The organism is Roseibium aggregatum, from assembly GCF_014692675.1.
Lineage (GTDB): Bacteria > Pseudomonadota > Alphaproteobacteria > Rhizobiales > Stappiaceae > Roseibium > Roseibium aggregatum_C.
The window spans coordinates 1-113893 of record NZ_JABFCZ010000016.1 but is presented as its reverse complement, the minus strand read 5'-3'; the positions used below and the strand labels follow the sequence as shown (position 1 = coordinate 113893).

The window sequence follows — 113893 nt, the reverse complement described above, 5'->3', positions numbered from 1 at the left end:
CTTTGCACCGACGATCGAATGGCTGATTGCCGCCCGGTTCGTGCAGGGCATCGGCGCGGCCGTGGTCATGGTCGTGCCGCGGGCGATCATTCGCGACCTGCATACCGGCTACGAGGCGACTCGGCTGATGGCGCTGGTCATGCTGGTCATCAGCGTCTCCCCGATGCTCGCGCCTCTGGCCGGCACCGGCCTGATCGCGCTTGGCGGCTGGCCGGCGATCTTCCTGTTCCTGGCGGTGGCGGCCCTGTGCAGCATCACCTTGGTCGCCACGACCCTGCCGGAGACGCTGGCGCCCGAGAACAGAACGCCGGTGAATGTGAGGAACCTTGTAGCCGGCTCCCGCGAACTCCTGTCGGATTCCAGGTTCATGGGCCTGACACTGATCGGCGGCTGCGGCCTGGCGAGCTTCTTCGTCTTCATCGCCAGCGCCTCCTTCGTCTACACCCAGCAATACGGCCTGAGCCTGCTGCAGTTCAGCCTGGCCTTTGCCGTCAATGCCATCGGCTTCTTCTCCTCCTCCCAGTTCGCAGCCGGTCTCGGCGAGCGCTTCGGCATGTCGCGGATGATCGCCTGGGCCACCGCGGGCTTTTTCGTCATCGAACTGTCCCTGCTGGCGCTCACTGCAGCGGGCATGGGGTCGCTGCCTGTCCTGATTGCCTTCCTGTTTGCCGGCAATGCCTGCCTCGGCCTGGTTATTCCGACCGCGATGGTGCTTGCACTCGATCAGCACGGCCACATCGCCGGTCTCGCCTCGTCTCTGGGCGGCACGCTGCAGATGGTGATCGGCGGATTGATGATCGCGGCGGCCAGCCCGTTCTTCGACGGCACCGCGCTGCCCATGGTCGCAACCATCGCCGTGTGTGCGGTGATGGCCTTTGCCATTTCCAGAATCCTGCGGGTCGGCTCGCCGGAGACGCGCGGCACGGTCTGAAGATGATTTTTTGCACTACCGGCCTTCGGCCTGCTTGAGTGCGGGCGTGCTATTTTGTGCACTACCGGCCTTCGGCCTGCTTGAGTGCGGGCGTGCTATTTTGTGCACTATCGGCCTTCGGCCTGCTTGAGTGCGGCGCGCCTTTGACAACACTGCCGAAGCACCTGAAAGTTACAGGATCGACAACCCGGCAGCAGGCGAAGTGAGGCACATGAGCAATACGGATGCCGATCCGTTCAGTGATCTGGAGAAACCGACGGGACCGGCTCCCTTCGCGATTGGTTTCGACAGGTCAAGTGGCGATGCAATGGTATACGGAGGCCTGTTTCTGGGCGGGCTTCTGGTGGTCGTGTCCATTGCCGCGGATATGCCGGTGATGGCGCTGGTCGCCCTTGCGCCGCTGGCTGTCGCCTTCTGGCACTACCCGATGCTCGACCGGCGCGTTCCGCAGATCGGCGCAAATGCGGACGGTTTTTTCGTCGAACGGATCGGCTTTATCGACTGGGCGTCGATCCGGAAGTTCGACCTGCGCCGCACCGCTGTCCGAAATATCGAACTGGCCAGGCTGGAAGTCTCGCTCACGCGGCCGCTGGCCGATGCGGTTTCCGGCCCGCAGATTTATCCGGCGTGGAAAAAGGTGATGATGCGCAACTGGAAGGCCCGCCGCGAAGCCGACGGCACCGATACGCTTGTGATCCAGTTGCATACCCTGTCCGCCGATCCGGAGCAGATCCTGGAGAGACTCCGGGCGTACCGGAAGGTTTAGGACGCAGTATCTTTCCCGCCGGAATAGTTCCGGGCGCCGCGAAAATGCTTGATCTGGAAGGCCTGGGAAAGATCGTCCGCGCTGCCGGCATTGCGCTGTTTCAACTCCTCTCCGACGGCTGCAATCGCCTCGATCGCGGGAACGAGACGCATGCCCAGTTCATTGAGGCTGTATTCCACCGAGGGCGGTGACGTTTCCTGCACCTTGCGCTCCAGAACGCCGCCTTCCTCCAGTTCCCGCAGCCGTCTGGTCAGCACCTTGGGCGAGATCTGGGGGATATCCGCCCTGAGTTCGCTGAACCGCCTGGGGCCGCCACGCAGGTACCAGATGATGCTGGGTGTCCACGCGCCGCCGATGATCGACATGCATTCCAGCAGCGGGCATCGCTCGGGCGGCAGCGGGCTTCGGTTCTTGCGCATTTTCAAAGCCATTTCGATCCTCCGGTTTCCTTTGGGAAACCCGATAATCCAGTATCATTAGGATACCTGGTTTACAAGATATACCCCACTTCCTAGATCTTTGTCCGAGACCGGCCGATCTCACGATTTCCGTAACTCATGACAGTCAAGGAACGATACGCATGAAACTCTATTATGCGCCCGGCGTGTGCTCGCTCGCGGTCCATATCGCACTCAACGAACTCGATGCGACTTACGATCTGGAGAAGGTCGATCTTGCCAGCAAGGAAACCGAAACCGGCCAGAACTTCACCATGGTCAATCCACTGGGATATGTTCCGGCCCTCGAAATCGACGGCAGCGATATCCTGCTGGAAGCCCCGGTCATCCTGCAGTACCTGGCGGATACGCATCCCGACGCAAAGCTTGCGCCTCCCGCCGGGACACGGGACCGTCTGAGGCTTCAGGAATCCCTGAACTTCACCGCGTCCGAACTGCACAAGTCGTTCGGCCCCTTCTTCGCCGCCGTCAAGCCGGAAGGGGCGCTGGAGGAGCAAGCGATGAAGAAGCTCAAGAGCCGCTTCGACCGTCTGAACGGCATGCTGTCCGACGGACGCGCCTATGTGATGGGCGATGATTTCTCCGTCGCAGATGCCTACACGTTCGTCGTTGCCAACTGGGCCGGCGTGATCGATCTCGATCTCAGCCCGTGGCCGTATGTCCAGGCCTATGTTGCCCGGGTCGGCGCCCGGCCGAAGGTTCAAGCGGCCATGAAGCGCGAAGGCCTGATCAACTGACATCCCAACACCGCAAGACCCGTGCATCGCATGCGGGTCTTGCGGCCCCTTCCAAGGATCACATCATGACCGAGGATTTCGCAGCCCTGCAGGCGCAGATGCAGGTCTATTTCGACGGCCTTTATCACAGCGACACCGAGAGGCTGGGACAGGTATTTCACCCGGATGCGCATTACGTCTGCGCAACCGATGACGACCTCACCCGGCTTACCATGAAAAGCTACTTCGATATCGTCGATGCGCGCCCGTCACCGGCCAGCCGGAGCGAAGCGAGGGCGGACGAGATCGTTTCCATCGGATTTGCCGGTCCAAGGACGGCGATCGTCCGCGCCCATTGCGCAGTCGGCTCCCGCTATTTCACCGACCTGCTGACCTTCATCAAGACCGGCGGTACCTGGCGGATCATTTCCAAGGTCTTCCACTACGACCACGTTTCCCCCGCCACAGGCCCGACAAGCTGACAGGAGATCTCCAAATGCCTTACGTGAACATCAAGATCACCCGGGAGGGAGCAACGGGGGAGCAGAAAGCGGCTCTCATCAAGGGCGTCACCGATCTCCTGGTCGACGTCCTCAACAAGACGCCGGCGACCACCGTGGTTGTCATCGACGAAGTGGACATGGAGCATTGGGGGATCGGCGGATTGCCGGTGGAAGAGTACCGCAAAAGCCTGTCCTCCTGACGGCCTGGATCGGGATCGCCGGCTGCGCGCGGCACCCGGCAAATCAAGCCGCGGCCGGCATCTTCCGCGCCTTTGGCCAGCCAGGCAGAAAACCTTCTGTTTTTCAAGGCCGGATCGGTTGCATACGAGATTGCAATGTGGCTTGCTCGGAGTAATACCAATCGTTGTTGGTGTTCGACCGAACGCTGCCAGCGACCTATATCCAGGCGAAATAACAAGGCGACACGGGAATAAACACCGTGCGCCGATCAGGAGGAAACCATGCTCAACAAGATACTTCGTACGGGCCTCGTCGCCCTCGCCGGCCTGGCGGTTACCCTGCCGGCGTCCGCGGAAACGCGGATCACCTACAAGTCTGCCAAGACCGGATCCTCCTATTACCAGATGGGAGTCGAGATCGCCGAAGCGACGAAGGCCGGCTCGAAGGGCGAGATCATCGTGACCGTCGAGGAAAGCCAGGGTTCGGTACAGAACGTCATGGAAACCCGCGCCCGTGGCGGCGATTACGTGTTCACGACACCGCCCGCGCTAATCGGACTGGCCCAGGCCGGCAAGGCCATGTTCAAGGACAAGACCAGCCCGAAATTCGACGATATCCGGGCGTTGTTTCCAATCCCGTCCCTGACCATGCATTTCGTCATGGCCAAGAAAAGCGGTGTGACCGACTTCGCCGGACTGGACGGCAAGACAATCCTGCTCGGCAAGGGCTCTTTCGGCGCGAAGGAAGGGGAGAAATATCTGAAGCTCTTCGGCCTTGAAGGCAAGGTCAAGCTGGCCGAGGTGGAACTCTCCAACGCGGTCCCGGCGCTGAAGAACGGCCAGATCGACGGCTTCGTCACCGCCGGCTCGTGGCCGGCTCCGAACGTGGTCGAAGCGGCTGCGTCGACCGATGTCACCGTGCTGTCGCTGACGGACGACCAGATTGCCGAGACCAAGCGGTCCAAGCTGGTCATTCCGGCCGGCACCTATGCAGGCCAGGACACGGACATCACGACCACGTCGCTTCCGGTGGTGGCTTACACGACCCTGGCGATGGACGACGACACGGCCTACCAGCTCACCAAGACGTTCTGGGAAACCAAGGCAGCCATGGGCGAAACAAGCCGCTGGTGGAACGGGGTCGACCAGGGCCTGATGGCCACGATCACCGGCAAGATCCATCCGGGCGCCCTGCGCTATTACGAGGAAGCCGGCTTTCCGCTGACCGACGCGCAGAAATAACCTGCCGTTCCCTTCCGGTCCCCGGACAACCTTACTGTCCGGGGACCGTCTTGCTGAGCCTTTCATGCACAACCAATCCCCATCCGCGGATCGTCTCGTCCGGTTCGGCCGCCTGCTTTGCGCGGCAATTCTCGTCCTGTTTCATCTGGGGCTGATCTTTTCCGGCCTGGTGCCCAACCTGGTCAGCCGGCCGCTGCACCTGGCGCTCGCACTGCCGTGGATCTTCCTGTTCGTTCCGGCCTCCCCCTTCCGGCGCGTGACCGGATGGCTGTTTGCGCTTTTCGGGATTGGCGCCAGCGTCTGGGTGGCCGTGAACCACGAACGGCTGCTCGATCAATACGGTTTCCTGGAAGGCGGCTTTCAGATCGCAATCGCCGTGGTTCTTCTGGCGACCGTTCTCGAAGCCGCCCGGCGCGCCATCAACTGGCCGCTGCCGCTGGTGGCGCTCCTTGCGCTCGCCTACGGCCTGTTCGGCCAGTATATCCCCGGCGAGTTCGGCCATGCCGGCACACCGCTTGAAAGTTTTCTCGGCACGCTCACCATCGCCGAGGGCGGCATCTGGGGCAGCCTTGCGGGCGTCTCCGTGTCCGTCGTCGCCATCTTCGTGATCTTCGGCGCCGTGCTTAATGCGGGGGAAGCCGGAAAGGGATTCATGAACGTGGCCGCTGCCGCCGCCGGCCGCCTCAACGGCGGCGCGGCCAAAGTCTCGATCATCTCCTCCGCCCTGTTCGGTTCGATTTCCGGTTCCGCCTCCGCCAATGTGGCCTCTACGGGCGCCATCACCCTTCCCGCCATGACGAGGCTCGGCTACCCGAAGCGGCTGGCAGGCGCCGTCGAAGCGGTTGCGTCCTCGGGCGGTCAGATCATGCCGCCCCTCATGGGAGCGGGCGCCTTTGTCATGGTCGAACTGACCGGCGTTCCCTACACCACGATCATGGGCGCCGCGATCCTGCCCGCCCTGCTTTACTTCATTGCGGTCTGGATCGGCATCAACGCCCATGCCCGCACACTGGAGCTCAAGGGTCTCGATGCGGCCGACCGTCCCGACCTGAAGAACACGGTGATCACCACCGCCTTCTTCCTGGTGCCGTTCAGCGTGCTGATGTGGGGGATGTTCGCCGCCGGCTACACGCCGCAATATTCGGCAAGCCTTGCCATTCTCACCGGCTTCATCCTGCTTTTCCTTGACGCAAGCCTGTCGGTGAACCTGAAGGATGCGCTGCTGCGTATCGAGGAAGCGCTGGTGAACGCGGCCCGGCAGGTGGCGATGATCGCATCGATCATTCTATGCGCCTCGATCATCATCGGCGTCCTGTCGATTACCGGCCTTGGGGTGAAGATCACCTCGCTGATCCTGTCCGGTTCGGGCGGGCTGCTGTGGCCGTCGCTTCTGCTCACCGCACTCGCCTGCCTTATCCTGGGCATGGAGGTGCCGACGACGGCGGCCTATGTCATCTGCGTCTCGGTCGCGGGACCGGCGCTCACCCAGCTTGGTCTCGCCCCGCTGCAGTCCCATCTCTTCGTATTCTGGTTCGCGCTGCTGTCGACCATTACCCCGCCGGTCTGCGGCGCCGTCTTCATTGCGGCCGGCATGGTGGGCGAGAACTGGCTGAAAGTGGCCATAACCGCGATGGGCCTCGGGGTCGGGCTCTATGTCATCCCGTTGGGCATGATCGCTAATCCCGCCCTGATTTCACTGTCGAGCGAACCGCTCGCGGCCCTCGTCGCCTTCGTCCAGATCGGCGTCGGACTCGGATTGATCTCCTACGGGCTGATCGCCACCCGGTCGATACCGAAAACAGCAGCCCTGCTTGGCTCGGGGCTGCTGCTGATTTTCGTCAAGCCTCTCGCGGACGCTCTATTTTAGGTTCTCGTTGAAGAACGCGATGGTGCGTTCCTCGGCGAGCTTTGCCGCCGCCTCGTCGTAGCGCGGCGTCGTATCGTTGTGGAACCCGTGATTGACGTCCGGATAGATATAGGCGGTATACGTCTTGCCCGCCTTTTTCAGGGCGTCCTCATAGGCCGGCCAGCCCGCGTTGATGCGCTCGTCCAGGGCCGCGTATTGCAGGAGCAGCGGCGCCTGGATGTTTGCGACGTCCTCCGCCTTCGGCTGACGGCCGTAGAACGGCACGCCGGCGGCCAGTTCCGGATAGGCGACCGCGATGGCATTGACCACGCCGCCGCCGTAGCAGAAGCCGACCGCACCGACCTTGCCCGTGCAGTCGTCCCGGCCACGCAGATATTCGAAACCGGCGAAGAAATCGTTCATCAGCTTGGTGCCGTCGACGGTCTTCTGCAGTTCACGGCCCTCGTCGTCATTGCCGGGATAACCGCCGACAGAGGTCAGCCCGTCGGGCGCGAGCGCCATGAAACCTGCCTTGCCCATGCGGCGTGCCACGTCCTCGATATAGGGATTGAGGCCACGGTTCTCGTGCACGACCAGGACGGCGGGCAACTTGCCGGTGGCTCCGGCCGGGCGGACCAGATAGCCGTTCACCTCGCCATGGCCGTTCGGCGAGGGATAGGTGATCCGCTCAGTCACGATCGAGGCGTCGTCGGGCGGCACCTGCTGGGCCAGCGCGTAGTTCGGCGAGAGCTGGTCGAGCAGCATGGCTGCCGTCACCCCGGCAACGGCGAATTTGCCCGCGCCTTCCAGAAACGCGCGCTTGGTGATCTTTCCATGCACGTAGTAATCGTAGAGTTCCAAAAGCTCCTGCGGAAAATCCTTCGCGGTCTTCCGCACAACCGGCGTCATATCGTTCATTGCTTCCCTCCGAAAAGACGGCAGATCACAGATCTGATGTCAGTAGTTTTAGGAAGCTCCCTCCCGCGATCCAGCGTCGCGGGCGGCACAAAATTGTAACGAGATGTAACCGCCGGCCTTTTTCGACGGCAATTCGCCCTAGCCGACCTGGCCGCGATGACGCAGGAAATGATCGGCAAGCACGCATGCCATCATGGCCTCGCCGACCGGCACCGCCCGGATGCCGACGCAAGGATCGTGGCGGCCCTTGGTCATGACGTCGACTTCCTCTCCCTGGCGGGTGACCGACTTGCGTTCGGTCAGGATCGACGACGTCGGCTTGACGGCGAAGCGGGCGACAATCGGATCGCCGTTTGAAATGCCGCCCAGGATACCGCCGGCATTGTTGGACAGGAAAAACGGCTTGCCGTCGTTGCCTATGCGCATTTCGTCGGCGTTTTCCTCGCCGGTCAGGGTCGCGGCTTCGAACCCGTTACCGATCTCCACGCCCTTCACGGCGTTGATCGACATGAGAGCCGCGGCGATTTCGGTGTCGAGCTTGCCGTAGATCGGCGCCCCCCAGCCGGCCGGCACGCCCTCCGCGACAACCTCGATCACCGCACCGACGGAGGATCCGCTCTTGCGGATGCCGTCCAGATAGTCGGCCCAGAATTCGGCCGCCGCCTTGTCCGGACAGAAAAAGGCGTTGTTGTCGACCTCGCCCCAGTTCCAGTTGGACCGGTCGATCTTGTGCGGCCCGACCTGGACCAGCGCGCCGCGGATGGTGACGCCGCTGAGGACCTTGCGGGCGATCGCGCCGGCCGCCACACGCATGGCGGTTTCGCGCGCCGAGGACCGGCCGCCGCCGCGATAGTCGCGAATGCCGTATTTCGCATCATAGGTATAATCGGCGTGACCGGGACGGAACCGGTCCTTGATTTCCGAATAGTCCTTGGACCGCTGGTCGGTGTTCTCCACCATGAGGGAAATCGGCGTGCCGGTGGTCTTTTGAACGCCGTCGTCATCGATCATGACGCCGGACAGGATCCGGACTTCGTCCGGCTCGCGGCGCTGGGTGGTAAAACGCGACTGACCGGGCTTGCGCTTGTCCATGAACCCCTGGATATCGGCCTCCGTCAAAGGCAGCAAAGGCGGGCAGCCGTCGACCACACACCCGATTGCAGGACCATGGCTTTCGCCCCAGGTCATGACCCGAAACAGATGACCGAAAATATTATGCGACATGTCTATGCTTTCCAGCGGGGTTCGGCGGCAGCCTTTGATCTTCGGGTCTTCGAACTGCAGGCGGCAGCACCATCTACAGGTCCGGAAACCGTTGGCGCAAGCGATACGGCATGACGCCCGTCAGCTCAAGACCCGGTGTCGCGTTCCCGCGGCAAAGGGTTTCCGACGAGGCTCAAATTTCCTCCAGCCGTCCGTCACGCCAGATGAAGACGACGTCCTGTGGTACGGGAAGTTTCGGCACGCGCCGCTTTTCAAGACCTTCCAGAAGGCCACGCAGGACCCGGAACACGCCGCCATGGGCCACGACGACACTCGGCCGGTCGACCGTCTCGAGCCATCCGCCGATGCGCTGCGTCAGCATTTCGTAGCTCTCGCCGCCGCCGGGCGGGACAAATCCCCATTTGTCGGCCCGCCGCCTCTCAACGAGCTCCGGAGCGGTTTCGGCGATTTCCTCCAGCGTGCTGCCTTCCCAGGAGCCGAAGGTCAGTTCCTTCAGCCGCTCTTCCAGGCGATAGGCCCCCGGCGCCAGACCCATTTCGGTCCGGGCAAGTTCCATGGTCATTCGGGTGCGTCCCAGAGGCGACGCCATAAAATCCAGTTCCGAAGGATCGATCCGCGCATTTTCGAGAAAGGCCTTCAGGCGCTGACCGTTTTGGCGGGCCTGCTCCACGCCCGTCGCGTTCAGCGGGATATCCTTCTGCCCCTGCATGCGGCCTTCCGCATTCCAGTCGGTCTCGCCGTGGCGAAGGAAAATCAGGAGACCCGGGTTGTGCAAACGCGGCAGGACGGTCGTCATCGAAAAAACCGGCAGAGTGATCTGGGCGGCCCTTGTGTTCGGCTCGGAATGGCAGGAATGGATAGCTAATCAGAAAAATGGCCGGCAAACCGGCCATTTCAAGAGAGCGCAGGATCAATCCTTGACCACGGCAATGTCGGGCGCGTCGACCGCCTTCATCCCGACAATGTTGTAGCCGCAGTCGACATGCTGGATCTCGCCGGTCACGCCGCGGCTCAGATCGGAAAGCAGGAACAGGGCACTGTCGCCGACTTCCTCGATCGTGACCGTCCGGCGCAGCGGCGAATTGTATTCGTTCCACTTCAGAATGTAGCGGAAGTCGCCGATGCCGGAAGCCGCCAGGGTCTTGATCGGACCGGCCGAAATGGCGTTGACGCGGATGTTCTTCGGACCGAGGTCCATGGCCAGATAGCGGACGCTGGTTTCAAGGGCTGCCTTGGCAACGCCCATGACGTTGTAATGGGGCATGACCTTTTCCGCGCCGTAATAGGTCAGCGTCAGGATCGAGCCGCCCTCGGTCATCAGCTTCTCCGCGCGCTGGGTGACGGCGGTCAGCGAATAGCAGGAGATGTCCATGGTGCGGGCGAAATTCGCCGACGTGGTGTCCACGAACCGGCCGGTCAGTTCTTCCTTGTCGGAAAACGCGATGGCGTGAACGACGAAGTCGATCCTGCCCCATTTGTCTTCCAGAACCTTGAAGACAGTATCGATGGTTTCGGCCTCGGTCACATCGCAATGACCGACCACGAAAGCACCGAGCTGTTCGGCGAGAGGTTCCACGCGCTTTTTCAAGGCATCGCCCTGATAGGTCAGAGCCAGTTCGGCGCCCGCGTCGCTGAGGGACTTCGCAATGCCCCATGCAATCGACTTGTTGTTCGCCAGGCCCATGATCAGTCCGCGTTTGCCGCTCATAAGTCCGCGCGTTTCCGCCATCGTCATCTCCAGAAGGATTCCCTTAACCACCCGAGAGGGCAGCTTCCTATGGCATACCCCCCCTGTTCCTTCAAGCCGGACCCTGTGGAATGAACGGTCGACGCGCGCGATCCAACCAACTATGTTGCCGGCCAAATTCACCCAATCCAAAGACGAGGATCCGCGCTCATGGAGCGAAACTCCCATGCCGACCGTTTTGCCGAGATCATTGGTGCCGGCAACGTTCTGACCACCCCGGAAGACAAGGCGCCCTTTCTGGTCGAACAGCGCGACCTTTACCGCGGCACGGCGCCCATGGTGCTGCGCCCGGGCTCGACGGAGGAAGTCAGCGCGGTCCTGACCTATGCTTACGAGAACGGCCTGAAGATCGTTCCGCAGGGCGGCAACACGGGGCTCGTCGGCGGTCAGATTCCTACGGAAACCGGTGATGAAATCGTGCTTTGCCTCGGCCGGATGAACAAGGTCCGCCATGTCGATCCGGACGGGTTCACCATCACGGTCGATTCCGGCGTGGTGCTGGAGACGCTGCAGAACGAAGCGGAAAAGGTCGACCGGCTGTTCCCCTTGTCACTCGGCGCCCAGGGCTCCTGCCAGATCGGCGGCAACATCTCCACCAATGCCGGCGGCACCGCCGTGCTTGCCTATGGCAACACCCGCGATCTGGTTCTGGGGCTGGAAGTGGTGCTTCCCAACGGCGACATCTGGAACGGTCTGCGCACCCTGCGCAAGGACAATACCGGTTATGATTTGAAACAATTATTTATCGGCGCGGAAGGGACGCTCGGCATCATCACCGCTGCTTCCCTGAAACTATTCCCCAAGCCGAAAAAGCTGGAAGTCGCCTTCATCGGTCTGGCCAGCCCGCACGACGCGCTGAAGCTGTTTTCCATCACCAAGGCGCAGGCAGGACCGGTGCTGACAGGCTTTGAAATCCTGCCGCGCATCGGGGTCGACTTCTGCGTCGCCCACCTGGACGGCGCCCGCGATCCGCTGGAAGGCACCCATGACTGGTACGTGCTGATGGAACTGTCCAGCGGCTCGGAAGCCTTTCCGGTTCGCGACCTGATGGAATCGATCCTCGGCGAGGCCTTCGAGGCCGGCCTCGTGGAAGACGCCGCCTTCGCCCAGAGCCTGGCCCAGGTGAAGGACTTCTGGCACATCCGCCACGGCATGTCGGAGGTTCAGAAACACGAGGGCGGCTCGATCAAGCACGATGTCTCCGTGCCGGTCGCCTCGATCCCGGCGTTCCTGGACAAGGCCATGGCCGCCGTGACCGAGTTCGTTCCGGGCTGCCGGCCGGTTCCCTTCGGCCACCTCGGCGACGGCAACATTCACTTCAACGTCAGCCAGCCCCTCGGCGCGGACAAGGAAGACTATCTTTCCAAGTGGGACGAGATGAATGCCATCGTCCACGGGATCGTCCATGACTTCCACGGATCGATTTCCGCCGAACACGGCATCGGGCGCCTGAAGCGCGACCTTTTGAAAGGCGTGAAGAGCGAACTGGAACTCGACCTGATGCAAAGGGTCAAGGCCGCCTTCGATCCCAAGGACCTGCTCAATCCGGGCCGGGTTCTCTAGACCAGGCAAACGCAATCCGGCGTCCGGCATTGACAAAAGCCGGACGCCTTCCTATCTGGGCATCCGGGCAGAAGGTCCCGGCCGCTCGCGGGTGAAAGCCCTTGGTGAAACCTTCCCGGCAGAGAATTCGTTTTTGAATGCCTGCCGGCTCAATCAGCCTTTGCATGTTCATGCAGGCCGATGGCAATGCGAGCCCCGTCGAATGCGCCTGTGACGACATGAAAGGCGTTAGCAATGTCCCTACCGACGATTTCCGAGCTCAAGGCTCAGGCGAAAAGATTACGCACGGCCGTTCCCGTGGTGGACGGCAAACCGCTCGGCCACGGCCTGGCACTGGAACTGGTTGCCCGGCAATACGGCTACCGTGACTGGAACACCCTGCACGCGGCTGCCGGAAACGGGCCGAAGGTGCTGCTGTCGCTCGGCGACCGGGTGAGCGGAGAGTATCTGCATCAGCCGTTTACCGGCGAAGTCATCGGCGTGGCGGCCGTTGGTGCGAACGGGCACCTGCGGGTGACCGTCCGCTTCGACGAGCCGGTCGACGTGGTGACCTTCGACAGTTTCTCCGCCTACCGGACCCGCGTGACCGCCACGGTGGATGAATACGGCGTCACCGCCGCCAAGACCTCCGACGGCGTCCCCCATATGCGCGTTCGCCGTCTGGCGAGCTAGTCGACAAACAGGAAGCCCCTGCCCTTTCAAGGACAGGGGCTTATTCTGCCGGCGAAACTCTTCCTCTCCAAAGTCATCCCGGCCAAGCGACAGCGCGAGCCGGGACCGGAGAGGTAGAAGCCTGTCAAATTCGGTAAGGCTGATCTTACGAAGACCCCGGCTCTCCGGTTCCGGGTCTCACTGGCGTTCGCCCGGGATGACCAAATCGAAGTTTATTTTTGGGCACAGTCCCTGCCCTCTATGGGCAGAGACTGTGCTTTTTCTTCTACTTCTTCAGAGGTTCCATCGCCCCGGCACTCTTGGCGAGACGAACCAGTTCCAGGAACGATCCGCGGTAATTGTAGGGATCGTTACCGCGGGCGGATGCCGCCAGGGCGAGCACGTCGTCCAGGCTGTAGGTACCGGTGTATTTGCCGCCCTTCAGGATCTCGCCGAAGCCGGCCACCGCCGCGGCAAAGCGCGTGTCGTTGGACGCATCCGGGATCTTGTCCTTGACCGCATCCGCGCCGATCGGGGTCGTGATCAGCTTGCTCACGTCCTCATCCGGCAGCTTGTAGCGGATCTTCAGGAACGCGATCTCGTCCGTCGTGTCCGCCGATGCGGGCTTGGCCTCGCTCTGGTAGCGCAAGGGTTCGATCAGGGCGCCGGACGCCGAAGCCGGGCGGAATTCGTAAAGCGCCGTTACCGTATGGCCCGCACCGATATCGCCGGCATCGACCTTGTCGTTGTTGAAGTCCTCACGCTCCAGCTTGCGGGTCTCGTAACCGATCAGGCGGTACTCGCTGACCTCGGCCGGGTTGAACTCGACCTGGAACTTCACGTCCTTCGCGATCGGGAACAGGGTGGAACTTGCCTCGTCGACGAGTACCTTGCGCGCCTCGCTCAGCGTATCGATGTAGCTGGCGTTGCCGTTGCCGTTCTGCGCAAGTTCCTGCATCAGCAGATCGTTATAGTTGCCGCGTCCGAACCCGAGCACGGACAGGGTCACGCCGGTGTCGCGCTTGCGCTCGACGAAATCCTTCAATTGCTCCGGATCGCTGATGCCGACATTGAAATCGCCATCGGTCGCCAGGATCACCCGGTTGATGCCGGTCTTGTCCATATGTTCTTCGGCAAGCTGGTAGGCCTGACGGATGCCCTCGCCGCCAGCGGTGCTGCCGCCGGCCGACAGATTGTCGAGGGCGGCCATGATCTTTCCGGTCTCGGACGCCTTTGTCGGTTCCAGAACCGTTCCCGCACTGCCGGCATAGGTCACGATGGAGACCAGATCATCGGGCCTGAGATTGGAAACCAGCATCCTGAAGGCCTGGCGCAGCAGCGGCAGCTTGTCCGGCGCATCCATCGACCCGGAGGTGTCGATCAGGAACACCAGATTGGCCTTGGGGGCCTCCGCCCGCTCGATCTCGTAACCCTTGATCCCGATCCGCAGCAGACGGGTTTCCGCGTTCCAGGGCGTGGGCATGATGGAGACATCCGCCTTGAACGGCTGGCTCCGGTCCGCGGGCACCGGATAATCGTAGTCGAAGTAGTTGATCATCTCTTCGATCCGGACCGCGTCCTTGGGCGGCAGGACGCCCATGTTCAGAGAACCGCGGATGAAGGCATAAGAGGCTGTGTCGACATCTGCGGAGAAGGTCGAGACCGGGTCATCGGCGACCCGCTTGACCGGATTGTCGGGCACATTGGAAAAACGGTCCCTGCCCTGGTCCTGATAAACCGGGGTCAAAGCGTCCGTGCCTGGCGCGATATTGGACGAAACCAAACCGCCGACGGAGCGAAGCTCGCGTGTCTTCTGCATCGAACGAGCCCGTCCGTCGGTCATTTTGCGGGCCGCCAAGGACGGTGCGGCCGCCATCGGGGCAACGGCACCCGATGCAGGAGCGGCAGAAGAGTCCGCCGCGACATCATAACTGACATCGGGTTCAGCCAGTTCTTCCATCGGCGGCGCCGGCACCGGCACTTCGGACTCGCCCGAATGCAAGCTCAGCAATCCGCCTCCGGCCGACGCCGGCTGCTCCTGCTGCTTCCCGCGCCATGAGGACAGACCCGGCAGGTTCCCGGAGTTCAGATTGACGACGAGGACGATGGCGGCCAGGCTCACGCTGCCGGCCAGAATGTAGGATAGTCTCGAACGGGTCAGGGTCATGGAAAATCTCCTCAAGATCCGAGCCGCAAATTCACCGGCTCGTGTCTTGAGACGCACGGGCGCCGCCGATCCTTGGCCGGCGGTTTCACTTTTTTCCTGTTCAAGCTCCTCGAACTGAAGCATTGCCGCGTGGATCGCGGCATGGCGCGCATCAGGATCGGGATCGCTTGCCCGTTCCTGGCGGAAGGCCGCCTTCAGTTTTTCCAACTCGTCCGTCATGAGTCTGCTTTCGCGATGGATTTGAGTTTTTCTTTCAGTTTCGACATGCGCCAGGAAATCGTGGTTTCCTTCACCGACAGGATTTCAGCGGCTTCCGCATGGGTTCGTTCCTCGCCGATCACCAGGATCGCCGTCTCGCGAAGATCTCCGCCAATCCGGTCCAGGGTGTCGTAGAGCCAGGCGGTCTGGTCTTCGCCGTCGTCGCGGGCGTCGCTCTCCAGCCTGGCAAGGACCTCAAAACCGTCGGAAGCCCGGTCGGCGGACGCCCTGCGCCTGTACATGTCCCGGGCTGCATTGAAGACAACCCGGTAGAGCCATGTTGTGAACTTCGCCTCCCGGCGAAAACTCTGCAGCCTTTTCGGCAGAGAGGCACAGATATCCTGCGCCAGATCCTCCGCGTCCTCGCGCAGGCCGGTAAGACGGAAGGCCAGCCGGTAGACCAGGTCATAATGGCGTTCGAGCAGGCAGCGGAACGCACCCGCGTCGCCTGCCGCGGCCCGTTCGGCCAGATCCTCGTCGTTCGCCTGCGTGTCCATCTTGAAAGTTTAGACGAAACCGCGCGGCCGATCCTTGGCTATCGGACAAAATATTTTTCAACAAGATCGGACTGGCCGGGTTTAACCGGTCCTCAAAGCCATCAGGACTTGCGGGCAACCACCAGATGGCCCGGCACAGGCTCGCCGTCTTCCAGCCGCACCGTGATCGGGTCGAAGGCGAGGATTTCGAACCCGGCTTCCGCCAGACGTGTCCGCAGATAGGCTTCCCCTTGCGCGAAGCGCTGCTTCGGCCCGACCATGTAGGGCCGGCCCTGCAACACGTCGTCGGCCAGGGTTTCCGTCGAAAAGGCGAAATAACCGCCCGGGACCAGCCGGTCGGCGGCTGCTTTCAGGATCGGCTCGACCGCGCCGAGATAGGGAAAGACATCCGTTGCCGCGATCATGTCCCAGGACGGACGGCTGCCGTCGTCTTCCTCGAACTCCTCCAGGAAAGACACCGCTTCGCCGACATAGAGATCGTCATAGACCTCCCGATCGAAGGCGAGTTCGACAATACGCTCGGACAGGTCGACCCCGGTCAGATGTTTGGCGCAATCGCTGAAGGCCACGCCCGTGAGGCCGGTGCCGCAGCCCAGATCCAGTAGACGTTCGAACGGACCGATGCCGAGCTGGCGCACCTTTTCGCGCAGCATCAGCGGCACGCAGTAGCCGAGCTGGTCGACCAGAATGTCGTCGAACACGTCCGCGTTCTGGTCGAACAGGGTTTCCACATAGGCGTCGGGCATTTTTTCCGGCGTGTCGCCCCGGCCCATGGCGGCCAGGCGGATCGAGACCCCGCCGGTATCGGACGGATCCAGCTCAAGCGCTTCGCGATAGGCCTTCGCCGCGCCTTCCAGGTCGCCGGATTTCTCCAGATCGAGCCCCCGGTTATAGACCTCGGCCAGGGCATCCTCGTCGATGTCGCTCATGTGTCCGCTTTCCATTGATGATCGGAAGACCCGGATAGTCGAGGCTCGGCCGTTTGAACAGGGCTTTTTCCGGGCCGCGTCGTTAAAAGAGATCCATCTGCCCGTCGCCGGGCTTCGATGCTCCGGCGGAGGCCCGCTTCGGCTTTTCAGGCTTCGAGGCTTGCGCAACCGGTTCCTCGGGTTCGACCTCGCTTTGCAGGTCCGGGTCGTCGTTGGAGACCTTGTTCACTCTCGGCGAAACTGGAACCGCGGTCAGGTAGTCCTCCGGCGCCGGCACCAGCATCTTTGTTGCGTCCCGCGCCATGACATTGCCCGTGTCGAGCCAGTCGTCGAAGGCTTCCGGCATCAGGATCGCCGGCATGCGGTGGTGGATCTGCCCGATGGTCCGGTTGGCGGTGGTGGTCAGCACCGCGCCGGTATCGATGTCGCCGCCGTCCGGATCGGACCATGTGTCCCACAAGCCGGCGAAGGCCATCAGGCCGCCGTCTGCCGGGCTGATCCAGTAGGGCTGCTTGCCCTCCGGCGTCCGGCGCCATTCGTAAAAGCCGGAGGCCGGGATGAGGCAGCGGTGGTGGCGCATGGCGGCCCGGAACGAAGGCTTTTCGGCTGCGGTTTCCGCGCGGGCGTTGATCAGGAGCGAGAAGCTTGCCGGATCCTTCACCCAGGACGGCACCAGCCCCCAGCGCACCAGCGCGAACCGGCGCTCGCCATGCTCCATGCGAACGGTCGCAATCGGCTGGGTCGGCGCGATGTTGAAGCGCGGGGGGAAATTCGGCAGATCGATATAGGCAAAGAGCGCGCGAACATCCTCGGGAGTGGCTGTCAGGCTAAAGCGGCCGCACATGTCAGATCCTGTATCCGGGTCTCCTTGAGCCCGTCCGAAACGGGACTCACCCCTTAAGTTAGGCAATTGGCAACAAAGACATACTAGTTTGGAACAGTAGTTTAGCCGTTGGGGGAAAAGTATGGAATCCGAAGATCCAGTTCTAGGCGCCGGTATCCTGGCAGCCGACCGGCTGGAACGGGCGAATATCAATCCCACCACCGGGCTGGCGACGGACTACCTGAATCATTTCAACGAAGTCGTCATGCTGCTCGAGATGCTTCCGGCCATGCCGGATTGCGCCGAGGATGTGCTCGAATGGGAACCGATCGACTACGAATCCCATTTCGAAAACTCCAATTTTTCCGAAAAGCAGCTGGCAATCACCGCCTATCACGCGGCTCCCGTCAAGCTTCGGACCCACCTGGAATCGCGGGTTGCGCAGATAGATGCCGCGGTCCTGGCCGCCCAGGAGAAATTGCGCAGTGTTCCGGATCCGAGCATGGTGGCAACCGAAATCGCGGAAGCCGCCACCCATGTGATCAAGCCGCTGATCTCCGTTGCCAGCGGCGTCATCCACGGACATGTGGAGCCGATGGAGACAGCGCCCGAAGGCGAAGCCGCCCAGGCGGAAATCGATGCCATGTTCGCCTGAGGCGTCCCGGAGCGATGGAACCGCCGGGCGGGCTGTGGCACAAAGAACGGCATGAGTGTATCGCGCCACTACCCACCCGTTCCTCTTCTCGGCGTCAGCGTCGTTTGCCACCGCAATGACGATGTCCTTCTGATCAAGCGTTCCAAACCGCCCTATCAGGGGTGCTGGAGCTTGCCCGGCGGTCTTGTCGATCTGGGCGAACCCCTGAAGGTGGCGGCCGAACGGGAACTTCTGGAGGAAACAGGCATACGGGCGGATCTCGGTGCGCCGGTCGACACGTTCGACAGTATCCACAAGGATGGCGACGGCCGGGTCTCCTCGCATTTCGTTCTGGTGGTCTTTTCAGGGCCTTATGTGTCGGGCACCGTGGGTGCGGGCGATGATGCCGCGGATGCCGGCTGGATACCGCTTTCCGGCCTCGATGACCTCGATACGACCCCTGGTACGCCGCTGCGCATCCGCCGGATCCTGGGGCTGGAGTGATCTCCTTACCTTCGGCGCGATACCTCTTGCGCGGCGATGCGGGCCATGTGCATCATCCGGCCATGACGCTTCTGCTTCGCACCTTCACGATTGCCGCCTTCTGGGCAGGTCTTGTGCTTGCGGCCTCCGCTGCGCAGGCGCAGGCGGCGCAAGGCTCCGAGCCGCCTTACGAACAGGACCTTTTACGGCTTTCGGAAGTCATGGGCGCGCTGCATTTCCTGCGTCCCTTGTGCGGAAATGACGACGAGCCCTCCTGGCGCGACCGGATGACGGCGCTTCTCGACACGGAAGTTGTGGAAGAAAACCGGCGGCGGCGCTTCATTGCCCGGTTCAATCGCGGATATCGTGGTTTCTCAACCGTTTACCGAGAATGCACAAACTCCGCGCGTCTCGCTTTGAGACAGTATATATCCGAGGGCGAAGCGATCATCGGCGACGTTACCAGCCGCTACGGGCGGTAATTCAGACCTCGCGCCCGAACTCTTACCGATTGGTTAACCTTTTTCGTCAATTTTGTGAATGCTTGTTAAGTTTGCGTTCACGGTTGGTTATCCTCGCGGTTCGCCGTGCTAGGATTTTTATCAAGAGATTCGAAGGGCTTCATCGGCCGCGGATTTGGCCGAGATGGTAAAAACCGGTAAGGGAACGAATGATTAACGACGAATTCAGTGATGCGGCGATGGAAGCGGAGTTTGCCGAGGACGAGGACATCCGGCGCGCCGCTCTGGGCTTTATTTCGGATGCCTGGGCCGAAGCCATCGCCTGCGGCGTGGATGCGGACGCGGTCGCCCATGCGGCTATGTTTACAGCTCTGGCCGATCTTGTCGCGACCTATGGCGAAGATGCGGTCGCCAAGCTGGCGGAAGGGCTTCCCGACCGGATCCAGCGCGGCGACTACACGGTCAACCGCATCCTGCAGTAATCGGCTTTATCACGAGATAAAAAGGCCGGCGCATTGTGCCGGCTTTTTGTTTTTTTAAAGCATCAGCCGAACAGGTCGAAGACCAGGTCCGCGCCGATGACGAGACCGAAGGCGATCAGGATATACCCGGCAATATGATTGGCCCGGTCGAGCCAGTGATCGTCTATTCTTGCTGAAAACCGGGTCACGACCGCCGAAAGCGCCGCCCACCAGGCGGAGGCTCCCAGCGCCACTCCGAGAACCATCGCCAATGCGCCGGAATGGTCACCGGGTTGCGGACGCCAGTGTCCCAGGCCGCCGACAATTGCCACATAGGCCAGCACCACGCCCGGGTTCGTGAGAACCATGAAAAACGCCGCCGTGACCTCGCCCCAGATTCCCTTGACGCGGCCGCCGGTCTCCCGGTCCAGATGCGGATGGGTGTTCATGATTTTCAGGCCGAAGACAATGAGCAGGATCGCACCGGCGGTCTTGATCAGATCGAATTGGCCTTCGACGAACCGGGTGACTGCGGAAACGCCGAAAATGGCCGCCGCCGCATAAATCGAATCCGCAATGACTGCCCCGAGTCCGACGTACAGCCCCTGGCGGAAACCTCTTTGAGCGGCATGCTGGATCGCCATGATATTGACCGGTCCGACCGGGGCGGTCGTAATGAGGCCAATGACAATTCCGATCACGGCGAATTCCAGAAAACTCAAACCCCCGGCCCTTTTTCTGCAAGCTTGTCCTGCCTGTCGATACCGCCGCAACGGGCGGATGACAAGAATGGATGTGCGCTGCGGGAATATCTGTGGTCAGCAGGGTTCGTTTGCGTGTATTGAAAAGGCGTCATTCGCGACCCGAGGGAGAAAGCGCCGTGATTGTCCGCTTGAGATGTTTGCTGGCCGTTGCAGGTCTTGCCCTTGCGATCGGCCTGCCCCATGCGGCCAGCGCGAAAACCGTCAAAACGGATACGATTACCGTCAACCCGGCGCAAGCACCGGGTGGACCGGATATCCCGGCGGGCGACGTTCCTTCCGTGACCCAGTCCGCTCCCGATGACACGGAGCCGGCAGCCGAATCCGGCGCTCCTGCAGGCCAGGATCAGGCAGAATTGCCCGAAGTCCTTTATGATCTCGGCCGGTTGCCACCGCCGGTGGCCCGCATGCATGCCCAATTGCTGGAAGCCGCCCTGGGAGCCGATTTCAACCGCCTGCGCATGGTCCTGGAAAGCAACGAGATGCCGCCGACCCTGTCGCTGACGGAAATCGGCGATCCGATCGAATTCCTGAAGGAAAACTCCGGCGACCCTGACGGACTGGAAATCCTGGGCATTCTCGCGGACACGCTGTCGGCCGGCTTCGTTCATGTGGATGTGGGCACGCCTCAGGAAATGTATATCTGGCCCTATTTCGCCCGCTATCCGCTGAACCGCCTGACGCCACAGCAGAAGGTCGAGATGTACCGGCTGATCACCTCCGCCGACTTCGCGGAAATGGAAGACTATGGGGTCTGGCTGTTCTACCGGGTCGGGATCGGCAAGGACGGAACCCTGCACTACTTTGTCGCGGGCGAGTAGCCGGCCGGCCGGCTGATTTCCGCGTAGAAGGCGTATCCGCGGTATAGGCCCGAGGCCTCCAGTCCAGCTCCGTATGCTTCGGACAGCTGTTCGAGTTCCCGCTGCAGGTCCGCGCGCGGGCTGACGTGAAACTTCGCTAGCCACAGGAACAAAAGCTTTTTGAAGAGGCCCGGCAGCCGCTGCTGCTGGCCGAAATCGACCACCGAAAGGCGCCCGTGCGGAGCAAGCCGGGCCATGCCGGCTTTGAGCGCCTCGCGCCAGACCGGGATCATCGACAGGGTATAGGAATAGATGACCCGGTCGAAGGCATCGGGACCGAAACCGTCGGCCGCAGCCGGGTCGGAGGCGTCGCCCTGGCGGAGCGTGATCCGGTCGCTGAGGCCTGCACGGGCAATGTTGTGCCTTGCGGTCTCAAGCATTTGTTCGGAAATGTCCACCCCGAAATAACGGGCGTCCGGGTAGCGTTTCGCCGCCGCGATCAGGTTGCGGCCGGTGCCGCAGCCCAGTTCCAGCACGGTGGCGCCCCGGGGCAACTGAAGGCGGTCGATCAGACGGTCGCGCCCGAGAAGGTAATATTTCCGGGTCAGATCGTAGAAATGGCGCTGGTTGCGGTAGACCGCATCCATCAGCCGCGCCGTTTCCGCGGTCGCCGCCGGCGATTTATCCGTTAAAGACATACAGATGGAACCCGCCATAGATCGACGACCGGTCCTTCCGCCCGAGCCGCAGGCTTTCTGCTTCCTCATAGGTCCAGCGGTCGAGGGTCTCGTCCGCGACCCGGCCGGGCAGCAGCGTCGGCTCGGCGGCGGTGCGGAAGATCACCCGCGCGCCCGGGCGCGCGGTCCGGGTGATTTCGCTCCACAGCGCGTTGAGCTGGGCATCGGTCATCCAGTCCTGGGCGTCGAGCAGGACATAGGCGTCGAGACTGTCGTCAGCTTCGCCGTGCAGGTGCTCGGTGAAATTGCGGTTGAGAACGCGGACGCGGTCGGCCCGCTGACGGATATCCTCGAAATGTTCCCGCTTCAGATAGGGCGGCAAGGGACCGGATTCTCCGGTCGACTCGCCGGATTGAGGGGCGTAACCGCGGCTGAAGGCCTGCCAGGCGAAATAGTTATCCTGGATGGAAAAATCGCAGGCGAGCTTCTTCAGGCGTCCCTTCAAGACCTCCGACATGTTGCCTTCCGCGCTTGCCGAAACCAGGGCGTCATATTGCGCCGGCGGAATGCCGAGACCGTAAAGCGACATCTTCTTCGACGTCGCCCAGCGCACCAGGCGCTTGTCGAACAGCGGGGCAAGAGCCGTCTCGAAATAGCTGCGCTGTTCGTCGATCGAACGGGCTTTCAGGAAATGCCTCGGATCGATGCCATAGCGCTTGGCGATAAAATGGCCGATGCCGATGAAATAGCCGAGCAGCCCATGATGATAGAGGTCGCGGGAAAACAGCGTGATCCGCTTGCGGCCCCAGCCGACCAGATCCCGTCCTTCCCAGTAGGCCCGGGAGTCGTCGTCAAGTTCGTCGCGGAGGAACCGATTATAAGCGGCGATATTCGCCTTTTCGTCAGCCTCGCCGAAGAACCGGTAGAAACTGTCGTAGTTCGGCAGGCGTTGGGCCGCCAGCAGTTTCAGCCGGCCGAGCGCCACATGCGCCCGGTTGAGATCGACAGCGGTGATTTCCGCCGGATCCGCCGTCAGGTAGGACATCACGTTGCAGCCGCCGGAAGCGATCGTCACCATGCGCGACTGCGGCGTCAGCTTCAGCGCCTCCATGTCGACGTCCGGATCTTCCCAGATCTGCGGATAGACGAGGCCCTTGAAGGCGAAGGTGAACAGGCGTTCCAGGATACCGTCGCGGGACGCCGCTTCGGACCTGTGAACGGCATTCTTCAACCGGGCCTTGGAGGCACTGAGGGTGTCTGCACGCGGACTGGGCGTCATCGTTCTCTCCGATTCGGCGCACGTTTTAAAAGTCACGATGCGATACGGGAGAGAGACGACAGTTTGGTGACGCTGCGGCGATTTCGATCGCCAAACAGCAAAAAGGCCGCCTTTGACGGGCGGCCTTTTTCACTCGAAAGGAAGTTCGCTTACTTGGTGACGACGACGAAGTCCGTACCGAGACCCGTGTTGCGGGCGAAGGACCGGTCCGTCACGATCAGGGACGAGCCCGGGGTCAGCATGGTGGACAGGTCACGGCGGACCTTGTCCGACAGAACCACCCGGTTCAGGATTTCCGTCGGCGTGCCGTACTGCTCGCCTTCCGCAGGCACCACCATCCAGTCGACATGGGCATCGCCCTGCTTGAAGTCGAGTGCGGTGAAGACGAAAGTCCCGATCTTTTCATTCGGATCCTTGAGCGTGACCGGAGCTTCGTAGATGTCCTTGAAGCTGCGGCGGATGCGCAGGGTCGCGTTCTGACCCTTTTCATAGCCGGCATCCTTGTACACCCGGTTGACGAGCGCCGTGGTCACCTGTCCGGTCACCGGCAGATCCGCGCCTTCCTGGAACAGGCTGATGGCTGCGCGGGTCTTGCGGCCGATCACACCGTCGACCGGACCGGCGTCAAAGCCCATCTTGTTCAAGAGGCTCTGCAGCGTCTTGTTCGCATTCGGTTCCTGGTTCGGAGTGATGATCATGCGAAGCGGCTTGTCGAAATCCGGATTTTCCGGAGTGAGCGTTGCCAGTTCCGCATCCGCATCGGTTGCGGCGACCGTGCCGCGGAGCGCCGGATCGGCTGCAATGGTTCCAGACGACAGGCTCGCGACCGGGGTGCCCACCTGCATGGGCTGCGGCAGAACGGCGTGGCGGATCGGTTCCGGCTCCGCCGTCTCCTTGGTCACCACCACGTGGAGGCCGCGTTCGGTCATGCCGAACAGGTCCTTGGCGAAGTCACGCGGCAGGCGGATGCAGCCATGAGACGCCGGATAACCCGGCAGGTGGCCCTGATGCATCGCAACGCCCGACCAGGTCAGCCGCTGCATGTAGGGCATCGGCGCGCTGTTATAGAGATTGGAAAAATGCTTGCGCCGCTTTTCCAGGATCGAAAACACGCCGGAGGGCGTACTGCGGCCGGCACGGCCGGAGGAAACCGGCGCCGTGCGGATCAGCTCCGTCCCGCGATAGACCCTGATCTTCTGGTCCTTCAGCGACACGAGCATCTGAAGCGGCGCATCGGCATCGGTTGCTTCGGCCGGTTTGGCGGCCTCCGCGTCACGCGCCAGTGCCGCACCTGAAATCGAAACGGCCATCAACGCTGCGGTGGCCAAGCCTGCAATACGCGCAGTCGCGCGGTCTGCGGCAAATGATTTTACAAAACCAATCATCCCTTGAGCCCTCTTACGCAAAACTCTTAAAAGCCCGAACGAACTTTTAAAGGCGACGTGTGTATTTTACGTTATGAGATAAGGTTATTAGGTCGTAAACTCATAAATGAGACTGAAATGGTATGAGCCGATTTGTTCGGATACAAGGCGCAAGTTCGCAGGAAACCGTCCGGTTTTCCAGAACTTGCAACGCTGTAGCCGGGCAAATCGGCCATATCCCGAAGGGACGCCGAAACGGCTTAGATCTGCTGCGTCGAACCGCTCAACCGGGCATAAAGCCCGCTTCTCGCGTCTCTCCTTGCAGCTCTTTGCCGTTGCGGTGCCATTCCAGCCTCATTTATGAGTTTACGACCTAAATTCGTGAGCAAACCTCGTCCTGATCCAAGCCTCCCATAATGCCGCATGGGAAACTGTAATAAACATCACAGCTGTTTGTTTTGGCTCGGAAATGGCAATCCGCTCGTCAGGCGTGCCCGCAAAGCAACACTATTAAGCCTCTTACCGGCTCAGATCATTGCTTCCACGATATCCGCGACCGATCTGGCGTCGGTGTCGGAATCCCGGACCAGCTGGTCAAAATGATCGGTCAGGGCCCGGATCTGGCGGGTTTCCCGGAAAATCAGATAGTGCTTGCCGATATAAACGACGGCCAGCAGCGGTCCGAAGATCGTGAGGGGCGCGGAGAACACCACCTTGGTGTCATAAAGATAGAGCCGGAGCGAGGGGTAATTGTCGCGGCAATAGCGGGCGATATGCTCAATCTGCTCCTTGCGCGCCGCCTCCGGAAGACCGCGCCAGTAGCCCTCGCCGCGGGCCAGGGATTCCATCAATTCCCGTGAACAGCAGATCTCGTAGTCGGATCCCGGCCGGCGCAGCCATTCCGACTTGTCGCGCATGGAGGAGATCGCCTGTTCGGGCGTCTTGTCCCGGAAGGCGGCGTATTCGAACTCGAAAACCGCGTTCGTCTTCAGGATATCCGGCAGGGTCGCGGGAACATGGCGGATCTTGTAACCGGCCGCTTCGCGGTGCCATTCGTCGATCCGCGTGTCCGCGAAGGTGCGTTCGGCGTCCGTGATACGGAAGGAGGATTCCAGAAGATCCGCCGTCGTCTCGCTGCGCTCGGTCAGGCCCAGCAGCCAGTCGGCACTGACCGACAGCGCGGAGGCGCATTCGGCTGCCAGGTGCGCGTTCGGCAGGCGTCCCTCGCCTTCGGCCAGCAACTGGGCGATGGTCGAGCGGTCAACACCGCAGGCGCGCGCGAGCGCGCTGCGGCTCATGTCCCGCCTCGTCATGCCTTCCTCGAGCCGTTGCCGGAAGGTCTCCGCACGCTGCCTCTTGTCCATGATGATATTTTTCACCAAGTGGAGATAAATTTCAACAGAAGAGATAATATGTTGCGAATGTTCAGAATTCCCGTGGTTGGGCTCGCGCGGTTATTCCTCTGTGCATCGATGCAGATCAGGCAAGGGACTCGACACGCGATGGAAACGATGGTGCGCACGGTCGTTAAGGCCGCCACATGGCAGGGGCTCGGCATCCTGACCATGACCGCGCTGAGCTATCCGCAAACCGGATCGCTCACCGGCGCGCTGTCGATCGCGATAAGCGCCTCGGCATCCGGTTTCGTGTTCTACCTGGTGCACGAGAAAATCTGGAATGCGGTCCGGTGGGGCCGGCACCCGGCCCTTTCGTCCCGTTCCGAAACCCCGGCCGCCGTATCAGCCGCGCGGCAGCCCGTCCTGGAAGAGAACGGCTTCGCCGGTTGACGGCGTGGTCAGGTCACCGTCCCACATGACCTTCGTACCGCGCACGAAGGTTCCGACCGGCCAGCCGGTAACCTCCTTGCCGTCATAGGGCGTCCAGCCGCATTTGGAGGCGGTCCATTCATTGCGGATGGTTTCGCGCTTCTTCATGTCGACGATGGTGAAGTCGGCATCATAGCCGACAGCGATCCGGCCCTTGAGCGCCGTCTGGAACAGGCGCGCCGGCCCGGCGCTCGTCATGTCCACGAACCGGGTAAGGCTCAGGCGCCCCGCATTCACATGATCGAGCATGATCGGCACCAGCGTCTGCACACCGGTCATGCCCGACGGCGACGCGGGATAGGGCTTCTGCTTTTCTTCCAGAAGATGCGGCGCGTGGTCGGAGCCGAAGATGTCCAGAATGCCCTGCTCCAGGCCCCACCACAGGCGTTCCCCGTGGCGCGCTGCGCGAACCGGCGGGTTCATCTGTACCAGCGTGCCGAGGGTCTTGTAGGCCTCGTCGGTCAGGGTGAGGTGATGCGGCGTCACCTCGATCGAGGCGATGTCCTTGTGGTCGATCAGGAAGTCGACCTCTTCCGCCGTGGACAGATGCAGGATGTGGATCTTCGCACCGACCTCGCGGGCGATCCGGACCAGACGCTGGGTGCACTGGAGAGCCGCAATCTCGTCGCGCCAGACCGGATGGGAGGTCGGATCGTTTTCCACCCGCAGGCCCATGCGGTCGCGCAGCCGGTATTCGTCCTCGGAATGAAACGCCGTGCGCCGGCGGGTCTTGGCAAGGACCGCACGAACGCCGGCATCGTCTTCCACCAGAAGATCGCCGGTCGAGGATCCCATGAACATCTTGATGCCGGCCGCACCCGGCAGGCGCTCCAGATCCGGGATCTCGTCGACATTTTCCCGCGTGCCGCCGACCCAGAAGGCGAAATCGCAATGCATGCGGTGATGGCCGCGCTTCACCTTGTCGGCGAGCGCCGCCTCGGTGATCGTCAGCGGATTGGTGTTCGGCATCTCGAAGACCGCCGTGACCCCGCCCATGACGGCCGCGCGCGATCCCGATTCCAGGTCTTCCTTGTGATCCAGTCCCGGCTCGCGGAAATGCACCTGGCTGTCGATCACGCCGGGCAGGATGTGAAGGCCGGTGCAATCGACGGTCTCGCCCGCCTGCGCCTTGTCGAAACTCCCGAGACCGGCGATCCGGTTACCGCGGATGGCGACATCGCGAACGCCCTCGCCGTCCTGATTGACCACGGTTCCGCCCTTGAGGATCAGGTCATAGGTCTCGGTCAATTTCGGGTCTCCTGAAGCAGCCAACATGTTCTGACCGGGCTTATACGCGCTTGAACGGCCAAGGACCAGTGTTGGACAGACCGCTTTTCCGGTCTTGCCCAGTTTCGTTCCGGCGACTATCTCCCATTAGAGATAGAGATTTTCAGACAGGACGCCGCCCGATGACGAAACCGCAGTTTGCCATCCTGCCGAACCGCGGCGTGATCCGTGTCTCCGGCCCCGACGCCCATCATTTCCTGCAGAATCTGATCACCGCCGATATGGAGGAGATCGACAACCGCGGAGCAGGCTACGGCGCGCTGCTGACGCCGCAGGGCAAGATCCTGTTCGATTTCCTGATCCTGAAGGACGGTGACAGTTATCTGCTGGACACGCCTGCAGAGACGTTGGCCGATCTTGCCAAGCGGCTCACCTTCTACAGGCTGCGCTCCAAGGTCGAGGTCGTGGATGCAAGCTCGGACCTTGGCGTCTTCGCCTGCTGGAACGGCGCGCCGCCGAAAGATCTGCCCGGCGTTCGGGCCGAAGACCCCCGGCTGGCCGCCCTCGGCTGGCGTGTCATCGGCGAGCCCGAGGCCGTCAAACCGGCACTTGAGGCCGGCGGTTTTGCAGAAGCCGATTATGCCGCCCACCGGATCGCGCTCGGCGTCCCGGAAGGCCTTGCCGATTTCGCCTATTCGGACGTGTTTCCCCATGACGCGGACATGGACCAGCTCGGCGGGGTGTCCTTTTCCAAGGGCTGCTACGTCGGACAGGAGGTGGTCTCCCGCGTTCACCACCGCGGCACCGCGCGCAAGCGGATCATCCGGGTCTCAAGCGAGGCGGACCTGCCCGCTCCAGGCACCGAGATCACCGCGGACGGCAAGGTGATGGGCACGCTCGGCTCTGTTGCCCGAGGCACCGGCGGGACTCAGGGGCTGGCCCTCGTCCGTCTTGACAAGGCGGCCGCCGCGCTTAAGAACGGCACCCCGTTCCATTGCGGTTCGAACGAGGTCACACTGGCTCTGCCCGACTGGGCAGGCTTCGGATGGCCGGAGGATGCCGCCGGGGACGACTGACACCGTTTCCAGGGAAGATCTTTCATGGCCGCAGACCGACCGGACGCCCCTCCCAGAGCCTGGCAGAGGATGTTGTCGGGCCGCCGGCTCGACCTTCTGGACCCATCGCCCCTCGACGTGGAGATTTCGGATATCGCCCACGGTCTTGCCCGCGTTGCCCGCTGGAACGGCCAGACACGGGGCCAACATGCCTTTTCGGTCGCCGAACATTCCCTGATCGTGGAAGACATCGCCCTGAAGCTGAAGCCGGACCTCACGCCCGACTGGCGCCAGGCGGTTCTCTTGCACGATGCGCCCGAATATGTGATCGGCGACATGATCTCGCCTTTCAAGGCGGTCATGGGCGGCGCCTACAAGGCGGTCGAGAACCGCTTGCAAGCGGCGATCCACCTGCGCTTCGGCCTGCCGGCAGAGCTGCCCCAGGCCATCAAGAAAATCGCCAAGCGAGCAGACATCATCTGCGCCTACTATGAGGCGATCGAACTGGCCGGCTTCGATGAAAACGAGGCTGCCAGGATCTTCGGCCGCCCCCGCGGCTTCACGCCGGAAGGCGGCAAGGAGGCCGGACTGGGTCTTTCCCCCATGCCCGTCGCCAGGGCGCAGAAGCTGTTTCTTGAGCGTTTCGAGGAGATCGAAGCGCTGCGGGCAGCGGACGCAAATGCTAAAAATGGGAACAACAGGAAAAAGAAGACAGCCTGACGGGTGACCTTGCTCGCCGAGACAGGTACGATTCGCCCAAAGAACAAATCAATGGATCGCCATGCTCCATGTGTGCTCGCTCTCGCGCCTTCCCGAAACCGTCGAAAAGACAGGCGCAACCCATCTCGTCACCCTGATCAACGCGGACACGCCGGTCCCGACCCCTCCGGGGATCGCGGCAGACCGGCACCTGTTCCTGGGCTTCAATGACATTGTCGACGCGGTTGAAGGACTGACGCCGCCGGCCGAGGTCCATGTGGTCCGTCTCCTGGACTTCGTCCGGGGCTGGGACCGTGAAGCCCCCCTGGTCATCCACTGCTGGGCCGGGATCAGCCGCTCTACCGCCGGCGCCTATATCACCGCCTGTGCCCTCAATCCGGAGGCAGACGAATACGGCCTTGCCGCCCGCCTGCGGGAGCGCGCGCCCTCGGCAACGCCGAACAGCCGCCTGGTCGCCATGGCTGACAAGATCCTGAACCGGGACGGACGGATGATCGACGCGATCCGGGAGATCGGGCGCGGCGCCTCGGCCTTCGAAGGCACGCCTTTCGTGATGCCCATGGACTGAACGACACCGTTCGCACGACGCCGGGAGACCGAATGCCAGACCAGAAAGCAGCGATCGAAATCGGACTCAATGCCGTCATCGTTGCCGTTTCGTCCGGCATGCCCCAGATCGTCGAAGTCAACGACCCGGAGGGACAGGAGCCGGACAGCCTGCCGTTCGGCCCGTTCGACCCGCTGCATCACCGCACGTTCGAAATCGGCCTGAGGACCTGGGTGGAGGAACAGACCGCCCTTCGTCTCGGATATATCGAACAGCTCTATACCTTCGGCGACCGGGGCCGCCACCGGCATATGGGCGATGCCGGGCCCCATATGGTCTCTGTCGGCTACCTGGCGCTGACCCGGCAGACGCCGGATTCGGAAAAGATGCTGGCACGGCACCACTCCGCCTGGCGCTCCTGGTACGACTATTTCCCCTGGGAGGACTGGCGCGACGGCAGGCCCGCACTGCTCGACACCGAAATTCTCCCGGCCCTTCAGGAGTGGGCCAAGGAGCCGCCGCCGAAAGATACGCCGGCACGGGCGCTGAGCCGTCCGGAACGATTGCGTCTTGCCTTCGGCAGCGATCCGACGGTCTGGGACGAAGAGCGCACGCTGGACCGCTATGAGCTTCTGTACGAGGCGGGTCTCGTCCCTGAAGCGCTGCACGACGGCAGGCGCGCCGCCCGGAACCGGGACACCCTGCCGGCGTTCGGACGTCCGATGCGGTTCGATCACCGAAGGGTGCTGGCGACCGCGATCTCGAGACTGCGCGCCAAGCTCAAGTACCGGCCGGTGGTGTTCGAGCTGATGCCGGAAACCTTTACCCTCACCGACCTGCAGAGATCCGTGGAAGCGATCTCGGGACGGCACCTGCACAAGCAGAATTTCCGCCGGCTGGTGGAAAACGCCAATCTGGTCGAGCCGACGGGAGCGACCTCCACGGCCACCGGCGGACGGCCTGCCGCCCTGTTCCGTTTCCGGCACGAAATCCTGACCGAACGCCCCGCCCTTGGTCTTCGTGTCGGCGGGCGCTAGGCTTATTCTTAACCATAAACTGTCAACTCTACGAAGGCCCGGCGCGAATTTCCGCGATTTTCGGCGCCATTAACGGTCTTTCAAGGTTAAGCGGCCAATCTCAATCTCAAGATGGGTTTTTACCCCCTGTTAGTGAGTTCCAGTCCGCGCAGGTCGGACACGCGTAACGAGTTGGAGTTGGCTGCGTATGTCTGGCCGTCCTTACCGCCCCAACGGGCGGTCTTCTTCCCCGGTTGTTCATAGAAAACGCGCAAGCCGCATGTCCTGGCGGCGGCTGAAGCATCTCGCGATCGCCGGTACGTTCGCCTTCGCCTTCCTGACCACGGCAACCGGCGAACAGGACATCATCGCGCTGATCGCGGCGGAAAAGGCGGAAGCGCCCCGCTGGACCATGGCGCTTGAGCCGGCGAATTTCATAACAAACCTGAAGCCGACCCTGTCCCTGAAGACCATCCGGCCGCCTGCCCCCGCTTCCGGCCCCCAGTTCAAGCTGGCCTCGGGTCTCGACGACAGCAAGGGAACGACCATCGGCGGCCTGGACGACATCGTCCGCGACACACGGCCGACCGAACTGCCCGACATTCTCCGGGTCAACAGGTCCGCAAAGGCCGACCGGCTGATCACGATGGCCCCGGACCGGCAGATGGTCGAACAGGCGTCCGGTACGGTCTTTGCCATGCCGAGCCTGATCGACGGCGAGAAGAAAGCCGGCCTTCCGCGTGTGGCTTTCGTCAAACCTCAGCCGCTCGGCAAATCCCATTCGGTTGCAAGCGCCGACGGCAAGACGACGCCCGGCAAGACCGGCGCCCCGATCGATCTGCAGAAGATCATGATGGCCCGCAATGCGGCGGCCGCCAGCTTCTCGCTTGTCTCGGCATACGCGCCTGAATCCGTCCAGGACACCAAGGAACCGTTCAACGCGCTGTTCGGAGCGGCAAAATACGAACAGGACATGCCGCCGCCGGAAGATCCGGAAAACCCGCACTGGTGGGCCCAGCGCCCCCTGCCCCAGTCCGTCTGGGAGCCGAAGCAGGAGCGCTGTCTGGCGGAAGCAATCTATTTCGAAGCGCGCGGTGAAAGCGAAGACGGCCAGGTGGCGGTCGGCCAGGTGGTGTTGAACCGGGTCAAGAACCCGGCCTATCCGGACACGATCTGCGGCGTGGTCTACCAGAACAAGAACAGGCGCAACCGCTGCCAGTTCTCCTTCGCTTGCGACGGCCTTGCGGACAGGATCTCACAACCCGGCGCATGGCAAACCGCCGAACGGATCGCCAAGGACGTCATTGGCGGCAAGCGGTACCTGAAGATGGTCGATGCCTCGACCCATTACCATGCGACCTATGTGAAGCCCCGCTGGGCCAGGGCCATGGTCAAACGCGGCCAGATCGGCGATCACATCTTCTACAAGACCTACGGCGGCAGTTGGAAATAGCCGGACCCAACCGGCAAACCTGAAGCGGGCGTGCCCCACGGGCGCGCCCTTTTTTGCATGCGGCATCGGCTTTCCTCCCGTCCATCAACAGGCGAATGCCCTGTCAGAATTGACAGGCTGCTGCGCCAGCGGTTCTCTGAGGAAAGGCACGATCCGTTCCGGGGTGCCGGATCGACTCAATCAGAGGATCAATCGATGAAATTTCGTTCTCTCTTCCTGGCCGCCGGCCTTGTTCTGGCCAGTTCACCGGCCTTTGCCCACCTGAACCCGGCCGAGCACGGCTCGTTTGCCACCGGCATTTCCCATCCGCTTTTCGGACTGGATCATATCCTGGTCATGGTCGCCGTCGGCCTGTGGGCGTTCCAGAACGGCGGCCGGTCCGTGTGGCTGATCCCGTCGGCCTTCGTCGCGACCATGCTCGCCGGTTTCGGCCTGTCCATGGCAGGCGTTCCGCTGCCCTTCGTCGAGCCGGCAATCATGGCTTCGGTGGTCGCGCTCGGCTTGCTGGTCGCCATGGCGGTCCGCCTGCCGGTTATTCCAAGTGCCGCCATCGTCAGCGTCTTCGCCCTGTTCCACGGCCATGCCCATGGCGCTGAAATCGGCACGGCCGACGAATTGAGCTATGCGGCGGGCTTTGCCCTGGCAACGGCTCTGCTTCACGCATCCGGGATTGCGATCGGCTGGGGCGTCGGTTCGGCTTTGGGGGCCGATACGCAAAAAGGCAGGCTGGTCGTCCGGTCCCTCGGGGCGGTTACCGCCGTTCTCGGACTGTCCCTGTTCGTGGGCTAAGTCGGCACATAAGATTGCGGCGCCGGACCATCCGGCGCCGTTTTTTATTCGGACGATCTCGTTTTAGCGAGCGATCTCGATATCGAGCCCCAGATCGAGCACCGGCGCGGAATGGGTGATCCAGCCGGAGGAAATCAGGTCGACGCCGGATTCGGCAATCGCCTTCACCGTGTCTTCCTCGATGCCGCCTGAGGCTTCGAGCGGAACCCGGCCGGCGGTGATCGCAACGGCTTCCTTGAGCCTCACCGGATCGAAGTTGTCGAGCAGGATCACATCCGGCCCGCAGGCGAGCGCTTCCTTGAGCTGATCCAGCGTATCGACCTCGACCTCGAGCTTCACCAGATGCCCCTTGAAGGCCTTGGCCGCCTCGATTGCCTGGGTCACTCCGCCTGCAACGGCGACATGATTGTCCTTGATCAGGATCGCATCGTCGAGGCCGAACCGGTGGTTCGATCCACCGCCGCAACGCACGGCGTATTTCTCGAACGTCCGCAGCCCCGGCGTCGTCTTGCGGGTGCAGACGATATCTGCCTTCGTATGAGCGATCAGGTCGGCGAACCGGGCGGTCGCCGTTGCAACGCCGGACAGGTGGCCGAGGAAGTTCAGCGCGACCCGTTCGGCCGACAGGATGGCGCGTGCCGGACCGGACATGCGGGCAACGACGCTCCCCTTTTCCAGCCGGTCACCATCTGCGGCGACCGTCTCGAGTTCGACCGCGTCATCCGTGAGACGAAAAGCGCTTTCGGCAAGCGCAAGTCCGGCAAGGACACCCGGCTTGCGCGCCGCAATGACGGCGCTTGCCGTGGCTTCGGCCGGGATCGTCGCCTGGCTGGTAATATCGCCGGCCCGGCCCCAGTCTTCCAGGAGGGCGGCCTTGACCGCCTCCTCGACAATCAGGCGGGGAAGAACGGGAAGCTGGGCGGTCATGGATCTGTCCGTTTCTGGGCTGTTTGTGATCAGGCTGCGGCGACGTCCTCACAGGCCGCCGCTGCGATCGCTTCAACCTCACTCAGTGTGGTGAAGGATCGCCTGGCCTGTGCCGGATCGGTTTCGGGGAAGTCGGAGCGGAAATGCCCGCCCCGGCTTTCGGTGCGTTTGAGCGCGGCGGCGGCGATGATCTTGCCGGCAATCATCATGTTGCGGATGGAAATCCGGCCACAGTCGCGCTCGATCCGGGTGATGGTGGCAAGCGCCTGTTTCAGCCCGGCCGCATCCCGCTCCACGCCGACCAGATTGCTCATGGTTTCGCGCAGGACCGTGATTGCGTCGCGTTCTTCCATGTTGCGCTGGCTGGGCAGTCCGGGCTCGTTGTCGAGCGCATTCCAGTAGGCGCTGCGCGGGGTCGGCATCAGCCCCTGGATATCTTCCGCGATACGGGCGGCGAAAACGACGGCCTCAAGCAGGGAGTTCGACGCCAGCCGGTTGGCCCCGTGAGCCCCGGTCGAGGCGACTTCACCGGCGGCCCACAGGCCGTCGAGAGAGGTGCGCCCGTTCGCGTCGGTCAGGATCCCGCCCATGTGATAGTGCTGGGCCGGGGTGACCGGGATCGGCCGGGTTGCCGGATCGATGCCGGCTTCCGCGCAAGCCGCATAGACGGTCGGATACCGGTCCTTGAAGCTTGCGCCGATGGCCGTCCGGCAATCCAGGAACGCGCCGCGGCCGGCCATGCGCTCACGGTGGATCGCCCGGGCGACGATGTCGCGCGGCGCGAGTTCGGCATCTTCGTGGATCTTCGCCATGAAGCGCTCGCCGGCGGAATTGATCAGCGTGGCGCCGTCGCCGCGCAGGGCTTCCGTTGCCAGCGGCGCCGGGTCCTTGCCGACATCGAGCGCGGTCGGGTGAAACTGCACGAATTCGGCATCGGCGATGACGGCTCCGGCCCGGGCCGCAAGCGCAAGGCCGTGACCGTTCGCCTCGCCGGGGTTGGTGGTCAGCGCATAGAGATGACCGATGCCGCCCGAGGCGAGCACCACGGCCTTTGCCGGAAACGCCATGCGTTCCAGGCCGCCGCGCTTGCGTGCCAGGACGCCGGTGACGTAGCGGCCCTCGGCCATCAGGCTTTCGCCCATATAGCCTTCCATGACCCGGATCGAGGGCGTGTCGTGGACGGTTGCGATGAGGGCATCCATGATGGCCTTGCCGGCCATGTCGCCGCGCACGCGCACGACACGGTTTTCGGAGTGCGCCGCCTCGCGGGAGAGTTCCAGGCGTCCTTCAAGATCCTTGTCGAACGGCACACCATAAGACAGCAGGTCCAGGACCCGGGCCCCGGCCTCGCGGGTCATCTGCTCGACGATCTTTTCCTCACAGATACCATCGCCTGCGGCCAGCGTGTCGTCCCGGTGCTTTTCCGCGCTGTCATGTTCGGAGACGGCGGCCGCGATCCCGCCCTGGGCCCAGGCGGACGACGCCCCCTTGCCGATCGGCGCATTGGTAATCACCGTCACCGGTCTCGGCGCCAGTTTCAGGGCGCAAAAGAGGCCTGCAAGGCCCCCGCCCAGAATGACGACGTCATCGACATCCTTGCCTGCCCGCGCAGGCACGAAATCCTCAAGCGACACGCTCATGGAATTAAGTCCCAAGATAAGCCGGCCTGATGCCGGCTAAGCCCCGGCCGATGCCGCCGGAGACTATACAGCTACAACTTGCAGATCAGCTTTTCAGGTTGATCATGCGCTCGACCGCGATACGGGCCTTCTCGGCCACCACCGGATCGACTGTCACTTCTTCCTTCATTTCAACCAGAGAGTCGAGGATCTTGCTCAGGGTGATCCGCTTCATGTGCGGGCACAGATTGCACGGCCGGACGAACTCGACATCCGGTGCCTCGCTCGCCACGTTGTCGGCCATGGAGCACTCGGTGATCATCATGACCTTTTTCGGATGCTCGGTCTTCACCCAGTTGATCATGTGCGCGGTCGAGCCCGCAAAGTCCGCTTCCGCAACCACTTCGGGCGGGCACTCGGGGTGCGCGATGATCTTCACGTCCGGATCGATCCTGCGGTAGTCGCGCAGCTCCTCTGCGGTGAAGCGTTCATGAACCTCGCAGGCGCCGTCCCAGACCAGAACCTCCACCTCGGTCTTATTGCCAATATTGGCGGCCAGGTACTTGTCCGGGATCAGGAACACCCGGTCGACGCCGAAGCTTTCGACGACCTGGAGGGCATTGGACGAGGTGCAGCAGATATCGCATTCCGCCTTCACCTCGGCCGAGGTGTTCACATAGGTGATGATCGGCACGCCGGGATTGCGTTGCCTAAGCCCGCGGACGTCTTCGGCCGTGATCGATTCGGCCAGCGAGCAGCCGGCGCGCATGTCCGGGATCAGAACGGTCTTTTCCGGGCTGAGAATTTTCGACGTCTCGGCCATGAAGTGAACGCCGCACTGGATGATGATTTCCACATCCGTGCGCGTCGCCTCGATGGCAAGCTGCAGGCTGTCGCCGACGATGTCCGCAACGCCGTGGAAGATGTCCGGCGTCATGTAGTTATGCGCCAGGACGACCGCGTTGCGCTCTTTCTTGAGCCGGTTGATGGCATGGATCGTGGGCGCCAACGCCGGCCATTCGATCGGCGGAATGATGTGCCGGACCTTCTCGTAGACCGGTGCGGTGGCTTCGGCCACTTCGGGCGTATAGTCAAGCGCCGGGCGATCGATCGGCCCGAACCGGTCGATGGCAAGCTCTGCCGACTGAAGCCCCTTTCGAGGGGCGGTTGCGTTCCTGGCAATGGTCATGACGACCTCCCGATATATATATACTCAATTTGAGTATATCTTTGGCAAAAGAAAACGGGCCAAGAGGCCCACACTCTTTTGCTCTGATTGAGTTTATATAAGCGCTTCCCGATCGAAAATCTACCAGGTTCGTCGCCTAAATTTCCAAAAATTCCAATTCCCTATTCTTTTCAGATTGTTACCCTGATCCACGCGACGACCGAACCCGAACCGGTCCGGTTTACCGCCCGTCCGATCAATGAAATGACCCGGCATGTGCCAATCTGGAGTCACCTCCCAATTCATTCAAAACATTTATGGATCAATCAGAAAAAATCGCTTTCTCCTATCCGTCGGCGCGTTTATCGTAAGATAACGATGAATTAGAACGGCCCCGGCCGCAGCTGCAGGATCCCATGAGCGACGATACACTCTACCCCGTGAAAAGCGGCCCCAACGTTCCCCTGGTGATCGTCTGCGGCTGCGTGATCGCGCTGTTGTCCTTCGGTCCCCGTTCGGCCATGGGCTTCTTCTTTCAGCCGATGACCGAGGCCCATGACTGGAGCCGGGAAATCTTCGCACTTGCCATTGCCATCCAGAACCTGATCTGGGGCGCGGCCCAGCCCGTCGCAGGCATGATGGCCGACCGCTACGGCACGTGGAAAACCCTGTCGCTGGGCGCCGTTCTCTACGCGATCGGCCTGCTTTTGATGGCCAATGCGGAAACGCCGATGGCGCTGCACCTGTCCGGGGGCGTCCTGATCGGCCTGGGGATCGCCTTTTCCTCCTTCTCTCTCGTGATCGCCGCCTTCGGGCGGGTGGTGACCCCAGAACAGCGGTCGATTGCCTTCGGCATCGGAACCGCGTCCGGCTCGCTCGGCCAGTTCGTCTTCGCTCCGCTCGGCAATTCCCTGATCGAGGGCATCGGCTGGCAGGAAACGCTGATCGTGTTTTCCGGCCTGCTCATGGCAATCCCGCTGCTGGCCATCGCGCTCAAGGGCCGGCCGCATGCGCCTGCAAGCATGGGCCTGGGCCCCGACCAGAGCCTGACGCAGGCCATGGCGGAAGCCTTCGGCACCCGCAGCTTCATTCTGCTGACCCTGGGCTTTTTCGTCTGCGGCTTCCACGTCGCCTTCATCACCGTCCATCTGCCGCCCTATATCGCCGATCTCGGCCTTGACCCGTCCTGGGGCGCGATTGCGATCGCCCTGATCGGCCTGTGCAACATCGTCGGCTCGCTGATCTCCGGTTACATCGGCGGGCGCTATTCCAAGTCGCATTTCCTGTCGCTGATTTATTTTTTGCGGGCGATCGCGATCACGATTTTCATCCTGGTTCCGGCCTCCCCGCTCACGGTGCTGCTGTTTGCCGGCGCAATGGGCTTCCTGTGGCTGTCCACCGTGCCGCCGACCTCGGGCCTTGTGGCGGTCATGTTCGGTCCGCGCTACATGGCGACCCTGTTCGGCTTCGTCTTCTTCTCCCACCAGATCGGGTCCTTCCTCGGCGTCTGGCTGGGCGGCTATCTCTACGACCGCACCGGGTCCTATGACGCCGTCTGGTGGATGGGCATAGCTCTCGGCCTCTTCGCCGCGGTCGTGCACTGGCCGATCAAGGAGCAGCCTGTCGCCCGGCTCGCCGGACAAGCAGCGGAATAAGGCGGAATAGGCCAAGGGGGGCAGACCTCCGCCCACCGATGCTTGACCTTCCGCCGCCGCCGTGGCACCTGTCGCGCCGACTAACGGCTCCGCTCACGCAGGGCCGGCGACTTCATCCACGCGGAAAAGCTTCTCATGTCGAACGACGTCCTTCCGGCGCACATGCGCCCCCAGAATTCCTTTCAAGGCCTGATCCTGACCCTGCAGCGGTTCTGGGCCGACCAGGGATGCGTCGTGCTTCAGCCCTATGACATGGAAGTGGGCGCGGGCACCTTTCACCCGGCGACCACCTTGCGCTCGCTCGGACCGCGCCCGTGGAAAGCGGCCTATGTGCAGCCGTCACGCCGGCCGACCGACGGGCGCTACGGCGAAAACCCGAACCGCCTGCAGCACTATTACCAGTTCCAGGTGATCCTGAAGCCCTCGCCCGCCGACCTTCAGGACCTTTACCTGAAGTCCCTTTACGCCATCGGCCTCGACCCCTCCGTCCACGATATCCGCTTTGTCGAGGACGACTGGGAAAGCCCGACGCTCGGCGCCTGGGGTCTCGGCTGGGAATGCTGGTGCGACGGCATGGAAGTCTCGCAGTTCACCTACTTTCAGCAGGTGGCCGGCTTCGAATGCTCGCCCGTGTCCGGTGAGCTGACCTACGGCCTGGAGCGCATCGCCATGTATATCCAGGGCGTCGATAACGTCTACGACCTGAACTACAACGGCCGCGACGGCGACGAGAAGGTCAGCTACGGCGACGTCTTCCTGCAGGCCGAACAGGAATATTCCCGGCACAATTTCGAACATGCCGACACGGAGATGCTGTTCCGCCACTTCAAGGACGCGGAAAACGAATGCAAGGCGCTGCTCGATGCAGGCGCCAAGGCCCGTGAAGACGCCGGCGCGCCGGTGCATCAGGTGGTGCTGCCGGCCTACGACCAGTGCATCAAGGCCAGCCACGCCTTCAACCTGCTGGACGCGCGCGGCGTCATCTCCGTGACCGAGCGCCAGAGCTATATCCTGCGTGTCCGCGAGCTGGCGAAAGCCTGCGGTGCGGCCTTCCTGGAAACGGAAGCCGGCGGCGTCGGTTACCAGGGCTAATCGACCTGACAGTACCGTTAGGCACCCTTACGGATGACAATTTTACGCTGAGCGGCTAGCCTTCGCGAAAATCGATTGCGGAGCACGCCTTCATGACGACCTGGATCATCCTCGGCCTTCTGGTTCTGATCGCCCTTTATGTCATCTACCTCTACAATCAGCTCGTCACGAAACGGCAGATGGTGGAAGAAGGCTGGAGCGGCATCGATGTCCAGCTGAAGCGCCGCGCCGACCTCATTCCCAACCTTGTCGAGACCGTGAAGGGCTATGCCGCCCACGAGCGCGGAGCATTGGAAGAGGTCACGGAGATGCGAGCCCGGGCAGCCAATGTCGCGCCCGGCGATGTGGCAGGCCGGGCCCAGGCGGAGGGCATGCTGTCCCAGGCGCTCGGACGGCTTTTTGCGGTGGCCGAGGCCTATCCGGATCTGAAGGCCAGCACGAATTTCCAGGACCTCCACGCCTCGCTCGACGGAATCGAAAATGCCCTACAGATGGCGCGACGCTATTACAACGGCGCCGTGCGCGCCCTGAACGTCATGGTCGAAAGCTTTCCCTCCAACCTGATCGCATCGCAGTTCAAGTTCGAGAAGCGGGAGTATTTCGAGATCGAGGACGACGCCGACCGGGCCGTTCCGAAGGTCAGTTTCTGATGAGGCTGACCATGCCGGGCTTCCGTGTCTCCCGCCAGCTGGCACTGCTTGTCGTCGGCTGCCTCTCCTTCTTTGCAGCGCTCGGCCACGCTGTCGCCGACGAGCGTATCCTGAATTTCGACTCCACCATCGTGGTTGCCCATGACGGGACCCTGACGGTTACGGAAAAGATCACCGTCACGGCCGAGGGCCGCAACATCAAGCGCGGCATCTACCGGGACATTCCGCTGACCTTCGAAGACGCGAACGGCCGGGAGAAAAAGGCCGGGTTCGAACTTCTGGAAGTGCTGCGCGACGGCAGCCCGGAACCCCATACGTTGAAATCCTCCTCCGGCGGCGTGCGCATCTATATCGGCCAGTCGGACGTCTTTCTTCGGTCCGGCACCTACACCTACACGCTGAGCTATGAAACGACCCGGCAGGTCCGGTTTTTCTCCGATCATGATGAAGTCTACTGGAATGCCACGGGCAACGAATGGGCGTTTCCGATCGACAAGGCCGAGGCGCGCGTGATCCTGCCGGCAGGCGACAGAGCCACGAAATGGACCGCCTATACCGGCTCCTACGGCGACAAGGGGTCCGCCTTCACGGCAACCCCGGAAGCGGGCGGCAACAGTATCCTGTTTGAAACGACGCGCGGGCTCGGACCGCGGCAGGGATTGAGCGTTGTCGTGGCGATGCCGAAAGGCGTCGTCGCGCCGCCGACGTCCGAGCAGGAAGCGGCCTATTTCCTGATGGATTACCGGGCGGAGATTATCGGCAGCATCGGCGTGTTGCTGGTCCTTGCCTATTATCTGATTGCCTGGTGGCAGGTCGGCCGGGATCCGCCGAAAGGCGTGATCTTCCCACGGTTCAAGGCTCCGGACGGCATCTCGCCGGCGCTTGCCAACTACGTCACGAAACGGGGCTTTGGCGATGGCGGCTGGACGGCGCTTTCGGCCGCCTGTCTGAACCTCGCCGTCAAAGGCAGGCTGGTGCTGGAGGCGCCCGGCGATACGGTCACGCTGGTTCCCAGACCGGAAGGCAATCCGAAACACGCATGGGATGACCCCCTTCCAAAAGGCGAAGCCGCCGTCAATCGTTGGCTGCGGAGCCGGGGGAGCCCGCTCACGATCAACAAGGACAACGGCAAGTCCGTTCAAACGCTCGGAAGCAAATTCCGGTCCGCGATCGAGGATGAGAACCGGGCACGGTACTTCAAGAAGAACTGGGGCTACGTGGTTCCCGGCGCAATCCTCAGCGCCCTGGCGGTCGTCGCCCTGGTCGCCTTCGGCAATCTGTCCGAGGCCCAGATCGGATTTCTGATACCGGTTCTCGTCATCGGGATTTTCCTGACCGTTTTCTCGGTGAATTTCGGCAAGATGTTTCGACGCTCCGGCAACATCGTCGCGAAGGTTGCCGCAGTCTTCATGATCTTCGGCTTCGGCATGTCCATTCTGGTCAGCGCGGTTCCGATGCTGTTCAGCGGCGCCGGTGGATTGCCCCTGCTTCCGGTGCTGGCCGTGGCGCTTGTTGCCACCAATCTCCTGTTTTACTTCCTGCTGGGCGCTCCGACCGTTATCGGCCGCAAGGTCCTCGACGAGATCGAAGGCCTGAAGCTCTATCTGTCGGTTGCCGAAAAGGACCGGATGAACATGGAAGGCGCTCCGACAATGAGCCCTTCCCATTTCGAAACGCTTCTGCCCTATGCGGTGGCGCTCGGCGTGGAAAAGCCCTGGTCCGATGCATTCCAGGCGTGGCTGCTGACGGCAGCCGGAGCCGCGGTTGCAGCCTCTTATGCGCCGACGTGGTACTCCGGCCACGTGTTCGACGCCCATAACATCGCCGGCTCCATGAAGGATGTGACCAGCGCCATGGCGGGCACCTTCAGCACCTCGCTGCCCGCGCCGAAGTCGTCGAGTTCGGGCTTTTCCGGCGGCGGAGGCTTTTCAGGCGGCGGCGGTGGCGGCGGCGGCGGCGGCGGCTGGTAGCCGGCCCGCCGGTCACAATAAGGCTGAATAGCGAGACCGCTCCGGTTCCGACTGATCGATGATCTGGAACAACTCGGCAATCTTTTCCGGCGGCTTGGCCGCGCCGAACAGGAAGCCCTGTCCATAGGGGCAACCGCTATCGCTCAGCTTTTGCAGAACGTCCTGCTGCTCGATCCCCTCGGCGACGGCTTCCACGCCCAGCCCCTGTGACAGGACCAGGATGGATTCGACGATGGCCTCGCATTCCTTGCTGTCGGCCATATGCATGGTGAAGGACTTGTCGATCTTCACCTTGTCTATCGGAAAATCCCGCAGATAGGTCAGGCTGGAATGACCCGTGCCGAAATCGTCCAGGGCAATCCGCACGCCGGCATCGGAAAGCTGCTGCAGGATGACGAGCGCGGTATCGGCGTTCTGCATGAGCGATGTCTCGGTGATTTCCAGCGTCAACCGCTCCGGCTGCAGGCCCGTCTCCGACAGGACGGAGATGATTTTCAGCGGGAAGGACACATCCCGCAGTTGCAGCGGCGATATGTTGAAGTTCAGACCGATGTTTCGCGGCCAGGTTCCGGCAACGGTACAGGCTTCGCCAAGAAGCTGTTCCGTCAGTTTCCCGATCAGGCCACAGTCCTCGGCAATTGGCACGAACTGGGCAGGCGAGACCTGTCCGAAATCCTGGTCCGACCAGCGCGCCAGGGCTTCGAAGCCGACAATTTCCTGTTTCCCGAGATCAAGGATCGGCTGGTAGTAGACCTTGATCAACCGGTTTTCGATCGCATTGCGCAGCCGCTGCTCAAGCAGCGTCGTGTGCAGGATTGTGGCGTCCATATCGAGTTCGAAGAAACAGTAGGTCGATCGCCCTGTCGTCTTCGCCCGGTAGAGAGCAATATCCGCACGCCGAAGCAGCTCGGCCGGCGAATATCCGTCGTCGGGAAACACGGCGATGCCGATACCGCTGCCGACGGTGACCTGCCTGGAATCAAGGACAAAGACGTCCTCAATGCGTTGGAGGATCCTGTTCGCCAGGTTTGCCGCGTCGCCGATTTCGTCTATTTCCGGCGTGATAATCGCGAATTCATCACCACCGAAACGCGCAACGACGCCCTCCTCGCCGACAGTCTCGCGCAAACGTTCGGAAAAGCCGGTCAGCAACGCATCGCCGAAACCGTGTCCGTAGACATCGTTGATCGTCTTGAAGCCGTCCATGTCCAGCATCATGACGGCCCGGTACTTTTCCGGTGCGATCGTATCCGTCAGCTGGACCAGAACGTCCTGGAATTTCCTGCGGTTGGGAAGTCCAATGAGAACATCATGCTGCGCCATTTGAAGCGCCAGTTTCTGCTCCGCCTTGCGTGCGTGCAATTCCCGCCGAAGGGCGATCAACTGCCGGATGGCGACGTAAGACCCGAACAGGACCAGACATGCCAGAATGCTGACCAGAACTTCCATGGTCCTGTGCTGGGCGCTGTCTTCATGGTGAAGGAAGGAAAGCGGACGGAATTGAGCGATAAGGTATCCCATTACCGGCACCGCGCAAGCAGCACAAAGCGCCAACCATTGAGACCTGGAGGGCTTTTTGAAGGGATTTTTCACTTTGCGCCGCTTCGCCTTGACGTTCAGATGTATGCTTCAAAAATTTTCGCCGATTTTCCTTGAGGAAATATGAAAAAAGATCATTAAAATTGAAACCTTCACCCGAAATACTCCTGACCATCGAACGTATTCGCGCGTTTTACACATCTTCCGTTTCGTGACCTTCCGCAGTCGAACAGACCCGGCAACGACTAATTTCCGTTGCAGCGCCGACAGGGGGTGACAAGACCGGGCGGACTTGCTAACGGACGAGCCGATTGATCCGATGGATCCCGCTCTACCGAAGGCTATGTAATTCCCATGCCCGATCTCCTGCTTGAACTTTTCAGCGAGGAAATCCCCGCGCGCATGCAGCGCCGCGCTGCCGATGATCTCAAGTCGCTCGTGACCAATGCCCTGGTCGAGGCCGGCCTTCCTTATGAAGGCGCCAAGGCCTTCGCAACGCCGCGCCGGCTCGCTCTGCATGTCGCCGGTGTTCCCGTGGCATCGGCTGCGACCCGGGAAGAGCGCAAGGGTCCGCGCGTCGGCGCACCGGAAAAGGCGGTCGAAGGCTTTCTGCGCGGTGCCGGGCTGTCCTCGGTGGATGAGGCCCAGATCCAGAGCGATCCGAAGAAGGGCGATTTTTATGTCGCCGTGATCGAGAATCCGGGCCGGACTGCTATCGATATCATCGCCGACTTCATGCCCGGCATCATCCGCAACTTCCCCTGGCCGAAATCCATGCGCTGGGGCACCGGCCAGATGCGCTGGGTTCGCCCGCTGCATTCCATCGTCGCGACCTTCGGCCCGGAAACCGAGGAACCGGACGTGGTCCCGTTCGAAGTCGACGGTGTTGCCTCGGGCAAGACCACCCGCGGCCACCGCTTCCTGGCGGACGAGGCTTTCGATGTCCGCCGCTTCGACGATTACGCGCCCGCGCTGGAAAAGCACAAGGTCGTGCTCGATGCCGACCGGCGCAAGGACATCATCGTGCACGATGCCCGTGACCGCGCCTTCGCGCTGGGGCTGGAACTGGTCGAGGACGAGGGCCTGCTGGAAGAAGTCGCCGGCCTGGTCGAATGGCCGGTGGTGCTGACGGGAACCTTCGAGGAGGACTTCCTGGAGATCCCGGACGAATGCATCCGCCTGACCATCCGGGCCAACCAGAAATGCTTCGTACTGAAGGATCCGAAGACCGGCAACCTGGCGAACCGCTTCGTGCTGACCTCCAACATCGAGGCCGCCGACGGCGGCAAGGAAATCGTCGCCGGCAACGAAAAGGTTATCCGTGCCCGGCTTTCCGATGCGCGTTTCTTCTGGGAAACCGACCTGAAGACCAAACTCGCCGACAACCTGCCGAAGCTCGACGGCATCGTCTTCCACGAGAAGCTCGGCTCCCAGGGTGAGCGGGTGAAACGCCTGGAGACACTCGCCAACGGGATCGCGTCCCTGATCGGCGCGGATGCCGCCAAGGCCAAACGGGCGGCAACGCTCGCCAAGGCGGACCTGGTCTCCGCAATGGTCTACGAATTCCCTGAACTCCAGGGCCTGATGGGCCGCTATTATGCGGCAGCCCAGGGCGAGGATGCATCCGTCGCAACGGCAATAGAGGATCATTACCGGCCGCAAGGCCCGTCGGACACCGTGCCGGCCGATCCGGTCGCCATTGCCGTGGCGCTTGCCGACAAGCTCGACCTGCTTGCCGGTTTCTGGGCCATTGACGAAAAGCCGACCGGTTCCAAGGATCCTTACGCGCTGCGCCGCGCCGCACTCGGCGTGATCCGCATCGTTCTGGAGAACAATCTGCGCCTGCGCCTGTCGGATCTGATCCGGTCTGCGCTCGGACTGGTCAAGACGGACGTCGCTAAGCCGGATACAATCGTTGAAGACCTCCTCTCCTTCCTGGCGGACCGGCTCAATGTCCACCTCAAGGACGAGGGCGCGCGCCACGATCTGATCGACGCGGTCTTCGCCATGGAAGGCCAGGACGACCTGCTGATGGTCGTCAGGCGGGTCGAGGCGCTCGGCAAGTTCCTGGAGACCGAGGACGGCGCCAACCTGCTTGCGGGCTACAAGCGTGCGGTCAACATCCTGAAGGCGGAAGAAAAGAAGGACGGCGAGGCCGTGACCGGTCGGCCGCATCCCGATCACTTCAAGGACCAGGCGGAAGTCGATCTGGCGGCTGCCATCGACACGGCACGCGCAGATGCCGAAGACGCGGTGGAGCGGGAAGACTTCGAGGGAGCCATGGAAGCGCTGTCGAAGCTGCGGGCGCCGGTGGACCGGTTCTTCGAGGATATCCTGGTCAATGCGGAAGAGGCGGAGATCCGTCTCAACCGGCTGCGCCTCCTGTCGGAAATCCGCGATGCCACCCATGTGGTGGCGGATTTCTCGAAGGTGGCGGGCTAGGCCGCCTCAGCCTGCCGGTAAAGCGCTTTCCTCTCCGCAGTCACCCCGGCCAAGCGACAGCGCGAGCCGGGGCCGGCGAGGCAAATGCCTAACAGTTTCAGCAGTATTGAGGTGACATAGACCTCGGCTCGCCGGTCCCGGATCTCCGCTGACGCTTCGTCCGGGATGACTACGTCAGGGTTTGTCTTCAACCTCAGGCGGTCAGCTAGGCCACCATTTCGTCCTCTGGAAGTCGGTTACTGTTCAGGCCGGTAGCGGCCCGTTTCGGGATCCTGCTTCAGGGTCCTGACCGGTTCGGCATTGGGGCCTTTGGCCGCCGCGGCGGCCTCCGACAGCCGCCGTTCGACCTCGGCCATTTTCTTCTTCATGCGGTTCACGACCCAGTAGCCGCCGACGGCGAGAGCTGCAAATCCGAGTAATTCCGTCATATCACCTCCACCACCGGCCCCGCCCGGCCTGAAAGGTCAAAGCCCGTAACGCTGCCACAAGGCACGCGCTTCGAGCGATGATATCATTTCGTCGCCAAGTCCGCCTTGGCCTTCCAGCAATTTTGCCGCGACCCCGACCCCGCTCTTGCGTCCGAACAGTCCGCGCGGCGCGGAAATCAGCTTGGGTTCGGCCTTGTCGCCGAACCGCTTTTTCAGGACACCGCGCAGATCGCCGATCTCGTCGACAAGCCCCAGGTCCCGGGCTTTTCCGCCGGTCCAGAACTTGCCAGAGAAAAGATCCGCGTCATCGGACAGGATATCGCCACGGCGCGACTTCACCATATCGATGAAGACCTCATGGATTTCCTGTTGCAGCCCTTTGAGGAACTCGATGTCGTCCGGATCGGCGTCCTTGAACGGATCCAGAATCACCTTCTTTTTGCCGGCGGTATAGACGCGGCGCTCGACGCCGATCTTCTTCAGGAGTTCGGGAAAGCCGAAGCCGGCGGCGACCACGCCGATGGAGCCCACGATGGAGGAGGGATCCGCATAGATCTCGTTGCCCGCAAGGGCGATCATGTAGCCGCCGGAGGCCGCCACGTCTTCCACGAAGACGAGCACGTCCTTTTCCTTTTCCTCCGCCAGGTCGCGAATACGCTTGAAAATAAGCCGCGACTGGACCGGCGACCCGCCCGGCGAATTGACAATGAGCGCCACGGCGGGCGCCTTTTTCATGGCGAACGCCTTTTCGAGCGGCTGAGAAACGGATGCGAGCGACAGTCCGGGACGCAGAGGGGTCACCATGCCGATTGCCCCTTGAAGGCGGACGACGGGGATAATCGTCTTGTCGTTTCTCAGTGCTTTGGGAAGCAAATTGCGCAATTTATCGAACACGAAAACGGAAGCTCCGGAACAGGTCAACGGAAGGCATATAGTACCAATCGCTTCCGAATATAACCCATCCGACCACGAATTCGGATCAACCGGCAAGGATCGCTTCGCGGAACGATCCGCCGTTCATTCCAAATATTTTGGAAGCAGCGTCGGGCGCGGATCAGAACGGGTTGTTCTTACGATGGCCGAAGGCTCCGGCATCGTTGCGGCGAGCCTTGCGTTCGGCGCGCTTCTGCTCGCGGGCGGTCAGTTCTTCGGCTGCTCTTTCGATGGCCTCGGCAGTGACCTCGGTTTCGTATCCGTCTGCCTTCTGCCGTTTTCTGGTCCGGCCGAAGTCGACCTCCTGTTTCTCCGCCATCTTGTGCTGAGGGTTCATGTCCTTGAGCACCGGCTTCATTTCCTTGCCCGAGGTGAATTGCCACAGCAGGCGGACACCGGCACAGCCCGGACCGCGCCACGCAATGCTGCCGCGAACGGGCAGATCCAGACCGTTGATCCGCAGGAAGATGTCGTCCGGCAGATGTCCGATACCCTGCCCTTCAAGACGGCAACCATTCTTGCTGGCATTGGAAATGATGCAATGGATAGAGGCATTGCCGGACAGATCGCTGACCCGGGCCGGAATATGGACGGGCCGGCGCTGTTCCTTTCGCTTTTCCTGATCCTTGGTGGATTCGCTGAAATCAAAGAGGACCTTGGCTTCGCCGTCCGTGACATAGGTGATCCGGCCCTTGATCATCTTTTCCAGGCCATCCACGCGCAAACCGACCATTTCATTCAGTTCGTTCACGCGGTGGGAAAGGATGTTGCAGCCGGAACCGGTAAAACCCGAAGCTGATCCCTCAATGCAAAGAAGGCGCTCCAGATCGACGATCAGAACGGCCAGGGTTGCACCTTCGGGTATGTTTTGGGCCAATGCGGTCACGAGTGAATCCCTTACTACTCAGTAAGAAGATACCCGTCCAATACCAACTTCAGGTTAACGGACCTGTAAAAATTCTCCATAAAGCGTATTTTCAAGAACGGACAATCAAAACTTGGATTTATATTTCGTTTCAGAACTCGTTAACTTAAGTTATGCGGAATTTCTGCTAGTTTTTTCTTAATCGATTGAAAGTCCTGCCAAGATTGCCTTTTTTCGAGCGGACTGCGCAAAAGATAGGCAGGATGATAGGTTGCAACGCAGGAGATTTCCGCACTTCCGGTGGAAAATTTCATCCAGCGTCCGCGCAGTTTTCTGATCCCTTCCTGGGTCCCCAGCAAGGTTTTCGCGGAAGCAGAACCCAGAAATACAAGTATATCCGGGTTTACCAGCTCGATCTGGCGCATGATGAACGGCTTGCAGATTTCCGTTTCCTGCGGCGTCGGCGTGCGATTTCCGGGAGGCCGCCAGGGCACCACATTGGCGATATAGGCATCCGACCGGTCCAGACCGATCGCTTTCAGCATCCTGTCCAGCAATTGGCCGGAACGGCCGACAAAGGGCTTGCCCTGCAGGTCCTCGTCCCGCCCCGGGGCTTCACCGACGAACATGACCCGTGCCTGCGGGTTGCCGTCGGCGAAGACGAGGTTCTTGGCCGTCAGACGCAAATTGCAGCCGTCAAATCCGTCCAGGCAGGCACGAAGCTCATCAAGAGTGGAAACATTGCGGGCGGCGTCCCGGGCGGATTCAACGGCCGACTCGTTCGGAAGAACCACCGAAGACCCGCCACCGGAAGGGTCTCCGCCCAAGGGCTGCGCCGCCGGTCCGGCCGACACCGGTTGCTGGCCCGATTGGTGGGCCGATTGCAGGAAGGTCCGATCCGTTCCCGGCATCCGGGGACGTTGCGGCTGGAGCGCAGCCGGGCCCGCCCCTTGAACAGGGCGGTCGGGCGTTCGTGAAACCTGTCCGGCCATACGCCTTTCGGCAAGCTGCGCGGTTTCCAGAAAACGATCGACCGGCTCGGTTTCCAACAGGCAATCGATCCCGCTTGCCAGATAAAAATCCAGCAGCGCTTCCAGTTCCCTGTTTGCCTGATCCATCGACTGCACCCTATAGCCTCCGCGGTCATTCTATTCGCTCCCGCGTCCGGAGACAAAGCGGAGACGGGCTGTTTTCTCCGCAGAAAGCCGCTTGTCCAACACAATGACTCATTTCGACCGGTTCAATCCGCAGCGATAATTCCGCTTACGTAAACGTCATGCACAGGCTTGACGGCGGAATGACTTTTCAGTCTATGTGCCAGTCGGAAGTTACAAGCCGAAATTCGCACTTGATCGGGGCAAGGCTGCAGCTAGGGTGCGGACTTACGGCAGATGATGCAAAAGGGGTAGTATCCGGCCACGACCGGATATCAAGCGAGGGAGAACTCAATGTCCGAACAGGATGGGGCAGAGCTTGGCGAACGCGAGAGCATGGACGTTGACGTCGTTATCGTCGGCGCCGGCCCGGCCGGTCTGGCTGCCGCGATCCGGCTGAAGCAGATCGCCGACGAGAAGGGCGAAGAGCTGAGCATTGTCGTTCTGGAGAAGGGCTCCGAAGTCGGCGCCCATATCCTGTCCGGTGCCGTCATCGACCCGATCGGGCTCGACAAGCTGCTGCCGGAATGGCGCGACGAGGACACGCCGATCAAGACCCCGGTCACCGCCGATCATTTCCTGGTTCTCGGGCCGGCCGGCTCCATGCGGCTGCCGAACATGTTCATGCCGAAACTCATGAACAATCACGGCAACTACATCGTCTCGCTCGGCAACGTCTGCCGCTGGCTGGCGGAAAAGGCGGAAGCGCTCGGCGTCGAGATTTATCCGGGCTTTGCGGCAGCCGAGGTCCTTTATGACGACGAAGGCCGCGTTGTCGGCGTTGCAACCGGCGACATGGGTATAGGCCGTGACGGCAAACCGAATGCCCAGTTCACCCGGGGCATGGAACTGCGGGCCAAATACACGCTGATCGGCGAAGGCGCACGCGGCTCCATCGCCAAGGAACTGATCGCGAAATTCGCCCTCGACCGGGACTGCGACGTGCCGAAGTTCGGCATCGGCATCAAGGAATTGTGGCAGATCGATCCGGAAAAACACAAGCCGGGCCTGGTCCAGCATTCCTTCGGCTGGCCGCTCGACGGCAAGACCGGCGGCGGATCGTTCCTGTACCACCTGGAGGACAACCAGGTGGCGGTCGGCTTCGTACTTCACCTGAACTACGAAAATCCGTGGCTGTCCCCCTTCGACGAGTTCCAGCGTTTCAAGACCCATCCGGCCATCCGCGACACCTTCGAGGGCGGCAAGCGCATCGCCTATGGCGCGCGGGCGATCACCGAAGGCGGCTTCCAGTCCGTTCCCAAGCTTTCCTTCCCCGGCGGTCTCATCATGGGCTGCTCGGCCGGGTTCGTGAACGTCCCCCGGATCAAGGGCTCCCATAACGCCATGCTGTCCGGCATGCTGGCGGCGGAAGAAGTCATGGCCGCGATCGGCCGTGGCGAGGCCAATACGGAATTGACCGGTTATGACACTGCCTGGCGGGCGAGCGAGATCGGCAAGGACCTGAAGAAAGTCCGCAACGTGAAACCGTTGTGGTCGAAGTTCGGAACCGTGCTCGGCATTGCGCTCGGCGGCCTCGACATGTGGACCAACGAGCTGTTCGGCTTTTCGTTCTTCGGCACGCTGAAGCACGGCAAGACCGATGCAGCCAGCCTGAAGCCGGCAAAGGATTGTCCGAAGATCGACTATCCGAAGCCGGACGGCGTGATCTCCTTCGACAAGCTTTCTTCCGTGTTCCTGTCGAACACCAACCACGAGGAAGATCAGCCGATTCACCTCAAGGTGAAAGACGATGCGCTGCAGAAGTCGTCGGAGCACGATGTCTTTGCGGGCCCGTCGAGCCGGTACTGCCCCGCAGGCGTCTATGAATGGGTGGAAGAAGGTGCCGACGCGCCGAGGTTCCAGATCAACGCGCAGAACTGCGTCCACTGCAAGACCTGCGACATCAAGGATCCGAACGGCAACATCACCTGGACGGTTCCCGAAGGGACCGGCGGACCGAACTACCCGAACATGTAAGATGTGAGCCTGCCGGACACTCACCGGCAGCGTACAAACAAAAACGGCACCGGGGGGAGGATCCCGGTGCCGTTTGCTTGTGGCCGATGGGTCATTGTCCGACTGACCGCCGACGGAGGCCGGCGCAGCCGGTCGCGGTTGTCAAAGGTCATAAGGGTTCCCGCGGGCTGCATGTTCGTCTTGTTGAACCAGAACCCGGGCCTTTGCCCGCTGCCACAAGGCATTTTGTATACATTCAGGTGTGTGCCAAACGCCCCTCACCTGGGATTTGTTCAAATATCAGGCATCCGGCTGCCGTTTCGTCTTTGTCAATGACGAAACGGAAACTGCCCCATCCGGCTACACTCGGACAAGACGATCCATGATACGCTGATATTCGGTATTCCGCGGCAATCAAACTGCCAAAACTCTGTCGGCCCTGAGGTCCGTTTCCCAAATCGGGTAAATCCGCCCCGGTCGTCGGTGTCTGATCATATAATTTCACACACCCGCAAGTTCCCTTACGTCGCCGATGGCGCGTGTATACATACGCCTGACCAATTGGTCAAACTGTTTTTTTGTAAAAATGGAAATTATTAACAGACCCCGCCAAGCAAAAACGATCTTCCCGGCCGCCCCGGTATACCGCACATAGCCATGTTTTTTTTGCGGGAAACGACATGAATCAAGGCGGATGCAACCGTTTCCGGGCAAAATTACGGCTGATCGGCAACGGGAGGATGCCTCATGACGATCCGTTTGATACGGCGCTTGCTGATCGCATTCGCCATCTCGGGCTATAGCCTGGCTGCGGTCGGCGGCCTTCATGCGACCGAATTGACGCCGCCATCGGCAGCCTCTGCGGCGAACAACAGCCCCGGCGCTCCATATACGCCTCTCAGGCAGCCGAATGCCGCACCGATGTCCATCGCGCAACTGGGCCGCCCGGGCATGCCGGAAGAAGTGGCGCGCGGTGATGAATGCCCCGTCGGCAGCGGCGCCTACTGCTCCGATGAATCGCCTTATTGCTTCCTGTGCCGGGGTGAGTACGCCTGCTGCTGGACCAGCGAGGTCTGGCGCTGCTGCCAGTAACGGCTAGCGAACTCGAACCCGGCACAGATTTATCTTAGGCCTGCGGTTGCTTACGCCGCCTCGGTGCGCCGGCGGGCGGGCCGTCTTGAGCGCTGGCGGCGCGCCTTGGACGCGGCGTTGTCATTGTCGCCGGACCGGGACTTTTCGCCCCTGGCCTGATTGCCCCTGCCCTGGCCGCCATTGTTCTGACGGCCGTTGTTCTGGCGCCCGTTGTTCTGGCGGCCGCGATTTCCGCCTCGGCCCTTGCCCGGAGAAACCGCAGCACTGGCAGGCGGAACGTCGCCGCTGGCGACGTCGATCGAAATGCCGATCAGCTTTTCGATCTGGCGGAACAGGCCGATTTCCTCCGGACTGCACAGGGCCACGGCCTCGCCGTCCGCACCTGCGCGCGCGGTCCGGCCGATCCGGTGCACATAGGCTTCCGGAACTTCGGGCAGCTCGAAATTATAGACATGGCTGACGCCGGGAATGTCGATACCGCGGGCGGCCACATCGGTGGCAACGAGGACCTTGATCTGTCCCTCGCGAAGACCCTTGATGGCCCTTTCGCGCTGGCTCTGGCTTTTGTTGCCGTGAATGGACCCCGCCTGAATGCCGGATGAGACCATCTTGCGCATCAGCCGTTCGGCACCGTGCTTGGTGCGGCAGAAGACCAGCGACATGTCATCGGGCCGCTCGCACAGGGTCGAAACAAGGAAGTCCGTCTTGGCCTTCTGGTCCATGAAATGGACGGATTGATCGATCTTGTCCGCCGTCTTGCCGGCCGGGGCGACTTCAACGCGGACCGGATCGGTGAGATAGGACTGCGCCAGTTCGTTGATCTGCTTCGGCATGGTTGCCGAAAACAGGAGCGTCTGGCGTTTTTTGGAAACCAGCGATGCGATCTTGCGCAGGGCATGGATGAAGCCGAGATCGAGCATCTGATCAGCTTCATCGAGGACCAGGAAGGAAACGTTCCTGAGGGTCACCGCATTGCGGTCAACGAGATCGAGTAGACGCCCGGGCGTCGCCACCAGGATATCGGTTCCGCGCGACATGCGCTTGATCTGGCTGTTGATGGAAACGCCGCCGACGACCGAAGTCACACGCAGCGGCGTGCCGCGCACGAACGACACCAGGTTCTTCGCGATCTGGTTCACCAGTTCACGCGTGGGCGCCAGGATAAGTGCCTGGGCGCCTTTCGGTTCGGCCCTGCCGGGATGGGCAAGGAGCCGCTCCACCAGGGGCAGGCCGAAGGCCGCCGTCTTGCCGGTGCCTGTCTGGGCGAGACCCATCAGGTCTTCGCCTTTGAGGATAAGCGGGATTGCGTCTTTCTGGATTGGCGTCGGCGTGTCATAGCCGTTCGCCTCGATGGCCTTGAGAAGTTGATCGGAGAGGCCAAGCGATTGAAATTCTGTCAAGTTATACCCTTCTGGAACTGCACCTTGCCCGATTGAAGCAAAATGCGCCAAGGCTCCACGGCCTGTCGGCTGCGGAGTATGAGATTGCGGTTGCGACCGGCACACTCACCTGGGACTGGATTGTCCGCTCAGGTTAGCCGATCGGTAGAACCCCGCGTGAAATGGGAACCTGGAAAAAGCCGGTTCAAATAAACCGATTGAGACTGCATCTTGCACAAGCTTCAGCGCCTGAAAGTGAGCGCTTTTGTGCGGGCCGCTCACGCGGCGGCCGAATGCAATGGCTACTGTATGGGATTTGTGCACTGCAAAGTCAAGGGATGTCGTCTCGCTCCCCCCCGAAACAGGGAGACAGCGATCCCTTGGCGTTAAGACAATCCAAAGTATTACACTGACAATATTACTACCTGAGAATTATGCGGATTTTTTCGAGCCGTCCTGATGCGAGAAGAGTTTCGATTTCCGAACAAGCGTAAAATTATGCGCTACGGATTGTTGGCAGTCTTTGTTGTCTGTGTTGCCCTTGTCGCGACACAGGCCGCCGGCGCACTCAAGCTTCTCCAGGACGGCCGGCACTCGCAGCTGCATTCCAGCATCGACAGCCTGATTATCGGTGCGCTTATCGCCGGTTGCGCCGGCTACGCCTTCGGATTTCGCAAGTTCCTTGATCTGAAACACGAACAGGGTCGCCGCACACTGGCCGAATCCAAGGCCGACTGGATCACCTATCACGACTTTCTCACCAGGTTGCCCAACCGCCGGTTCCTGGAGGAAAAGGCCCCTGACATCGTCGAAAGGACTTTCGGCGAGGCGGGTTACGGCGTTTTGGCATTCGATCTTGACGGTTTCAAGAAGGTCAACGAAACCGTGGGGCCCGACGGCGGCGATATGCTGCTCATCGACATTTCCAAGCGGCTTGCCGGGTTTCTGCCGGAGTCCATTGCCCTGCGGCTCGGCAGTGACGAATTTCTCCTCATCGCCGGCTGCACGGCATCGAACCGCTGCGAAAACTGCTCCGATCCCCAGCAGGCCCTGAAGCTGGCTGAAGACCTGATCAACCTGCTGAACACGCCCTTCGACATCAAGGGGTCGCAGATTTCGGTCGGAGCCTGCGTCGGTCTTTCAAGTTGTCCCGAACACGGCCTCAGGCTTAAAGACGTGGTCAAACAGGCGATTCTCGCACTGAGTGTCGCCAAACGGCAGGGCCGGAACTCCTATGTGGAGTTTCAGCCCGAGATCAATGAGGACCTTGCCCGGCGCACGCGCATCGAACGCCGGTTGAGGAACGCGGTGGCAAATGGCGATATCGTTCCCTATTACCAGCCGCTCATCGACCTGAAGACCGGCGAGATCATCGGTTTCGAAGCCCTCGCCCGCTGGAACACGCCCGAGGACGGCTTCATCTCGCCGGAACTGTTCATCGGCATTGCCGAAAATACCGGCCTGATTTCGGACCTGTCGGAACATCTGCTCAGACGGGCGTGCAAGGACGCCATGGACTGGCCGAAACAGGTGCATCTCGCGTTCAATGTCTCCCCCAGGATGCTGGAAGACCGCTACCTGGGCCTGAAGATTTTCAAGATCCTGGGCGAGACCGGACTCAGCCCGCACCGGCTGGAAATCGAAATCACCGAAAGCGCGCTGGTTCGCGACACCGACCTGGCCGCGGCCATGATCCAGGATCTGCGGGGCGCCGGCATCCGCGTCGTTCTCGATGATTTCGGGACCGGCTATTCCAGCCTGGCGCAGCTTTCCGCCCTCACCTTCGACAAGATCAAGATCGACCGGATTTTCGTCTCGGGCCTGGAGCAGGATGAAAAGAAGTCCAAGATCGTCAGAACCACGGTTGCTCTGGCGAGCGGCCTGGGCATCTCGACGACGGCCGAAGGCATCGAGCAGGAAAGCCAGCTCGACTTTCTCAATCAACTGGGCTGCAGCTTCGGCCAGGGATACCTGTTCGGCAAGGCGGTCCCGCAGGATCAGGCCCTGGCGCTGCTGGGAACGGATTCAGCCTCCGCCCCAGGCCTGATCCGGCGCGTACCCGCCTGATCCGCCTGTCCGGCTCCGCGTGCGGTGCGTGGCCCCGGCGACAGACTTTCCCTCAGACCTCGGCCCGCTTTTGCGCCTCCACGCATGCCAGGGCCGACATGTTGACCACGCCACGGGACGTGACCGACGGGGTCAGGATGTGGGCCGGCTTTGAAGCGCCGAGCAGGATCGGCCCGACATGCAGCGCCTGGGTGGACACCTTGAGCAGGTTGAGGGCGATATTGGCGGCGTCCAGGTTCGGGAAGAGCAGCAGGTTGGCTTCGCCTTTCAGCTTGCTGTCCGGCATGACGCGTTCCCGCAGAAGCTCGTTCAATGCGGCGTCGCCGTGCATTTCCCCATCCACTTCCAGGTCCGGATGCGAGCGCCAGAGAATTTCAAGTGCGGCGCGCATCTTTCGGGAGGACGCGGTGTCGCGCGAACCGAAGTTCGACAGGGACAGCAGGGCCGCCTTGGGTTCGATCCCGAAGCGATGAATTTCTTCCGCCGCCAGCAGCGCCATTTCGGCCAGTTCCGCCGCGCTCGGCTCCTCCGACACGAAGGTATCCGTCAGGAAGACCGCCCCACGGCTGCTGATCAGCAGGGACAGCGCGGAGAGATCGCGGACACCTTCGCGCATGCCGATGATCTGGCGGATATCCCGCAAATGGCGGATAAAACGCCCTTCAAGACCGCAGATCACCGCATCCGCATCGCCTCTGCGGACGGCAAGCGCCGAGATCACGGTCGAGTTGGTGCGCACCACCGTGCGCGCTGCATCCGGCGGCAGGCCCTTGCGCCCGACACAGGCAAAATATTCGTCCACATAATCCCGGTAACGAGGGTCGTCCTGCGGGTTGATGAATTCGAAATCCTCGCCCGGGCGGATCTTCAGGCCGAAGCGCTCGCATCTCGCCTCCAGAACGTCCGGGCGGCCGACGAGGATCGGCTTTGCGATCTTGTCTTCCATCAGAACCTGGGCAGCGCGCAGAACCCGCTCATCCTCGCCTTCGGCATAGATGATCCGTTTCGGATCCTGGGTCGCCGCCTGGATGATCGGTTTCATGATCAGGCCGGAACGGAAGACAAAGCGGTTCAGACGGTCCAGGTAGGCGGTGAAATCCTCGATCGGCCGGGTGGCGACGCCGGTTTCCATTGCCGCTTTGGCGACCGCCGGCGCAATGCGCAGGATCAGACGCTGATCGAAGGGGGACGGAATGAGGTAATTCGGCCCGAAGGTTTCCGTCGCCCCGCCATAGGCGCGCGCGGCCACGTCCGACGGTTCCTCGCGCGCGAGCCCTGCGATTGCCTCCACCGCCGCGCGTTTCATTTCCTCGTTGATGGTGGTCGCGCCGACATCGAGCGCACCGCGGAAGATATAGGGGAAACACAGGACGTTGTTGACCTGGTTCGGATAGTCGGACCGGCCGGTGCACATCACCACATCCGGCCGCACGGCCAGCGCTTCTTCCGGCATGATTTCCGGATTGGGATTGGCGAGCGCCAGGATCAGCGGCCCCTTGCCCATGCTGGCGACCATCTCCGGCTTCAGGACGCCGGCGGCGGACAGGCCGAGGAAGACATCCGCACCGTCGATGACGTCTGCCAGGGTGCGCTTGTCGGTCTTTTGCGCAAACTTCGCCTTCCACTCGTCCATGAGCGCCTCGCGGCCCTCATAGACGACGCCCTCGATATCCGTGACCCAGATGTTTTCCAGCTTGGCGCCCAGGCTCACCAGCATGTTGAGGCAGGCAAGGGCTGCCGCGCCAGCGCCCGAGGCCACGATCTTCGCTTCGGAAATCTCCTTGCCCGCCAGTTCCAGGCCGTTGCGGACGGCAGCGCCGACGATGATGGCCGTTCCGTGCTGGTCGTCATGGAACACGGGGATGTTCATCCGCTGGCGCAGCTTGGCTTCGATCTGGAAGCATTCCGGCGCCTTGATATCTTCCAGGTTGATGCCGCCAAAGGTCGGCTCCAGAACGGCGACTGCATCGACGAACCGGTCGACGTCCCGTTCGTCGACCTCGATATCGAAGACGTCTATGCCGGCGAATTTCTTGAAGAGGACCGCCTTGCCCTCCATCACCGGCTTGGAAGCCAGCGGACCGATCGCGCCGAGACCCAGAACGGCGGTGCCGTTGGAAATGACGGCGACCAGATTGCCCCGCGCCGTGTAATCGGCCGCCTTGGCCGGATCTTTCGCGATTTCCATGCAAGGTGCTGCGACGCCGGGAGAATAAGCCAACGCCAGGTCGCGCTGGTTGCCGAGCGGCTTGGTCGCCTGGATTTCGAGCTTGCCGGGCTTCGGATACTGGTGAAAGTACAGGGCGGCTTCGGTCAGATCGCTGCCGGTGGTCTTCTTGTCGCTCATGGCTGCCGCCCCTCTTCCATCACCCCGAACCGCATTCGGCTTGCCAGTGCGTTGCCGGAGCGGAATCCAAATCCCTTGTTAGACAAAGGGATTACCCGCTGCGCTGTAAAATGAGAACCCGCAGAAGCGAAAACAGCACCAGGCTGTTGAAGATATGCCACAAAAAATGCGTTCCCGTGGTGACGTCGGGGCAAAGGGACATGTCCAGGGCCCGGAAAGTGACGGACACGGTGAACAGGACACCGGTCAGGAGCACATCCCGTCCGAGCTTCTTGTCTGTCCGCCAGAAGGCAATCCCGACCGCGAAGATCGCCAGCAGGGCCGGCAGGTAAAAGGCCGATGACCCGACGATCGGCGCCCAGACCTCGCCCAGTCCCGGCGACATCACGAAGAAGCCGATAACGAGCGCTCCGGCCAGGACCCACGACATTTTCAGGAACCGGTTCAGCGCGATCAGGAGATAGAAATGGATGAACACGACGATGGGAATGACATCGGCCATTTCCGCCCAGCGGGTCGCGAAGGTGTGAAACAGGAAAGACCCGATCCCAGTCAGGAAGACGACGCCGATCAGGGCAAGCGCCACCCGGTCGTCCGGTGTTTTCCGCCGCCACAGGTAGAAAGCGACGATCGCCGCGATCAGAAACCCCACATTGGTCACCGCATTTAGAGGCTCGGCCCAGAACTCCGGACCGACCCGTTCGCAATACCGATCAACCTGTTCGTAAAGATCCAAATCGGCCTCCCTTTCGCCGCGGGGAATTGCGGCGATACCGGGTGCAGCCTATCGGGACAGTGTTTCGGAAATCAATCGTCCAAGACGGGCAATTCCCTCTTCGATCTTTTCCTCACTCGGGGCGGAGAAATTGAGGCGCATGCAGTTGGTGCCGGTCCCGTCGGGAAAGAACGCCCCGCCCGGAACAAAGGCGACCTTTGCCTCTTCGATGGAGCGGGCGAGCAGGTCCGCCGAATTGACGGACGCCGGCAGCTCCAGCCAGATGAACATGCCGCCTTCCGGGCGGTTCCAGGTGACGCCGTCCGGCATGTTCCGTTCAAGCGCGTCCAGCATGCAGTCGCGGCGGGCGCGATAGGCCTTGCGGATTTTGGTCACCTGAGCGTCGAAGGCACGTTCGGCGACGCCCGCCATCACGACCTGATTGATCGTGGACGAGTTCAGGTCGGACGCCTGCTTGATCAGGACCAGTTTCTGGATGACCGGGGCTGCCGCGCAGACCCAGCCGACACGCAGGCCCGGGGACAGGGTCTTGGAGAAGCTGCCGCAATAGATCGTCCGCGTGTTGTCGATGCCGCCGTTGCGGGCGATGTCGAGCGCCAGGATCGGCGGCAGCGGCTCACCATCGTAGCGCAGGGACTGATAGGCGGCATCCTCGATCACGGCGACGTCGAGGTCTGTGGCCAGATCCAGGATCCTCTCGCGCTCGGAAAGGTCCAGCGTCAGGCCGGTCGGGTTGGCGAAATCTGCGGAGCAATAGGCGAATTTCACCGCGCCGCCGTTTTCTGCGGCGGTGTCGCGATAGTCCTGAGCACTCCGGTTGGCCGCCGGCAACAGGCGGTCATAGGAAGGTTCATAGGCGTTGAAGGCCTGGAGCGCGCCCAGATAGGTCGGCCACCCGACCAGCGCCGTATCGCCGGGCGACAGGAACAGCTTGCCGAGGTAATCGAGCGCCTGCTGCGACCCGGAGGTGATCAGGATGTTGTCGATGCTGCAGGGTATGCCGAGCTCCGCCATCCGGTCCGCGATCCATTGGCGCAGCGGCGGATAGCCCTCGCTTACCGAATATTGCAGGGCCGTGCGGCAGGCGTCGGACCCGAACAATTCCCCGTAGGCGTCGCGGAAGGCGTCCGCCGGGAAGAGCGCGGGATCGGGGATGCCGCCGGCGAAGGAGATCATCTCCGGCCGGTCCAGCAGTTTCAGCAATTCGCGAATTTCGGAGGCGGCCATCCTCGACGACCGCGTGGCAAACAAGTGGCTCCAGTCCTGCATGGTTTTTTCGTCTTTTCGGGACGACCTTGTGTTCGAAATTATAGGTCAATAATACTTACCTATCCTTTTCGTTTGTGTCTTTCAAGTCCTTCTTTTTGAAATTTTCATGCATAAGAAAATTCATCAACGCGCCTCTGGATTGTCGCTCCGCGCTCGCTTATGTCTTCTGAAGAGGAGAATATTCATGTCCCGTATCGACGAAAGCCGCCCGTTCATTCCGCTCAAGATCGCCGTCCTGACCGTGTCGGATACGCGATCGCTGGACGAGGACCGCTCCGGCGCGACCCTTGCCGACCGGATCGCGCGCGATGGCCATATTCTCGCCGACCGCAAGATCGTCACCGATGACGTGCCGGCGATCCAGGAGGTAGTGAAGGCGTGGATCGCGGACGAGGCGATCGATGTCATCATCTCCACCGGCGGCACCGGCTTTACCGGCCGGGACGTGACGCCGGAGGCGATCGAGCCGCTGTTCGAAAAGCGCATGGACGGTTTTTCGACGGTGTTCCACCAAATCTCCTACGAGAAGATCGGCACCTCGACGATCCAGTCCCGGGCAACCGGCGGGGTCGCCAACGCCACCTATCTCTTCGTCCTGCCCGGCTCGCCCGGCGCCTGCAAGGACGCCTGGGACGGCATCTTGAAGTGGCAGCTCGACTACCGGCACATGCCCTGCAATTTCGTGGAAATCATGCCGCGCCTCGACGAGCACCTGAAGCGCGGCAAGCTCCGGGAAGCGTGAGCAAACCGGGGGCCGCGACGGCGTAGGGCCCAGGTTCGGCGCGGGCCGGGCGGACACGCCCGCATGACCCGTCAGGGCCGGCTTTTCGCTTTGGCTCTCTTTCGGCTCAAAAGAGCCCGCCGGAATCTATCGGAATCAAAAGAGGCCGGGTCGGAGGGCTTCGCGTAGAGGACTTTGTCCAGCTCAACCGTTGCGTCTTCCGGTTCCGGAAGGTCGAGTGCCCGCCGTCTGGCAAGATAGCGTTCCGCAGCTGACCGGAGCGCCATGAGGTCTTGCCCCCTTGCGGCCGTCCGCAGCTCACGCCGGGTGGGGTCGATGGGCGACCAGCGTTTCAGGATCTGCAACAGCGCGGTGCCGCGGCGACGCGAGGCTCCCGCGAAACCGAAGAGAAGTCCGGTCAGCAATCCCGCTCCGAGCATGCCGAAGGCAGCCGTGGTCTGCGCCGGAGGAAGCCGGTCGACACCGGCGCGGTTCCCCGCAAAACTGGCATAGCCGAAGGGAATGGCCGGAATTTCCGCCTCTCCCATTTGCCGCGTCGACGTGTCGAACCACGGGATTTCAATTGCGGGCAGCACACCCGGCTCCCCGGTCTTCGGCCTCAGATGCCATTCCCAGACGACGGTGGTTTCCGGGCCGTATGGCGTCGGCTTCATCTTGCGGACTTCCGGCGCGGTAAAACTGATCAGCCAAGGTTGGCGTATGACCGGTCGCGCCGGCAGGAGATGGGGCAATGTTCCGCCGGCGCGAAGCGTCACCCGCCGAACGAGGGTTTCCCCGTCGCGCAATTTGCCCGGCTGCGTCGAGAGGTCGTCCTCCACCTCCAGGAAGGAGGCCGCAAGCGGTGAGCCTTGTGCCGGAAACGGTGTCACCTGGATCGTGAGCGGTTCGGCCTGAACATCCAGTACTTCGCGCCCACCGCCGGCGGCGGCAACGGTGAGGCGATGGGTGAGCGGACCGATCGTGAGCTGCCCGGCGCGGCGGGGGAAAAGCGCGATCCGCCGCTCGAACACCTTCACGGCCCGGCCGTCGACGCGCTCGTCGCGCCACTGGTCCTTGGCAAGCTGCATCCAGTCATAGGCGTCCGAATCGGGAAACGTCAGCGTTTCCAGGGCAATCCGGCGGGTGTACTCGCCGCGAACGATCACGGGAACCATTTCCCCGACGACGGGATGAACGTCCGGCACGACAAGGCGCAGGGTTTCGGCGCGGGCGAATCCGCACATCAGGAGCAGAAGGAGCGCAATACGGATCACCATGGATCGCCCTCACGCGGCCGGATCAGGCCCAGCCCGGCCCGGCGTTCGTATTCCTTGGCAAGGCGCAAGCGCAGGAACTCGCCGGGGTCGTCGGTGATCGTGTCGAGCCAGGCATCGGAGGCGGCATAGCCGCGCGCGGTCACCCTGCGCTGCCATTCCGGATCGGGTGTTCCGGGCCAGCCCCACTTGCTTTTTTCAGGCTGATACGAACCGTCGCCAACACCGGCCAGACGGCCCGGGGCAACGCTGTCGCCCAGCGTCTTGGGCGCCAGTTTATCGACGAGATCCCGCAGGCGGCGGGCCTCCGCATCGGCCGGATTGGAAAAAAGCACCGCGTCGAAATAGGCGACCGACAAGGCGTATTTGCCGGTCGCCGCAAGCGTCAGGGCCCGATTGAAGGTCTGGCCGCGCCCGGCGTCTGCGAAGGCCCTGTCCGCGGCTTCATAAGAGCCGGACCGGTAAAGCGCGAGGCCACGGGCTGCCGGATCGTTCATCAGCGCAGCTCCTGCCGGCAGTCCCGTCCAAAGCAGCAAGCGCCCCCATGCGCCGGGACCGGCAAGAAGGACACAGGCCAGTCCGGCCAGCAAGATGATTGCCGCCCGTCTCATCCGGACCTCCTGAAAAGACCGAGCAGCGGCAGCAGGGCCAGGGCGGCGACAAAGGGGCCGAGGTCGCGAAAATGAAGCGCGGTCAATGCACCGTCGCGGCGAAGCTTCGCGTTATGAGACACGGCGCCGAGCACCGGGCCCGGCGCCTGGGCGGGTGCGGATACAGAAAGGGGCTCGAGGACCGAAAAGGCGTTCTTTTTCACAGGGCCACCGGCCGCATCGTCCAGCGTCAGGACCAGCAGGCGGATGCCTGCGCCGGTCAGCCGTTCCGCCTCGGCGACCGCGTCGGCGGAAAGCCCGCCGCCGTCGGAGATCAGCACCAGATCCGCATCGGAAACACCTGACAGCATGTCCCGGGCAAGCGCGAAGGCGGCGGCCGGGCGGCTGCCCTTGTCCGGCATGGTGTCAGGCCCGAGCACCGCGATCTGGGTCTCCAGGGTTGCCGGATCCGCTGTCGGGGCAGCGACGTCATAGGCCTCGCCGGCAAACAGGATCAGACCGACCGGCCGGCCGTTGGCGGCGGCAAGCACCTGTGCCGCCGCAGCTTGCGCATCGGCAAGAGCCGGACTTTCGGCGACCGAGGGCGACATGTCGATCGCGATCAGGATCGCGCCGCTTCCGGCCAGGACCGGCGCGTCGGACCGCGGGAGAGCCGGTCCGGCAAGGCCGAGCGCGATCAATCCGGCGGCGATGAACGAGGTGACGCCGAACTGTCTGCTTACCCCTCGCAAATGGCCAAGCGTCCGCATCGCCGCAAGCATCCGCCCGGGCATAACCTCCTGCCAGCCGCCCGCATCCGGCCCGCGTCGCCAGCTCCACGCCGCCAAAAGCACAAGCACCGGCAATGCTGCAATCCACCAGGGCCGTAACAATGTCAGCTCGCTCATCCCTGCCTCCGCAACGCCAGGGAAATGAGCAAACCGAACGCAACGCCCGCCGGCCAGATCCAGAGCGGGCGCCAATACCGCAACGGCGGCCGCTGCATCGGGCTCGGCTCCAGCCGGTCCAGGGTTGCGGCCATCGCTTCAAGGTCGGTCATGGTGCGGACCCGGAAGCTGGTGCCTTTGCCGATTTCCGCAATGGCTCTCAGGGTTGCGGCATCGACGGCATCGCGGGATTGCGGCCGATGTTCCAGATCGTCGGGACCGAGCGCGATGGTGTGCACGCGAATACCGTGGCGCGCCGCCAGCCGGGCGACATCGGTCGCAGGCACCTTGCCGGACGTGTCGACGCCGTCCGACAGAAGCACAATCACCTTGGTCGCTGCGTTGCTTTCTTCCAGCCGCTTGACCGAAAGGCCGAGCCCGTCCGCGATCGCCGTCGCCCTGCCCGAGATGCCGATCTGCGCGGTTTCGATGGAGCGTGCGACCGAGCCAACGTCAAACGTCGGCGGTTGCGCCACATAGGGCCGTTCGCCGAAAACCACCAGGGCGATCCTGTCGCCTTTACGGGCCGCGACAAAGCCGGAGGCCACGCGCTTGACCGCATCCAGTCTGGACAGGGGCTTGCCGTCGAGCACGAAGTCTTCCTTGACCATGCTGCCGGAGAGATCGAGGGCGAGAATGATCTCCCGCCCGGAAAACGGCACGATATCGGTCGTCTCGGAAACACGCGGTCCGGCGAGTGCGAGAACCAGAGCGCTCCATGCACAAAGCGACAAGGCCTGCCCGACGCGGTCGCCACGGTGCGTCGCCGCCTCGGCCGCCGCAAAGGCCCCGGCTGGAACCGTCAACGCCGCCCGGACGCTCTTGCTCGTTGCCGCGAAACGGGAAACCAGCAAGGGCAACGGCAGGAGGAGAAGGATCCAGGGAAAGGCTAGAGCGAGTTGCATCTGAATGGGCTCATTTGCGTTTCGGCCTCGCTTTCAGGGCGATACGTTCGACGGTCCTGTCGTCCGGCAAGGCCGCCCTGCGATAAGCGGCAGGGCGCAGCTCTTCCGGCAGGCGGCCGACGATTTTCGCAATGGCAAGCAGCCGTTCTTCAGGCGGGAGGCCACGGGTGGCGCGGATCAAAGCCTTGCGCGACGGACGGCGCCTGACGAAAGGGGCAAGAAGCATCGACAGGAGGGCGGAAACGATCAGTCCCACGCCGAAAGCCAGCAGCAGGTCGGACGGACCGAGCGTCATCAGGTCCGGCGGCAGGCGGCCGTCCGGCAAGGCGGCAATGAGCTCAGCCTGCGTCATCGGCCAGCACCTCGACCGTGACGTTCAGGCCCCGCATTCGGGAGACCAGCGGCCCCGGTTCGAACGGGCGCAGCCGCGCAATCCGGCTGGCGCCGCCGGAGCAAATCGGCAGTGCGGAACCGGGCGGGAAAACCTCCATCGGATCGAGCGGGCAAAGCAGTGTCACCTGCCGCCTGCGCGCCAGGCGGGCGAGCGCCTGCTCATCCCCGGCCAAGATCCCCTCAGGACCGGTGGCAAGCCACACCTTGGCGCCGTGAGGGGCAAGTCTTGCGGCCTGGACCAGGGCCGCCGCAAGCGAAGGTGGGGACGAGCGGTCCTCCAGCGCCCGGTCATGTTCTTGTGCCAGCATTTCCGCAATCAGGCCGAACTGCCGGACGCCTGTCCGGGCCGACAGCGCCGCGATGCCGGCGGAGCCGATGCTCATCCCGGCGACGGACGCCCCGCGCGCGACGGCGTCCCAGCCGCGTCGGGCCAGGAGCCTTGCCGCCCGGACAGAGCGCAGCGCTGCCCCGGTTCCCCACAGCATTTCCGGGCGAAAATCGGCAATCAGCAGAACGGCATCGTCCCTGTCCTCGTGGAAACTGCGCACATGCAGAGTTCCCGTGCGGGCGCTTGCGGCCGGATCGATCCGCCGCGTGTCGTCGCCTTCCGAAAAGGCGCGGATCTCCCGCAGGTCCATGCCCGAGCCGGGCAGCCGGGCGGAAACGACGCCGGGTCTGCGGCTGGCCGGGCGGTGTCCGTTCGGCGGGCGCGGTTCGTTGCGCAGCGCCAGCAGTTCTCGCGCGCTGAGCCGGATACCGGGACGATCCAGGACGCTGCTCACCATGGCTCGACCGTCCGCAGGATTTCCTCCACAAGGCTGCGGCCCGTCCGTCCTTCGCTGACAGCGGCCCAACTCGGGACCAGACGATGGGAGAGTACATCGCCCGCCAGCGCCTGGGCATCTTCCGGTAGACCGTAGTCGCGCCCCTTCAGCCAGGCGCGGGCCCGAACCGAGGCAGCCAGGGCCAGCGTGCCGCGCGGCGAGACCGGATGTTCGACCCAGTCGGCGACGGCCCCGCCTGGGCGTGAAGCCATGACGAGGCGCACCATGAAGTCCTTCAGGGCCGGCGCGAGATGAACCCGCGCCACTTCCTCCTGAGCAAGACGAAGCTCCTCGCCGGACATCGGCGCCGCCGGGGCCGCGGACCGGGCGATCTCTTCGGCTTCGACCAGATCAAGGATCGCGCGCTCGTGCTCCGCCTGCGGAAGCCCGAGCGAGAGATGCAGAAGAAACCGGTCCATCTGCGCCTCCGGCAGCGGGAAGGTGCCCTCATGCTCGATGGGGTTCTGGGTGGCGACGACCATGAAGGGATCCGGCAAGGCACGGGTCACGCCGGATGTGGTCACCTGGCGTTCGGCCATGGCTTCAAGCAGCGCCGACTGCACCTTGGGCGGCGCCCGGTTGATCTCGTCGACCAGCACCAGGGAGTGAAACAGAGGTCCCGGGATGAAGTCGAATGCGCCGGTTTCGGGACGGTAAACCTGCGTCCCGGTCAGATCGGCAGGCAGCAGATCCGGCGTGCACTGGATACGGCCATGGCTGCCGGGCAAGTGCCTTGCCAGAAGTTTGACTGTGCGGGTCTTGGCAACGCCGGGCGGCCCCTCGATCAGGACGTGACCGCCGACCAGCAGGGCGATCAACAGGCGTTCGACCATGTCCTGATGCCCGATCAGGCCCGCGGAAACCTCCGCTTCCAAACGCACAATCGGATGACTGATATCGTCCATGCGCTTCCTCCTCCGGGAAACAAGGATGGGCCACTCTGCAGATCCGCGCCAGAGACGTCTTCCCGAGCGGTCCGGGAAGATTTCCCGGTTCAGTTCGGCAGTCGGACGCCGGCGCACATGCCGCCGTCTGCCGGGGTCAGGTCGAAGCTGCCGCCGAGCGCGTTGACCCGTTCGCGGATGCCGAGCAGCCCGTAGCCGTTGCCGACCGGCGCATCGTCCCGCGCCCCGCCGTCATCGGCAACGGTCAGCGCGATTTCCGCGCCGACATCGAGCCGGACACGCACGGTTTTGGGAGCGCCGTGCCGGATCGCATTCGTCAGGCACTCCTGGATGATGCGATAAAGGCTGAGAGCGAGGTCATCGGAAACGGTGTCCGGATCCCCGGACAATTCCAGCAGGAAGCGCACGGACGGCAGTCGGCCGCGCCAGCCCGCGACCAGGCGCTGGAGTGCTGCATCGAGCCCAAGTTCGTCGAGGTCCGGCGGACGGAGACGGGAAAGCTCGTCCCGCAGGCTTTGCATCATCTGACCGGAAATTTCGGCGATCCGGGCGCCGTCCCGGGCGGTCGTTTCGCCGGATTGCGCTACCGCCGTGGCCAGGGCACGGGTCGCCGTCAGGCACTGGCCGAATTCGTCATGCAGCTCGCGCGCAAGGGCGCGGCGTTCGCTTTCCTGAACCGTGAACAGCCGCCGTGTCAGGTCGGTCCGGGTATCGCGGGCTTCCTGCAAGGCCCTGGCGGTGTCGTTCAGCGCAAGGCCCAGCCGATCGAATTCGGTCACCTTCTGCCGGGGCTGGCGGGCGGCGAAATCGCCGCTCTGCAGACGCTCGATGCCGCTGAGGATCGTCCGGAAGGGAAACAGGAGACGCCCGACCAGCAGGCCGGTCAGGAGCGCGCCGCCGACCGCCATGCCCAGCGCCAGCCGCATCAGATCGCCGGTCCGGTCCCAGGCGCGGGCGATGATGACCTTCGGATCGGCGTAGGCGGTGACACGGGCATTGGACGCGTAGCGTGTCCGGACGGGCCGGGTAATCGGGTCCGGAACCAGTCCGATCGCTTCCGCAAGCTTCCCGAACCAGGACGGCGGGGCGGTATCGGCAGCAACGTAGGAGCCGCAGCGGCGATGGTCGGGCCGACCGTCGGCACCGAACTCGACGCAGATGCCAGGCGCGATCAGCGTCCACCTGGGAAAGCCCTGCCAGTCGAGAAAGGCCGGCACCGGCGCCACGCCCCCGAACGCAAGACCTATGAAATCGGGCCGTGCCGCGATTGCCTGCGCAACACGCTCGGCGGTGATGCGCGCATCCTCCCGGGCGGCGTCCGCCGTTGCCCACAACACCCATGCCGCCCCGAGGAGAACCGTCGCCAGCCCCGCGGCGAGCACGCGCAACACAAGCTGGGGCAGAAGGCCGCGCATCAGCCCGACTGCGCCAGCCCGGCCCGCTGCGCCTTGAGCACGAGATCGGCGTCGCCGGACGCATTGAGCTTGGCCCGGACCTGGGACAGGTTGTTTTGCACCGTCTTGGCCGAGAGGCCGAGATTGCGGGCGATCGCCCGTCCGCTCATGCCGCCTGCCAGAAGCTGCAGAATGTCCAGCTCGCGCGGCGTCAGGGCCGCGATATCGTCGCTGCCGAACGAGGTCTGGGCAATCTCCTGCGCCATATCGGACGACAGCGCCCTGCGCCCGGCCATGACCCTGGCAATCGTGGCGACCAGTTCTTCCGGGGGACTGCTTTTGGAGACGAAGCCCCGTGCGCCCGCCGCCATGGCCTTTTGCGCGAAAAAGGCGCCCTGGTGCATGGAAACGATGACAATCCGGGCGGCGGGATCGTGAGAGAGAATGGCTTTCACGGCTTCCAGCCCGCCCGTGCCGGGCATGGAGAGGTCCATCAGGACGATATCGGGACCATGGTCCAGGAATGCGGCGACGGCGGCCTCGCCATCGCCGGCTTCGGCCACGACCGACAGGCCCGGCTGCCGTTCCAGCAGACGCAGATACCCCTCCCGCACGATCGGGTGGTCGTCGACCAAGAGAATACGGATCGCTGCCATGAAGATATGATAGCACCCGCGACTGCCCGCTCAACGCATCCTTAATGGTCGGAAACGGGACGTAATCCATGCCTGAATCTGCACGGAAATCATCGCCGTTCCTGCGGGCAATCCTCAGACTCCGCCTTTCCGCCAGCGCAGCAACCCGGCCGTCAACGCTTCCGCGATGACTGCAACGCTGTAGAGTGGTAACGTCGCCTTCAACCCGCACTGCTGAACGCAGGCCCAAACTCTGAAAAGATGAAATTCTCAACGATTAAAGACAAATATACAGGATAAAGAAATTGAAGCCTGCATGGATTCTCAAGGCAATATTTTATCTAACAATTACAATTCTTAATGCTTATCTGATTTATAATTTTTATTCCAAAAACGACACAAGAGATATAATCCTGTTAATTTCGATTATTATAATTTTTAGCTATAGAATATTTGTTTTAAATCACAAGAACGATATAAAAGCAGCGAATTTGTTCAATTTCCAAACACACGACCCTGACAAGTCTCTCTATCCCATGGATAAAGAGCATCTCGAGGATATGGCGACCTCCTTCATTGGTTTCCCTACTATTATTTTAGCATTCGGTGGACCATTTCTGGCCTTGGGACAAACTGACGGCCTTTCGGAGTTTTCAATTATTAATTTCATCCTGTTTTGCTCTCTCTTTTTATTTGAAATATTTAGAAGGCTGAAGATATAGCGTCTCCAAGCTTGGATTTCGCTTTGGTCGCCGCTAGCCGGTGACGCGCGCGACCACACCGCCCTCAGTCGCCGCCCCTGCGCCAGCGCAGAAAGCCGGCCGTGCCCGCGCCCGCGATGACGACCGCGCCGTAGAGCGTCACGGTTACCTTCAGCCCGATGATCGGGACGAGAACCCCAGCGATGACGGAGGGCACGCTGAAGGAGAGATAGCTGAGCGTGAAGATCGACGCGAAGAGCTCCGCCCGCGCGTCGGGCGCCGCCGTCGGCACGACCGTTTTAAGCACGCCGTAGAAACAGGTGCCGAAGCCGGTGCCGGCGAAGGCCAGCGCGGCCAGGTAGAGAGGCAGGCTGCCAACCCAAAGCGCGACGAGGCAAATGGCCGTGCCCAGGCTCATGACCAGTGTGCCGTAGAGGATGACGCCATGGCCCGAGCGCTTCTGGGCAACGAGGCAGGCGAGCGCGCCCATGCCCGCAAGCAGCGTGATTACCAGCCCCTGGGGTATGGCGGAGCGGATGGCGAACACCTGCGCCACGATCGATGCGCCGAGCGACAGGTAGAGGCCGCCGGTCGCCCAGCTGGCGAAGAGCGCCGGTGCGCTGCTCCAGAACACCTTGCGGGAGCTTGATGGCACGCCGACCCGGGGCTTAAGCGATGCCAGAAAGCCGGCATGACGTGGGGCCGTTTCCGGAAACAGCCAGATCGCCAGGGCAAAGACGACGCTGACCGCCACGAACCCGCCGAAGACGTAAGCCTGGGGCGTTGCCGACAGATCGAGGAAAAAACCGGAGACAAGCGCCCCGAGCGCCAGCCCCAGGAGCGGAACGACGGTGTTGATCACCGCCGCCAGTCCCGGCCGGGAGCGCGGCTCGAAGTCGGTGATCGTGGCAGGCAGTGTGGAGACCAGCAGGCCGCAGGCGGCCCCCTGCAGGATGCGGGCAATGATCAGCCCGGACACGGTCGTCGCCTGATCGAAGACATAAAGGGCAAGTGCGAGCAGCGCGAAGCCCAGGCTCAGGACCGGCCGCCGCCCGACATGGTCGGACGCGGAGCCCGCCACCAGGAGCGCGGTGAGCAGCGCCAGCGCGTAGACCGCGAAGACGACGGTCATAAGCGCGGGCGAAAACCCGATCTCGGCGCGCAGCACCCGATAGAAGGGCGACGGCGCACTGGCGCTCGCCATCATCGCCAGCGAGCCGAGGGTTGTGACCAGAAAGCCGGTCCGGCTCTGCGGCATGGCGGCGGATACGGCATATGACATGGGACACGCCTCATTGGTTCGAAAATATTCGAACTATTACATAGTTCCTTCCCGAGGAAGGTTCAACTATATTCGAACCGTGAGCAAGATGGAAAAATCCGCACCCGATCCGCTGGAGCATCCGCGGGAAGACGAAATAGACCTTTCAAAGGTTCTTTTCGCGCTGAGCGATCCTGCCCGGCTTGAGCTGGTCCGGCAGTTGAGGGACGCGCCGCTGGAGGCGGCCCGCTGCCACCTGCAGGACCCCTCCCTGCCGAAATCGACGAAATCCCACCAGATGAAGGTCCTGCGCGAAGCCGGCGTCATCCGTAACGAACCGAAAGGCCGCGGCCGTCTTCTCTCCCTGCGCCGGGAAGAACTCAACCGGCGTTTTCCGGGGCTGCTGGATGCGATTCTGGATGCGTCGTGAGGGGGAACGGATTCAAGGGAACTTGAGGCGGGTTGGACTCCAGGAAGTGTGACAGAACTGGGGATTGGACCGAAAACCGGCGGGCGTTGACGCTAACTCCTATGTGCGCTTCGCCTCCGCATTTCGGTCATTCGCGTTTGCCGACCAGGTTCCTGAAGGCGGACGTTGCGCCAAGCCTGCCTCAAGGGGGTATTGTTCTTGATACCAATCAGCGCCGCTGTCTCGGAGTTCGGCACGGGCTGGAGTAACGAATGTTGCGGTAGCCGTGAAGCCGTAATCCCGCCAAACCCGACACGCAAACACCTACAGATACGACCGCGAAACCCAGAAGATCCATAATCCGGTCGAGGGCAGTTTTGCCGTCTCAAGGACTTTCGGCGCTGTGCAACCCGATTCGACAAACGGGTTGTTCATTCCATCGATCCCGAGACTGGTTAGGTTGGGTCACCAACCAGTCTCAGGCCTTCGATGCGAGTGAACAACCTTTCTTGACTTCACACCTAGGGGCGTGGGCAGCCCGACGCGTAATACCGCGCTGCCAGTGCCTCGTCGCGCGGGAGATCGAGGTCGAAGCGCATATCCCTGAGCTCATTGAGATAGGCGATCCTGTCGACAGTCTCCTTGGAATGTTCTTCGCTCAATATCTCGGTGCCGCAGGCCGCGTGCCATTGCTCGGGCCGAATTCCGGCCGCATCGTTACGCCCGGCCAGGTCCAGGCATGCGCGCGTTGCAACGCCCGGGGAAGGATTGTCGGCGCTCGAAGCTTCAGCGAGCAGCTTCTTCATCGCCGCCTCGACCTGGCCCGGCCTCACGTTCCACCGCAAAGTGGGCGCCTTCGCGTTGACCGCAGGAAGCGTTGCGGCCGCGATTTTCGGGAGTTCCTCCAGAGGAAAGCTTTCCGACATCGCGCCGTCAAGAGCATTGCGGAAGAACCGCTGCAACCGGGTGAAGGCCACCATATCCGCGTAGATCTCTGCGTGCTTTGAAGACTGCGAAATCAGGTTCACGATTTCCTTATTCAACCGCGGGGCGGTTTCGGCAAGCTCCCACGGCTCGGGATCGGCGTATTCCTCGGGTGCCAGGTTCCCGGGATCGAACCAGGCCTTGCTCGGGTCGGCGAAATAGGCGGGACTCGATATCGCCACCTGCACCATGAAGCGAAGCGGACCCAGTGCGTCCTCGCCTTGGCCCGTCAGGAAATCGAGATCTGCAGCCACTCGATAGTCATTCTCGCGAACGCCGCTCCAGGTCTGGAATTCCACAGGTGGGGCGAGCCATTGCTGCCCCCGATTCAATGTCTCCGTTGCCGCTCTGGTTGCGGCCTCCGAGGCGCAACCTGTGAATGCGGTCAGATCGTTGGCTTTTTTTCGGCATTCGTCGACCAGGGCGGTGATCTGCGTGTCGAAATAGGCGGGTTTTGAGGCGATGACCAGTGGCGCCCCCCTGTCCGAAAGGCGGATCCCTGCAGCCAGCGTTTCCCGTTTGTCGGGCTTCGCCCGGGCCGCGTCCTCGACAAGCGGCTCCGCTTGATTCACGGAGATAAAGGACTTTCCGGCCTCGGTCGCGGCGACCTTAACGACCTGGATGTTCCGCACCAGGTTGTAGAGGGCTATTTCGCCTTCGGCATGCAGGGTTTCGATTTCGCGCAGCTCCTGCAGGCTTTCAACGCGATTTGTCACCTCGTCGGCAAACTGATCGAGCCGTCTTGCGCGGCAGCCGAGGCCCGTATCGACAAGGGCGGGATGATGCAGGATGCGCAGGTCCCACAGAGGCGGGGCGGTGACCATGGTCACCGTCGTGGGGCGCTTGTCGGCGGCATAGGCCAGGGCAAGATGAACGATCGCCGGATCGAACGGGCCAAAGCTCCTGACGGGTTCGCCTGCGACGGCCAATCGGAAACGGAATTCCCGCCTTTCGAGGGTCCAGTCGAAACGGTCCACGCGCAGTTGCCCGCCTTTCTCCGCATTCTGTCCGATCAGAACGCCACCGATGCGCGAGAAACCCCGCAGCCGGCCAAAGGAGACAGCCCGGCGGGCCGCCACACGGGACTGGCGCAGTACGGCCTGGGTGGCATGCAGGCGCGCCGGCGGCGCGCCGTCGAGTTTCAGGGCGCGCGCGGTGCGGGCGCGGCGGGTTTCGAGTTCCTGTCCCTCGTATCCGGGAAAGTAGTCGGAGAATTCCACAAGGGTGGCCGCGGCGCTGACGTTTTGTCCCGAAAAACGGGCCGCGCGGGCCGTCGCTCTGGCCGCGGCTGCATCCGAAACCGGCAGGGTGCGCGCATCGAGGATCGCTCGCCCGTCGGAGAGCCGCGTGGAGATGGCGTCCGATGTCGGCACGATCCCGGAGAGCCGGCGCAGACCCTCGACATTTGCGGCCGGGATGGCCTTAACCGTGCGCGCAGAGGTGCGGGCTGCCGCACCGTCGAGATCCCCGGTCCTTGCGAAGTCGGTGAGGAAGCCGCGTGCGCTTGCTTCGGAGTAGGCGCTGGCTGCATCTGCCGAAACGTTCGCGCCGAAGCGCCGGGCCTGTTCGCCCCAGAAGCTGTTCGGCGTACCGGCGTTGCCGAGCACGTCTCCGATCGCCTGGTTGACGATGATCGCCTGCAGGCGCTGGGGAGGTGCAACCGCGCCGAAGGAGGCCTGGTAGGTGCGAAGACGGGCCTTCACCCTTTTCCAGAGGCCCGGATTGCGCCTGGCGAGATCCCGGGCCTCCGCCTGGACCTGGCGACCCAGTGGCGTCCGGGGGCCGTTCCCGGCCTTGGCAGAGCGCTCGAGGAGAGCATCGGTCTGCTGGTCGAGAGCACTCGCGGGAGCGGAGGGCATATGGTCCACGGTGAGCGTCTGTGAACGGGAGGCCGCACTGCTCAGGATGGCGCGTCGCGCCTGTTCCCTGCCATAGGCCCGGATCGCGCCTTGTCCGCCGGCGCGGGCTGCACTCCTGACCAGCGCGTCCGGAACGAACCGGGATTCGAATGCCTGAGCAAGATCGGAGGCCGCCTGTTCGTCGTCTTCATCGAGCGATACGGTCTCAGGCGTCGCTTCATCGGTCGGTTGCGTTGCTTCGTCCCAGGCCTGATTGATTTCCCCGCGTGCGACGGCGAACTCGAAACTCCGGGTATCGGCCATGAGTGCGATGCGCTTCCGGTCAAGCCGGTCGAGCGCCAGCGGTCCGGTCAGCACCAGTGAAGCCGGGATGACCGCCATCAGGCAGCAGATTGCCAGAACCTTTCCCGCATTCCCGAGCGTGTCGTGGAACCCTTGCGAGACGAAGAACGTGCGCAGGCGGCCGGACGGTGCCTCGTTCGCCTGTTCCGCCTGAAGCGCTGCCCCGATTTCGCCTTCGGCGCGGCGCAGGAGGTCAAGCTGATGGTGCAGTTGTTCCATCTTGAAGAGGTGCATGCCGGTTTCGATGATCTCTTCCTGCTCGCCCTTCGCCGCGATCAGTCCGTCGAGCCTGCTGCGCAACTCGTCCATCTGCGCGGCAACGACCTTCATGCGGTCGTCGGGCGGAAGCGCCGGCAATTCCTCCGTCTCGGCCTGTTGCTGCAAGGCGGCCATCGCCGCGTCGAGACGAGCGGCAATCTCTTGCTGGGCGACGCGCTTCGTTCGCTTGTAACTCCACCACAGCAGGCCGAGCGCCGCGGCTGCGGCCGCAAACAGGCCCAGGTGGCCGCTCACCCGTTCCAGCAGGGAAGACCACGCACGGACGTTTTCCAGGGCCGCCTCGGCGTGGGCGAGGTCGACGGGGTTCTGCCTCGCCAGCACCGCCAGCGCGGCCCAGGTCACTCCGGCCGACAGCGTGAACCAGAAAAGCAGGTTCGCCAGCGTTTCAGTTGCGGCAAGAAGAGCTACACGGCCCGGACGTTTATGTATCTCGCCCCCCGGCGCCGCTAAACGGCGGACCAAAGGCAGAAAGAATAGCCGTGCGACCGCGAATAAACCTAATGAAGACAAGAATATGGATAAAATCTGCATTCTGAAATCCCCCAAAAAATTAAATTATACTCTGAAAACTCGAAAATTTAACCTAAAATTGTAATTTTATGAACCGCCCAGGTGAGCCTCCTGGCGGTGGAGGGAGAATTGCTCGGTCACAGTCCGAGCATCATGGTTGTGATGCAGACACAGCGCATCGTGCAGGCCTTGAAGATTGCAGACATCCGGTTTTCGACGATTTTCTTGAAATGACCGGAGCAGTGAGACCAGTCCCCTACCGCATCCGGTTTGGTTCAACGGCGGATGTCATCAACAACAAGGCAGCCCGCTTGTCGTTAGATGTTTGATCCCAGGGAATGATATTTCGAGCATTTTCTGGAAAGGAAAAGAACGCCCCTCAGCAAATCGTCGCCGTCGCCAGGGCATGCTCCACACCACCCTTGATGTGGCGGGCAAGGACCTCGCAGGCTTAGGCCGCGTTGCGCTCCAGCGCGTGTTCCAGCAGGAGGCGGTGTTCTTGCGCCGCGATATCGCCGCGATAGGACAGTGCGACGAGCTGAAAGCGCAGGTACTTGTCGAAGTCGTCGGCATGGGTCTCCATCAGGAGTTCGGATCCGGATTTGCCTTGATGGACCGGTATACTCCCCTCAATCCCCCCTGTTCCTGAACGTCTGCAAAAGCTCCGCCACGAGCGGATTCGGAAAACGCCGGTGCAGGGTCACGGCGAAGAACTCCTCCTTGATGCCCTCGAGCCGTCCCAGTTCGACGAGCATTCCCGTCGACAGCTCGTCTCTGACGACAATCGGGGGAATGACGGCAATGCCGGCGCCGGCGCGGGCCAGGAGGCGGAGCATGGCCATGTCGTCGGCTTCCGCTGCAATTTTCGCAGGAATGCCCATTTGCTCCACGAGTGCATCGAAGGACGCCCGCAAGGCGGACTCCGGCGTCGGCAGGATCAGCGGTTCGTCGGCGAGCAGGTCGGCAAGGGGCCGGCCCGCCGATCCGGCGGCTGACGGCAGACCGATCAGGCTGACCGGTTGTTCGGAAAGGGAGTGAACGAGATAGGGGCTCGATGCATCCCGGGCCGGGACGAGGTTCGTCAGGACAACGTCGACCGAAAGCGCTTCCAGCGCCCGCAGCAGGTCCGCCTGCGCCCCGGAGCGGAGAACCACTTCCACATCGGAGCGTCCGATCAGCGGTTCCAGGAAACCGATCTGGAAGTTCCGCGAAAGCGTTGCGAGCGCCCCGACCCTGAGCGCCTTGCGCCCGGTGCCCGCGTTGCGCAATGTCGCCGTCAGGTCGTCCGCGGTGCGAAAGATCGCCTCGGCATGGTCGAGGGCGATCCGGCCGGCTTCCGTGAGAGCCAGCCCGCGCCCCCTGCGTTCGAAGAGATCGTGGCCGAGCGAGGCTTCCAGCGTCTTGATCTGCGAGGACAGCGCCGACTGGGACAGGTTCAGCGTGCGCGCCGCGCCGGTCAGCGTGCTGTCGCGGGCGACCGCGCGGAACAGTCTCAGGTGATGAAGGTTCAGCACATCCACTCTTCCAAAATATAGAACGATATCGAAGATAATATGTATTTTTATAGATAAAAGCGAGGCGGTATATCCACGGCGACCCACGAACCGACAGCAAGGCTTTCCCATGTCGTCCCTCATGCCCCAGCTCATCCCCCAGCTCATCCCTCTGGCCCTTCTGGCGCCTGTCGTGCTTCTGGCTACATCGTCATTCGCCGCGGTTCGCAGCGGCCGTCGTCCCGCCGTCCTGCCACGGCTGTCCGAAGGGGCCGCGCTTGTGGCGCTGGTGCTTGCGGCAGCCGGAACGGTGCAACTGCTCGTCGCGGGGCCTGTCCGCCTTTCCCTGTTCGAGGGTCCTTTCCCGCTCGTCTTCCGCCTCGATGCGATCAGCGCGACAATGACGATGCTGGTCGCGTTCATCGGCTGGATCGTCCTGCGCTATTCCCGCAGTTACCTCGACGGCGAAGCACGGGAAGGCGCGTTTCACGGATTGATGCTTGCCGCTCTGGCCGCCGTCCTGGTCCTGGTCCAGTCGGGAAGCATGATGGTTCTGGTGCTCGGGTTCGTCAGCATCGGGCTTTGCGTGCGCAGGCTGCTTCTGTTTTATCCCGAGCGGGCCGCCGCAAAGCGGGCATCGACCAAATTCGCGCTCGTGTGGCATGCCGGCAATATTGCCCTCGCCGTCAGCACGGCCCTGTTCGCGGCAGCTTTGGGCACAGGGGAATTCAACCGGCTGGTCGAGCTCGCCGGACCTCACCTCACGCTTCCCGTGCATCTGGCGGTCGTCTTTCTCGTGCTCGCTGCCGTGTTGAAAACAGCGGCGTTCCCGCTGCACGGCTGGCTGACGGAGGTCATGGAAGCGCCGACGCCGGTCTCCGCCCTTTTACACGCCGGCATCATCAATGCGGGCGGCTTCCTGCTAATCCGGACGGCGGATCTCGTCCAGGCGAGCCCGGGCGCAATGGGCACGCTCGTCGCCATCGGCGGTCTGACCGCTCTTTTCGGCGCCGTGGTGATGCTGACCCAGAGCGCGGTCAAGACCGCGCTCGCCTGGTCCACGATCTCCCAGATGGGGTTCATGCTGCTCCAGTGCGGGCTTGGCCTGTGGCCGCTTGCGCTGCTGCATATCGTTGCCCACTCGCTCTACAAGGCCCATGCCTTCCTGTCGTCCGGCGGCGCCGTGGAAGCCGTCGCCGGCCTGCGCAGACCCGGCCCGATCGCCGTGCCCAGCCTGGCCAATGTGGCGAAGTCCTTCGCAATTGCCCTGGTTCTTTACGCCGCGGTTTCGGTCGCCTTTTCCGTCGTCGTCGGTCCCAAGACACCGCAGGCCCTCGCCCTCGGCGCCGTGCTTGTTTTCGGTGTGGCCTATCTCGTGGCGCAAGGCCTTGCGGATACGGCCCCTGCCGACCTGACCTACCGCACGTCCGTTTCCGCAGGCGCCGTCGCGCTGGCCTATTTCACGTTTCAGCAGGTGGCCCACCGGATCTGGGGTGCGGCCCTGCCCGAAACGCCGGTCGCAGGACCGCTCGAATGGGCGCTGATCGTGCTGACCGTCTTCTCCTTCGGCCTGGTCGCCTTCGCCCAATCCCTGTTTCCGCTGTGGGCCCACCATCCGGCGACCGCCGGCCTGCGGGTGCATGTGGCGAACGGACTTTACCTCAATGCGCTCCTTGACCGCCTCATCGGCGGATACCGGGTCGCCAAATCCAGATAAGACGAGGGACGTACGATGTTCATCAAACACACCCAGTTCGAAGCGGCACGGATATCCGGCCTTCTCGACGCCGCCGCAGCGGCCATTCGGGCCATCCCTCCGGCCTTCCCGCTCGATGCGACGGTTGCGGTCAATCCGTTTCTCGGCCAGACCGGCGAAGACCTTGCGACCGCGTCGGCCCGGATCGCGCGCGTCGCAGGCGCCGGCATTGTGCGGCCCCGGACATCCTATGCCGCGGATATCGCTGCAGGCCACATCACCGACGCGGACCTGAAAGCAGCCCTCGAGGCGCACCCGTCGCCGCTAAAGCCGTCGAGCCTCGATCGGCTCAAGGAACTGGCGGTTCGGGAGGCTCCCAAACCAGAGGCCTTGCCGACGGTCGCAGATCTGGCCGTGTCGTCCACGGGAATCGACTGGCCTTCCGTCATAGAGAAATCGGTTGGTCTTTGGGCCGCAGGTTTCTTCGATCGGGGACAGGCCCTCTGGGCGCCAAAACCGGGCGTAAACGCCTATTCCGCCTGGAGGTCGTGGGCGAGCTGTGATCTGACGCCCGAAATTGCCGGGCTTTCGGGCTTCTGCGCGCATGTGGCCTCCACCCCGGACACATCCGAACAGGCGGTCCTGAGGGCGACAGAACGGCTCGGCGTCAGTCTTGAGGCGGCCGAGACCCTGTTCCACCGGCTGCTCATGGATCTCGGCGGATGGGCGCAGCACGCCCGCTGGCTCCTGTGGCAGGCCGAACTGGACGGCAAGACCGACAGCACGCTTGCCGATCTTCTGGCGATCCGCCTGATCTGGGAGGAGGCCCTGCTGGCCCATGTTCCTGAGATCGGCGAAAGCTGGCATGACACGGTCGCCAGGCACGAGGCACTCCTCGCCCCATCGCTCGATCATGTGGTTGAAGTCCTATTGCAGGAGGCAGCCGAACGGGCCTTCCAACGGGACCTCGGCCGAAAACTGAGCGCGTCGCCCCATCGGGAGGAACGTCCCGCCATCCAGGCGGCCTTTTGCATCGACGTTCGCTCGGAAGTCATCCGGCGCGCGCTGGAAAGCCAGAGCCCGACGATCGAAACCCTCGGGTTCGCCGGGTTCTTCGGTCTGCCTGTCGCTCATACGGACCATGGCTCGGACGTGGTCGAAAACCATCTGCCCGTCTTGCTGAAACCCGGCCTGTCGTCGACCAGCCGGTGCGCGGCCGGCAAGGAGCATGCGACCCGCATCGGCAAACGGGCGGTTCGGGCGCTGGACCGGTTCCGCCAGGCCGCAGTTTCCTCCTTTGCCTTTGTCGAGGCAGCCGGGCCGTTCTACGGGCTGAAACTCATCCGGGACGCTTTTGGTTTGTCCGGCAAAAAAACACGGGCCTCGTTCGCGCCGCGTCTCGATCCGGACCTGAGCGCGCAGACGAAGGCGGAAACGGCCGCGACGGTCCTGAAGGCCATGGGCCTCACCCAGGGCCATGCGCCGATTGTCCTTCTAGTCGGCCATGGCGCCCATGTGACCAACAACCCGCATGAAAGCGCCTATCATTGCGGCGCCTGCGGCGGCCATTCCGGCGAGGTGTCGGCCCGCCTGCTTGCCGCACTGCTCAATGATCCGGAGGCACGCGCCGGGCTTGGGAAGCACGGCATCGAGGTCCCCTCCGATACCTGCTTCGTTGCGGGTCTGCACGATACGACGACGGATGAGATAACGCTTTTTGACGCCGACAACGATGTCGGCGGCGGCGACATCGGCAATCTGAAGACATGGCTGAAGCGGGCCGGTCACCAGGCGCGGGCCGAACGGGCCGTCCGTCTGCCGGGCGCCGATGCAGCGTCCGTTTCTTTCCGGGCGCTCAACTGGTCGGAAGTCCGGCCGGAATGGGGACTGGCCGGCTGCGCGGCCTTTATCGCCGCTCCGAGAAACGTGACATCCTCGGCGGATCTCCAAGGACGCGCCTTTCTGCACAGCTACGACTGGAAGACCGACACCGGGTTCAAGACACTGGAGCTGATCCTGACCGCCCCGGTCGTCGTGGCCAGCTGGATCAGCCTGCAGTATTACGGCTCCGCCGTCGCTCCGGACGTTTTCGGCGGCGGAAACAAGCTGATCCACAATGTGGTCGGCGGCATCGGTGTGCTTGAAGGCAATGGCGGTCGCCTGCGCGCAGGCCTGCCTTGGCAGGCACTCCATGACGGTGACGGTCCCGTTCACACCCCGCTGCGGCTTTCGGTTCTGATCGAGGCGCCAAAGGAGGCCCTCTCCGCCATCCTGTGCGCTCACCCGGAGGTGCAGGCTCTTTTCGACAATGGCTGGCTGCATCTGTTCGCCCTTGAAGACGGACATGTCAGCGCGCGATACCAGCAGGGCGGGAAATGGCAGGAAGAACAGGTCCTGGTTCCAGCCGCATAAGCCCCGGCGGAGCCTTCCCGGTCCGATCGCGGCCCCTGATAACGTGTCCCGGCCGAATGGGCGCTCTTCAGCGGATCGTCCCGGTCGCAAGGGCATGCTCGACCCCGCCCCTGATGTGGCGGACCAACACCTCGCTGGCTTTTGCCGCATCGCGCTCCAGCGCGTGTTCCAGCAGCAGGCGGTGTTCTTGCGCCGAGATATCGCCGCGATAGGAGAGCGCGACGAGCTGGTAGCGCAGGTACTTGTCGAAGATATCGGCGTGGCTCTCCATCAGTAGTTCGGACCCGCAGGCGGAGATGAGGACCTGATGGAATTCCCAGTCGTAGCGTTTCCAGGACCGGATTTCGCTGTGATCGTCGTCGCGCATCCTGGCTTCGAGTGCCTTCAACCGGTGATGGGCCGCGACCACGCGCCCTTCCCAGTCCATGTCCCCTGACGCGAAGGACTGTTCAAGCGCGTGGGTTTCCAGAAGAAGTCGCAGGTCCGCTATTTCCATCAGGTTTGCCGCAGAGACGGGCGCGACCTGGAAACCGCGCTGGCCTTCGGCCACCACCAGCGCTTCGGATGCGAGCCTGTTCAGGATTTCCCGCAGCGTGCTGACGCTTGCGCCATAGGCATCTTTCAGTTTCTCCAGCCGAAGCTTCTGCCCCGGAGCCAGCTTGCCGAAAATGATGTCGGACCGGATCTGGCGATAGGCCCCTTCCCCGACCGTCGGAACGGTCTGCCCGGCCTGCGGCGGCACTTCCCGCTTCAAAGGCCCGCTCCGTATAAATCAGGGGTTTTGAAAAAGCGTCCCACGTTCAATCCTTCAACAGCCCGTTGCCCAACGTGTGTTCGACACAGGCCTCGATATGTCCGGCAAGGATTTCCACCGCGGTCTCGTGATCGCGCTCCAGCGCGCATTCCAGGAGCCGGCGGTGTTCGTCGCAGGCGGCCTTGCCGCGATAGACCACGGCCACGATCTGATAGCGGAGGAAGTGATCGAAGATCCGGCGGTGGGCTTCCATCAGGACCTTGGAGCCGCAGGCGGCAATCAGGGCGCCGTGGAATTCGCCGTCGTAGCGCTTCCACGCTTCCGTCCGGGTGCAGTCGCCGGCCTCCATCAACGCTTCCATCCGGGAGAGTTTGTGGTGGGCGGCCACGACCTGTGCTTCCCATTCCAGGTCGCCGCGCTCGAAAGATTGCCGGAGCGCATTGGCCTCCAGCAATTCGCGCATTCCGGCCACTTCCCGGAAATGCTTTTCCGAAACCGGCGAAACATGAAAACCGCGCTGGCCCTCCGCCACCACGAACCGCTCGGACGCGAGCCGGTTGAAGACCTCGCGCAACGTGCTGACGCTGACCAGATAGGGCGCCTTCAGGCTTTCCAGCCTCAGGCGGGTACCGGGCACAAGCGCGCCGAAGACGATATCGCGCCGGATTTGCCGGTAGGCGATCTCTCCGGGCGTTTCGGCAGGCGCTTCTGAGGGGACGATCTCGGCGGCTTTCATCGGCACTTTCTTTGCAGTTTCCAAGCGCCCCGGCAACCCTGCGCAGGAACGATAAAAGCCAAAATATATGATATTTTCAAAAATACCCATTGAAATTGCCTTTGTCTAATGGCAGGACTCCCGGTGACGGAAATTAACCGTCGAGTACATTTGGCTCGGGAGGAAACAGCCATGATGGAATTCACGAGACGAACGCTGCTTGCGGCCGGCATGGCGGTGGCCCTCGTCGCACCGGGTGCGAGCGCGTCGGCACAGGACAAGATCGAGTTGAACTTTTCGGCCGTCTTCTCGCCGCAGGACATTCGCGCCGAGATGATGAAGAAATTCGCCGAAGGCATCGGCGACGAGTTCGCATTCAACGGCTACTACGGCGGTACACTGTTCAAGCAGGGCACCGAACTGGTCGCCATGCAGCGCGGCAACCTGGAGCTGGGCAACATCGCACCGCAGGATATCGCCAAGCAGATCCCGGCCTGGTCGGTCCTGACGTCGGCCTACCTGTTCCGCGACTCCGATCACCTGCGCAAGTTCTTTGCCAGCGACGTCGGCAAGGAAATGACCTCGATGGTCGAGGACAAGCTCAAGGTGAAGATCCTGGGCCCGACCTACTTCGGTGTCCGCCAGGTCGGTCTCAACCTGGACAAGGAAATCAAGACCCCCGCCGACATGGCCGGCGTCAAGCTGCGCATGCCGGGCGGCGAAGCCTGGCAGTTCATGGGCAGCGCGCTCGGCGCCAATCCTGTGCCGATGGCCTATAGCGAGGTCTATATCGGGCTGCAAAACGGCGTCATCGACGGACAGGACAACCCGTTCCCGAACGTCCAGAACATGAAGTTCTATGAAGTCATGAAGCAGATCGTCCTGACGTCTCACCTCGTCGGTTACGACCTGTTGTCGATCTCGCTCGACGCCTGGAACAAGCTCACGCCCGAACAGCAGGCGAAGGTGCAAGCGGCCGCCGACAGCGCCATTGCCTGGAGCACCGAGCAGCACCTCAACCGCGAGGCGGAACTCGGCTCCTTCTTCAAGGAACAGGGTCTAAAAATCTACAAGCCGGACGTGGACGCTTTCCGGGCCTATGCCCAGGACAAGTACCTGAAGTCCGATCTTGCCAAGGACTGGCCGGAAGGTATCGTCGACCGGATCAACGCCATCCAGTAATGCGTTGAGGCCACTCGAAACGCGCGGGCAGGCTTGCGCTTGCCCGCGCGTATCCTGTCGGTTCCACATTCAGACAGACAATCTGCGCATCCGCCTGTCCGGTCTCTGGCCGACCGGCGGCAATCGCGTCTCTATCCTTTCGCGGAGCGACCAATGGCAAATCCCATCTACATCCTGAACGGTCCCAACCTGAACCGGCTCGGCACCCGCGAACCGGAGATCTACGGCCATACGACGCTGGCGCAAGTCGAGGCGATGTGCCGCGAGGCGGCCGGGTCCACGCCTGTGGAATTCCACCAGTCCAACCGGGAATACGAGATCATCGAGTGGGTGCACGAGGCCATCGATGCGCCGGCCGGCGGCATCATCATCAACCCGGCGGCCTTCACCTTCACCTCGATCGCGATCCTCGATGCCCTGAAGATGTTCCCGGGGCCGATCATCGAACTGCATATCTCGAACATCCACCGGCGCGACGCCATCTATCACAATTCGCTGGTGTCGAAGGCCGCGACCGCCGTGATCGCGGGGCTGGGTCCGTCGGGATACAAAATGGCAGTCGGGGCGATGAAGGACCTGATATCCGCCTAGAGCGATTTCCGGATCGGATGGCCGAAGGTCCGCCGGAAGGCCTTGCTCAGGGCCGCCGCATCCGAATAGCCGCAGCGCAGGGCGATCTCGCGCAGGGTGAACCGCGTGCCCGCGGCCAGTTCGCGCGCATGGGACAGCCGCATCATCTGGTAATAGCGGCCGGGCGCCATGCCGAGTTCTTCCTGGAACAGGCGGTCGAGCGAGCGAACCGAAAGCCCTACGCGACCGGCGAGCCTAACGAGCGGCAAAGGCGTCTCGATGGTTTCCACCATCAGGTTGACGACCTGACGCAGCCGGGCGCTTCCCCTGCCTGCGAGCATGCCGGGTCCGCGGTCTTCGGCCTGTGGCCGTTCGGCGTCCTGCAGGAACATGGTCGACACCAGAAAGGCGCTTGCAGGTCCGAAACGCTCCGAGATGAAGGCCAGCATCAGGTCGAGTGCGGAAGATGCACCACCGCAACTCCAAATGCGGCCGGTCTTCACATAGCCGTCGTGGCTCATCCGGATGTCCGGGAACTGTTCCTCGAAATCGGCAAGGACTGTCCAGTGGATCGTGGCGCTCTTTTCATTCAGCAGCCCCGCATCGGCCAGCAGCCAGGCGCCCGTGTCGGCGCCGAGAACGATGTCGCTTTGTCGTGCGAGCGCGCGCAGCACCCGTGCACTTTCCGCATTGGCGTGGTCGCGAAAGCCGTAGCCCGCGACGACCACGAGCATGTCCATCCGACCGGCGTTTCGCCATTCCGTATCGGCGGCAATGGAGAGCCCGCTCGAGCTGACCGCGGGCATATCGTTCGGCGTGATCACCTGCCATCCGATCTCCGCCTGGGTCTGGTCGCGCAGGGCGCGCAGGGGTTCGAGCAGGCAGGACAGGACCATGTTGGAGAAGCCGTCGAACAGCAGGAAGGTGACGCGAACCATCAACTCTTGTCTCGATTGGATAATTTGACGGCATACTAGGACAATAAATATCGGTTCGCCCAGCCTACCATTGCCGGAAGACACCAACCGCAAATGGGAGGAACCCATGCCGCTGGCCATGAACCGGGAGGTTTTCATCACCTGTGCCGTGACCGGCTCGGGCGGCACCCAGGACCGTTCGCCGCACGTCCCCCGCAGCCCGCAACAGATCGCCGACAGTGCGATTGCGGCCGCCAAGGCCGGGGCCGCGGTCGTCCACTGCCATGTCCGCGATCCGGAAACCGGCGCGCCGTCGCGCCGAACGGATCTTTATCGCGAGGTGACGGACCGGATCCGTGACGCGGAGGTCGACGTGGTCCTGAACCTGACGGCGGGAATGGGCGGCGACATCGTCTTCGGCTCCGCCGAGGCGCCCTTTCCGCTCAACGAGACGGCGACGGACATGATCGGCGCCTCGGACCGCATGGTTCATATCGCGGAGTGCCTGCCGGAAATCTGCACCCTCGACTGCGGCACCATGAACTTTGCCGAAGCCGACTACGTGATGACCAATACGCCGGGCATGCTGCGCGCCATGGGTGCGATGATGACGGAGCTCGGCGTCAAGCCGGAGATCGAGGCTTTCGACACCGGCCATCTGTGGTTTGCCAAGCAGTTGGTGTCAGAAGGTACACTGACCTCGCCGGCGCTGGTTCAACTGTGCATGGGCGTGCCGTGGGGCGCGCCGAACGACCTCAACACCTTCATGGCCATGGTCAACGCCGTGCCCGACGACTGGACCTGGTCGGCGTTCAGCCTGGGCCGGGACCAGATGCCTTATGTGGCGGCCTCCGTGCTTGCCGGCGGCAATGTCCGGGTCGGCCTGGAGGACAATCTCTGGCTCGAAAAGGGCGTGCTAGCGGCCAATGCGCAACTGGTCGAGCGCGCCGTGACCGTGATCGAGAACATGGGCGCACGGGTGATCGGGCCGCAGGCGGTGCGCGACAGGCTCGGCCTTGAAAAACGCGCGCCCAAGGCAGCAGCCTCATGACCGGCGGCGCGCGCGCCAAGGCGGCGATCGTCGGCGGCGGTGTCATCGGCGGCGGCTGGGCCGCCCGTTTCCTGCTCAACGGCTGGGACGTTGCAGTGTTCGATCCAGATCCGGATTCGGAACGCAAGATCGGCGAGGTGCTTGCCAACGCGCGCCGGTCCCTGCCCGCGCTTTACGACCGCGCGCTTCCCGCCGAGGGAATGCTGACGTTTCACGATAACCTTGCCGAGGCGGTTGCCGGGTCGGCGTGGGTGCAGGAAAGCATTCCGGAACGGCTGGACCTGAAGCACACGGTGCTTGCGGCAATCGAGACCGTCGCCCCGCTTGAGGCCGTCATCGGTTCGTCCACATCCGGCTTCAAGCCGTCCGATCTCAATGCCAAGGGTGGGCGCGCCATCGTCGCCCATCCGTTCAACCCGGTCTATCTGCTGCCGCTGGTGGAACTGGTCGGCGCAGCTGAGACTTGCGCGAAGGCAGCCGATCTCTTGCGCGAGGTCGGCATGTTTCCGCTCACCCTGCGCAAGGAAATCGACGCGCATATCGCCGACCGGCTGCTGGAGGCGGTCTGGCGCGAGAGCCTGTGGCTGGTCAAGGACGGGATCGCCACGACGGAAGAGATCGACGAGGCGATCCGCATGGGGTTCGGGATCCGCTGGGCTCAGATGGGGCTGTTCGAGACCTATCGCATCGCCGGCGGCGAGGCCGGCATGAAGCACTTCATGGCACAGTTCGGCCCGGCCTTGTCCTGGCCCTGGACCAAACTGATGGACGTGCCGGAATTCACTCCAGACCTGGTCGACCTGATTGCCGGCCAGTCGGACGCCCAGTCCGGACACAGGACGATCCGTAAGCTGGAGCGCCTGCGCGACGACAACATCGTCGGCATGATCAGGGCGCTGCGGCGCAGCGGCAGCGGTGCGGGCGGTGTCATCCGCGCCCATGAGGAGATGCTGGAGACGGGTGGCGACTATCGCGGATTGCCGGTCACGGTGACGCGGCAAGTGCCGGTGAACTGGACCGATTACAACGGCCACATGAACGAGACCCGCTATCTGGAAGCCGCCTCGCAGGCGAGCGACCGGTTCATGGAGATGATCGGCGCGGATGCGGCCTATGTCGCCTCGGGCTTCAGCTATTTCACCGTGGAGACGCATTTGCGCTTCCTGGGCGAGATCCACGCCGGAGACCTGCTCACGGTCACCACCCAGGTGCTTTCCGGAACGGGCAAGAAGATGCAGCTGTTCCACCGGCTCTGGCGCGGCGACGGCACGCTGGCCGCCACGGTGGAGACGCTGCTGCTCCACACCGACCTGACCGCCCGCAAGGCCTGCCCTCCGGCGCCAGAGGTGGCAGAGGCGCTGGAGAGGTTCGCCAAGGCACACGTCGGGATTGCGGCTGAAGGAGCCGGACGCTCCGTCGGCCAGGCGCCATCTGCCCCCTAGACCGATGTCCGTTCAGCACCCAATGAAAATCTGGACATCGGGCCGGGCCCGTGTCATCACCCGCTCATGAATACCTTTGTTCAGAAACCCTGCGGCGGCCGTCTTGGCCGAATTATTGTCCCGGCCTGATAAGCCGGGCCGGGCAAGCTGTTTCTGAATTTCTGAAGTGCACCCTCATGCATCGGACAGGGTATTTCATGACGCAAACCACTCCTACCCTTTACCTCGTTTGCGGCAAGGCCGCGTCGGGAAAGTCCACCCTGACCGCCAGCCTCGGTCAGGCTGCGGGAACGGTTGTCATCGCCGAAGATGACTGGCTGGCCGCGCTTTATGGTGATGACATGTCGACGCTCTCCGACTACGTGCGGTGCACCGGCAAATTACGCGCTGTCATCGGGCCGCACGTTGTCTCCCTGCTCAAGGCCGGCCTGTCGGTCGTGCTGGATTTCCCGGCAAACACGATTGCAACCCGGGCCTGGATGCGCGGCATTGCCGAAGACGCGAAAGTGGTGCCTCAACTCCATTATCTGGATGTCCCGGACGAGATATGCAAAGCGCGGCTGCGGGCCCGGAACGCCGGTGGCGCGCATCCGTTTTCCGTCACGGACGATCAGTTCGATCAGCTTGCCACCCACTTCGTCGCCCCGTCGGAGGAAGAAGGTTTCAACATCGTCCTGCATCGCCCGGACGATGAGCTATGAATCGGGAAACCCCAACGGCGGGCGCCCCTACTCCTCCAGTTTCCGCTCGCGCCAGATGATGAAGATGCCGCTGGCGATGATGATCGCAGCACCCAGATAGGTGGGAAGGTCCGGAATTTCGCCCCAGACGAGCCAGCCGATCAGGGTGGCCCAGATCAGGGCCGTATAGTCCAGGGGCGCGACGGTTGCCGCGGGCGCGAGCCGGAAGGCCTGGGTCAGCATGGTGACGCCGATGGTGCCGAAGAAAGCGACCCCCAGAAAGAGCCAGATGTCTTGCGGACGGACCGCCACCCAGACGAACGGCATCGTCAGGGCGCTGATGACGGCGCCTGCGCCCACCAGATAGAGCATCAGCGTCCACACGCTTTCGCGCGGATCGACAAAGCGCGCCGACAGCATCAGGACGGCGTAGAGAACGGCGGTCGCGACCGGAAACAGGGAAACCATCTGGAACGCGGCCAAGCCCGGACGGACCACGACCAGCACCCCGACGAACCCCACCAGCACCGCCGACCAGCGCCGCCAGCCGACTGGATCCTTCAGGACAAGGGCGGCAAGTGCGGTGATGAAGACCGGGGCCGCGAAGGCCAGCACCGTCGCTTCGGCCAAGCCGAGATACTTGAGGCCGGTGAAGAAGCTGCCGGCCGCACCGATCCAGATCAGACCGCGGAAGAGATGCATGGCGGGCCGGTGAGAGCGCAGAGCGGCAACTCCGCCCGCCTTCCAGGCGATCAGGACTGCAAACGGCAGGGCGATGACGTTGCGCAGAAACAGGATCTGCAGCGGAGAGTAGCCGGCGGTCAGCGTCTTGGCGATGGCGTCGCTGACACACAGGAAGGCGACGGCCGTGCACATGAACAGGATGCCTGCGGTCGCCTTCACATCCACCCCGGCACTGACCGTGCTCACACTGCTTCTCCCGTCTTGAAAGGGAAGAACACCTAATCACCGGCAGGGGAATACAACAAGCCGATTTCGTCCGTCACCGCCTTTGGCAGCCGGCATACGGTTTCAACAAAGGGAAACAGGCGTCAGCCGTGGATGCGCAGCACGAGCTTCGGCGGCACACGAAGCGTGCCGACGCAGAAACGGGCGATCGACCGGCGCATGGACGACAGGAAGCCCGGCTCGTCCAGCCGACCGGACGAAATCGCCGCGGCCCGCAGGCAGACGAGACGCCGGCGTCCGATCCGTTTCACCAGATCGAGATCCTCCATTTCCGGCAGGGGGCGATATCCGCCCAGCCTGGCGTAAAAACGCCTGGAGATGATCAGTCCCTGGTTGCCATAGGGCATTCCAAGCAGCTGCGAGCGAAGCGATGCCAGAACCTCGGACAGTCTCGCGCCCATGCCAAAGGCCTCGAATTTCAGCTTGAAGGCTGCGGCCGTCCGGTCTGCGCTGCCGGAGCGCTCGGCCCGCTCAACAAAGGCCTGGACTTCGTGGAACCAGCCCGGTTCCAGAACGGTATCGGCGGAGAGAAACAACAGCCAGTCGCCCCGCTGGGCGCGCTTTGCACCGGCTTCGAGCAGCTTGCTGCGCGGTCCCTTTTCCGTGCACCAGTCGCATCCGGCGGCATCAGCGATCACATGGGTGTTGTCGGAAGACCCGCCGTCGACCACGATCACTTCGCGAACGACGCCTTCGGCGGCGGCCGGAACGAGAGCCGCCAAAGTGTGGGCGAGCACAATCTCTGAATTCAATGTCGGTATGATGACGCTGATCATGGCTTTGTTCTAACCCGTTTTCCGGCAAAGCGCGAGACAACCCTCTTGTGTTTCGCCATTTTCTGATTAATGTTCCCGTTATGTTCTTGCACAATCTGTCGCGGATTCGAAAATGCAACTCCATACCGTAACGGAAGAATTCGACAGTCAGATCGAAGGCGCCAATTCGGGTACGGGCACGGAAATCCGCCCGGACCGGCGCCGCGGGCGCGGCGCGGGCCTCAACATGTCGGGCCGGTTCGAACCTCTTTCGACCGTTGCCTTCGACGACGGCTGGGACAGCGGGGACGATCTTCCGCCCCTGAAAACCACGGTGCAGGAGGAACGGGCGCGCACCATCATCACCCGCAACACCTCGCCGGATATTTCCTTCGACCGCTCCATCAATCCCTACCGGGGATGCGAGCACGGCTGCATCTACTGTTTCGCCCGGCCGACCCATGCTTTCATGGGGCTCTCGCCCGGGCTCGATTTCGAAACCCGGCTGTTCGCCAAGCCGAATGCGGCCGAACTGCTGGAGCGGGAATTGTCCAGGCCGAACTACCAGCCGCGCACCATCGCGATCGGCACCAACACCGATCCCTATCAGCCGCTGGAACGGCAATACGCAATCATGCGCGAGGTGCTGGAGGTGCTGGACCGGTGCAATCACCCGGTCGGCATCGTCACCAAATCCGCACTGGTTACCCGGGACATCGACATTCTGGCGCGTATGGCGGAGAGAAACCTGGTCAAGGTGGCGCTATCCGTCACCACCCTGGACCATAAGCTCTCAAGGGTCATGGAACCGCGGGCCTCGGCCCCGCACAAGCGCCTTCAGGCGATCCGCAAGCTGTCGGAGGCCGGCGTCCCTTCAGCAGCCATGATCGCTCCGGTCATCCCGGCTCTGAACGACAGCGAGATCGAGGCGATCCTGGAAGCCGCCTGCGAGCACGGCGCCACCTCGGCCGGTTTCATCCTGCTGCGCCTTCCCCTGGAAGTCTCCGAACTGTTCCGCGACTGGCTCCTGCGCGAACGCCCAGACCGGTACCGGCACGTGATGAACCTGATCCGCTCCATGCGCAACGGCAAGGACTACGACGCCAAGTGGGGCGAGCGCATGAAGGGCAAGGGGCCTTACGCGGAGCAGATCGGCAAGCGGTTTTCCCTGGCCGCGAAACGCCTCGGCCTCAACGGGCGGCGGCGGAAGCTCGACACGGACAGCTTCGTGTCACCGCAAAAAGGCGGGGTGCAACTGGACCTGTTTTGAACGGCGACCTTGTTTCAGTATCGGGTCGTTGGCATGGTCGGAAAATGAGTAAGTTACCCGGTCTATTCGACCTGCCTTTCCCGGATAGCCCTGACGAGGCCCTGGAGAAATCCCATGCTGCCGGCTTCAATTTCCGGCTTGCCGGCGTCGACGAGGCCGGACGGGGGCCGTGGGCCGGGCCGGTGGCGACAGCCGCCGTCATCCTCGACTACGACAATCTGCCGGCCGGCCTCAACGACTCCAAGAAGTTGTCCGAGGCGAGGCGGGAGCAGCTGTTCGACGAGATCTGTGCGTCTGCCCATGTCTGCGCCGCAACGGCCAGCCCTGCCCTGATCGACCGGCTCAACATCCGCGCCGCGACCCTGTCCGCCATGCGGCGTGCGGTGAACGGTCTGGCGATCACCCCCGAAATGGTTCTGGTCGACGGGCGGGACGTGCCGCCGGGCCTGAGCATGCCAGGGCAGAACCTGATCAAGGGCGACGGCCGTTGTCTTGCCATTGCTGCAGCCTCGATCGTCGCAAAGGTGCTGCGGGACCGGATGATGGTCCGCCTCGACGCGCTTGCCCCCGGCTACGGCTTTGCCGCCCACAAGGGATACGGCGTCCCTGCCCACCAGGAAGCGCTTTTAAAGCTCGGCCCCTCGCCGCACCACCGGCTGTCATTCAAGCCGGTCCGGGAAGCGGCAGCGAAATAAATTTCATGGCAATTTGAAAAACAAAAAAGCGGCCGCAAGGGCCGCTTTTTAAAGAACCTGATCCGACTGGCGCCGATCAGTTCAGCTTTGCTTTCACCTGGTCGATGCTCTGGGCCAGGATGCCGTCGGCGACCTTGTCCTTCACCTTGGCGGCGAGGATCTCTTCGGCAGCGGCGACAGCGATATCGGCGGCCTTTCCGCGAACCTCGGCAATCGCCTGGGATTCGGCCTGGGCAATCTTGTTCTCGGCGGCCTTCGACCGGCGGGCAATCATCTCTTCAAGAGCCTGATTGGTTTCAACGGTCAGGCGCTCAGCTTCCGAATTCGCTTCGGCGATGATCGCTTCGGCTTCGGCTTCGGCTTCGTGGCGCTTGCGCTGATACTCGGACAGAAGGGCCTGGGCTTCCTCGCGGAGCTTGCGGGCTTCTTCGAGTTCCTTGCGGATTTCATCCGCGCGGTTATCAAGCGCGCCGCTGATCTTCCCGGGCACTTTGACCCAGATGATCACGGCGAAGAAGATAACGAGGCCGACAAGGGCGAAAAATGTTGCGTCCATCGTCGTCTCCTCAATCCATCGCCGACTTGAGCGCCTTGCTCAGATCGGTCTTCGTCGGAGCCTTGCCCATCAGCGCTTCCACGAGAGCGGACGTGGTTTCGCCGGCGATATCGCCGATCTGTTCCATGGCCTGGCTCTTCACTTCGGCGATCTGGCTTTCCGCTGCGGCCAGCTTCTTGGCAAGTTCTGCCTCGGCTTTTTCGCGGCGGGCTTCGTTGTCGGCCTTGAGCTTCGCACGGGTATCATGCGCGATGCCATGTGCCTTGGCACGGGCTTCGGCAAGAGCCTGTTCGTAAGCGGCGATCGCCTCGTCGGTTTCTTCCTTCAGCCGGTTGGCTTCGGAAAGGTCGCCGGCAATGCGATCCTTGCGGTCTTCAAGGATGCCAGAAATCCGCGGCACGGCCACATTCTTGATGATCCAGTAGAACAGGCCGAACGTGATGGCCAGCCAAAGGATCTGGGACGCAAACGTCTCACTGTTGAACGGCGGAAAGGGTCCGCTGTGGTGTTCCGTCGGCACCTCAGTGCCCGCATGCGTGGCTTCTGTGGTCGACTGGGTTTCGCCTGCCATCTTCGTCTCCAGATGCCGGACTGGCGGCGCGAATGCGCCACCACCGGTTTCTCGTCAAATGTCGTTGTCTATCGAAAGTCGATTAGACGACGAAGAGAAGCATCAGAGCAACGAGGAGGGAGAAGATGCCCAGAGCTTCCGTCACGGCGAAGCCGAAGATCAGGCGGCCGAACTGGCCGTCGGCTGCGGACGGGTTGCGCAGTGCGCCTGCGAGGTAGTTACCGAAGATCTGGCCGAGGCCCATACCGGCCCCGCCCATGCCGAGGCATGCGATACCTGCGCCGATGTACTTTGCTGCTTCTGCTTCCATGACATGTGCTCCTAATAGCGTTTGTCAGTTTCACTTGCGGCCGCATGACCGCGTGATTCTTGAACTTAGTGGGATGGATGAAGTGCGTCGTTGAGATACATGCAGGTCAGGACCGTGAAGACGTAGGCCTGCAGGAACGCAACCAGGAACTCAAGCGCCGTCAGGGCAACCGTCATTCCGAGCGGGAGAACGGCACCGGCAACGCCGGCAGCTCCCAATGCACCCAGGCTTACGACGAAGCCCGAGAAAACCTTAAGCGTGATGTGTCCGGCCAGCATGTTTGCGAAAAGACGGACGGACAGGCTGATCGGGCGGGACAGGAAGGAGATGATCTCGATCGCCGTCACCAGCGGTATCAGCGCTCCTGGAACACCGCTCGGCACGAACAGCTTCAGGAATTTCATTCCGTTGCGCATGAAGCCGTAGATGACCACTGTCAGGATCACCAGCATGGCCAGCGCAAAGGTCACGATAATGTGGCTCGTGATGGTGAAGAAGTACGGGAACATCCCGAACAGGTTCCCGAAAAGCACGAACATGAAGATCGAGAACACCATCGGGAAGAAGCGCATACCATCGGTACCCGCCGCGTCCCTCAGCATACTGGCCACGAATTCGTAGGCCATTTCCGCAACCGACTGCATCCGCGTCGGCACGAGGCCGCGGCCGCTGGTCGAGAAGATCAGGAATGCGGACGCCGCTGCCACGGTCAAACCCATGAACAGCGAAGAATTGGTGAATGAGAAATCCATGCCCCCGACTTCGATCGGGAAAATCTTCTGGATCTGGAACTGGTGGATCGGATCGTTCGACACCGGTCAGCCTTCTTCATCTGTTCACTTCGGGGCGCGCATGAAGCGCGGTGAATTCATTCAGGGACCGTCTTTGCGCGATTTCTGCTTCGAGATCTGTTCGTCCTGGCTGGTGACCAATCCGGCCGAGCGCATGACGTTCAGGACCCCTGCCGCAAAACCGAGAAGAAGAAAGACGATCAACCCGAACGGCGATGTCCCCAACCACTCGTCAGCCACCCAACCGATCCCGGCACCAACCAGCACGCCAGCGATGAATTCCGAGGAAATCTTCACTGCCTGCGCATAACCGGTGGCGCTTCTGTGGGACTTCTGCACGGCGGCCTGCTCGGCCACATGCAAGTCCTTCAGCTTGCGGTCCAGTTGAGCCCGCCGCTTCGACAGACCCGACTCGGAGGCACCCTCCAGCGGATCCGTTCCATCGTCGTCTTGCGAAGAGCCGTTCATTACAGTCTCCGACACCCCTCGACGGTTTAGATCCGTTAGGCAGAAAGCCCCCTAAAGCCGCGCGCACCATAATCGGCGCCCAATGCCCTGTCAAGAAGGCCGGAAAAAGGACTAAATACCTGAATTATAATAATTTTCTTCGTCATGAGACGTTTCGACCAAACCTAAGTCGAATAGGCCCGTTGCGCAATGCACACGGTTTGGCCCCTGTTAGCCCGCCTCGCGGAATCGTTCGGCGGTTTCCAGGTCCACCGAAACCAGCTGGGAAACGCCCCTTTCAGCCATGGTCACACCGAACAGGCGGTTCATCCGCGCCATGGTGATCGGATTGTGGGTAATGACCACGAACCGGGTATCCGTCCGCCGCGACATCTCGTCCAGGAGATCGCAATAACGCTCCACATTCGCATCATCAAGCGGCGCGTCGACCTCATCGAGGACGCAGATCGGCGCGGGATTCGTCAGGAAGACGGCGAAGATCAGGGCCATCGCCGTCAGGGCCTGCTCGCCGCCGGACAGAAGGGTCATGGTCTGCGGCTTCTTGCCCGGCGGGCGGGCGATGATTTCCAGGCCGGCGTCGAGCGGATCGTCGGAATCGACAAGTTGCAGCTCCGCGGTGCCGCCGCCGAACAGGTGGGTGAACAGGCGCTGGAAGTGGTCGTTGACCACCTCGAAGGAGGCCAGCAGCCGCTCCCGCGCTTCCCGGTTCAGGTTCGATATGCCGGTCCTGAGGCGGCGAATCGCCTCGACGAGGTCGTCCCGTTCCGTGGTCAGCGTGGTCTTCTGCTCGTCGATTTCGGTAAGTTCCTCCTCGGCGCGCAGGTTGACGCCGCCGAGACGCTCCCGCTCCGCCTTGAGCCGTTCGTGCTTGCGTTCCATCGCGTCCGGATCGGGCAACGGCGCGCCGTCCTTCAGTCCGGCAATCTCCGGCAGGGCGGAGACCGGGACTTCCAGATCCTCGTCGATCCGCTGTTCCAGATTGGTTTTGCGGTCCCGGGCAGCCTGCAGCCGCTCTTCGGCACGAACCTGGTGCTCGCGGGCAGACGACAGCCCTTCCAGGGCGGACTTGGCCAGCCGGTCCACTTCCGCCAGGTCGGATTCGGCGCGCTGCAATTCGTCGTCCCGCGCCTTCTTGTCTTCTTCGGCTTTTGAAATCGCGGAAAAAATCTCCCGGCGCTTGAGTTCGATTTCCTCCGGCGCATCGACCAGTTCCGCCCATTCATCCTCCGCCTCCCGGCGGCGTTCCTTCAGGACGGTGATCTGCTGCACGGCATTCGCCGCACGGGTTTTCCAGCTGTCATATTCGCGTGCGATCGCCTCCAGGCGGCGGTCGCGCATCTGCCGGTCTCGCGCCAGGCCCTCTGCAACGGCGCGGGCTTCCGCCAGGGCCGCACGGGTGGTTGCGACCTCGCCCTGAAGCTTCGCGATCTCGTCCTGGAACCCGTCAACGGACGGCGCCTCGGCCAGCCGCTCCTCGCATTCGGTGAGAATCTCTCGGGCTTCGACCGTTTCCTCGGCCAGGCGCTCGCAGCGCTCTTCAGCGGCGGCCTTGCGGGCGGCCAGCTGGGACAGCGCGCGTTCCGCGGCGGCCAGCGCGTCACGGGCGGCCGTCAACTGGCGTTGGGTTTCCCGCACCTGTCCCCTCGCGGCCTGCTCGGCTTCCACCGCCTGCCGGCCAAATGCGCTTGCCTGTTCCAGGGCCTCTTTCCGGTCCTCGACGGCACGGGCCGCGACTTCGATCTTGTCGGCCAGTTCGGCAAGGCGGTTTTTCTGGGCGAGCCGCTGGGCGGCCGGCGTCGGCGCATCGGCCCCAACGACAAAACCATCCCAGCGCCAGAGATCGCCTTCTTTCGAAACCAGCCGCTGTCCGGGCTTCAGATCCTTTTGCAGGCGCGGGCCATCTGCACGGTCGACAACGCCGATCTGCGCAAGCCGCCGGGCCAGGGCCCTGGGCGCCTCGACCTCATCAATCAGCGGCCGCGCGCCCGCAGGCAGGGCCGGATCGTTCGAACCGTCGGGCGCCTCGCCCCAATGGACCGGTGCGTCCGCGGCAACGGGCGCGTCCAGGTCTTCGCCCATGGCGGCACCCAGTGCCGTTTCGAGCCCGGGTGCGACCTTCAGTTCTTCCACCACCGGCGGCCATTCGCCGCCGAAGGAGACGTTGACGATCTTCTCCAGGGTGCGCGCCTCGGTCTCATAGCTGGATAGCGTCTGCTGTGCCTCCGTCAGCGGCCGCCGCGCCTCCTGTTCCGCGTCGCGGGCCGCTGCCGTCCGGGCTTCGGCTTCCTCGACCGTGGCTTCGGCCTGCAGCAGGGTTTCCTCGGCAAGCTCGACCGCTTCCCGGCGTTCGGAAATACCGTCGACACCGGCCATTTCCGAGTTGACCGCCGCAAGCGCCTGCTGCGCTTCGGCCGCCTGTGCGGCAAGCCGCTCGGCGCGCTGGCGCGATTCCGCCACGCGGCGTTCCAGCTGCTGGCGTTCGGCGTTGGCCTGCGCCGACGCGGCGGTGAGTTCCGTCAGCGCGGCCTCGCTCTCCTGCACCCGCTGTTCGGCTTCCATGACCTTTTCGCCGGCAAGTTCCGACCGCTCCTGGACCGTCTCGTTTTCTTCCAGAAGTTCGGCCCGTTCCTCAGTCAGGCGCTCCAGGACCTCGTCGTTTTCCGAGACCATCCGCTCCTCGCGGACCACATCTTCGGCGAGTTGCGCCAGACGCCGTTCCAGATCCTGCAGGCGTTCCTTGACCCGGCGCTCCTCGGCGTCCAGATCGTTGCGCGCAATGATCAGCCGCTGCAGGACGGCACCCGCCTTGGCGGAGGCGTCGCGCAGTTCCGGCAGCTTGTGGGCGGCGATCGCCTGAACACGGGCGCTTTCCGCCTGAACGGCGGTGACTTCCCGGACCTCGCGCTGCGCCTCGGCAAACTGACGCTCGGCCTCGGCAAGCGCGTCGCGGGCTTCCGTCCAGCGCAGGTAAAGGATAGAGGCTTCGGCCGCGCGGATTTCGGATGACAGGTTGCGGTAGCGCGACGCCTGGCGGGACTGGCGCCTCAGGTTGTCGAGCTGGGCATCGATCTGGACGAGAACGTCTTCCAGGCGCTCCAGGTTCTGCTCCGCCGCGCGCAGGCGGATTTCCGCCTCGTGACGGCGGCTGTGCAGACCGGAAATCCCGGCGGCCTCCTCCAGGATCATCCGGCGGGAGGTCGGCTTTGCGGATATCAATTCCCCGATCTGCCCCTGACGCACCATCGCCGGAGAGCGGGCGCCGGTGGAGGCGTCAGCGAAGAGAAGCTGGACGTCGCGCGCGCGGACTTCCTTGGCGTTGATCTTGTAGTTCGAGCCTGCCTCGCGCTCGATCCGGCGGCTGACCTCCAGCGTGTCGGCATCGTTGAAGGCAGCCGGTGCGGTACGCTCCTGATTGTCCAGGTAAAGGGTGACTTCGGCGGTATTGCGGGCCGGCCGGTTCAGGCTGCCGGAGAAGATCACGTCATCCATGCCGGATGCGCGCATGTTCTTGTAGGAATTCTCGCCCATGACCCAGCGCAGGGCCTCGACGAGGTTGGACTTGCCGCAGCCGTTGGGCCCGACCACGCCGGTCAGGCCTTCCCCGATGATGAAGTCCATCGGCTCGACGAAGGATTTGAAACCGACGACGCGGAGCTTGGAAAACTTCATCGGCGCACCCGCTTTCTCAAGCGCTGCGCCGACGCGTTGGTTTCAGAAAAAGGGCGTGCGATCATCGACCGCTGGACAGTGTCCAGCGGCTTACATCTTCTCGTCGATGATCTTGCCCATTTCCTCAATCGACAGCGCTCCCGAATGCTTTTCACCGTTGATAAAGAACGTCGGCGTCGCCTTAACACCGAATTCGTTGGTGGCCCGCGTTTTTTCAGCCTCCAGTGCGTCAAGCAGCTTCTGGTTTGTCAAGCATTCCTCGAAGGACTCCTGTGTAAATCCGATCTGCTTCGACAATTTCGTCAGGGCGGGCAGGAAAGTTCCGCTCAAAGCGCCGGAGCGGAGCTGTTCGAACATGATCTCGACACCATCGAAATATTTGTCCGCCGGCATGCAGCGGGCCAGCATGGACATGGCGTAGGCCGGCTGGTTGAGCGGGTACTCGCGGAAGATGTACCGCACCTTGCCGGTCTCGATATACCGGGACTTCAGCTCCGGAAAGGTGACCTCATCGAAATGGGCGCAGTGACCGCAGGTCATGGAGGCATATTCGACGATCGTGACCGGTGCGTCCTCGGAGCCCAGAACCTTGTCGCCAAGCGGGCTCGGCTTCATCAGTTCGTCGATATCGACAGTTTCGGCAGCTTGCGCCAGGGCCGGCAGGCCCATAATGCCGATAGTCAAGGCGAGGCCGGAGGCGGCCTGGAGTAATTGTCTGCGAGAAAGTGTCACGTTCGTGGTCCCGTCCAATGTTCGATCGCAAAACCGGAGATCCTCCGGATTGCCCCTTGATGTGCCCGCTCGCGCAGGCGCAGTCAACTCAAACGGTCAATTGTGGCAGCAAGGGGGAAGACGCAAGGGGCAAGCGTCCCCGCCGCGATCACGACGAGGTGACGGCCGAGGCCCGGCAGAACTTCATTTGGATGCCTTTTCCCGCGCGATGACCTGGGATCCCAGTTTCTTCAGAGCGTTTCGCAGGCCGTCATGCTCGAAGCCGGAGAGCTTGTCGTCGAGCTTCTTCTCTTCCGCGCCGGTCAGCGGGGGCAAGACCTTGCGGCGCGGATGGGCGCGCGCTGCAACCGGCCGCTGAACGATCTTGATCCGCCCGACGGCAGCCCAGCCGTAAAACGCATTGATCCGCTCGATGATCTGCGGCATCTCGTGGGAGAGCATCAGGGCCGTGGGGCCGTCGGTGTGCACGACAAGGGTAGCCGGTTTGGGCGCAGCATCATCCGCCAGAACCGCCTCTTCGGGCTGGCGCGGCCAGATCAGCCGCTCCGGCTGCACCCGTTCGCCATAGCGTTCGCCGACGATGTCAGGCCATGAGGCAAGGATGTCCACGGAGGCAAAACCGCGTTTGCGGCACGCAGGTGTCATCGCCTTGCCGACCAGATCGGCAAGCGGTTTGGCCGCATTTCGTCCTTTGGCCTTTTCTCTGGCGGACACGGTCGAAATGGTTTTACTCCTCAACACACCGGGCGAAACATTACATGCCCTTACGTCATCATACTTATGCAGGATTGCGACGAAACGAAGACATTTCCGGGATTCTACAAATGCGCACAGTGTTATCCCTTCGTTTTCCCCAGACTTTCCAAGTCGTCGCTTGCAAACATTTTGGAAAGTAACACCTTTGAGCCATGAATTCTAAACCGACATCCCAAACACTTCTTGACTGGTACGACCGGCATGCCCGGAAACTCCCCTGGCGGGTTTCCCCGGACGACCGCAGGGCCGGGGTCGTGCCCGATCCCTACCAGGTCTGGCTGTCGGAAATCATGCTGCAGCAAACCACCGTGCAGGCCGTAAAGGATTATTTTCTCAAGTTTACTCGGCTCTGGCCGGACGTGCATGCGCTCGCGGATGCCGCCGACGAGGACGTCATGAAAGCGTGGGCGGGGCTCGGATATTATTCCCGCGCCCGCAACCTGAAGAAATGCGCCGAACATGTCTCCCACCACCACGGCGGGCGGTTTCCGGAAGACGAGGACGCGCTTGTCGCCCTGCCCGGCATCGGGCCCTATACCGCAGCCGCGATTTCCACCATCGCGTTCGACCGCAAGGCGGCGGTCGTGGACGGAAATGTCGAACGGGTCGTCAGCCGCCTTTATGAAATCAAAGACCCGCTGCCCGGCTCCAAGCCCGCCATCCGGGCAGCGATGGCGGAACTGACGCCGGAAGACCGGCCCGGGGACTTCGCCCAGGCCGTCATGGACCTCGGCGCGACCCTTTGCACACCGAAGCGACCGACCTGCAGCCTGTGTCCGTGGAGCGAACCTTGCGCGGCCCGGAAATCCGGCCTGGCGGAAACGCTGCCGGTGAAGGCGCCGAAAAAGGAAAAGCCGACCCGGCGCGGGGCCGCTTTCGTCGCGGTCAGGAGCAATGACGGCGCCGTTCTCCTGCGCCGGCGCCCACCCAAGGGCCTGCTCGGCGGCATGAGCGAGGTGCCCGGATCGGAGTGGAGCGAGGATTTCGCGACTTCGAACGGACATGATCACGCACCTTTCTCCGGAGACTGGAAAGCTCGTCCGGGCGTCGTCCGGCACACGTTTACCCACTTTCACCTGGAGCTCACGGTTTACCGGGCCACGCACCCGGCCGACACGCCGATCCCGCAGAATTGCTGGTGGTCGCCGCCCTCAGAGCTGGATGGCGAGGCCCTGCCGACCGTGATGCGCAAGGCGATTGCCGCCGGACTTTAGCTTCAGGAGAACAAATCGATCTGATCGTTTCGCCGGGAAAGCGAAAATCACCGCGATTTTCGCGTTGCAAACGGGTGATTTTGGGCGTTCTTGCGATCTCTCGATCAACCCTTTCGATGGACCCATATGTTCACGCATTCGATCGCAAACCTGTTTTCGAAATCCGAGGCGGCAGAGATCATCCGCCTGAGCGAAGACGGCCGGCAGAAGCGGGGCGGACTGGTGGGCGGCACCCGTCACGACAACATCCGCCGCGCGGAGATTTCCTGGCTCGACGACCAGGGGACGGCGGCCTGGGTGATGGACCGGATCGTCGATGCGGTGGCCCGCGCCAACCGGGACACGTTCTCCTTCGATATCACCGAATTCAAGGAACGGCTCCAGGTCGCCGCCTATGACGAGACCGACGAAGGGCATTACGACTGGCATTCGGATATCGGCGACGGCCCGATCGCCCGTTACCGCAAGCTCACCATCGTCACCCAGTTGTCGGACCCGGACACATACGAGGGCGGAGACCTGGAGATTTCGCTGGGCGGAACAGCGAAGGTTTCGCCCCGGGATCTGGGGTCGGCCACCCTGTTCGCCAGCTTCATGCTGCACCGGGTCGTGCCCGTAACGCGCGGCTCACGCTATTCCCTGACCTGCTGGAGCCACGGCCCGCACTTCCGCTGACCCGCGCAGGTTCCGCAGCGTCACTGTGAAAACGTATTTTCCGATTTCATTACGAATTATAGCTTGTTAGGTTCTGCCTGAACTGGACGCGCACGTCTGGATTGTTCCAGACACAGGCATCTAAGACCTAACGACCGGAGAGGCCATCGCCATGAAAGGCAATCAGAAAGTTATCGACCGGCTGAACGAAGCCCTGTTCCTGGAGCTCGGCGCCATCAACCAGTACTGGCTGCATTACCGCCTCCTGGACGACTGGGGCTATGCCCGCATGGCCAAGAAGGAACGCGCCGAATCCATCGAGGAAATGGAACACGCCGACAAGCTCGTCGACCGCATCATCTTCCTGGAAGGCCACCCGAACCTGCAGAAGGTCTCGCCGCTGCGCATCGGCCAGAACATCAAGGAAGTGCTGGAATGCGACCTCGCCGGCGAATACGACGCCCGCGAATCCTACGCCAAGTCGCGCGAAATCTGCCGCGAGGAAGGCGACTACGTCTCCATGCAGCTTTTCGAACAACTGCTGTCCGACGAGGAAGGCCACATCGACTTCCTCGAGACCCAGCTGGAACTCCTGGAAAAGATCGGCATCGAACGCTACGGCCTGCTCCAGGCGGCCCCCGCCGACGAAGCCGACTGAGCGAACTATTCCGGTATTTGTTGACGAATTTCGACGCGGCTGCCATCGGCGGCCGCGTTTTTTATTGGCGGTCGTGGCGGAAGGGGCATGGCCCTGCCCCACCCACAACCGTCACCCCGGCCTCGAGCCGGGGCCTACTCGCGGAGCCACTTGCCGCAGCTTTGGTCAGAAGAACAATGGCTCTGGAAACGAGTGGGTCCCGGCTCTCCGCTTCCGCTCCGGCCAGGATGACAACGGAGAGTGAGGCGAGCACCATAACCAGTGTTGCCTCCGCGACCGTGCGCCCCCTTTCGCGCAGGCTCTCTTCGCACTGCAATACTATTTGACTAATCTCATGGCTGCCGCAAACTCCGGCCACTATATCGTAGCGACAAGACCAACAGCGGACGGCGCCATGCTCGACAAGAACACGCGATCCGATAGCGACGAGGACATCGAGACTGTCCTCGGAGTGAGGCAGACGGCCGGCTCTCGAGCGAAACGGGTGCTGAAATGGACCATCCTGGCCGCAATCGCGGCCGGCATCGGTTTTGGCACCTATGAGTATTTCGGCGCCGGCGACAAGTCCGACGGCCTGACCTACACCACCAATGCGTCTTCCACGGGCGACATCATCGTTCTGGTGACGGCGACCGGCACGGTGGAACCGACCAACAAGGTGGAGATTTCCAGCGAGCTGTCCGGCATCATCCGCACCGTCGCGGTGGATTACAATTCGCAGGTCAAGGTCGGGCAGATGCTGGCCGAGCTGGACACCGACAAACTCAAGGCAACCGTGGAAAGCTCCAGGGCCAAGCTGAACGCCGCGATTGCCCGGGTGACGGAAGCCGAAGCGACCGTGGTGGAGAAGGAAGAGGACTACAAGCGCAAGGTCTCGCTGGAGGAGCGGAAGATCATTTCCACCCTTGAACTCCAGACCGCGCGCGCCGCCCATGACCGGGCGCTGGCCGCCCTTGAAAGCGCCAAGGCCGACGTGACCGCCGCCCGGGCCGAGTTGCGGGTCCACGAGACCGACCTGAAGAAATCCTGCATCTGCTCGCCCATCGACGGCGTGGTGCTCAGCCGCGACGTGGATCCGGGACAGGTGGTCGCCGCCTCGCTCCAGGCCCCCGTGCTGTTCACCATCGCCGAGGATCTCAAGAAGATGGAGGTGCAGGTCGACGTGGACGAGGCCGATGTGGGCAAGGTCGAGGAAGGCCAGACCGCCGTCTTTACAGTGGATGCCTATCCGGACCGGCAGTTCGACGCGGTGATCCGGGAACTCCGCTTCGGTTCGGAGATCGTCCAGGGCGTGGTCACATACAAGGCGGTGCTGACCACCGACAATTCCGAACTGCTGCTCCGGCCCGGCATGACCGCGACCGCGGAAATCAAGGTGCAGGAGGAAGACGGCGTCCTGACCGTTTCCAACGAGGCCCTGCGCTACATCCCGCCGAAGGCGACCCCGGTGAAGGACAACCGCAGCTTCCTGCAGCGGCTCCTGCCCCACCCGCCGCGCTTCGGCCAGGCGAGCCGGCCGGAGCAGACCGGCACGGAGCGCGAGATCTGGGTGCTGCGCGACGGCAAGGCGATTCCGGTTCCGGTGACCATCGGGATTACGGACGGCAGCCGGACCCGGATCGTGAAGGGCGACATTGCCGCCGGCGACCGGATCATCGTCGATGCACAGGCCGCCGGTTAAGTCATGAACGCGGCTGCCCCTCCTCCCTCTCCTCAGCCGGTGATGCGGCTGAAGAACGTCGCCAAGATCTACGGAGCCGGCATGGCGGAAGTGCGCGCGCTCGACGGCATCGACCTGACGATCAACCAGGGCGAATTCGTCGCCATCATGGGCGCGTCCGGCTCGGGCAAGTCGACGGCCATGAACATCCTCGGCTGCCTCGATACGCCGACCAGCGGCACCTATCTGTTCAAGACCGTGGACGTCGGCAGGCTCAACCGCGACCAGCGCGCCCTGTTGCGCCGGCATTATCTCGGCTTCGTCTTCCAGGGCTTCAACCTGCTCGCGCGCTCAAGTGCCGTGGAGAATGTGGAACTGCCGCTGATCTATCGCGGCACCAGGTCAACCGAGCGGCGGCGCCTTGCCATGCGCGCGCTGGCGCATGTGGGCCTCAAGGGCCGCGAGCATCATTTTCCGAGCGAATTGTCGGGCGGCCAGCAGCAGCGCGTCGCGATCGCGCGCGCCATCGTCACCTCGCCCAAGGTGCTTCTGGCGGACGAGCCGACCGGCAACCTCGACACGAAGATGAGCCTGGAAATCATGGAGCTTCTGAAGGCGCTCAACGAGGAGGAAGGCATCACCGTGATCATGGTCACCCATGAAGCGGAAATGGCGGCCTACGCCCACCGGATCGTCCAGTTCTCCGACGGCCGGATCAGGACCGACGGCAAGAAGCGGGAGCCGGCCTGATGCTTTGGGAAACCTTCCGCCTCGCCCTCCAGGCGCTCCGGCGCAACGCGCTCCGGTCGTTCCTGACCGTGCTCGGCATCGTCATCGGCGTCGGCGCGGTGATCGCCATGGTGACCATCGGCAACGGCACCACGGTCAAGGTCGCCGACGATCTCTCCAAGCTCGGCAGCAACCTCCTGTTCGTCCGCCCCGGCCAGTTCGGACCCGGCCGCTCCAGCGCGGAAGCCAGGGCGTTCACCGCCAAGGACGTCGCCGCGCTCAAGGCCCAGCTGCGCGGGGTCAAGGCCGTTGCCCCTGTGGCCCAGACCTCGGGCACGGCCATTGTCGGCACGGAAAGCCGCGCTACCAGCATCATCGGCAGCGACAACGACTTCTTCATCTCCCAGGACTGGCCGCTCTCGGCCGGGCGTGAATTCCTGGGCGGCGAGATCCGCGGCGGACGGGCGGTCTGCCTGATCGGCGCAACCGTGCGCGACGAGCTCTTCGGCCCGGCCTTTCCCATCGGCCAGAGGGTCAGGGTGAACAAGGTTTCCTGCGAGGTGATCGGCCTCCTGGAAGCCAAGGGGCAGTCGAGTTTCGGCACCGATCGGGACGATGTCATCCTGATGCCGCTTCGGACCTTTCAGCGGCGCATCGCCGGCAACACCAACATCTCCACCATCTACGTCTCCGCCCAGGACGGGGTCGAGACATCAAAAGTCCAGCAGGACATCGAGCGCCTCTTGCGCGAGCGGCGCGGCATCACCGGCAACGAGGAAGACGATTTCAGCGTGCGCGACATGAAGCAGATCGCCCAGACGCTGACCTCGACCACAGCCATGATGACCGCGCTTCTGGGTGCCGTCGCCGGCGTCAGCCTGCTCGTCGGCGGCATCGGCATCATGAACATCATGCTGGTGTCGGTCACCGAACGCACCCGGGAGATCGGCATCCGTCTCGCCATCGGCGCCCAGGCGTCCCAGGTGCTGATGCAGTTCCTGGTGGAGGCGGTGGTGCTCTCCATGTTCGGCGGCATCGTCGGCATCCTCTCCGGCCTCGGCCTGGCGCTGCTTGCCTCCAGCACCATGAACATCCCCTTCATGCTCGACTGGAAAATCGTGGTCATCGCCTTCGCCTTTTCGGCTGCCGTCGGCATCCTGTTCGGCTTCTTTCCGGCACGGCGGGCAGCAAGGCTCGATCCGATCGAGGCGCTCAGGCACGAGTAGGCGCGCGCTCAAGGGTTCCCGGACGCTGGGAGGAAACGGCCGCTGGCCGACATGCCCGGCAGGTCAGATCCTGAAAAAGGACATTGCCGACATCATTCGCACCAGATGCGTCTGGTTGCGTGTCCCGGTCTTCTTCAGGACATTCTGCATGTGCCAGCGGACGGTGCCGATGGAGATGCCGTTTTCTTCGGCATAGTCGTCCAGCGCTGCTTCCTGGAGCAATGCTTTCAGAAGGCTTGTCTCCGCGTCGGTCAGCCCGAAATTCGCCGAAAACGCCTCGAGGGCGGACTGGCTGAAATTCCTCGAACTCTGGACGACCATCATCACCGCGTCGTCCGAGCTCAATTCGAACGCCGACCGCCGGGAGATCGGATGGAGCAATATTCCGATCAGCGAATTGCCCGTTTCACTGTGAAAAAAGAGCTGTTCACTTTGCAGCCCGGCTCCGTCTTTCCGGGCTTTGACAACCGCGTTCAGCTTGGCGTCGAATTCCGTTTGCAGGGCGCGTCTGGCAAACAGGGGGCGCCCCCCGCGCACCTCCACGTCGGCGTAATGACGAATCAGGTTTTCAAACGATGAATTCGTTTTCGTGACGCGGCCATCTGCGGAGATCGCCGCCATCCCGATCGGCGAAAGATCCAGCAATTCATCTATCGAGCGTTTCTGTGTCTCGGCCGGCCTGGCAATACCGGAGAACAACAACGCGCGCTCAATGTGTTTCCGCGCGATGGCCAGTTTATCGATTTCGTCTTCCGTTGCAGGTCCGCGCGAAGCGGACCGGCGGAAGGAGAGCACCATGTGCCGGTCATCGTTTAGCCGATTGAGCTTCGCCCCCAGGTAATACTTGAGGCCTTTCTTATCCAGCCAATTATAAAACTCACTTTTCGCGATCACCTCGCCCGAAGCGAACAACCGGTCGAAAAAGACGTTGGGCTTATACTTTTCAATATAGTCGTTCAGCGGATGAAGATACCGGTAGGAACTCTCGAAATCGGACCAGAACCCGTCATCGCAATCGCCGGCATACAGCAGTTTGTGGTCGGACGGCCCCCTTTCGATCGAGCCGAGCGCCACCAGATCATAGCCGAGCTCGCGCCTGAAATTCTCCAGTGCAAGCGGCCACTTCTCACGGTCTATCGCTGCATCGTAAAAAGCGTCGATGCAATCGTGGAATATGTCGATGCCTGCCATTGCCAAGATTTTGGGATTCCAAGGGCCGCGTCAGCCCCCGGACGCGATTTACCCAAAGGAACTATAATTCAATTTTCGCGAAACATTCAATATATATGAAATAGAATATATTTTTCCAGTTTCCGATGTAATTCCGGCGAACGGCCTCAGAGTGACAGCCGACGGGGCGGCCAGAGCCGGCCGGGACGGCTTGCGGCCGATAGTGAGCCGGCTTTCGAATGCGCCCGGGATCGACAATCCGTCCTCTACGGCATCTTTCGCCGTGTCGCCCACCGGAAATCGTCTCCAAACAGAAATTCAAGAAATCAACTCGCTAAAATAGAGTTAATAAAATAAAAAAATATATTTAAGATCCCTACAATTTTGCAGGGAGCAAAACCTGCGCAGTTCAGCTTTAACTCTCCCATCTCATTACGCAGTGTCACCTGACAAAGCTGCGAACCATGTACAATAGGAGGGTTGTTCATTGCAGAATGACAGCGATTTCTCTGAACATCTCGGTTTTTACCGGATAGACAGCGACACCTGCGCAGTTCTCCGCGAAAACAAGACGCTCATTCTGGACGTGCTCAAGGGCGTTCTCGATGAATTCTACGAACATATTGCCGACTATGAGGCCATGAGCCGGTTCTTTTCCAGTTCGAACCACATGAGCCAGGCCAAGAGCCGGCAGATCCAGCACTGGGAACTCATATCCAGCGGGTCGTTCGACCAGACCTATTTCGCATCCGTCATCCGCGGCGGCGAGACCCATCACCGGATCGGACTGGACACGCGCTCCTATATCGGCGGCTACAGCTTTCTTCTGTCCCGGGTGAACCAGGAGATCGCCCGCAAGATCCGGACCGGGCCGCTGGGGAAAGGCAATCTGGAGCGGCTTGCCGAGCTGCAGGCCGCCATCACCAAGGCCGCTATGTTCGACATGCATATCGCAATCGGCGTCTACCTCGACGCCGGCGAGAAGAAGCGCCGCGAGACGCTGGAAGACCTGGCGGCGAAATTCAACACGTCGGTCGGCGGGATCGTCGATGCCGTGGCCTCGTCTGCCGAAAGCCTGCGCCAGGCATCCGAAACCGTGTCCGCGGCTACCGAGGAAACCTCGTCGCAGGCCGTCGCCGTTTCCGCCGCCGCCGAACAGGCGACCGCCAATGTCCGCTCCGTGGCGAGTGCGACCGAAGAGCTTGCGGCATCGATCCAGGAGATTTCCCGTCAGGCCGCAGACTCGCACCAGATGACGGAGGAAGCGGTCCGGGGCACCTCCATGACGAACACCAAGGTCGAGGCGCTGGCGGAGACCGCGCAAAAGGTGGGCGACATCGTGAGCCTGATCAGCGATATCGCGGACCAGACGAACCTGCTGGCGCTGAACGCGACCATCGAGGCGGCGCGCGCGGGCGAAGCCGGCCGCGGGTTCGCCGTCGTTGCCTCGGAGGTCAAGGCGCTCGCCGGTCAGACCGCCAATGCGACGGCGGAGATCTCCCAGCAGATCGGACTGATCCAGTCCGCCACCGAGGAGGCCGTGCTCTCTATCGGCCAGATCACCGAAATCATCGACAAGATCAACACGACCGGCACGGCGATCGCATCGGCCGTCCGGCAGCAGGACTCCGCAACCCAGGAGATTTCCAGAAACGTGCACGAGGCCTTCCAGGGCACCCAGGCCGTTTCGGAAAACATCACCGGCGTCAGCAAGGCAACGGAAGACGCAGGCACAACCGCCGCCCATGTTCTTTCGTCCGCGAACGGCCTGTCGACGCAATCGGATCAGCTGAGGGCCGAGGTGGCGAAGTTCATGGAAACGATGCGAAGCGCATAGGGTTCGCACGCGCCCGTTACATGAAAAGACCCGGCATGACAGGACATGTCATGCCGGGTCGGGGATCGGCACGCGTTCGGAGGTGCCGTCGGTGCCGCTGACGACGAGGGTGCGCCCGTCGTCGTCGAAGCGGGCCCGGATCGCGCCGTAATATTCCCATTCCGTCTCGAACCATGAGGACACGACCACGCGGCCGTCCGGGTCGCGCACCTCGATGTCGCTGCTCATGGTGCCTTCGTTGTTGCCCGTGTGGGTAAAGCCATCCGGCCTGGTATAGATTTCGCGGCCGGTTCGCGGATCGGTATCCACCAGAGTCCAGTCTGAATCACCCATGTCAAACCCTTGCTTCCCGGTTGGATTATCGTTCCGAAGCCAACACCATGATTGAGACTCGGGGTCCGCCCGCGCCCTAATAATGATCGACCCGGACCTTTGCGGCGGACTTGCTGCCGAGGCGGTCCTCGATCAGCCGGTCGATCTCCTCCATGAACGCGTCGAGGTCGTCGACCTGGCAATAGACCCTGAGCGCGAACCATTCCGGCAGGTCGTCGCGGTCGGGCACCGAATACCAGCGGCCGCCCTCCTCGACGACGTCGGTGATGCGGTCGTCGCCTGCAAGAAGGTCGGCAACGCGGTCGAGCACGTCGTCGTCGCCGGTCTGGACGATGGTGAACCGTTTTTCCGCCGGCCCGGAGGGCGCCGTTTCGGCCGTGGCCTCGGAAATCGGGGCTTCGAAGGTCGCACCTTCGACAGCCGCCTCGGCGCCCGCAGGCGCGCGCCTGGAAAACAGCGACAGCCCCCCGACCACGATCCAGTGGCCGGTTGCCACGATGACGCCGCCGGTCAGCATGGTCTTCCAGGCCTCGCCGGTGTCCTCGAAGAACGCCTCCCAAAACCCCATGCCGACGATAAGCAATCCGAACAGGATCAAAAACCCGCCGATCTTGTCTCTCATCTGGAACCACCCTCCCCCTCAAGCGGAAATATCTGACCTAGTTCAGCTTGATCATCATGAAGATCCTGTCGCCGCCCTTGATGCCGTATGAGGACAGCTTGTTGCTGTCGGCCAGTTCCTTCTTGTTGTGGAACAGCCGCTGGCTTCCTGCCGCAACGCCGAGATCGTCTGCAATCTTCGCCTTAAGCCCCGCAACCGTCTCGTTCGGCGAGAACGCGACCGAAACCTCGTTGCCGGTCATGGTGCGGACGTGGATCTTGCCCTCCTCGCCGGCGTCGACCCAGGCTTCCGTGTTGACCTGCGGCGGGGTCGCCTTGGCGGTGAGCGCTGCCTGGTATTGCTTCTTGGTCTTGTCGAGCAGCTGCGCAGGCGCGCCGGCCCGTTCGGCGCGGGCGATCAGCTCCTTCGCCCGGTCCAGCCGCTGCGGCAGGTATTCGCCGCTGATCAGTTCCTGGGCCAGGAAGGCGGCGGCATCGGGATGGCCGCCCTCGAAGGCGCGCAGCACGTAGACCACGCCGGTCTTCGGATCCTTGTCCGTGCCGATCCCGCGAATGAGCTGCAGGCCGTAATTCGACATGGCCAGCGGATAGCCGGCCTTGGCCGCCTGCCGGGTCAGCTCGTGGTTCCTGACCTTGTCGCCGGTGTAGAATTTGCAGCTCTTGTTCCAGGCGAGCAGCCAGGCCAGCGACACCTGGTCGGTCGCCCCGTTTTCCACGGCCGCCCTGCGTTTGAGTTCCTTGTAGGCGCCCGCATCGCCCTTGCAGGCCCGGGTGGACAGGCCGATGGAACGCTGGCGCGCCTCCTGCCAGTTCTTCATGGGGATGAACGGCGGCAGGCCGTCGGCCGTCTGGGCGGCCGCGCCGGCGGTCCAGACAAGATTGCCCAGCAGGTCCCTGCCCGGAAACGCCCGACCCACAGGCGCCCGGTCCTGCACGCGGATCACCACCAGCTTGTCCGCGATCTGCGCATGCATGATCTGACGCCTGAGCGGCTGATTGCCCGCCCTGTGGACACCCCATTCGGCCCTGAACCGGGTTCCGCCGATGGTGACATCGCCCTGCTTCACCATGCCCGACTTCGGGTCGAAGGTGCCGGGCATGAAGGTGTAGAGCCCGAGCGTTCCCGGCAGTTCGTTGGCAAAGGATTTGTTGTCCGGATCGTCCTTGAACTTGTCCCAGTCCGGGTCCCATTTCCGGGTGAAGATCGTCACCCGCGACAGCCAGTCGTCGGAGCCGTAGCTGATCGAACTGTCGTCCTTGGAAACGACCTTCCAGCCGGCCGGGGGCGTGAGCCGGTACACGCCGTCCATGCCCCACCCGGCCGCGTCCGCAGGCTGGGGCGGGTAATAACCCTTGATGCGGATGCTGCCGATGACGCTCTTCAGGCCGCCGAAGCCCTGGTGGCCCATGTAGGTCTTGAAGTCCGCATCGGTCGGCGACGTGGCCATGAAGAACGACACGAAGCCGTCCTGCTTGACGTAGTAATGAAACACGTCGACGGGCTGCTGGCCGTCCATGGCGTAGCCGTCGATATAATAGGCGGGCGCCCAGCCGATATTGGCCCGGCCTTCCTTGCGCACCTTGCCGCCGGCCGCCTTCCAGTTTGCCTGGAACCGGGCAATCTCGTCGCTGCCCAGCTCCTTGCCCGGCGCGCCGGGAAGCCGGCGCAGCAGGAGCCGCTGATGGTAGGGGTAATCGTCGTCGTAAACGCCCTTGGCCTCGAGCGCCAGCAGGAACGGATCCTTGAGCGCCAGGGGTTTCCAGTCCGCGCCATATTCCAGCACGATGCCGTATTTCTTTTCCCGCCACAGGTTTTCCGCCGCCTGCACCTGGGAAACGATCATCAAGCCGGCGAACAAACAAAGCCCGAGCCAGCCGATGGCCTTGAGAACCCGTCCCGCTACACCCGTCAAGATGGCCTGCATTTCCCAACTCCCCCAAGTCAGACGCTGGCGCGCGCCGGACCGCCAAGGTCAGCGGCCGGCGAGAAGTATAAATCGCAAGACAAGCAGATTTAGGCTTTCGACGGCCGGGACCTTTTGTTTGACCTTAGGTCATGGGAGCGGAAAGGATCAAGGCGATGTGGTTTTGGAGGGATGAGGCTAAGTCAGAAAGGATCACTCGTCTGCGCCCAGGCATCCCAGGTGCTGATGCAGTTCCTGGTGGAGGCGGTGGTCTTGTCCATGTTCGGCGGCATCGTCGGCATCCTCGGCGGCCTCGGCCTCGCCCTGCTCGCCTCCAGCACCATGAACATCCCCTTCATGCTCGACTGGAAAATCGTCATCATCGCCTTTGCCTTTTCAGCGGCCGTCGGCATCTTGTTCGGGTTTTTCCACACGCGGCGTGCGGCAAGGCTCAATCCGATTGAGGCGCTGAGGCATGAGTGAGGGGGATGCAGTCAACAAATTTTCTAGCTGTTTGCAACCTAACCAACGGCTAGCACTATTGGTCAGCAAGGCATATATATATCTTAGAATGGCGCAAACTCGGAGCACTTTCGATGTCGAAGAAGGGCCAGCACGTAGTTCCAAATGGTGGGAAGTGGAGCGTTCGCACAGCCGGCGCGCAGCGTGCGAGTAAGACTTTTGCTACCCAACAAGAGGCAATCGAAAACGCCAGAAGTAGGGCGCGCAAACAGGGCACCGAACTCTACATACACGGTAAGGACGGCAGAATTCGTGAACGTAATTCTTATGGTCGCGATCCTTTCCCCCCAAAAGGGTGATGCGTGCTGATCCACCATTCGAAAGGTCCGTTTTCATTAACTGCCCTTTCGATGACACCTATGCCCCTCTTTTAGAGGCTGCGCTCTTTTGCATAACTTATTTTGGGTTTGTGCCTCGCCTAGCAAACGAGAGGCTAGAAGCTGGCGAAAATCGACTTGAAAAAATAGTTGGAATGATTCGCGGCTCTCAGTATTCAATTCACGACTTGTCGAGATGTCGTGCAGACGCTGCAGGCGACTATTTCAGAATGAACATGCCATTCGAATATGGCATTGATGTTGGCTTTCGAAATGGCGCCAATGAAAACTTACAGCAAAAGAAATTTCTTATTTTTGAACGAAGTCCATATGAGCTTAAGCGTAAGCGCGAAGCTGCGGCCGTTCAGCTCTTGTAGTTCCAGGGCATGAGAGCGCCGATGTCGCTATTGGGCCAACCGTTGGCGATGCGCTCGAGGGTCTGTGTGAGCCAGGCGTGGGGATCAAGCTGGTTCATTTTCGCCGTGGTCAGAAGGGTGGCGATAGTTGCCCATGTCCGTCCGCCACCGTCGCTGCCGGCGAAGAGGCTATTTTTTCTCGTAATTGTTTGCGGCCTGATGGCCCGTTCGACGGTGTTGGAGTCGATTTCGATGCGACCGTCAGCAAGGAAGCGCTCAAGCGCGGTGCGCCGGTTGAGCGCATAGCGGATCGCCTCTGCAGGCTTCGATTTGCCCGACAACTTCGGCAATTCCTTTTCCCACAAAGCAAACAGTGCGGTGACGATGGCAGCGGACGTCTCCTGACGCGCCGACATTCGGGCAACCGGCTCCTGGCTACGCACCTTCTCCTCGACGGACCACAGCGGAGCCATCAGCTCCACCGTCTGCGATGCGATGATGGAGGAGCCAGCAGTGTGCAGCTCATAGAACTTGCGCCGCACGTGGCTCCAGCATGCCGCAAGTGTCGCGCCGTCATTGCCCCGATCGGAGCGGGCTACCCGATTGTAGGCCGCGTAACCGTCGACTTGCAGAATGCCGCGATAGCCGTCCATGTGCCGGGCAACGCAGTCGCCGGCGCGGCTGTCTTCAAAACGATAGGCAACCATGGGCGGTCCGCTGCCGCCGAAGGGACGGTCATCGCGAACATAAGCCCAAAGATAGGCCGTCTTGGTCTTGCCGGACCCTGGCGCCAGCGTCGGGAGGGTCGTTTCGTCGGCGAAGATCCGCTCGCCTTGCTTGATACGGGCCAGGATATGCTCGGCCAAAGGTTCGAGCTCGAAGCCGATCTTGCCCATCCACTGCGCCATCTGCGTACGGTCGATCTCGACGCGATCGCGCGCATAAATCGCTTCCTGGCGATAGAGCGGCAGGCCGTCGGCATATTTGGCCACCGCGATCTGCGCCAGCAGCGCTTCGGTCGGAATACCACTTTCGATTATGCGGGC

At 62.5% G+C, this 113893-nt stretch carries 106 protein-coding genes and 2 pseudogenes (1 of these 108 cut by a window edge); 50 read left to right on the top strand and 58 right to left on the bottom strand.

The window, feature by feature from the left end; genetic code table 11:
- Both HK439_RS15375 and HK439_RS15370 read left to right on the top strand, forming a co-directional pair.
- A protein-coding gene (locus HK439_RS15375) for a multidrug effflux MFS transporter (RefSeq protein WP_190292405.1) crosses the window boundary here: on the top strand, positions 1 to 931 show its 3' portion. It extends 269 nt beyond the left edge of the window; 931 of the gene's 1200 nt are visible here — the last part of the coding sequence; its start codon lies beyond the left edge, outside the window; it ends in the stop codon at positions 929 to 931.
- 211 nt (positions 932 to 1142) lie between these two features.
- Positions 1143 to 1697 carry a hypothetical protein gene (locus HK439_RS15370; RefSeq protein ID WP_190292404.1) on the top strand — a complete coding sequence of 185 codons (555 nt, stop codon included), beginning with the start codon at positions 1143 to 1145 and terminating at the stop codon, positions 1695 to 1697.
- Here HK439_RS15370 and HK439_RS15365 read toward each other — a convergent pair.
- On the bottom strand, positions 1694 to 2128 hold the full coding sequence (locus HK439_RS15365) for a winged helix-turn-helix transcriptional regulator (protein ID WP_190292403.1): 435 nt from the start codon (positions 2126 to 2128) through the stop codon (positions 1694 to 1696). The genes HK439_RS15370 and HK439_RS15365 overlap by 4 nt on opposite strands.
- A gap of 149 nt (positions 2129 to 2277) precedes the next feature.
- On the opposite strand from HK439_RS15365, the gene gstA reads away from it, so the two are divergent.
- The 5 genes from gstA (at position 2278) to HK439_RS15340 (ending at position 6662) form a co-directional block, all read left to right on the top strand.
- Entirely contained in the window at positions 2278 to 2892 is a 615-nt protein-coding gene (gstA, locus tag HK439_RS15360) for a glutathione transferase GstA (protein ID WP_190292402.1), read from the top strand.
- A 65-nt stretch (positions 2893 to 2957) separates the two neighbouring features.
- Positions 2958 to 3353, top strand: coding sequence for a nuclear transport factor 2 family protein (locus tag HK439_RS15355; protein ID WP_190292401.1), 396 nt, complete (start codon positions 2958 to 2960; stop codon positions 3351 to 3353).
- A 14-nt stretch (positions 3354 to 3367) separates the two neighbouring features.
- The gene (locus tag HK439_RS15350; protein ID WP_190292400.1) at positions 3368 to 3574 is read left to right on the top strand and encodes a tautomerase family protein; all 207 of its coding nucleotides are present in this window, start codon (positions 3368 to 3370) and stop codon (positions 3572 to 3574) included.
- 261 nt (positions 3575 to 3835) lie between these two features.
- Complete coding sequence (locus tag HK439_RS15345) at positions 3836 to 4795, top strand: TAXI family TRAP transporter solute-binding subunit (protein WP_190292399.1); 960 nt, start codon at positions 3836 to 3838, stop codon at positions 4793 to 4795.
- 64 nt (positions 4796 to 4859) lie between these two features.
- Complete coding sequence (locus HK439_RS15340) at positions 4860 to 6662, top strand: TRAP transporter permease (RefSeq protein WP_190292398.1); 1803 nt, start codon at positions 4860 to 4862, stop codon at positions 6660 to 6662.
- On the opposite strand, the gene yghX is transcribed toward HK439_RS15340, so the two are convergent.
- The 4 genes from yghX to fabI all read right to left on the bottom strand — a co-directional run bounded on the left by yghX (position 6654) and on the right by fabI (position 10512).
- Positions 6654 to 7559, bottom strand: a complete 906-nt coding sequence (gene yghX, locus HK439_RS15335) for a YghX family hydrolase (RefSeq protein ID WP_190292397.1) — start codon at positions 7557 to 7559, stop codon at positions 6654 to 6656. The genes HK439_RS15340 and yghX overlap by 9 nt on opposite strands.
- 138 nt (positions 7560 to 7697) lie before the next feature.
- A complete protein-coding gene (aroC, locus tag HK439_RS15330; RefSeq protein WP_190292396.1) occupies positions 7698 to 8783 on the bottom strand; it encodes a chorismate synthase in 1086 nt (361 codons plus the stop codon).
- Positions 8784 to 8955: 172 nt separating this feature from the next.
- Complete coding sequence (locus tag HK439_RS15325) at positions 8956 to 9579, bottom strand: histidine phosphatase family protein (protein ID WP_190292395.1); 624 nt, start codon at positions 9577 to 9579, stop codon at positions 8956 to 8958.
- Positions 9580 to 9693: 114 nt separating this feature from the next.
- Positions 9694 to 10512: an enoyl-ACP reductase FabI gene (fabI, locus tag HK439_RS15320; protein ID WP_190292394.1), complete on the bottom strand. Its 819-nt coding sequence runs from the start codon at positions 10510 to 10512 to the stop codon at positions 9694 to 9696.
- Positions 10513 to 10680: 168 nt separating this feature from the next.
- Between fabI and HK439_RS15315 the strand changes: the two genes are divergently transcribed.
- Positions 10681 to 12093 (top strand): FAD-binding oxidoreductase, encoded by a 1413-nt coding sequence (locus HK439_RS15315; RefSeq protein WP_190292393.1) that lies wholly within the window; start codon positions 10681 to 10683, stop codon positions 12091 to 12093.
- A gap of 234 nt (positions 12094 to 12327) precedes the next feature.
- Positions 12328 to 12765, top strand: coding sequence for a glyoxalase superfamily protein (locus HK439_RS15310; protein WP_190292392.1), 438 nt, complete (start codon positions 12328 to 12330; stop codon positions 12763 to 12765).
- A gap of 265 nt (positions 12766 to 13030) precedes the next feature.
- On the opposite strand, the gene HK439_RS15305 is transcribed toward HK439_RS15310, so the two are convergent.
- From HK439_RS15305 to HK439_RS15290, 4 genes are all read right to left on the bottom strand, one after another.
- The gene (locus tag HK439_RS15305) at positions 13031 to 15130 is read right to left on the bottom strand and encodes a vWA domain-containing protein (protein ID WP_190292391.1); all 2100 of its coding nucleotides are present in this window, start codon (positions 15128 to 15130) and stop codon (positions 13031 to 13033) included.
- Positions 15127 to 15666, bottom strand: a complete 540-nt coding sequence (locus HK439_RS15300; RefSeq protein ID WP_190292390.1) for an RNA polymerase sigma factor — start codon at positions 15664 to 15666, stop codon at positions 15127 to 15129. Before HK439_RS15300 ends, HK439_RS15305 begins: the two co-directional genes overlap by 4 nt.
- A 101-nt stretch (positions 15667 to 15767) precedes the next feature.
- The gene (locus HK439_RS15295) at positions 15768 to 16595 is read right to left on the bottom strand and encodes a methyltransferase domain-containing protein (RefSeq protein ID WP_190292389.1); all 828 of its coding nucleotides are present in this window, start codon (positions 16593 to 16595) and stop codon (positions 15768 to 15770) included.
- A gap of 82 nt (positions 16596 to 16677) precedes the next feature.
- A complete protein-coding gene (locus HK439_RS15290; protein ID WP_190292388.1) occupies positions 16678 to 17439 on the bottom strand; it encodes an SOS response-associated peptidase in 762 nt (253 codons plus the stop codon).
- Between the two features lie 121 nt (positions 17440 to 17560).
- Between HK439_RS15290 and HK439_RS15285 the strand changes: the two genes are divergently transcribed.
- From HK439_RS15285 to HK439_RS15270, 4 genes are all read left to right on the top strand, one after another.
- Complete coding sequence (locus HK439_RS15285; protein ID WP_190292387.1) at positions 17561 to 18073, top strand: hypothetical protein; 513 nt, start codon at positions 17561 to 17563, stop codon at positions 18071 to 18073.
- A gap of 51 nt (positions 18074 to 18124) precedes the next feature.
- A complete protein-coding gene (locus tag HK439_RS15280; protein ID WP_190292386.1) occupies positions 18125 to 18556 on the top strand; it encodes an NUDIX hydrolase in 432 nt (143 codons plus the stop codon).
- Entirely contained in the window at positions 18553 to 19017 is a 465-nt protein-coding gene (locus tag HK439_RS15275; RefSeq protein ID WP_328804173.1) for a TIGR02301 family protein, read from the top strand. The genes HK439_RS15280 and HK439_RS15275 overlap by 4 nt, the downstream gene beginning before the upstream one ends.
- Before the next feature lie 188 nt (positions 19018 to 19205).
- Positions 19206 to 19478, top strand: a complete 273-nt coding sequence (locus HK439_RS15270) for a hypothetical protein (RefSeq protein ID WP_190292385.1) — start codon at positions 19206 to 19208, stop codon at positions 19476 to 19478.
- A gap of 62 nt (positions 19479 to 19540) precedes the next feature.
- Here HK439_RS15270 and HK439_RS15265 read toward each other — a convergent pair whose 3' ends face one another.
- A complete protein-coding gene (locus HK439_RS15265) occupies positions 19541 to 20158 on the bottom strand; it encodes a LysE family translocator (RefSeq protein ID WP_209011842.1) in 618 nt (205 codons plus the stop codon).
- A 191-nt stretch (positions 20159 to 20349) separates the two neighbouring features.
- On the opposite strand from HK439_RS15265, the gene HK439_RS15260 reads away from it, so the two are divergent.
- Positions 20350 to 21039, top strand: coding sequence for a hypothetical protein (locus HK439_RS15260; RefSeq protein ID WP_209011841.1), 690 nt, complete (start codon positions 20350 to 20352; stop codon positions 21037 to 21039).
- On the opposite strand, the gene HK439_RS15255 is transcribed toward HK439_RS15260, so the two are convergent.
- The 4 genes from HK439_RS15255 to HK439_RS15240 form a co-directional block, all read right to left on the bottom strand.
- Positions 21018 to 21716 carry a class I SAM-dependent methyltransferase gene (locus HK439_RS15255; RefSeq protein WP_190292383.1) on the bottom strand — a complete coding sequence of 233 codons (699 nt, stop codon included), beginning with the start codon at positions 21714 to 21716 and terminating at the stop codon, positions 21018 to 21020. The genes HK439_RS15260 and HK439_RS15255 overlap by 22 nt on opposite strands.
- Entirely contained in the window at positions 21700 to 22974 is a 1275-nt protein-coding gene (locus tag HK439_RS15250; RefSeq protein WP_190292382.1) for a DUF3419 family protein, read from the bottom strand. The genes HK439_RS15255 and HK439_RS15250 overlap by 17 nt, the downstream gene beginning before the upstream one ends.
- A 149-nt stretch (positions 22975 to 23123) precedes the next feature.
- Positions 23124 to 24284 carry a L,D-transpeptidase gene (locus HK439_RS15245; RefSeq protein WP_209011840.1) on the bottom strand — a complete coding sequence of 387 codons (1161 nt, stop codon included), beginning with the start codon at positions 24282 to 24284 and terminating at the stop codon, positions 23124 to 23126.
- 581 nt (positions 24285 to 24865) lie between these two features.
- Positions 24866 to 25702, bottom strand: coding sequence for a helix-turn-helix domain-containing protein (locus tag HK439_RS15240; protein WP_190292380.1), 837 nt, complete (start codon positions 25700 to 25702; stop codon positions 24866 to 24868).
- A gap of 150 nt (positions 25703 to 25852) precedes the next feature.
- Between HK439_RS15240 and HK439_RS15235 the strand changes: the two genes are divergently transcribed.
- Positions 25853 to 26125 (top strand): DUF2061 domain-containing protein, encoded by a 273-nt coding sequence (locus HK439_RS15235; protein WP_209011839.1) that lies wholly within the window; start codon positions 25853 to 25855, stop codon positions 26123 to 26125.
- Here the strand turns inward: HK439_RS15235 and HK439_RS15230 are convergent.
- On the bottom strand, positions 26078 to 27412 hold the full coding sequence (locus HK439_RS15230; RefSeq protein WP_190292378.1) for a dihydroorotase: 1335 nt from the start codon (positions 27410 to 27412) through the stop codon (positions 26078 to 26080). The two genes, HK439_RS15235 and HK439_RS15230, sit on opposite strands and share 48 nt — an antisense overlap.
- Positions 27413 to 27573: 161 nt before the next feature.
- Between HK439_RS15230 and HK439_RS15225 the strand changes: the two genes are divergently transcribed.
- From HK439_RS15225 to HK439_RS15200, 6 genes are all read left to right on the top strand, one after another.
- Positions 27574 to 28467, top strand: coding sequence for a YgfZ/GcvT domain-containing protein (locus HK439_RS15225; RefSeq protein ID WP_190292377.1), 894 nt, complete (start codon positions 27574 to 27576; stop codon positions 28465 to 28467).
- Between the two features lie 24 nt (positions 28468 to 28491).
- The gene (locus tag HK439_RS15220; RefSeq protein WP_190292376.1) at positions 28492 to 29166 is read left to right on the top strand and encodes a YfbR-like 5'-deoxynucleotidase; all 675 of its coding nucleotides are present in this window, start codon (positions 28492 to 28494) and stop codon (positions 29164 to 29166) included.
- 61 nt (positions 29167 to 29227) lie between these two features.
- On the top strand, positions 29228 to 29734 hold the full coding sequence (locus HK439_RS15215) for a tyrosine phosphatase family protein (protein ID WP_190292375.1): 507 nt from the start codon (positions 29228 to 29230) through the stop codon (positions 29732 to 29734).
- Between the two features lie 32 nt (positions 29735 to 29766).
- Positions 29767 to 30750, top strand: coding sequence for an NUDIX hydrolase (locus HK439_RS15210; protein ID WP_190292374.1), 984 nt, complete (start codon positions 29767 to 29769; stop codon positions 30748 to 30750).
- A 259-nt stretch (positions 30751 to 31009) separates the two neighbouring features.
- Positions 31010 to 32182 carry a cell wall hydrolase gene (locus HK439_RS15205; RefSeq protein WP_190292373.1) on the top strand — a complete coding sequence of 391 codons (1173 nt, stop codon included), beginning with the start codon at positions 31010 to 31012 and terminating at the stop codon, positions 32180 to 32182.
- A 195-nt stretch (positions 32183 to 32377) separates the two neighbouring features.
- On the top strand, positions 32378 to 32971 hold the full coding sequence (locus HK439_RS15200; RefSeq protein ID WP_190292372.1) for a HupE/UreJ family protein: 594 nt from the start codon (positions 32378 to 32380) through the stop codon (positions 32969 to 32971).
- 63 nt (positions 32972 to 33034) lie between these two features.
- Here HK439_RS15200 and nadC read toward each other — a convergent pair whose 3' ends face one another.
- The 3 genes from nadC to nadA all read right to left on the bottom strand — a co-directional run bounded on the left by nadC (position 33035) and on the right by nadA (position 36706).
- Positions 33035 to 33898 carry a carboxylating nicotinate-nucleotide diphosphorylase gene (gene nadC / locus HK439_RS15195; protein ID WP_190292371.1) on the bottom strand — a complete coding sequence of 288 codons (864 nt, stop codon included), beginning with the start codon at positions 33896 to 33898 and terminating at the stop codon, positions 33035 to 33037.
- A 29-nt stretch (positions 33899 to 33927) separates the two neighbouring features.
- The gene (locus tag HK439_RS15190; protein ID WP_190292370.1) at positions 33928 to 35538 is read right to left on the bottom strand and encodes an L-aspartate oxidase; all 1611 of its coding nucleotides are present in this window, start codon (positions 35536 to 35538) and stop codon (positions 33928 to 33930) included.
- Positions 35539 to 35623: 85 nt separating this feature from the next.
- Complete coding sequence (nadA, locus tag HK439_RS15185; protein WP_190292369.1) at positions 35624 to 36706, bottom strand: quinolinate synthase NadA; 1083 nt, start codon at positions 36704 to 36706, stop codon at positions 35624 to 35626.
- A gap of 395 nt (positions 36707 to 37101) precedes the next feature.
- Here nadA and HK439_RS15180 point away from each other — a divergent pair, with 395 nt between their 5' ends.
- The 4 genes from HK439_RS15180 to HK439_RS15165 all read left to right on the top strand — a co-directional run bounded on the left by HK439_RS15180 (position 37102) and on the right by HK439_RS15165 (position 42052).
- Positions 37102 to 38340, top strand: coding sequence for an MFS transporter (locus HK439_RS15180; protein WP_190292368.1), 1239 nt, complete (start codon positions 37102 to 37104; stop codon positions 38338 to 38340).
- A gap of 162 nt (positions 38341 to 38502) precedes the next feature.
- Positions 38503 to 39432, top strand: a complete 930-nt coding sequence (locus HK439_RS15175) for a glycine--tRNA ligase subunit alpha (protein ID WP_190292446.1) — start codon at positions 38503 to 38505, stop codon at positions 39430 to 39432.
- Between the two features lie 92 nt (positions 39433 to 39524).
- Positions 39525 to 40082 (top strand): LemA family protein, encoded by a 558-nt coding sequence (locus HK439_RS15170; RefSeq protein WP_190292367.1) that lies wholly within the window; start codon positions 39525 to 39527, stop codon positions 40080 to 40082.
- Entirely contained in the window at positions 40082 to 42052 is a 1971-nt protein-coding gene (locus tag HK439_RS15165; protein ID WP_235987925.1) for a DUF2207 domain-containing protein, read from the top strand. Before HK439_RS15170 ends, HK439_RS15165 begins: the two co-directional genes overlap by 1 nt.
- A gap of 12 nt (positions 42053 to 42064) precedes the next feature.
- Here HK439_RS15165 and HK439_RS15160 read toward each other — a convergent pair whose 3' ends face one another.
- The gene (locus HK439_RS15160) at positions 42065 to 43573 is read right to left on the bottom strand and encodes a putative bifunctional diguanylate cyclase/phosphodiesterase (RefSeq protein WP_209011837.1); all 1509 of its coding nucleotides are present in this window, start codon (positions 43571 to 43573) and stop codon (positions 42065 to 42067) included.
- A gap of 372 nt (positions 43574 to 43945) precedes the next feature.
- On the opposite strand from HK439_RS15160, the gene glyS reads away from it, so the two are divergent.
- Entirely contained in the window at positions 43946 to 46033 is a 2088-nt protein-coding gene (gene glyS / locus HK439_RS15155) for a glycine--tRNA ligase subunit beta (protein WP_190292366.1), read from the top strand.
- Between the two features lie 236 nt (positions 46034 to 46269).
- On the opposite strand, the gene HK439_RS15150 is transcribed toward glyS, so the two are convergent.
- The 4 genes from HK439_RS15150 to HK439_RS15135 all read right to left on the bottom strand — a co-directional run bounded on the left by HK439_RS15150 (position 46270) and on the right by HK439_RS15135 (position 49377).
- Complete coding sequence (locus HK439_RS15150; protein ID WP_190292365.1) at positions 46270 to 46461, bottom strand: hypothetical protein; 192 nt, start codon at positions 46459 to 46461, stop codon at positions 46270 to 46272.
- 36 nt (positions 46462 to 46497) lie between these two features.
- Positions 46498 to 47355, bottom strand: a complete 858-nt coding sequence (locus HK439_RS15145) for a S49 family peptidase (RefSeq protein WP_190292364.1) — start codon at positions 47353 to 47355, stop codon at positions 46498 to 46500.
- A 160-nt stretch (positions 47356 to 47515) separates the two neighbouring features.
- Complete coding sequence (locus HK439_RS15140) at positions 47516 to 48280, bottom strand: PilZ domain-containing protein (RefSeq protein ID WP_190292363.1); 765 nt, start codon at positions 48278 to 48280, stop codon at positions 47516 to 47518.
- A 140-nt stretch (positions 48281 to 48420) separates the two neighbouring features.
- Positions 48421 to 49377 carry a uracil-DNA glycosylase gene (locus HK439_RS15135; RefSeq protein WP_190292362.1) on the bottom strand — a complete coding sequence of 319 codons (957 nt, stop codon included), beginning with the start codon at positions 49375 to 49377 and terminating at the stop codon, positions 48421 to 48423.
- Positions 49378 to 49707: 330 nt separating this feature from the next.
- On the opposite strand from HK439_RS15135, the gene HK439_RS15130 reads away from it, so the two are divergent.
- Together HK439_RS15130 and HK439_RS15125 are read left to right on the top strand one after the other, a co-directional pair.
- Complete coding sequence (locus tag HK439_RS15130) at positions 49708 to 51390, top strand: electron transfer flavoprotein-ubiquinone oxidoreductase (protein WP_190292361.1); 1683 nt, start codon at positions 49708 to 49710, stop codon at positions 51388 to 51390.
- Positions 51391 to 52116: 726 nt separating this feature from the next.
- Positions 52117 to 52461, top strand: coding sequence for a hypothetical protein (locus HK439_RS15125; protein WP_190292360.1), 345 nt, complete (start codon positions 52117 to 52119; stop codon positions 52459 to 52461).
- Between the two features lie 50 nt (positions 52462 to 52511).
- Here HK439_RS15125 and HK439_RS15120 read toward each other — a convergent pair whose 3' ends face one another.
- Entirely contained in the window at positions 52512 to 53861 is a 1350-nt protein-coding gene (locus HK439_RS15120; RefSeq protein ID WP_190292359.1) for a DEAD/DEAH box helicase, read from the bottom strand.
- 492 nt (positions 53862 to 54353) lie between these two features.
- Here HK439_RS15120 and HK439_RS15115 point away from each other — a divergent pair, with 492 nt between their 5' ends.
- The gene (locus HK439_RS15115; protein WP_190292358.1) at positions 54354 to 55907 is read left to right on the top strand and encodes a putative bifunctional diguanylate cyclase/phosphodiesterase; all 1554 of its coding nucleotides are present in this window, start codon (positions 54354 to 54356) and stop codon (positions 55905 to 55907) included.
- A 52-nt stretch (positions 55908 to 55959) separates the two neighbouring features.
- Here HK439_RS15115 and HK439_RS15110 read toward each other — a convergent pair whose 3' ends face one another.
- From HK439_RS15110 to HK439_RS15100, 3 genes are all read right to left on the bottom strand, one after another.
- Positions 55960 to 58254: an NADP-dependent malic enzyme gene (locus HK439_RS15110; RefSeq protein WP_190292357.1), complete on the bottom strand. Its 2295-nt coding sequence runs from the start codon at positions 58252 to 58254 to the stop codon at positions 55960 to 55962.
- A gap of 91 nt (positions 58255 to 58345) precedes the next feature.
- The gene (locus tag HK439_RS15105; RefSeq protein ID WP_190292356.1) at positions 58346 to 58990 is read right to left on the bottom strand and encodes a ceramidase domain-containing protein; all 645 of its coding nucleotides are present in this window, start codon (positions 58988 to 58990) and stop codon (positions 58346 to 58348) included.
- Between the two features lie 48 nt (positions 58991 to 59038).
- Positions 59039 to 60259 (bottom strand): PLP-dependent aminotransferase family protein, encoded by a 1221-nt coding sequence (locus tag HK439_RS15100; protein ID WP_190292355.1) that lies wholly within the window; start codon positions 60257 to 60259, stop codon positions 59039 to 59041.
- Positions 60260 to 60443: 184 nt separating this feature from the next.
- Here HK439_RS15100 and moaB point away from each other — a divergent pair, with 184 nt between their 5' ends.
- A complete protein-coding gene (moaB, locus tag HK439_RS15095) occupies positions 60444 to 61001 on the top strand; it encodes a molybdenum cofactor biosynthesis protein B (RefSeq protein WP_190292354.1) in 558 nt (185 codons plus the stop codon).
- Between the two features lie 71 nt (positions 61002 to 61072).
- Here moaB and HK439_RS15090 read toward each other — a convergent pair whose 3' ends face one another.
- The 10 genes from HK439_RS15090 to HK439_RS15045 form a co-directional block, all read right to left on the bottom strand.
- Positions 61073 to 62257, bottom strand: a complete 1185-nt coding sequence (locus HK439_RS15090; protein WP_190292353.1) for a BatD family protein — start codon at positions 62255 to 62257, stop codon at positions 61073 to 61075.
- Positions 62251 to 62865 (bottom strand): hypothetical protein, encoded by a 615-nt coding sequence (locus tag HK439_RS15085; protein ID WP_190292352.1) that lies wholly within the window; start codon positions 62863 to 62865, stop codon positions 62251 to 62253. Before HK439_RS15085 ends, HK439_RS15090 begins: the two co-directional genes overlap by 7 nt.
- Positions 62862 to 63752, bottom strand: coding sequence for a VWA domain-containing protein (locus HK439_RS15080; RefSeq protein ID WP_190292351.1), 891 nt, complete (start codon positions 63750 to 63752; stop codon positions 62862 to 62864). Before HK439_RS15080 ends, HK439_RS15085 begins: the two co-directional genes overlap by 4 nt.
- Positions 63749 to 64696 (bottom strand): VWA domain-containing protein, encoded by a 948-nt coding sequence (locus HK439_RS15075; protein ID WP_190292350.1) that lies wholly within the window; start codon positions 64694 to 64696, stop codon positions 63749 to 63751. Before HK439_RS15075 ends, HK439_RS15080 begins: the two co-directional genes overlap by 4 nt.
- Before the next feature lie 10 nt (positions 64697 to 64706).
- On the bottom strand, positions 64707 to 65048 hold the full coding sequence (locus HK439_RS15070; protein ID WP_190292349.1) for a hypothetical protein: 342 nt from the start codon (positions 65046 to 65048) through the stop codon (positions 64707 to 64709).
- Positions 65035 to 65874 carry a DUF58 domain-containing protein gene (locus HK439_RS15065; protein ID WP_190292348.1) on the bottom strand — a complete coding sequence of 280 codons (840 nt, stop codon included), beginning with the start codon at positions 65872 to 65874 and terminating at the stop codon, positions 65035 to 65037. Before HK439_RS15065 ends, HK439_RS15070 begins: the two co-directional genes overlap by 14 nt.
- A complete protein-coding gene (locus HK439_RS15060) occupies positions 65868 to 66818 on the bottom strand; it encodes an AAA family ATPase (protein WP_190292347.1) in 951 nt (316 codons plus the stop codon). Before HK439_RS15060 ends, HK439_RS15065 begins: the two co-directional genes overlap by 7 nt.
- Positions 66819 to 66907: 89 nt before the next feature.
- Positions 66908 to 68233, bottom strand: a complete 1326-nt coding sequence (locus HK439_RS15055; RefSeq protein ID WP_190292346.1) for a histidine kinase — start codon at positions 68231 to 68233, stop codon at positions 66908 to 66910.
- Positions 68233 to 68868, bottom strand: a complete 636-nt coding sequence (locus tag HK439_RS15050) for a response regulator transcription factor (RefSeq protein ID WP_190292345.1) — start codon at positions 68866 to 68868, stop codon at positions 68233 to 68235. The genes HK439_RS15055 and HK439_RS15050 overlap by 1 nt, the downstream gene beginning before the upstream one ends.
- A 765-nt stretch (positions 68869 to 69633) precedes the next feature.
- Positions 69634 to 70830: an MFS transporter gene (locus tag HK439_RS15045; protein WP_190292344.1), complete on the bottom strand. Its 1197-nt coding sequence runs from the start codon at positions 70828 to 70830 to the stop codon at positions 69634 to 69636.
- Between the two features lie 88 nt (positions 70831 to 70918).
- On the opposite strand from HK439_RS15045, the gene HK439_RS15040 reads away from it, so the two are divergent.
- Positions 70919 to 71239, top strand: coding sequence for an ArsR/SmtB family transcription factor (locus tag HK439_RS15040; RefSeq protein ID WP_190292343.1), 321 nt, complete (start codon positions 70919 to 70921; stop codon positions 71237 to 71239).
- Between the two features lie 500 nt (positions 71240 to 71739).
- On the opposite strand, the gene HK439_RS15035 is transcribed toward HK439_RS15040, so the two are convergent.
- The 3 genes and pseudogenes from HK439_RS15035 to HK439_RS15030 all read right to left on the bottom strand — a co-directional run bounded on the left by HK439_RS15035 (position 71740) and on the right by HK439_RS15030 (position 76712).
- The gene (locus HK439_RS15035) at positions 71740 to 75024 is read right to left on the bottom strand and encodes a hypothetical protein (protein WP_190292342.1); all 3285 of its coding nucleotides are present in this window, start codon (positions 75022 to 75024) and stop codon (positions 71740 to 71742) included.
- A 547-nt stretch (positions 75025 to 75571) separates the two neighbouring features.
- A pseudogene (locus HK439_RS26935) lies at positions 75572 to 75790 on the bottom strand (GntR family transcriptional regulator); the annotation flags it as partial.
- Between the two features lie 31 nt (positions 75791 to 75821).
- The gene (locus HK439_RS15030) at positions 75822 to 76712 is read right to left on the bottom strand and encodes a LysR family transcriptional regulator (RefSeq protein ID WP_190292341.1); all 891 of its coding nucleotides are present in this window, start codon (positions 76710 to 76712) and stop codon (positions 75822 to 75824) included.
- A 103-nt stretch (positions 76713 to 76815) separates the two neighbouring features.
- Between HK439_RS15030 and HK439_RS15025 the strand changes: the two genes are divergently transcribed.
- Entirely contained in the window at positions 76816 to 78402 is a 1587-nt protein-coding gene (locus HK439_RS15025; protein ID WP_235987921.1) for a proton-conducting transporter membrane subunit, read from the top strand.
- 15 nt (positions 78403 to 78417) lie between these two features.
- Positions 78418 to 80793: a YbcC family protein gene (locus tag HK439_RS15020; RefSeq protein WP_190292340.1), complete on the top strand. Its 2376-nt coding sequence runs from the start codon at positions 78418 to 78420 to the stop codon at positions 80791 to 80793.
- A gap of 67 nt (positions 80794 to 80860) precedes the next feature.
- On the opposite strand, the gene HK439_RS15015 is transcribed toward HK439_RS15020, so the two are convergent.
- Both HK439_RS15015 and HK439_RS15010 read right to left on the bottom strand, forming a co-directional pair.
- Positions 80861 to 81547 (bottom strand): GntR family transcriptional regulator, encoded by a 687-nt coding sequence (locus HK439_RS15015; protein ID WP_209011835.1) that lies wholly within the window; start codon positions 81545 to 81547, stop codon positions 80861 to 80863.
- Positions 81548 to 81593: 46 nt separating this feature from the next.
- Positions 81594 to 82283 (bottom strand): GntR family transcriptional regulator, encoded by a 690-nt coding sequence (locus tag HK439_RS15010; RefSeq protein ID WP_190292339.1) that lies wholly within the window; start codon positions 82281 to 82283, stop codon positions 81594 to 81596.
- A 174-nt stretch (positions 82284 to 82457) separates the two neighbouring features.
- Here HK439_RS15010 and dctP point away from each other — a divergent pair, with 174 nt between their 5' ends.
- Positions 82458 to 83444: a TRAP transporter substrate-binding protein DctP gene (gene dctP, locus HK439_RS15005; RefSeq protein ID WP_190292441.1), complete on the top strand. Its 987-nt coding sequence runs from the start codon at positions 82458 to 82460 to the stop codon at positions 83442 to 83444.
- A gap of 153 nt (positions 83445 to 83597) precedes the next feature.
- Positions 83598 to 84035: a type II 3-dehydroquinate dehydratase gene (locus HK439_RS15000; protein ID WP_190292338.1), complete on the top strand. Its 438-nt coding sequence runs from the start codon at positions 83598 to 83600 to the stop codon at positions 84033 to 84035.
- On the opposite strand, the gene HK439_RS14995 is transcribed toward HK439_RS15000, so the two are convergent.
- Positions 84032 to 84952 carry a GlxA family transcriptional regulator gene (locus tag HK439_RS14995; RefSeq protein WP_190292337.1) on the bottom strand — a complete coding sequence of 307 codons (921 nt, stop codon included), beginning with the start codon at positions 84950 to 84952 and terminating at the stop codon, positions 84032 to 84034. The genes HK439_RS15000 and HK439_RS14995 overlap by 4 nt on opposite strands.
- 106 nt (positions 84953 to 85058) lie before the next feature.
- Here HK439_RS14995 and HK439_RS14990 point away from each other — a divergent pair, with 106 nt between their 5' ends.
- From HK439_RS14990 to HK439_RS14980, 3 genes are all read left to right on the top strand, one after another.
- Positions 85059 to 85982 (top strand): 3-keto-5-aminohexanoate cleavage protein, encoded by a 924-nt coding sequence (locus tag HK439_RS14990; RefSeq protein WP_190292336.1) that lies wholly within the window; start codon positions 85059 to 85061, stop codon positions 85980 to 85982.
- On the top strand, positions 85979 to 87424 hold the full coding sequence (locus tag HK439_RS14985; protein WP_190292335.1) for a carnitine 3-dehydrogenase: 1446 nt from the start codon (positions 85979 to 85981) through the stop codon (positions 87422 to 87424). Before HK439_RS14990 ends, HK439_RS14985 begins: the two co-directional genes overlap by 4 nt.
- Positions 87425 to 87621: 197 nt before the next feature.
- Positions 87622 to 88125, top strand: a complete 504-nt coding sequence (locus HK439_RS14980) for an AAA family ATPase (RefSeq protein WP_190292334.1) — start codon at positions 87622 to 87624, stop codon at positions 88123 to 88125.
- 27 nt (positions 88126 to 88152) lie between these two features.
- On the opposite strand, the gene HK439_RS14975 is transcribed toward HK439_RS14980, so the two are convergent.
- Together HK439_RS14975 and HK439_RS14970 are read right to left on the bottom strand one after the other, a co-directional pair.
- Complete coding sequence (locus HK439_RS14975) at positions 88153 to 89034, bottom strand: DMT family transporter (RefSeq protein WP_328804172.1); 882 nt, start codon at positions 89032 to 89034, stop codon at positions 88153 to 88155.
- 122 nt (positions 89035 to 89156) lie between these two features.
- Positions 89157 to 89849: a glycosyltransferase gene (locus tag HK439_RS14970; protein WP_190292333.1), complete on the bottom strand. Its 693-nt coding sequence runs from the start codon at positions 89847 to 89849 to the stop codon at positions 89157 to 89159.
- 112 nt (positions 89850 to 89961) lie between these two features.
- Between HK439_RS14970 and HK439_RS14965 the strand changes: the two genes are divergently transcribed.
- Positions 89962 to 91098: a PA0069 family radical SAM protein gene (locus HK439_RS14965; RefSeq protein WP_190292332.1), complete on the top strand. Its 1137-nt coding sequence runs from the start codon at positions 89962 to 89964 to the stop codon at positions 91096 to 91098.
- A 44-nt stretch (positions 91099 to 91142) separates the two neighbouring features.
- Positions 91143 to 91793, top strand: coding sequence for a ribonuclease HII (locus tag HK439_RS14960; protein ID WP_190292331.1), 651 nt, complete (start codon positions 91143 to 91145; stop codon positions 91791 to 91793).
- 76 nt (positions 91794 to 91869) lie between these two features.
- On the opposite strand, the gene HK439_RS14955 is transcribed toward HK439_RS14960, so the two are convergent.
- The 8 genes from HK439_RS14955 to HK439_RS14920 form a co-directional block, all read right to left on the bottom strand.
- Positions 91870 to 92349: an ATP F0F1 synthase subunit B gene (locus tag HK439_RS14955; protein WP_190292330.1), complete on the bottom strand. Its 480-nt coding sequence runs from the start codon at positions 92347 to 92349 to the stop codon at positions 91870 to 91872.
- Positions 92350 to 92359: 10 nt separating this feature from the next.
- Positions 92360 to 92920, bottom strand: coding sequence for a F0F1 ATP synthase subunit B (locus HK439_RS14950; protein WP_190292329.1), 561 nt, complete (start codon positions 92918 to 92920; stop codon positions 92360 to 92362).
- An 82-nt stretch (positions 92921 to 93002) separates the two neighbouring features.
- Positions 93003 to 93230, bottom strand: a complete 228-nt coding sequence (locus HK439_RS14945) for a F0F1 ATP synthase subunit C (protein ID WP_190292328.1) — start codon at positions 93228 to 93230, stop codon at positions 93003 to 93005.
- 65 nt (positions 93231 to 93295) lie between these two features.
- Positions 93296 to 94045 (bottom strand): F0F1 ATP synthase subunit A, encoded by a 750-nt coding sequence (locus HK439_RS14940; protein ID WP_190292327.1) that lies wholly within the window; start codon positions 94043 to 94045, stop codon positions 93296 to 93298.
- Positions 94046 to 94102: 57 nt separating this feature from the next.
- On the bottom strand, positions 94103 to 94489 hold the full coding sequence (locus tag HK439_RS14935) for an AtpZ/AtpI family protein (RefSeq protein WP_190292326.1): 387 nt from the start codon (positions 94487 to 94489) through the stop codon (positions 94103 to 94105).
- 210 nt (positions 94490 to 94699) lie between these two features.
- Positions 94700 to 98158: a chromosome segregation SMC family protein gene (locus HK439_RS14930; protein ID WP_190292325.1), complete on the bottom strand. Its 3459-nt coding sequence runs from the start codon at positions 98156 to 98158 to the stop codon at positions 94700 to 94702.
- A gap of 90 nt (positions 98159 to 98248) precedes the next feature.
- Positions 98249 to 98890 carry a DsbA family protein gene (locus HK439_RS14925; RefSeq protein WP_190292324.1) on the bottom strand — a complete coding sequence of 214 codons (642 nt, stop codon included), beginning with the start codon at positions 98888 to 98890 and terminating at the stop codon, positions 98249 to 98251.
- Between the two features lie 183 nt (positions 98891 to 99073).
- Positions 99074 to 99604 (bottom strand): DUF721 domain-containing protein, encoded by a 531-nt coding sequence (locus HK439_RS14920; RefSeq protein WP_209011834.1) that lies wholly within the window; start codon positions 99602 to 99604, stop codon positions 99074 to 99076.
- Between the two features lie 194 nt (positions 99605 to 99798).
- On the opposite strand from HK439_RS14920, the gene mutY reads away from it, so the two are divergent.
- The 6 genes from mutY (at position 99799) to HK439_RS14890 (ending at position 105787) form a co-directional block, all read left to right on the top strand.
- Positions 99799 to 100860, top strand: a complete 1062-nt coding sequence (mutY, locus tag HK439_RS14915) for an A/G-specific adenine glycosylase (RefSeq protein ID WP_190292323.1) — start codon at positions 99799 to 99801, stop codon at positions 100858 to 100860.
- Positions 100861 to 100986: 126 nt separating this feature from the next.
- Complete coding sequence (locus tag HK439_RS14910) at positions 100987 to 101535, top strand: 2OG-Fe(II) oxygenase (RefSeq protein WP_190292322.1); 549 nt, start codon at positions 100987 to 100989, stop codon at positions 101533 to 101535.
- A gap of 151 nt (positions 101536 to 101686) precedes the next feature.
- Entirely contained in the window at positions 101687 to 102172 is a 486-nt protein-coding gene (gene bfr, locus HK439_RS14905) for a bacterioferritin (RefSeq protein WP_190292321.1), read from the top strand.
- Positions 102173 to 102566: 394 nt separating this feature from the next.
- Positions 102567 to 103853 (top strand): efflux RND transporter periplasmic adaptor subunit, encoded by a 1287-nt coding sequence (locus tag HK439_RS14900; protein ID WP_190292320.1) that lies wholly within the window; start codon positions 102567 to 102569, stop codon positions 103851 to 103853.
- Positions 103854 to 103895: 42 nt separating this feature from the next.
- Positions 103896 to 104582, top strand: coding sequence for an ABC transporter ATP-binding protein (locus HK439_RS14895; protein WP_235987920.1), 687 nt, complete (start codon positions 103896 to 103898; stop codon positions 104580 to 104582).
- Positions 104582 to 105787 (top strand): ABC transporter permease, encoded by a 1206-nt coding sequence (locus HK439_RS14890; protein WP_190292318.1) that lies wholly within the window; start codon positions 104582 to 104584, stop codon positions 105785 to 105787. The genes HK439_RS14895 and HK439_RS14890 overlap by 1 nt, the downstream gene beginning before the upstream one ends.
- Positions 105788 to 105850: 63 nt before the next feature.
- On the opposite strand, the gene HK439_RS14885 is transcribed toward HK439_RS14890, so the two are convergent.
- Positions 105851 to 106978 (bottom strand): helix-turn-helix transcriptional regulator, encoded by a 1128-nt coding sequence (locus HK439_RS14885; protein ID WP_190292317.1) that lies wholly within the window; start codon positions 106976 to 106978, stop codon positions 105851 to 105853.
- Between the two features lie 466 nt (positions 106979 to 107444).
- On the opposite strand from HK439_RS14885, the gene HK439_RS14880 reads away from it, so the two are divergent.
- Positions 107445 to 108794 (top strand): globin-coupled sensor protein, encoded by a 1350-nt coding sequence (locus HK439_RS14880; protein WP_190292316.1) that lies wholly within the window; start codon positions 107445 to 107447, stop codon positions 108792 to 108794.
- A 48-nt stretch (positions 108795 to 108842) separates the two neighbouring features.
- On the opposite strand, the gene HK439_RS14875 is transcribed toward HK439_RS14880, so the two are convergent.
- The 3 genes from HK439_RS14875 to HK439_RS14865 all read right to left on the bottom strand — a co-directional run bounded on the left by HK439_RS14875 (position 108843) and on the right by HK439_RS14865 (position 111673).
- Complete coding sequence (locus tag HK439_RS14875; protein WP_190292315.1) at positions 108843 to 109127, bottom strand: hypothetical protein; 285 nt, start codon at positions 109125 to 109127, stop codon at positions 108843 to 108845.
- Between the two features lie 76 nt (positions 109128 to 109203).
- Positions 109204 to 109749 (bottom strand): hypothetical protein, encoded by a 546-nt coding sequence (locus tag HK439_RS14870; protein WP_190292314.1) that lies wholly within the window; start codon positions 109747 to 109749, stop codon positions 109204 to 109206.
- A gap of 37 nt (positions 109750 to 109786) precedes the next feature.
- The gene (locus tag HK439_RS14865; protein WP_190292313.1) at positions 109787 to 111673 is read right to left on the bottom strand and encodes a ubiquitin-like protein; all 1887 of its coding nucleotides are present in this window, start codon (positions 111671 to 111673) and stop codon (positions 109787 to 109789) included.
- A gap of 168 nt (positions 111674 to 111841) precedes the next feature.
- On the opposite strand from HK439_RS14865, the pseudogene HK439_RS14860 reads away from it, so the two are divergent.
- From HK439_RS14860 to HK439_RS14850, 3 genes and pseudogenes are all read left to right on the top strand, one after another.
- Positions 111842 to 112135, top strand: a pseudogene (locus tag HK439_RS14860) (ABC transporter permease); the annotation flags it as partial.
- 113 nt (positions 112136 to 112248) lie between these two features.
- On the top strand, positions 112249 to 112473 hold the full coding sequence (locus HK439_RS14855) for a DUF2188 domain-containing protein (RefSeq protein WP_190292311.1): 225 nt from the start codon (positions 112249 to 112251) through the stop codon (positions 112471 to 112473).
- Positions 112473 to 112868, top strand: a complete 396-nt coding sequence (locus tag HK439_RS14850) for a hypothetical protein (RefSeq protein WP_190292310.1) — start codon at positions 112473 to 112475, stop codon at positions 112866 to 112868. The genes HK439_RS14855 and HK439_RS14850 overlap by 1 nt, the downstream gene beginning before the upstream one ends.
- On the opposite strand, the gene tnpC is transcribed toward HK439_RS14850, so the two are convergent.
- The coding region (gene tnpC, locus HK439_RS14845; RefSeq protein WP_190292309.1) for an IS66 family transposase at positions 112856 to 113893 on the bottom strand (1038 nt) is incomplete at its 5' end. The two genes, HK439_RS14850 and tnpC, sit on opposite strands and share 13 nt — an antisense overlap.

Bases quoted from the DNA above. Each gene is read 5' to 3' on its own strand.
- HK439_RS15370 (WP_190292404.1), top strand. From the start codon at position 1,143: ATGAGCAATACGGATGCCGATCCGTTCAGTGATCTGGAGAAACCGACG.
- HK439_RS15365 (WP_190292403.1), bottom strand. From the start codon at position 2,128: ATGGCTTTGAAAATGCGCAAGAACCGAAGCCCGCTGCCGCCCGAGCGA.
- gstA (WP_190292402.1), top strand. From the start codon at position 2,278: ATGAAACTCTATTATGCGCCCGGCGTGTGCTCGCTCGCGGTCCATATC.
- HK439_RS15355 (WP_190292401.1), top strand. From the start codon at position 2,958: ATGACCGAGGATTTCGCAGCCCTGCAGGCGCAGATGCAGGTCTATTTC.
- HK439_RS15350 (WP_190292400.1), top strand. From the start codon at position 3,368: ATGCCTTACGTGAACATCAAGATCACCCGGGAGGGAGCAACGGGGGAG.
- HK439_RS15345 (WP_190292399.1), top strand. From the start codon at position 3,836: ATGCTCAACAAGATACTTCGTACGGGCCTCGTCGCCCTCGCCGGCCTG.
- HK439_RS15340 (WP_190292398.1), top strand. From the start codon at position 4,860: ATGCACAACCAATCCCCATCCGCGGATCGTCTCGTCCGGTTCGGCCGC.
- yghX (WP_190292397.1), bottom strand. From the start codon at position 7,559: ATGAACGATATGACGCCGGTTGTGCGGAAGACCGCGAAGGATTTTCCG.
- aroC (WP_190292396.1), bottom strand. From the start codon at position 8,783: ATGTCGCATAATATTTTCGGTCATCTGTTTCGGGTCATGACCTGGGGC.
- HK439_RS15325 (WP_190292395.1), bottom strand. From the start codon at position 9,579: ATGACGACCGTCCTGCCGCGTTTGCACAACCCGGGTCTCCTGATTTTC.
- fabI (WP_190292394.1), bottom strand. From the start codon at position 10,512: ATGGCGGAAACGCGCGGACTTATGAGCGGCAAACGCGGACTGATCATG.
- HK439_RS15315 (WP_190292393.1), top strand. From the start codon at position 10,681: ATGGAGCGAAACTCCCATGCCGACCGTTTTGCCGAGATCATTGGTGCC.
- HK439_RS15310 (WP_190292392.1), top strand. From the start codon at position 12,328: ATGTCCCTACCGACGATTTCCGAGCTCAAGGCTCAGGCGAAAAGATTA.
- HK439_RS15305 (WP_190292391.1), bottom strand. From the start codon at position 15,130: ATGACGGACGAGTTGGAAAAACTGAAGGCGGCCTTCCGCCAGGAACGG.
- HK439_RS15300 (WP_190292390.1), bottom strand. From the start codon at position 15,666: ATGGACACGCAGGCGAACGACGAGGATCTGGCCGAACGGGCCGCGGCA.
- HK439_RS15295 (WP_190292389.1), bottom strand. From the start codon at position 16,595: ATGAGCGACATCGACGAGGATGCCCTGGCCGAGGTCTATAACCGGGGG.
- HK439_RS15290 (WP_190292388.1), bottom strand. From the start codon at position 17,439: ATGTGCGGCCGCTTTAGCCTGACAGCCACTCCCGAGGATGTTCGCGCG.
- HK439_RS15285 (WP_190292387.1), top strand. From the start codon at position 17,561: ATGGAATCCGAAGATCCAGTTCTAGGCGCCGGTATCCTGGCAGCCGAC.
- HK439_RS15280 (WP_190292386.1), top strand. From the start codon at position 18,125: ATGAGTGTATCGCGCCACTACCCACCCGTTCCTCTTCTCGGCGTCAGC.
- HK439_RS15270 (WP_190292385.1), top strand. From the start codon at position 19,206: ATGATTAACGACGAATTCAGTGATGCGGCGATGGAAGCGGAGTTTGCC.
- HK439_RS15255 (WP_190292383.1), bottom strand. From the start codon at position 21,716: ATGTCTTTAACGGATAAATCGCCGGCGGCGACCGCGGAAACGGCGCGG.
- HK439_RS15250 (WP_190292382.1), bottom strand. From the start codon at position 22,974: ATGACGCCCAGTCCGCGTGCAGACACCCTCAGTGCCTCCAAGGCCCGG.
- HK439_RS15245 (WP_209011840.1), bottom strand. From the start codon at position 24,284: ATGGCCGTTTCGATTTCAGGTGCGGCACTGGCGCGTGACGCGGAGGCC.
- HK439_RS15240 (WP_190292380.1), bottom strand. From the start codon at position 25,702: ATGGACAAGAGGCAGCGTGCGGAGACCTTCCGGCAACGGCTCGAGGAA.
- HK439_RS15225 (WP_190292377.1), top strand. From the start codon at position 27,574: ATGACGAAACCGCAGTTTGCCATCCTGCCGAACCGCGGCGTGATCCGT.
- HK439_RS15220 (WP_190292376.1), top strand. From the start codon at position 28,492: ATGGCCGCAGACCGACCGGACGCCCCTCCCAGAGCCTGGCAGAGGATG.
- HK439_RS15215 (WP_190292375.1), top strand. From the start codon at position 29,228: ATGCTCCATGTGTGCTCGCTCTCGCGCCTTCCCGAAACCGTCGAAAAG.
- HK439_RS15210 (WP_190292374.1), top strand. From the start codon at position 29,767: ATGCCAGACCAGAAAGCAGCGATCGAAATCGGACTCAATGCCGTCATC.
- HK439_RS15205 (WP_190292373.1), top strand. From the start codon at position 31,010: ATGTCCTGGCGGCGGCTGAAGCATCTCGCGATCGCCGGTACGTTCGCC.
- HK439_RS15200 (WP_190292372.1), top strand. From the start codon at position 32,378: ATGAAATTTCGTTCTCTCTTCCTGGCCGCCGGCCTTGTTCTGGCCAGT.
- nadC (WP_190292371.1), bottom strand. From the start codon at position 33,898: ATGACCGCCCAGCTTCCCGTTCTTCCCCGCCTGATTGTCGAGGAGGCG.
- HK439_RS15190 (WP_190292370.1), bottom strand. From the start codon at position 35,538: ATGAGCGTGTCGCTTGAGGATTTCGTGCCTGCGCGGGCAGGCAAGGAT.
- nadA (WP_190292369.1), bottom strand. From the start codon at position 36,706: ATGACCATTGCCAGGAACGCAACCGCCCCTCGAAAGGGGCTTCAGTCG.
- HK439_RS15180 (WP_190292368.1), top strand. From the start codon at position 37,102: ATGAGCGACGATACACTCTACCCCGTGAAAAGCGGCCCCAACGTTCCC.
- HK439_RS15175 (WP_190292446.1), top strand. From the start codon at position 38,503: ATGCGCCCCCAGAATTCCTTTCAAGGCCTGATCCTGACCCTGCAGCGG.
- HK439_RS15170 (WP_190292367.1), top strand. From the start codon at position 39,525: ATGACGACCTGGATCATCCTCGGCCTTCTGGTTCTGATCGCCCTTTAT.
- HK439_RS15165 (WP_235987925.1), top strand. From the start codon at position 40,082: ATGAGGCTGACCATGCCGGGCTTCCGTGTCTCCCGCCAGCTGGCACTG.
- HK439_RS15160 (WP_209011837.1), bottom strand. From the start codon at position 43,573: ATGGGATACCTTATCGCTCAATTCCGTCCGCTTTCCTTCCTTCACCAT.
- glyS (WP_190292366.1), top strand. From the start codon at position 43,946: ATGCCCGATCTCCTGCTTGAACTTTTCAGCGAGGAAATCCCCGCGCGC.
- HK439_RS15150 (WP_190292365.1), bottom strand. From the start codon at position 46,461: ATGACGGAATTACTCGGATTTGCAGCTCTCGCCGTCGGCGGCTACTGG.
- HK439_RS15135 (WP_190292362.1), bottom strand. From the start codon at position 49,377: ATGGATCAGGCAAACAGGGAACTGGAAGCGCTGCTGGATTTTTATCTG.
- HK439_RS15130 (WP_190292361.1), top strand. From the start codon at position 49,708: ATGTCCGAACAGGATGGGGCAGAGCTTGGCGAACGCGAGAGCATGGAC.
- HK439_RS15125 (WP_190292360.1), top strand. From the start codon at position 52,117: ATGACGATCCGTTTGATACGGCGCTTGCTGATCGCATTCGCCATCTCG.
- HK439_RS15110 (WP_190292357.1), bottom strand. From the start codon at position 58,254: ATGAGCGACAAGAAGACCACCGGCAGCGATCTGACCGAAGCCGCCCTG.
- HK439_RS15100 (WP_190292355.1), bottom strand. From the start codon at position 60,259: ATGCAGGACTGGAGCCACTTGTTTGCCACGCGGTCGTCGAGGATGGCC.
- moaB (WP_190292354.1), top strand. From the start codon at position 60,444: ATGTCCCGTATCGACGAAAGCCGCCCGTTCATTCCGCTCAAGATCGCC.
- HK439_RS15090 (WP_190292353.1), bottom strand. From the start codon at position 62,257: ATGGTGATCCGTATTGCGCTCCTTCTGCTCCTGATGTGCGGATTCGCC.
- HK439_RS15085 (WP_190292352.1), bottom strand. From the start codon at position 62,865: ATGAGACGGGCGGCAATCATCTTGCTGGCCGGACTGGCCTGTGTCCTT.
- HK439_RS15080 (WP_190292351.1), bottom strand. From the start codon at position 63,752: ATGAGCGAGCTGACATTGTTACGGCCCTGGTGGATTGCAGCATTGCCG.
- HK439_RS15075 (WP_190292350.1), bottom strand. From the start codon at position 64,696: ATGCAACTCGCTCTAGCCTTTCCCTGGATCCTTCTCCTCCTGCCGTTG.
- HK439_RS15070 (WP_190292349.1), bottom strand. From the start codon at position 65,048: ATGACGCAGGCTGAGCTCATTGCCGCCTTGCCGGACGGCCGCCTGCCG.
- HK439_RS15065 (WP_190292348.1), bottom strand. From the start codon at position 65,874: ATGGTGAGCAGCGTCCTGGATCGTCCCGGTATCCGGCTCAGCGCGCGA.
- HK439_RS15060 (WP_190292347.1), bottom strand. From the start codon at position 66,818: ATGGACGATATCAGTCATCCGATTGTGCGTTTGGAAGCGGAGGTTTCC.
- HK439_RS15055 (WP_190292346.1), bottom strand. From the start codon at position 68,233: ATGCGCGGCCTTCTGCCCCAGCTTGTGTTGCGCGTGCTCGCCGCGGGG.
- HK439_RS15050 (WP_190292345.1), bottom strand. From the start codon at position 68,868: ATGGCAGCGATCCGTATTCTCTTGGTCGACGACCACCCGATCGTGCGG.
- HK439_RS15045 (WP_190292344.1), bottom strand. From the start codon at position 70,830: ATGTCATATGCCGTATCCGCCGCCATGCCGCAGAGCCGGACCGGCTTT.
- HK439_RS15040 (WP_190292343.1), top strand. From the start codon at position 70,919: ATGGAAAAATCCGCACCCGATCCGCTGGAGCATCCGCGGGAAGACGAA.
- HK439_RS15025 (WP_235987921.1), top strand. From the start codon at position 76,816: ATGTCGTCCCTCATGCCCCAGCTCATCCCCCAGCTCATCCCTCTGGCC.
- HK439_RS15020 (WP_190292340.1), top strand. From the start codon at position 78,418: ATGTTCATCAAACACACCCAGTTCGAAGCGGCACGGATATCCGGCCTT.
- HK439_RS15010 (WP_190292339.1), bottom strand. From the start codon at position 82,283: ATGAAAGCCGCCGAGATCGTCCCCTCAGAAGCGCCTGCCGAAACGCCC.
- dctP (WP_190292441.1), top strand. From the start codon at position 82,458: ATGGAATTCACGAGACGAACGCTGCTTGCGGCCGGCATGGCGGTGGCC.
- HK439_RS15000 (WP_190292338.1), top strand. From the start codon at position 83,598: ATGGCAAATCCCATCTACATCCTGAACGGTCCCAACCTGAACCGGCTC.
- HK439_RS14995 (WP_190292337.1), bottom strand. From the start codon at position 84,952: ATGGTTCGCGTCACCTTCCTGCTGTTCGACGGCTTCTCCAACATGGTC.
- HK439_RS14990 (WP_190292336.1), top strand. From the start codon at position 85,059: ATGCCGCTGGCCATGAACCGGGAGGTTTTCATCACCTGTGCCGTGACC.
- HK439_RS14985 (WP_190292335.1), top strand. From the start codon at position 85,979: ATGACCGGCGGCGCGCGCGCCAAGGCGGCGATCGTCGGCGGCGGTGTC.
- HK439_RS14980 (WP_190292334.1), top strand. From the start codon at position 87,622: ATGACGCAAACCACTCCTACCCTTTACCTCGTTTGCGGCAAGGCCGCG.
- HK439_RS14970 (WP_190292333.1), bottom strand. From the start codon at position 89,849: ATGATCAGCGTCATCATACCGACATTGAATTCAGAGATTGTGCTCGCC.
- HK439_RS14965 (WP_190292332.1), top strand. From the start codon at position 89,962: ATGCAACTCCATACCGTAACGGAAGAATTCGACAGTCAGATCGAAGGC.
- HK439_RS14960 (WP_190292331.1), top strand. From the start codon at position 91,143: ATGAGTAAGTTACCCGGTCTATTCGACCTGCCTTTCCCGGATAGCCCT.
- HK439_RS14955 (WP_190292330.1), bottom strand. From the start codon at position 92,349: ATGGACGCAACATTTTTCGCCCTTGTCGGCCTCGTTATCTTCTTCGCC.
- HK439_RS14950 (WP_190292329.1), bottom strand. From the start codon at position 92,920: ATGGCAGGCGAAACCCAGTCGACCACAGAAGCCACGCATGCGGGCACT.
- HK439_RS14945 (WP_190292328.1), bottom strand. From the start codon at position 93,230: ATGGAAGCAGAAGCAGCAAAGTACATCGGCGCAGGTATCGCATGCCTC.
- HK439_RS14935 (WP_190292326.1), bottom strand. From the start codon at position 94,489: ATGAACGGCTCTTCGCAAGACGACGATGGAACGGATCCGCTGGAGGGT.
- HK439_RS14930 (WP_190292325.1), bottom strand. From the start codon at position 98,158: ATGAAGTTTTCCAAGCTCCGCGTCGTCGGTTTCAAATCCTTCGTCGAG.
- mutY (WP_190292323.1), top strand. From the start codon at position 99,799: ATGAATTCTAAACCGACATCCCAAACACTTCTTGACTGGTACGACCGG.
- HK439_RS14910 (WP_190292322.1), top strand. From the start codon at position 100,987: ATGTTCACGCATTCGATCGCAAACCTGTTTTCGAAATCCGAGGCGGCA.
- bfr (WP_190292321.1), top strand. From the start codon at position 101,687: ATGAAAGGCAATCAGAAAGTTATCGACCGGCTGAACGAAGCCCTGTTC.
- HK439_RS14900 (WP_190292320.1), top strand. From the start codon at position 102,567: ATGCTCGACAAGAACACGCGATCCGATAGCGACGAGGACATCGAGACT.
- HK439_RS14895 (WP_235987920.1), top strand. From the start codon at position 103,896: ATGCGGCTGAAGAACGTCGCCAAGATCTACGGAGCCGGCATGGCGGAA.
- HK439_RS14890 (WP_190292318.1), top strand. From the start codon at position 104,582: ATGCTTTGGGAAACCTTCCGCCTCGCCCTCCAGGCGCTCCGGCGCAAC.
- HK439_RS14885 (WP_190292317.1), bottom strand. From the start codon at position 106,978: ATGGCAGGCATCGACATATTCCACGATTGCATCGACGCTTTTTACGAT.
- HK439_RS14875 (WP_190292315.1), bottom strand. From the start codon at position 109,127: ATGGGTGATTCAGACTGGACTCTGGTGGATACCGATCCGCGAACCGGC.
- HK439_RS14870 (WP_190292314.1), bottom strand. From the start codon at position 109,749: ATGAGAGACAAGATCGGCGGGTTTTTGATCCTGTTCGGATTGCTTATC.
- HK439_RS14865 (WP_190292313.1), bottom strand. From the start codon at position 111,673: ATGCAGGCCATCTTGACGGGTGTAGCGGGACGGGTTCTCAAGGCCATC.
- HK439_RS14855 (WP_190292311.1), top strand. From the start codon at position 112,249: ATGTCGAAGAAGGGCCAGCACGTAGTTCCAAATGGTGGGAAGTGGAGC.
- HK439_RS14850 (WP_190292310.1), top strand. From the start codon at position 112,473: ATGCGTGCTGATCCACCATTCGAAAGGTCCGTTTTCATTAACTGCCCT.